The sequence below is a fragment of the Acidovorax sp. CCYZU-2555 genome, from assembly GCF_018413525.1.
In the GTDB taxonomy this organism is placed as follows: Bacteria; Pseudomonadota; Gammaproteobacteria; order Burkholderiales; family Burkholderiaceae_C; genus Comamonas.
Window position 1 is genome coordinate 56,288 of sequence record NZ_JAHCDD010000003.1, and the last position, 87,463, is coordinate 143,750.

General features: G+C 65.3%; 74 protein-coding genes and 3 pseudogenes (1 of these 77 only partly in view). 35 read left to right on the plus strand and 42 right to left on the minus strand.

Going from position 1 to position 87,463, the window contains the following annotated elements:
• Positions 1-754 carry the 5' portion of a DNA cytosine methyltransferase gene (locus KHY18_RS01650; RefSeq protein WP_349630228.1) on the minus strand. 635 nt of this gene lie to the left of the window's left edge, so 754 of the gene's 1,389 nt are visible here — the first part of the coding sequence; the start codon lies at positions 752-754; the stop codon falls past the left edge of the window.
• Between the two features lie 510 nt (positions 755-1,264).
• On the opposite strand from KHY18_RS01650, the pseudogene KHY18_RS27390 reads away from it, so the two are divergent.
• Positions 1,265-1,394 (plus strand): annotated as a pseudogene (locus KHY18_RS27390) (IS3-like element ISBvi3 family transposase); the annotation flags it as partial.
• A gap of 172 nt (positions 1,395-1,566) precedes the next feature.
• Here KHY18_RS27390 and KHY18_RS01655 read toward each other — a convergent pair.
• The 4 genes and pseudogenes from KHY18_RS01655 to lldP all read right to left on the minus strand — a co-directional run.
• Positions 1,567-1,785: pseudogene (locus KHY18_RS01655) on the minus strand (transposase); the annotation flags it as partial.
• A gap of 208 nt (positions 1,786-1,993) precedes the next feature.
• Positions 1,994-3,139: an FMN-dependent L-lactate dehydrogenase LldD gene (gene lldD, locus KHY18_RS01660; protein ID WP_213293558.1), complete on the minus strand. Its 1,146-nt coding sequence runs from the start codon at positions 3,137-3,139 to the stop codon at positions 1,994-1,996.
• A gap of 55 nt (positions 3,140-3,194) precedes the next feature.
• Positions 3,195-3,953: a transcriptional regulator LldR gene (gene lldR / locus KHY18_RS01665; RefSeq protein WP_213293560.1), complete on the minus strand. Its 759-nt coding sequence runs from the start codon at positions 3,951-3,953 to the stop codon at positions 3,195-3,197.
• Positions 3,954-3,970: 17 nt separating this feature from the next.
• Positions 3,971-5,641 carry an L-lactate permease gene (lldP, locus tag KHY18_RS01670; RefSeq protein WP_213293562.1) on the minus strand — a complete coding sequence of 557 codons (1,671 nt, stop codon included), beginning with the start codon at positions 5,639-5,641 and terminating at the stop codon, positions 3,971-3,973.
• Between the two features lie 429 nt (positions 5,642-6,070).
• Between lldP and KHY18_RS01675 the strand changes: the two genes are divergently transcribed.
• Positions 6,071-6,400 carry a DHCW motif cupin fold protein gene (locus tag KHY18_RS01675; protein WP_213293565.1) on the plus strand — a complete coding sequence of 110 codons (330 nt, stop codon included), beginning with the start codon at positions 6,071-6,073 and terminating at the stop codon, positions 6,398-6,400.
• 40 nt (positions 6,401-6,440) lie between these two features.
• Here the strand turns inward: KHY18_RS01675 and KHY18_RS01680 are convergent, their stop codons facing one another.
• From KHY18_RS01680 to KHY18_RS01690, 3 genes are all read right to left on the minus strand, one after another.
• Entirely contained in the window at positions 6,441-8,267 is a 1,827-nt protein-coding gene (locus tag KHY18_RS01680) for a DUF4153 domain-containing protein (RefSeq protein WP_213293567.1), read from the minus strand.
• Positions 8,268-8,330: 63 nt separating this feature from the next.
• On the minus strand, positions 8,331-9,191 hold the full coding sequence (locus KHY18_RS01685) for an N-formylglutamate amidohydrolase (protein ID WP_213293569.1): 861 nt from the start codon (positions 9,189-9,191) through the stop codon (positions 8,331-8,333).
• Between the two features lie 2 nt (positions 9,192-9,193).
• Positions 9,194-10,186, minus strand: coding sequence for a Bug family tripartite tricarboxylate transporter substrate binding protein (locus KHY18_RS01690; RefSeq protein WP_213293572.1), 993 nt, complete (start codon positions 10,184-10,186; stop codon positions 9,194-9,196).
• 113 nt (positions 10,187-10,299) lie between these two features.
• Between KHY18_RS01690 and KHY18_RS01695 the strand changes: the two genes are divergently transcribed.
• Complete coding sequence (locus tag KHY18_RS01695; protein ID WP_213293574.1) at positions 10,300-11,259, plus strand: LysR substrate-binding domain-containing protein; 960 nt, start codon at positions 10,300-10,302, stop codon at positions 11,257-11,259.
• Between the two features lie 153 nt (positions 11,260-11,412).
• Here KHY18_RS01695 and KHY18_RS01700 read toward each other — a convergent pair whose 3' ends face one another.
• Positions 11,413-12,030: a nitroreductase family protein gene (locus tag KHY18_RS01700; RefSeq protein ID WP_213293576.1), complete on the minus strand. Its 618-nt coding sequence runs from the start codon at positions 12,028-12,030 to the stop codon at positions 11,413-11,415.
• Positions 12,031-12,090: 60 nt separating this feature from the next.
• On the minus strand, positions 12,091-12,261 hold the full coding sequence (locus KHY18_RS01705) for a hypothetical protein (protein WP_213293578.1): 171 nt from the start codon (positions 12,259-12,261) through the stop codon (positions 12,091-12,093).
• A 370-nt stretch (positions 12,262-12,631) separates the two neighbouring features.
• Between KHY18_RS01705 and KHY18_RS01710 the strand changes: the two genes are divergently transcribed.
• From KHY18_RS01710 to KHY18_RS01740, 7 genes are all read left to right on the plus strand, one after another.
• Positions 12,632-14,140, plus strand: a complete 1,509-nt coding sequence (locus KHY18_RS01710) for an amidohydrolase family protein (protein ID WP_213293580.1) — start codon at positions 12,632-12,634, stop codon at positions 14,138-14,140.
• Positions 14,141-14,216: 76 nt separating this feature from the next.
• Positions 14,217-15,314 (plus strand): ABC transporter substrate-binding protein, encoded by a 1,098-nt coding sequence (locus KHY18_RS01715; protein ID WP_213293582.1) that lies wholly within the window; start codon positions 14,217-14,219, stop codon positions 15,312-15,314.
• A 5-nt stretch (positions 15,315-15,319) separates the two neighbouring features.
• Positions 15,320-16,159 carry an ABC transporter permease gene (locus KHY18_RS01720; RefSeq protein ID WP_213293584.1) on the plus strand — a complete coding sequence of 280 codons (840 nt, stop codon included), beginning with the start codon at positions 15,320-15,322 and terminating at the stop codon, positions 16,157-16,159.
• A gap of 35 nt (positions 16,160-16,194) precedes the next feature.
• Positions 16,195-16,980, plus strand: a complete 786-nt coding sequence (locus tag KHY18_RS01725) for an ABC transporter permease (RefSeq protein WP_349630231.1) — start codon at positions 16,195-16,197, stop codon at positions 16,978-16,980.
• A 33-nt stretch (positions 16,981-17,013) separates the two neighbouring features.
• Positions 17,014-17,874, plus strand: coding sequence for an ABC transporter ATP-binding protein (locus KHY18_RS01730; protein WP_213293586.1), 861 nt, complete (start codon positions 17,014-17,016; stop codon positions 17,872-17,874).
• A gap of 25 nt (positions 17,875-17,899) precedes the next feature.
• Positions 17,900-19,270 carry an LLM class flavin-dependent oxidoreductase gene (locus KHY18_RS01735; protein ID WP_349630229.1) on the plus strand — a complete coding sequence of 457 codons (1,371 nt, stop codon included), beginning with the start codon at positions 17,900-17,902 and terminating at the stop codon, positions 19,268-19,270.
• Between the two features lie 37 nt (positions 19,271-19,307).
• Complete coding sequence (locus KHY18_RS01740) at positions 19,308-19,523, plus strand: TOBE domain-containing protein (protein ID WP_213293588.1); 216 nt, start codon at positions 19,308-19,310, stop codon at positions 19,521-19,523.
• Between the two features lie 6 nt (positions 19,524-19,529).
• Here the strand turns inward: KHY18_RS01740 and KHY18_RS01745 are convergent, their stop codons facing one another.
• The 3 genes from KHY18_RS01745 to pcaC all read right to left on the minus strand — a co-directional run bounded on the left by KHY18_RS01745 (position 19,530) and on the right by pcaC (position 21,954).
• Positions 19,530-20,498, minus strand: a complete 969-nt coding sequence (locus KHY18_RS01745; RefSeq protein WP_213293590.1) for a tripartite tricarboxylate transporter substrate-binding protein — start codon at positions 20,496-20,498, stop codon at positions 19,530-19,532.
• Between the two features lie 189 nt (positions 20,499-20,687).
• Entirely contained in the window at positions 20,688-21,545 is an 858-nt protein-coding gene (locus KHY18_RS01750) for an NAD(P)-dependent oxidoreductase (protein ID WP_213293592.1), read from the minus strand.
• Between the two features lie 10 nt (positions 21,546-21,555).
• A complete protein-coding gene (pcaC, locus tag KHY18_RS01755; protein WP_213293595.1) occupies positions 21,556-21,954 on the minus strand; it encodes a 4-carboxymuconolactone decarboxylase in 399 nt (132 codons plus the stop codon).
• 155 nt (positions 21,955-22,109) lie between these two features.
• On the opposite strand from pcaC, the gene KHY18_RS01760 reads away from it, so the two are divergent.
• Positions 22,110-22,781, plus strand: coding sequence for a GntR family transcriptional regulator (locus tag KHY18_RS01760; protein ID WP_213293599.1), 672 nt, complete (start codon positions 22,110-22,112; stop codon positions 22,779-22,781).
• A gap of 4 nt (positions 22,782-22,785) precedes the next feature.
• Here the strand turns inward: KHY18_RS01760 and KHY18_RS01765 are convergent, their stop codons facing one another.
• Complete coding sequence (locus KHY18_RS01765; RefSeq protein WP_213293601.1) at positions 22,786-23,685, minus strand: LysR family transcriptional regulator; 900 nt, start codon at positions 23,683-23,685, stop codon at positions 22,786-22,788.
• Between the two features lie 102 nt (positions 23,686-23,787).
• On the opposite strand from KHY18_RS01765, the gene KHY18_RS01770 reads away from it, so the two are divergent.
• The 4 genes from KHY18_RS01770 (at position 23,788) to KHY18_RS01785 (ending at position 27,616) form a co-directional block, all read left to right on the plus strand.
• Complete coding sequence (locus KHY18_RS01770) at positions 23,788-24,258, plus strand: (R)-mandelonitrile lyase (protein WP_213293603.1); 471 nt, start codon at positions 23,788-23,790, stop codon at positions 24,256-24,258.
• Complete coding sequence (locus KHY18_RS01775; protein WP_502768077.1) at positions 24,236-25,009, plus strand: carboxymuconolactone decarboxylase family protein; 774 nt, start codon at positions 24,236-24,238, stop codon at positions 25,007-25,009. The genes KHY18_RS01770 and KHY18_RS01775 overlap by 23 nt, the downstream gene beginning before the upstream one ends.
• A 106-nt stretch (positions 25,010-25,115) precedes the next feature.
• A complete protein-coding gene (atzF, locus tag KHY18_RS01780) occupies positions 25,116-26,906 on the plus strand; it encodes an allophanate hydrolase (RefSeq protein ID WP_213293605.1) in 1,791 nt (596 codons plus the stop codon).
• 32 nt (positions 26,907-26,938) lie between these two features.
• Complete coding sequence (locus KHY18_RS01785; protein ID WP_213293607.1) at positions 26,939-27,616, plus strand: GntR family transcriptional regulator; 678 nt, start codon at positions 26,939-26,941, stop codon at positions 27,614-27,616.
• A 621-nt stretch (positions 27,617-28,237) separates the two neighbouring features.
• Here KHY18_RS01785 and KHY18_RS01790 read toward each other — a convergent pair.
• The 9 genes from KHY18_RS01790 to KHY18_RS01830 all read right to left on the minus strand — a co-directional run bounded on the left by KHY18_RS01790 (position 28,238) and on the right by KHY18_RS01830 (position 40,116).
• The gene (locus tag KHY18_RS01790) at positions 28,238-29,047 is read right to left on the minus strand and encodes an alpha/beta hydrolase (protein ID WP_213293609.1); all 810 of its coding nucleotides are present in this window, start codon (positions 29,045-29,047) and stop codon (positions 28,238-28,240) included.
• Entirely contained in the window at positions 29,047-29,844 is a 798-nt protein-coding gene (locus KHY18_RS01795; RefSeq protein WP_213293611.1) for an ABC transporter ATP-binding protein, read from the minus strand. The genes KHY18_RS01790 and KHY18_RS01795 overlap by 1 nt, the downstream gene beginning before the upstream one ends.
• Positions 29,837-30,754 (minus strand): ABC transporter permease, encoded by a 918-nt coding sequence (locus tag KHY18_RS01800; RefSeq protein ID WP_249728837.1) that lies wholly within the window; start codon positions 30,752-30,754, stop codon positions 29,837-29,839. The genes KHY18_RS01795 and KHY18_RS01800 overlap by 8 nt, the downstream gene beginning before the upstream one ends.
• Before the next feature lie 40 nt (positions 30,755-30,794).
• On the minus strand, positions 30,795-31,736 hold the full coding sequence (locus tag KHY18_RS01805; protein WP_213293613.1) for an ABC transporter substrate-binding protein: 942 nt from the start codon (positions 31,734-31,736) through the stop codon (positions 30,795-30,797).
• 296 nt (positions 31,737-32,032) lie between these two features.
• Positions 32,033-35,758, minus strand: a complete 3,726-nt coding sequence (locus KHY18_RS01810; protein WP_213293616.1) for a chemotaxis protein CheB — start codon at positions 35,756-35,758, stop codon at positions 32,033-32,035.
• A gap of 237 nt (positions 35,759-35,995) precedes the next feature.
• A complete protein-coding gene (gene prpF, locus KHY18_RS01815) occupies positions 35,996-37,165 on the minus strand; it encodes a 2-methylaconitate cis-trans isomerase PrpF (protein WP_213293619.1) in 1,170 nt (389 codons plus the stop codon).
• Between the two features lie 15 nt (positions 37,166-37,180).
• Complete coding sequence (locus KHY18_RS01820) at positions 37,181-38,065, minus strand: isocitrate lyase/PEP mutase family protein (protein WP_213293622.1); 885 nt, start codon at positions 38,063-38,065, stop codon at positions 37,181-37,183.
• Positions 38,066-38,110: 45 nt separating this feature from the next.
• Positions 38,111-39,115: a quinone oxidoreductase family protein gene (locus tag KHY18_RS01825; RefSeq protein ID WP_213293739.1), complete on the minus strand. Its 1,005-nt coding sequence runs from the start codon at positions 39,113-39,115 to the stop codon at positions 38,111-38,113.
• A gap of 23 nt (positions 39,116-39,138) precedes the next feature.
• Entirely contained in the window at positions 39,139-40,116 is a 978-nt protein-coding gene (locus KHY18_RS01830) for a Bug family tripartite tricarboxylate transporter substrate binding protein (RefSeq protein WP_213293625.1), read from the minus strand.
• Between the two features lie 174 nt (positions 40,117-40,290).
• On the opposite strand from KHY18_RS01830, the gene prpR reads away from it, so the two are divergent.
• The 5 genes from prpR (at position 40,291) to KHY18_RS01855 (ending at position 48,141) form a co-directional block, all read left to right on the plus strand.
• Positions 40,291-42,243: a propionate catabolism operon regulatory protein PrpR gene (gene prpR / locus KHY18_RS01835; protein WP_213293627.1), complete on the plus strand. Its 1,953-nt coding sequence runs from the start codon at positions 40,291-40,293 to the stop codon at positions 42,241-42,243.
• A gap of 460 nt (positions 42,244-42,703) precedes the next feature.
• Positions 42,704-43,348: a (2Fe-2S)-binding protein gene (locus tag KHY18_RS01840; protein WP_213293629.1), complete on the plus strand. Its 645-nt coding sequence runs from the start codon at positions 42,704-42,706 to the stop codon at positions 43,346-43,348.
• Positions 43,348-45,666: a xanthine dehydrogenase family protein molybdopterin-binding subunit gene (locus tag KHY18_RS01845; protein WP_213293631.1), complete on the plus strand. Its 2,319-nt coding sequence runs from the start codon at positions 43,348-43,350 to the stop codon at positions 45,664-45,666. The genes KHY18_RS01840 and KHY18_RS01845 overlap by 1 nt, the downstream gene beginning before the upstream one ends.
• A 15-nt stretch (positions 45,667-45,681) precedes the next feature.
• Complete coding sequence (locus KHY18_RS01850; RefSeq protein WP_213293633.1) at positions 45,682-47,001, plus strand: cytochrome c; 1,320 nt, start codon at positions 45,682-45,684, stop codon at positions 46,999-47,001.
• A gap of 165 nt (positions 47,002-47,166) precedes the next feature.
• Positions 47,167-48,141, plus strand: coding sequence for an XdhC family protein (locus KHY18_RS01855; protein ID WP_213293635.1), 975 nt, complete (start codon positions 47,167-47,169; stop codon positions 48,139-48,141).
• A 21-nt stretch (positions 48,142-48,162) separates the two neighbouring features.
• Here the strand turns inward: KHY18_RS01855 and KHY18_RS01860 are convergent, their stop codons facing one another.
• A complete protein-coding gene (locus KHY18_RS01860; RefSeq protein WP_213293637.1) occupies positions 48,163-49,389 on the minus strand; it encodes a GGDEF domain-containing protein in 1,227 nt (408 codons plus the stop codon).
• A gap of 1,046 nt (positions 49,390-50,435) precedes the next feature.
• On the opposite strand from KHY18_RS01860, the gene dinG reads away from it, so the two are divergent.
• Both dinG and KHY18_RS01870 read left to right on the plus strand, forming a co-directional pair.
• Entirely contained in the window at positions 50,436-52,598 is a 2,163-nt protein-coding gene (gene dinG, locus KHY18_RS01865) for an ATP-dependent DNA helicase DinG (protein ID WP_213293640.1), read from the plus strand.
• 55 nt (positions 52,599-52,653) lie between these two features.
• Positions 52,654-53,010, plus strand: a complete 357-nt coding sequence (locus tag KHY18_RS01870; RefSeq protein WP_213293643.1) for a zinc ribbon domain-containing protein YjdM — start codon at positions 52,654-52,656, stop codon at positions 53,008-53,010.
• A gap of 1,490 nt (positions 53,011-54,500) precedes the next feature.
• Here the strand turns inward: KHY18_RS01870 and KHY18_RS01875 are convergent.
• On the minus strand, positions 54,501-55,076 hold the full coding sequence (locus KHY18_RS01875) for an acyloxyacyl hydrolase (protein ID WP_249728838.1): 576 nt from the start codon (positions 55,074-55,076) through the stop codon (positions 54,501-54,503).
• A 217-nt stretch (positions 55,077-55,293) separates the two neighbouring features.
• The gene (locus KHY18_RS01880; protein WP_213293647.1) at positions 55,294-55,857 is read right to left on the minus strand and encodes a Spy/CpxP family protein refolding chaperone; all 564 of its coding nucleotides are present in this window, start codon (positions 55,855-55,857) and stop codon (positions 55,294-55,296) included.
• A gap of 313 nt (positions 55,858-56,170) precedes the next feature.
• On the opposite strand from KHY18_RS01880, the gene KHY18_RS01885 reads away from it, so the two are divergent.
• Complete coding sequence (locus KHY18_RS01885) at positions 56,171-57,211, plus strand: recombination-associated protein RdgC (RefSeq protein ID WP_213293650.1); 1,041 nt, start codon at positions 56,171-56,173, stop codon at positions 57,209-57,211.
• 63 nt (positions 57,212-57,274) lie between these two features.
• Here KHY18_RS01885 and KHY18_RS01890 read toward each other — a convergent pair whose 3' ends face one another.
• The 8 genes from KHY18_RS01890 to KHY18_RS01925 are packed head-to-tail and all read right to left on the minus strand — an operon-like array spanning position 57,275 to position 65,978.
• Positions 57,275-58,462, minus strand: a complete 1,188-nt coding sequence (locus KHY18_RS01890) for an acetyl-CoA C-acyltransferase family protein (protein WP_213293652.1) — start codon at positions 58,460-58,462, stop codon at positions 57,275-57,277.
• A gap of 27 nt (positions 58,463-58,489) precedes the next feature.
• On the minus strand, positions 58,490-59,284 hold the full coding sequence (locus KHY18_RS01895) for an enoyl-CoA hydratase/isomerase family protein (protein ID WP_213293654.1): 795 nt from the start codon (positions 59,282-59,284) through the stop codon (positions 58,490-58,492).
• Positions 59,281-61,101, minus strand: a complete 1,821-nt coding sequence (locus tag KHY18_RS01900; protein WP_213293656.1) for an AMP-dependent synthetase/ligase — start codon at positions 61,099-61,101, stop codon at positions 59,281-59,283. The genes KHY18_RS01895 and KHY18_RS01900 overlap by 4 nt, the downstream gene beginning before the upstream one ends.
• Positions 61,102-61,113: 12 nt before the next feature.
• Complete coding sequence (locus KHY18_RS01905) at positions 61,114-61,932, minus strand: ABC transporter ATP-binding protein (RefSeq protein WP_213293658.1); 819 nt, start codon at positions 61,930-61,932, stop codon at positions 61,114-61,116.
• A 16-nt stretch (positions 61,933-61,948) separates the two neighbouring features.
• A complete protein-coding gene (locus tag KHY18_RS01910; protein ID WP_213293660.1) occupies positions 61,949-63,130 on the minus strand; it encodes an ABC transporter substrate-binding protein in 1,182 nt (393 codons plus the stop codon).
• A 34-nt stretch (positions 63,131-63,164) separates the two neighbouring features.
• A complete protein-coding gene (locus KHY18_RS01915; RefSeq protein ID WP_213293662.1) occupies positions 63,165-64,202 on the minus strand; it encodes a branched-chain amino acid ABC transporter permease in 1,038 nt (345 codons plus the stop codon).
• A gap of 4 nt (positions 64,203-64,206) precedes the next feature.
• Positions 64,207-65,085: a branched-chain amino acid ABC transporter permease gene (locus KHY18_RS01920; RefSeq protein ID WP_213293665.1), complete on the minus strand. Its 879-nt coding sequence runs from the start codon at positions 65,083-65,085 to the stop codon at positions 64,207-64,209.
• Complete coding sequence (locus tag KHY18_RS01925; RefSeq protein ID WP_213293668.1) at positions 65,085-65,978, minus strand: ABC transporter ATP-binding protein; 894 nt, start codon at positions 65,976-65,978, stop codon at positions 65,085-65,087. Before KHY18_RS01925 ends, KHY18_RS01920 begins: the two co-directional genes overlap by 1 nt.
• 133 nt (positions 65,979-66,111) lie before the next feature.
• Between KHY18_RS01925 and KHY18_RS01930 the strand changes: the two genes are divergently transcribed.
• Positions 66,112-66,756, plus strand: a complete 645-nt coding sequence (locus tag KHY18_RS01930) for a TetR/AcrR family transcriptional regulator (protein WP_349630230.1) — start codon at positions 66,112-66,114, stop codon at positions 66,754-66,756.
• 107 nt (positions 66,757-66,863) lie between these two features.
• On the opposite strand, the gene cueR is transcribed toward KHY18_RS01930, so the two are convergent.
• Together cueR and KHY18_RS01940 are read right to left on the minus strand one after the other, a co-directional pair.
• Positions 66,864-67,313, minus strand: a complete 450-nt coding sequence (gene cueR, locus KHY18_RS01935) for a Cu(I)-responsive transcriptional regulator (protein ID WP_213293674.1) — start codon at positions 67,311-67,313, stop codon at positions 66,864-66,866.
• Positions 67,314-67,385: 72 nt separating this feature from the next.
• Positions 67,386-67,580, minus strand: coding sequence for a heavy-metal-associated domain-containing protein (locus KHY18_RS01940; protein ID WP_213293677.1), 195 nt, complete (start codon positions 67,578-67,580; stop codon positions 67,386-67,388).
• A gap of 156 nt (positions 67,581-67,736) precedes the next feature.
• On the opposite strand from KHY18_RS01940, the gene KHY18_RS01945 reads away from it, so the two are divergent.
• Positions 67,737-69,992: a heavy metal translocating P-type ATPase gene (locus KHY18_RS01945; protein WP_213293681.1), complete on the plus strand. Its 2,256-nt coding sequence runs from the start codon at positions 67,737-67,739 to the stop codon at positions 69,990-69,992.
• A 105-nt stretch (positions 69,993-70,097) separates the two neighbouring features.
• Positions 70,098-71,783: a methyl-accepting chemotaxis protein gene (locus KHY18_RS01950; protein ID WP_213293684.1), complete on the plus strand. Its 1,686-nt coding sequence runs from the start codon at positions 70,098-70,100 to the stop codon at positions 71,781-71,783.
• A 225-nt stretch (positions 71,784-72,008) separates the two neighbouring features.
• Here the strand turns inward: KHY18_RS01950 and KHY18_RS01955 are convergent, their stop codons facing one another.
• From KHY18_RS01955 to KHY18_RS01970, 4 genes are read right to left on the minus strand one after another with little or no spacing between them, the layout of a single operon-like run.
• A complete protein-coding gene (locus KHY18_RS01955) occupies positions 72,009-72,365 on the minus strand; it encodes a hypothetical protein (protein WP_213293685.1) in 357 nt (118 codons plus the stop codon).
• Positions 72,362-73,198 (minus strand): hypothetical protein, encoded by an 837-nt coding sequence (locus KHY18_RS01960; protein ID WP_213293687.1) that lies wholly within the window; start codon positions 73,196-73,198, stop codon positions 72,362-72,364. Before KHY18_RS01960 ends, KHY18_RS01955 begins: the two co-directional genes overlap by 4 nt.
• Complete coding sequence (locus KHY18_RS01965) at positions 73,195-74,328, minus strand: PepSY-associated TM helix domain-containing protein (protein ID WP_213293689.1); 1,134 nt, start codon at positions 74,326-74,328, stop codon at positions 73,195-73,197. Before KHY18_RS01965 ends, KHY18_RS01960 begins: the two co-directional genes overlap by 4 nt.
• A 28-nt stretch (positions 74,329-74,356) precedes the next feature.
• Positions 74,357-76,525, minus strand: a complete 2,169-nt coding sequence (locus tag KHY18_RS01970) for a TonB-dependent siderophore receptor (RefSeq protein WP_213293691.1) — start codon at positions 76,523-76,525, stop codon at positions 74,357-74,359.
• Positions 76,526-77,044: 519 nt separating this feature from the next.
• Here KHY18_RS01970 and KHY18_RS27330 point away from each other — a divergent pair.
• Positions 77,045-77,152 (plus strand): annotated as a pseudogene (locus KHY18_RS27330) (hypothetical protein); the annotation flags it as partial.
• Here KHY18_RS27330 and KHY18_RS01975 read toward each other — a convergent pair.
• Positions 77,127-78,257 carry an alkene reductase gene (locus KHY18_RS01975; protein WP_213293693.1) on the minus strand — a complete coding sequence of 377 codons (1,131 nt, stop codon included), beginning with the start codon at positions 78,255-78,257 and terminating at the stop codon, positions 77,127-77,129. The pseudogene KHY18_RS27330 and the gene KHY18_RS01975 overlap by 26 nt on opposite strands.
• A gap of 288 nt (positions 78,258-78,545) precedes the next feature.
• Complete coding sequence (gene gstA / locus KHY18_RS01980) at positions 78,546-79,151, minus strand: glutathione transferase GstA (RefSeq protein ID WP_213293695.1); 606 nt, start codon at positions 79,149-79,151, stop codon at positions 78,546-78,548.
• A 246-nt stretch (positions 79,152-79,397) separates the two neighbouring features.
• Here gstA and mnmG point away from each other — a divergent pair, with 246 nt between their 5' ends.
• The 8 genes from mnmG to KHY18_RS02020 all read left to right on the plus strand — a co-directional run.
• The gene (mnmG, locus tag KHY18_RS01985) at positions 79,398-81,362 is read left to right on the plus strand and encodes a tRNA uridine-5-carboxymethylaminomethyl(34) synthesis enzyme MnmG (protein ID WP_213293698.1); all 1,965 of its coding nucleotides are present in this window, start codon (positions 79,398-79,400) and stop codon (positions 81,360-81,362) included.
• Complete coding sequence (gene rsmG, locus KHY18_RS01990) at positions 81,359-82,018, plus strand: 16S rRNA (guanine(527)-N(7))-methyltransferase RsmG (RefSeq protein ID WP_213293700.1); 660 nt, start codon at positions 81,359-81,361, stop codon at positions 82,016-82,018. Before mnmG ends, rsmG begins: the two co-directional genes overlap by 4 nt.
• Before the next feature lie 88 nt (positions 82,019-82,106).
• The gene (locus tag KHY18_RS01995; RefSeq protein ID WP_213293702.1) at positions 82,107-82,721 is read left to right on the plus strand and encodes a LysE family translocator; all 615 of its coding nucleotides are present in this window, start codon (positions 82,107-82,109) and stop codon (positions 82,719-82,721) included.
• Between the two features lie 16 nt (positions 82,722-82,737).
• Positions 82,738-83,508 (plus strand): ParA family protein, encoded by a 771-nt coding sequence (locus KHY18_RS02000; protein ID WP_213293704.1) that lies wholly within the window; start codon positions 82,738-82,740, stop codon positions 83,506-83,508.
• A gap of 5 nt (positions 83,509-83,513) precedes the next feature.
• Entirely contained in the window at positions 83,514-84,068 is a 555-nt protein-coding gene (locus tag KHY18_RS02005; protein ID WP_213293706.1) for an RBBP9/YdeN family alpha/beta hydrolase, read from the plus strand.
• 4 nt (positions 84,069-84,072) lie between these two features.
• Positions 84,073-84,984 (plus strand): ParB/RepB/Spo0J family partition protein, encoded by a 912-nt coding sequence (locus KHY18_RS02010; RefSeq protein WP_213293708.1) that lies wholly within the window; start codon positions 84,073-84,075, stop codon positions 84,982-84,984.
• An 11-nt stretch (positions 84,985-84,995) separates the two neighbouring features.
• On the plus strand, positions 84,996-86,066 hold the full coding sequence (locus tag KHY18_RS02015; RefSeq protein ID WP_213293710.1) for a GGDEF domain-containing protein: 1,071 nt from the start codon (positions 84,996-84,998) through the stop codon (positions 86,064-86,066).
• Positions 86,067-86,100: 34 nt separating this feature from the next.
• Positions 86,101-87,463: argininosuccinate lyase (locus tag KHY18_RS02020; protein WP_213293712.1), on the plus strand; the 1,363-nt coding region annotated here is incomplete at its 3' end.

An 87,463-nucleotide genomic window follows, 5' to 3' on the forward strand; every position in this document is an offset into this window, starting at 1 on the left:
GAGTTTCGTCCTCGTAGGGGTAGGTCGCACCAAACTCCATCGCCCAGATTGGGAAGGAAGGCAGCTTCAACTCAGCCGGAGAGTGGCGAAGGAAGTCTCCCCACATGTCGATGGCTCGCAGCGTCTGTTCCGGGATGGCGCGGGTGGAAGGTACGTCGTGACGCAGTACACAGTGGATTTCGGTGGGATCCTTGTGCTTCGCCGGCCACTCGAAATGATCGAGCCCCTCGAGCGAACCCACGAAGTAGGCGCGGTCCCGCACCTGCGGAATGCCGAAATCGTGGGGAGAGAAGTGCTCGACGTCGACGGAGTAGCCAAGCTCTTCCAGCATGCGGATGATCGTGGCCTTGGTGCGGCCACCGTCGTGCTTGAGGATATTGGGCACGTTCTCCAAGATGAAGTGTCGCGGCCGCTTGACACGTAGGATCTCGTGAACCTTGAAGAAGAGATTGCCTTGGTTGGTGTCCTTGAAGCCCAGTTGATCTCCTGCTTTGGAGAACGGTTGGCACGGAAAACCAGCGGTAAGGACGTGGTGATCGGGCAGGTTACGGGCGATGATCTCGTCGCTGCTGAGGTCGTTAAGGTCACCCCAAGCGTCGATACCGAAGTTGACCTTGTAGAGGGCCTTCAGCTTGGGCTCCCGCTCAGCAGCGAACACGCCACGTCCACCCAACTCATTGAGGGCGACGTGGAAGCCACCCAGTCCAGCGAAGAGGTCGACAAAACGGAAGGCCTCACTAATAGTTCCTATCACTTCGGTCCTGTCTGTATCCGCCAGATCGGGCGGACTTTCTCATGGTTTGTTTAAAAGCTCGCATTGTGTCACTTCTTGCTGTGCGTGGAATCAAAGGGCCACAATGGCCACCTTAGTGAAAAGCCGCTGTACGGCTATAGAGCGGCTGCACTGGACTGGCGGCTCTCAGCCGAGGCCGTGTGGAAACGCATTTTTGCTGAGTTAGCTCTTACCACGCCAATACCCAGTCTTTGAACGGTGTCGCCTTAGTCTTGAATGTGACGGCACTCAAAGCGTTTGGAAGCCAATTTGTGCCGCTTTGCAGCTAAAAAATGAGCCACAAAGGCTTACGCCGGCATAGATCGCACCGCTTGCAGCAAGTTTTTCGTTCCCAAGATGCGTATCACACGTTTGAAGTTATAGGCCAGCACATGCAGGCTCATTTCAGTACCCACATGGGCCAATGTCTCGGACTTCCTCGATTTCACGAACAGCAACAAGTTGGTAATTTCAGCTGTATGGAGGATCGAGATGCAAGATAGCAAACTGCCCAGAAGGCAGTACACGGATGAATTCAAAGTTGAGGCGGCCAGGCTAGCCAACTCGATTGGAGGCCGTGAAGCATTGTCGCTTGGGCGCTCCGGTGGCTACCTTGGGCAACTGAAAGCGACGCGCAGTCGCTATAGGAACCGGAGTATCTGAAGTCGCTTCGGCTCTGGGGCAGTGCCTGTATGCCGTCCTGTGAGCGAGCTTGAGGCTGATAACAGTCGGCTGCGCCGGCTGGTGGCAGATGCGAAACAGAACTTAGAAATATTGCGAAAAGGAACCGCCTACAGTAAGTCGTTGACCAACGCCAGGATCTGTAGGGCCAGCTTGTGCTCTTCCACCAGCCGACGAAACCGAAGAATCGTCGTTTCGTCGGGAGCGGAGGTATTCCAGTTCAGTCCTTCAAACTCTCGGAACAGCAGCACATCGTGCAGCACCTCTTCCATTGCCGGATTGCTCAGCGTAAAACATTGCTGGATGAAATGCACCCGCAGCATGATCTCCACGGGTAACCAAACGCTGCGAGGCTGGATTAAATGCGCGGAAGTCGACGCCGGTGCACGTTAATGCATCACAACCAGCGAAAGCCCAACGTCAGGTAATGGCGGAAGCGCTCGTCGGTCCGCCAAGATTGGATGTCGGCAATTAGCCTGAAACGGCCGCTTTCCGATATGTAGAGCCTTCTGCCGCACCAACCGCGCAGACGCCGCACCATCAACCCTTCGCCTCCCGCACCAACAGATCCCCGGTGATGTCACTGACCCTGCTAACACTAGTCAACGTCATCGCCACCCGCATTTCCTTTTCCAGCAGTTCCAGCAGATGCTTGACGCCCGCCTCTCCAGCAGCTGCCAGCGCATAGATATACGCGCGGCCGATCATCGCTGCGTCGGCGCCCAGGGCGATGGTGCGGACCACGTCGAGGCCGTTGCGTATGCCGGAGTCGGCCAGGATCTTGATCTGGCCCTTGACCGCGTCGGCGATGGCCGGCAGGGCGCGCGCTGATGACAGCACGCCGTCGAGTTGGCGGCCGCCATGGTTGGAGACGATGATGCCGTCGGCGCCGAAGCGCACCGCGTCCTTGGCGTCCTCGGGGTCGAGGATGCCCTTGATGACCATCGGGCCCTTCCAGAACGCGCGAATCCATTCCAGGTCTTTCCACGAAATGGAGGCGTCGAAATTGGCGCCCAGCCAGCCCATGTAGTCCTGCAGTCCGGTGGGGCTGCCGCGATACGCCGAGATATTGCCCAGATCATGCGGTCTGCCCTGCAGGCCCACGTCCAGGGCCCAGCGGGGGTGCAGCACCGACTGCCAGTAGCGGCGCAGCGCGGCGTTCGGGCCGCTCATGCCCGAATGGGCGTCGCGGTAGCGCGCGCCGGGAACGGGCATGTCGACGGTGAAGACCAAGGTCGTGCAACCCGCGGCCTGGGCGCGCTCCAGCGCGTTGCGCATGAAGCCGCGGTCCTTGAGCACGTAGAGCTGGAACCACATGGGGCGCTTGATCTCGGGCGCCACCTCCTCGATGGGGCAGACCGAGACCGTCGACATGGTGAACGGAATGCCATGCGCATCGGCGGCGCGCGCGGCCTGGACTTCGCCGCGGCGGCGGTACATGCCCGTCAGCCCCACGGGCGACAGCGCGACGGGAATCGACAGCTTCTCGCCGAACAGCTCGATGCTGGTGTCGAGCCGGCTCATGTCCTTGAGCACGCGCTGGCGCAGGGCCACGGCGGCCAGGTCTTCGACATTGCGGCGCAGGGTCTGCTCGGCGTAGGCGCCGCCGTCGATGTAGTGGAAGAGAAAAGGCGGCAGGCGCTTTTGCGCGGCCGCGCGATAGTCGGCAGTCGAAGAGATGATCATGGTCAGGAAACTTTCATGTCAGTGGTTCATGGCGCTGCGCATGAAACCGGCAGCCTCAGGCCAGATCGGAAGGCGGCAGCCGCATGGAGCGCTCGCGCCGGGCCTGGTCTTCGTCGAGGTGCTGAAGGGTGGTGCGCACATGCTCCAGGTGTTCGCCTATGCATTCACGCGCACGCTGCGGATCGCCGTCAAGAATGGCCTGCATCAGGCCCTGGTGCTGCTGGGTCAGCTGCTGCACGGTGTGCGGGGCGCTGAGCCGGAACATGGCGTGGCGGTTGTGCGCCACCGTCGACAGCACGACGTTGAACAGGCTCTGCATCACCTGGACCAGCACGAGATTGTGCGAGGCCTCGGCGATGGCGAGATGGAATTGCGCGTCGGCCCGCGCCGCGAGTTCGGAGTGGCCGTCCTGCTGGTGCTGGACCATCACGTCGAAGCAGCGCTTTATATGCACCTTGTCTTCGGGCGTGGCGCGCTGGGCGGCGAGCCATGCGGTGCTGGACTCCAGCGCGTGGCGCGCCTCGAGCACGTCGTAGCGGTATTGCTGGTCGGCATTGATCAGGTGCGCCAGAGGCACCATCGCGTCCTGCAGCCACTCGGCGGGCGCGTTCGATTGCACGTAGGTGCCGTCGCCGCGCCGCGTGGAGAGCACGCCCTGGCTGGTCAGCTTCTGTATGGCCTCGCGCACCGAGGTGCGCGACACGCCCAGTTCGGCGGCCAGCAGCCGTTCCGCGGGCAGCCTTTGGCCGGGCTGCACTCCGCGGGCCTGCACCAGGGCAAGCAGTTTCTCGACGACATGATCTACAAGGCGCATTTAGGACGTTTCGGTTTTCAGTGGCCTGGAATCATCCACGTAAACACATAGGCTTGCAGCGTGGTGATCACTCCAATGAAAGTCGCGAAGATCAGGCTGTGCTTGACCGTGAAGCGGAACAGGTCAGACTCGCGCCCGGCCAGGCCTACCGCGGCGCAGGCAATGGCGATCGACTGGGGCGAGATCATCTTGCCGGTCACGCCGCCCGTGGTGTTGGCCGCGACGGTGAGCACGGGCGGCAAGCCCAGCTGCTGCGCGGTCGTGGCCTGCAGCGCGGCGAACAGCGCGTTGGCCGACGTGTCGGAGCCCGTGAGGAACACGCCTATCCAGCCCAGGAAAGGCGAGAAGAACGTGAACGCCTGACCCGTGTGCGCCAGGGCCAGCGCCAGCGTGGCCGACAAGCCCGAGTAGTTGGCGATGAACGCAAAGGCCAGCACCATGCCGATGGAGTAGATCGGCACCGCGAGTTCCTTCAGCGTCTCGCCCAGCGTGGCCACGGCCTTGGCCGGCGACAGGCGCGTGAAGACGATGTTGATCAGCGCCGCGATCAGGATGGCCGTGCCCGTGGCCAGCAGCCAGTTGAACGTGTAGGTCGCGCCATAGGGCGTGGCGGCCGCAACGACGGGCGGAGTCTTCTCGACCAGGTTGTGCAGGAACGGCACGGGAATGTTGATGACCGACGAAGCCAGCGCGCCGCCGGTGGCAAAAAGGGCCTTGAAGGGCTTGATGCTCCAGATCGTCACCATCAGCGTGAGGATGAGAAATGGCGACCAGGCCTTGACGATGGCACCCGCGGTCAACGACTTGCCAACGACCGCAGGCGCCGGCGTAACGGCATTGCCCGCTTCGGTCTCGAAACGGAAAATGCGCTTGGGCTGCCAGACCTTGAGGAAGGCCGTCAGCGCCACCAGCGAGACGATGGCCGAAGTGATGTCGGGCAGCTCGGGGCCGATGTAGTTCGCCGTGAGGAACTGCACCACCGCGAACGAACCGCCACCGACCAGCACCGCGGGCCAGGTTTCCTTGACACCGCGCCAGCCGTCCATGATGGCCATCAGCCAGAACAGCACGATCACGGTCATCAGCGGCAGCTGGCGGCCGGCCATCTGGCTGATCGCGAAAGTGTCCACGCCAGAAACCTGGCCGGCGACGATGATGGGAATGCCCATGGCGCCGAAGGCCACGGGCGCCGTGTTGGCGATCAGGCACAGCCCGGCCGCATACAGCGGCTTGAAGCCCATGCCCACCAGCAGCGCAGCGGTGATCGCCACGGGCGCGCCAAAGCCGGCAGCGCCTTCAAGGAAGGCGCCGAAGCAAAAGCCCACCAGGATCAGCTGCAGCCGCTGGTCGGGCGTGACCGCCAGGATGGAGGAGCGGATGACGTCGAACTGCCCCGTCTTGACCGAGATCTTGTAGAGGAACACCGCCGCCACGATGATCCAGGCAATGGGCCACAGACCATAGAAGAAGCCATACACGGCCGACGCCAGCGCGGCGCTGACCGGCATCTTGTAGAACAGCAGCGCCACACCCATGGCCAGCGCCACGGTGCCGGTGCCGGCCTGGTAGCCCTTGAGCCTGAACTTCGTCAGCGCGAGAAAGAAAAAGATGATGGGAATGAGCGCAATCAGCGCTGAAATCCAGATGTTCCCGGCAGGGTCGTAGTTCTGTTGCCAGATGGTTTGCATGGCGGTATCTCTCGGTTCATTGAAAGGGCGCAGTCGGCCCTGCTTCCTGTGCCCAGTCAGGGTCCCCAGTCGGGTCTGACGGAACAAAGGGCGCTGTTTGCTTTTCTCAGTGGTTTTAGTTAGTTCGATTAATTGGTTGGACCAATAAACCAGAAAACACAACCACCCTCGTAAGATGTGCGATCTTTGAGGTTTTTGCCGCATTTATTCATAGGGAAAACACCTAACTGGAGCCTCATCGAGCCATTTTCTTTAATTGGTACGACCAATTCAAAAAGGCTTTCGTTTGACCTCACACCAATCGGCCGCGCTCCGTAGGCACCCAGCGCCAAGCCGAGTCCGCCCCGATCTACACTTTGCGAAACGTCCATCCGCGGCCAGATTCCAGCACCCGCAGCTCCGCATGGACCCCATAGACCAGGACCCCTCATGAAAATGGAAAACATCCCCTTCGGCACCACCAACTGGGCCGAAGTCCCCCGCACCGAGCACTCGGCCGAAGCGGGTCAGGCGTTCTGGCAGACGCAGAACTTTGGCGGCATCCGGGTGCGCATGGTCGAGTACACGGCGGGCTATGTGTCGGACCACTGGTGCACCAAGGGCCATGTGCTGCTGTGCCTGGAAGGCGAGATGGAGACCGAGCTCGAAGACGGCCGCAAGTTCACGCTGAAGGCCGGCATGAGCTACCAGGTGGCCGACAACGCCGAGCCGCACCGTTCGCGCTCGGTGGGCGGGGCCAAGTTGTTCATCGTCGATTGAACCGGGCGCGCATGCCTGCGCGCCTGATGCTTAGCCTGATTCAGTCGGGCAGCTGCAGCCGCCCCGAGAACGGCGGCGAATTGCCCTGCGCATTTTGATGAGGCAGTTGCCAGTCGGGCCAGCGCGGGCGTTCGGTGGTGATTCGGCCTTCACGCAACAGATCGCCTGTCAGGCGGTTTTCCTCGGCGGTGAAAGTATTTTTCCAGACTACGGTGCCCTGGTCCTGCCATTGGCCCTGCGCATCGCGCGCGCTGAGGCGGCAGCGGCGGTTGCCGCGGTCTTCGAGACTGCACAGCAGGTGATCGGTCTGCTGGTCCTGGTCCCAGTCGCCAGACAGCAGCACGCAGTCGGCGCCGGACAACAGACATCCCAGGGCCCAGGGTTCTTCCTGCGTCTGCAGTTGCCACCAGTCCCACCAATCCGGCTGCGGTCGCGCCATGCCCGCGGGGGTCTTGATGCGCTGCTGGGCCGCGGCCAGGTCGAAATTCTCACGGGGTTCCGAGGCTGTGGAGGGACGCGTGCGCGTGGAAGCGCGCGCCACCTCGAGCCGCTGGCGTGCCTCGCCAGCCTGGAAGCCGGGGTCGCTGGCCAGCGCGTCAAGCGCGGCAAGGCCGTAGGGGCCGTGGCCCCACTTCAGATCGGTCAGGCGCTCCAGGCTGGCCTGCGACGGGTCGGCACGCAGGCGCTCGCGTTGGCTGCCGGCGCTGATGCGCTGGCCGTCGAGCAAAGGCGTCTGCAGCGCCAGCAGCAAGGCCAGCACCAGCAGCGACAGCGCCTGGTTGACGGGCGCGAGCCACTGCAGCCAGGGGCGCGCAGCGCCCTGGCGCACGCTGTGCACGGCGGCGCAGGCATAGCCCAGCGCATAGAGCCACAGCACGCCCGCGGCAGCCGCGGCCCAGACGCGCTCCAGCGTCCAGCCGTACTGCCGCACGCGCAGGCCTATGGCCACGCAGGCCAGGGTGGCGAGCACGGGCATGGCGATCAGGCTGGCATCGACCAGCCAGCGCAGCACGCGTGGATACGGCGCCCGGGCTGCCGCGCCGTCCTGGTAGACCGCATTCACGACCCAGGTCTGCAAGATCAGTACGCCCATCAGCAGTGCGGCGGCAAAGCGCGTAGCCCACAGGCCTTCGACGCCCGTGAACACCAGCGCCAGAACGAAGAACACCAGCACCCAGGCCAGCAGCGGCAGCAGCAGGCGCCCCAGCGCGAGCAGCGTCTGGCGCATCACCTGTATGGGCCGCTGCTGCGTGCGCGCCAGCCACAGGCCCAGGCCCGAAAGAAGGCCGGTCACCACGAACACGAACCACTGCGCGGAGAACAGCGTCACAAAGAAATCGACCTTGACCAGCGCGAACAAGCCGGCCCAGAGCCACAGCACGCCCCACACCAGCTGCACGCACAGCGCGGCCAGCGCCAGCACCAGCGCGTTGTTCCAGGCCTGCACGAACAGCGCGGCATAGGGCACGCGCCAGCGGCCATGGGCCATGAAGGCCTGGAACCAGGGCAAGGCGACGAACCACCACAGCGACAGGGCGACGCACAGACAGACGAAGACGCGGCTGTCTTGCTCGGGCGCATGGCGCAGGCCCCAGATCGTCCAGCCCGCCATCACACCCACCACCGCGGCCATCACGGCGCCGCCGGCCCATAGCCGCGCGTCACGCCAGCGCGTGACCGTCATCGCCATGAACAGCGGCGGCAGCAGGATCAGCAGCAGCGCCAGGGCCTGCCAGTCCTTGTCCAGCCCCGAATGCACCAGAGCCAGCGCCAGCAGGCCTTGCAGCAGGCCCATGCAAAGCAATCCATTGCGCACCGCCGTCAGCGGTCTGTCCGGAGAAGCCAGGGGGAGCGAGGAAGTAGACATGGCGCGCAGTTTAGCGGCAGGCCATGTCGTCGGGCCCCGGCTGGCGCCAGGGCCTCGGCGCGATCAGGCCAGCGCCGTATGCGCCTCGAAGTACGCGGCCATGGTCTTGAGCAGACCCGTGATGTCGTTGCGCACCACGTCGAAGTTGGCGTTGCGTTCGCGCGAGTCTTCGTCCATGTAGATGGGGCGGCGGATCTCGATCTGCATGCTGTGGCGCTGCAGCGCGGGCTGGCCGATCTTGGCGATCAGCTGCACGCCCTTGTAGGGATCGTTGCGCGCCACGGTGTAGCCGCAGCCGCGCAGGTATTCCTCGACCAGCGCGACGAATGCGGGCTCGCAGGTCGTACCGTCGCGGTCGCCGAGAACGAAGTCGGCCAGCGGCTTGTCGCTCTTGATCTGCAGGCGCTCGTAGGCGTTGTTGGGCATCGAGTGCAGGTTCAGATGCCACACCGCGCCAAAGCGCTCATGGGTGCTGGCAACAGCCGCGGCCAGGGCCGCGTGATAGGGCTGGTAGCAGCGCGCGATGCGCTGCTGCACTTCGGCCACCGTCAGCAGGCGGTCGTAGATGGGCGTGTTCTTGACGGTGCGCCACATCAGGCCCGAGCCCAGGCGCGTCTTCTCGCTGGGGTTCAAGGGCGTGGGCCAGGCAGCGTCCAGCAGCGTCGGGTCTATGTCGTCGAGCGTGCGGTTCAGATCGAGATAGCTGCGCGGGAACAGCGCCTCGACCAGGGTCGCGCCCAGCTTGGGAGCTTCGCCCCAGAGCGCTTCGACATGGGTGTCTTCGGCGGCGCGCAGCAGCGCGCGCGGCACGGCGTGGCCGAAGTCTTCGGGGTATAGAACGCCGCTGTGCGGCGAGTCGCAGACCAGCGGAATGGCCGCGCCTTCGGGCGCGTGCTGCAGGAACATGGGAGAGCTGTCTTGCATTCTTACTCCACCGAAATCTTCGCCACCTTGGCGACGTTCTTGTAGCGCTGCACGGCCTGTTCGATCTGTGTCTTGAACTGCGCCGAAGTGCCGGGAATCAGCGTGGCGCCGGCCTCTTCCATCTTGTTGATGAAGTCGGGTTCCTTCATCGCCGTGTGGATCGCCTGGTTGAGCTTCTTGATGATGGCCGGTGGCGTGCCCGCGGGAGCGACGACACCGAACCAGCCGCCATTGCCCATCTGCGGAAAGCCCAGCTCGCCATAGGTGGGCACGTCGGGCAGCGCAGGCGAGCGCTTGTCCGAAAGCACGGCCAGCGCATGCAGGCGGCCGGCCTTGATGTGCGGCAGCGCCGAAGGCAGGTTGTCGGTGATCGCATCGACCTGGCCCGCGATCGCGTCGTTGAGCGCCATGCCCGAGCCCTTGTAGGGCACGTGCAGCAGCTTGATCTTGGCCATGCTCGAGAAGTACTCGACATTGGAGTGGCCCAGCGATCCTGTGCCCGGCGAGGCAAAGGTGATCTTGCCCGGCTCGCTCTTGGCGAGCGCGAGGAAGTCGGCCATGTTCTTGGCCGGGAACTTGCCTGTGACGGCCAGCACGCTGGGCACCGTCGCCACATTGCTCACGGGAACGAAGTCCTTGATCGGGTCGTACTTGAGGCGGCTGCCGTAGGCCGCGACGTTGGAGCCATGCGTGCTCATGGTGGCCATGCCCAGCGTATAGCCGTCGGGTTTCGATTTGGCGACCATGTCCATGCCCAGCGAGCCGCCCGCGCCCGCGCGGTTCTCGATGACGATCGCCTGGCCCAGCACGCGCGCCGCGTATTCGCCGATCAGGCGCGCCGCCAGATCGGTCGAGCCGCTGGCCGCGAACGGCACGATGAGCTTGATGGGCCGATCGGGATACTCGGCGTGGGCAGCGCCCGCGCCCAGGGTGGCGAAAGCGACAAGCGTCAGGGCGACGCAGCGGCGGGTGGGGAGGAAGGTGGGCGTGGTCATGGTTGGCAAGTGTGCGACGGGAGCCACGCGCTGCAAAACGACAAATTGGCAATGAGCATGACTGTTGTGCATACTCGCAAGCACTCATGCACCACCGTTGACGCCACTGCCCCATGCGAATGCACTCGCCCTCGATGTCCGAACTCCATGCCTTCGCCACGGCCGTGAGGCTGGGAAGCTTTTCCCGCGCCGCGGCCGAACTCTGCGTGACCCAGAGCGCCGTGAGCCGGGCCGTCGCGCGGCTGGAGCTGCACTACGGCATGCCGCTGATCAAGCGCAACGCGCATGCGCTGTCGCTCACGCCCGTGGGGCGCGAACTGCTCGATGCGGTGCGCGAACCGCTGGCCGCTATCGAGGACGTGAGCGCGCGGCTGCGCGTGGCCCCCGCCGACCGCCCGCTGCATCTGGCGGTGGTGCCCACTTTTGCCAGCGTGTGGCTGATACCGCGGCTGCGCGGCTTCCAGGACCTGCACCCCGGCATCAAGCTCAACTTCGTGCCCTACAGCAAAGGCGAAGACTTCTCGGGCACGGTGCCCGACGCGGCCGTGCTCACCGGCCTGGGTCCCGAGGAATGGCCGCAGTGCAGCGCCGACTACGTGATAGGCCGCGAGATGGTGCCCATCTGCCACCCCGAGCGCCTTCGGCAGCGGCTGGCGCAAGGCCTGTGGCGGCGCCCGGCCGATCTCGCGTCCGAGCCCTTGCTGTATCACACGACCGCGCCCGGCAACTGGACGCAATGGCTGCGCGCCGCGCATGCGGGCCGCTGCGCGCCCAATCTCACGACGGCGTTCGATCAGGTGTCGATGCTGATCCAGGCCGTGATCGCCGATATGGGCATTGCGCTGGTGCAGCGCTGCCTGGTGAAGGACGCGCTGCAATCGGGTGCCGTGGTGGTGCCGTTCGATCTGCCGATCGCGCTGCAGCGCGGCTATTTCCTCTGCACGCCGCAAGACCGCCGGCCGCGGCCGGGGTTTGCGGAGTTTCGGCGCTGGTTGCTCGACGCAGCCGCGGCAGACATCCAGTCAATGGGCATCGCGGGCGCGGCTTCCAACGGCCAAGGCCTCAGCCCATGAGCCAGGCATCGGGCGGCGGGCTTTCGGCGAGCCGCAGCACATGGATCAGCGCTTCCCGCATCAGGCAATGCGTCCGAGGCGGCTGCGCCGCGCAGGATGGCATCGAGCTCCCCCTCCAGCAGCTGCGCCCAGGTGTGCGGCACCTGGCCTGGATCAGGCGAAGTCAAGTACCTGCTCCAGCGGCCGGCGTGGCTTCTGGGGCCAGTTCTGCGGCAATGCCGTGCCCACCGCGACCAGCAGCGCCGGCACTTCGTTGGGAGCGAGCGCGAATTCGCGCGCCACGGCTTCGGCGTCGAAACCTATCATCGGCGCCGAACCCCAGCCCATGGCCTGGGCGGCGTGCATCAGCGTGCTCGCGCCGAAAGTTGCCGTACGCACGGCTTCGTCGCGCTGCCGCTGGGGCTGCTCGAAATACAGCGACTTCGCCGCGCCTTCCCACCCCGGCACCATGGCTTCGGGCATGAAACCAGCGTCCACCGACGGTGCGAGTCGGTCGGGTAGCACACTGTGGTCGGCGAGCAGGCCGCAGACAATGAACGTCACGGCGGCATCGGTGACCTTGGCCTGGTCCCAGGCGACCTTGCGCAGGCGTTGCTTGGCTTCGGGCGTGCGCACCGCGATGAAGCGCCAGTTCTGCAGATTGAACGAAGTCGGAGCCTTGGTCGCGAGACGGATCAGGTCCTGGATCTGCGCGTCGCTGATCACTTGCGCGGCATCGAACAGGTTGGTGGTGCGACGCGCTTCGATCGCGCCGAGAACGGGATGTGACATGGGTTCTTTCAAGGAAAAATTCGGGCGCGGGGACGGGTCAGCCGCAGCCGGTACTTTGATTCATTTGTCCGCAATTGATAACCCGGACAAAATGAAAATGACTTTTCGACAATCTCGAAAAATAAACGGCGCCGTTTCCAGCCCTGTCACCCCAACATCCGCATCAGCCTGCTGCTCTCCGACTGCAATCTCGAACTGCTCAATGAACAGATCGATCTGGCGCCGCGCCACGGGCCATTGCCCGAATCCAGCATGCGCAAACTGGCAGCGAGCGCGTCCAATCCGTTCCGGCGGCCCGTCCTAGTGCCCTGAGCGCAGGCCGTTCATCCTTCGACGCGGCCGGCGAGGCAGGCTCAGGACGAACGGGGGTGAGGCCCGCTGTTTCTTGCTCGCGCCTGACAAACCCCACCCCAAAGAGCCGCTGCGCCATTCCCATCAGAACCTCCAAAAACCGCATATCCATCCAATAAAAACAACAGCTTGCCTTTGCCGAACCAAGGCGACCCCAGCAAAAACCAGATATCCAATTCTTCTTTTCTTAGTTCCTTGCAAGCCCATGTCTTCTTAACCTTCGTCAACCACTGCATGAAGGATTGACGCCATGACGAGAAGACTTTCGAGCAAGGAATCATCGCGCTCCGCCGCCGTCAAATCGCGGCTTGATTTCCCGGTGATAGACACCGATGTGCATGTCAACGACTACACGCCCGCGCTGGAAGATTACGTGCAGCACTACGGCGGCAGCGCGCTGGTCGATGCGCTGCGCAAGTCGCTGGGCGGGCGCTTTGCCACGCGGTCGGCGGGCGGCAAGGACTGGTACCAGCAGACCCCCGAAGAACGCCAGCACCACCGCACGCTGCGTGCCCCGTGGTGGGCGCGCGTGACGCGCAATACGCTCGATCTCGCCACATACACGCTGCCCGATCTGCTGGCCGAGCGCCTCGAAGAACAGGGCGCCGATTACTCGGTGCTGTTTCCCAACGACGTGCTCGCGCCGGCCGCGGCTTCGGACGAGTTTCGCCAGCCGCTGCACCGCGCGATCAATCACTTTCATGCCGACCAGTACCGCAAGCACGCGCACCGGCTCACGCCCGTCGCGGGCATTCCGCTGAACACGCCGCAGGAAGGTATCGAGGAACTCGAATTCGCAGTCAAGACGCTGGGCCTCAAGGTCATCAACATCGCGGGCGGCGTGCGCCGGCCCATTCCCGCGATCGCCGCCAAGTACCCCAAGGCCGAGCACCCCGACGTGGCGCGGCATGCGAGCTACACCGACTTCTACGGCATCGACAGCCCGCACGACTACGACCCGTTCTGGGCCAAGGTGGTGGAGCTGGGCGTGCCCGTCACCACGCATTACGGCAGCCAGGGCTGGACCGGCCGCCAGTCGATCAGCAACTACATGTTCAATCACATCGGCCACTTCGCCGATGGCTCGCAGGCGTTCGCGAAAGCGCTGTTCTTCGGCGGCGTGACGCGGCGCTTTCCGGGCCTGCGCGTGGCGCTGCTCGAAGGCGGCGCCGACTGGGGCTCGCATGTCTACACGCACCTGGTCGACCGCTTCGAGAAGCGCAATCGCCAGGCTGTGCAGAACTACAACCCGGCCCATGCCGACATCGAACTGCTGGCCGGGCTGTTCGAGCAATACGGCGCCGAACTCACCAAGGGCAAGCCGGTGAACAAGGAAACGCTGCTGCGCGACAGCCTGGGCATCTCGGCGCTGCCGCACAGCCGCGAGCCCGAAGGCGACGAGCTCGATGACTTCCTCGCCGCGGGCATAGAAAGCGCCGAAGACATTCGCGAGCGCTGGGTCAAGCCCTTCTACTTTGGCGCCGAAGCCGACGACCGCACGGTGGCCGCGGCGTTCAACACCACAGTGAACCCGCTGGGCACCAAGATCAATGCGATCTGGTCTTCGGACATAGGCCACTGGGACGTTCCCGACCTGACCGAGCCGCTGGCCGAAAGCTGGGATCTGGTGGAGCAAGGCGTGATCAGCGCCGACGACTTCCGCGCGCTGGTGTTCGAGAACCCGTACCGGTTCTACACCGAGGCCAACCCCAACTTCTTCGCCGGCACCGACATCGCCGACAAGCTCGCCAAGCGCTGAGCAGCGCCCCTTCTTCTTCGCTTTTTTCTGGCGCCACGCGTGGCGCCCGGCACTTCTTTTGTCCAAAGGAATCGAGATGACCTACGCCTTCACCTTCAGCCGACGCGCCACCTTGCTGGCCCTGGGCCTGTTCTTCGGCGCCACGGCCCAGGCCGCACCGCCGCAGACGATTCGCATCGGCGTGGCCACCGCGGGCGGCGGCGAGCCCGTGACCTGGGGCGGATCGCCGGGCGGCGTGCTGCGCGCCAATCAGGCGCTCGAAGAGGCGTTCAAGGCCGACGGCATCACCGTCGAATGGCTGTTCTTCAAGGGCGCGGGGCCGGCCGTGAACGAAGCGCTGTCGAACAAGCAGATCGACTTCGCCTACCAGGGCGATCTGCCCTCTATCGTGGGCCGCGCCAACGGTCTCAAGACCAAGCTGCTGCTGGCCAGCGGCGCGCGCAACAACCTCTATGTGGTGACGCCGCCGCAGTCCGACATCAAGGGCCTGCAGGATCTCAAGGGCCGCAAGGTCTCGCTGTTCCGCGGCACCAACGGGCATCTGGTGGCGATCAATGCGCTGGAGGGCGTGGGCCTGGCCGAGCGCGATCTGAAGGCTGTCAACCTCGACACCGGCAGCGCGCAGGCGGCGCTGGTGTCCAGCGGCGTCGATGCGGCGTTCGGCGGCTATGAATGGTTCAAGGTGCGCGACAGCGGCCTGGCCAAGGTGATCTATTCGACCCAGGGCAAGGACCCGGCGCTCACGCGCCAGGCCTCGCTGCTGGTGCGCGAGGACTTCGAGAAGGAGCATCCGGCCCAGGTGCAGAAGGTGGTCGATCAGTTCGTGCGCGCCGCGAACTGGTCTTCCGACGAGAAGAACCGCGCCGAACTGTTCGAGATCTGGGCGCGCAGCGGCACGCCCAAGGCCTCGTGGGAAGCCGAATTCGACAAGCAGGAACTGGCGCTGCGCAATTCGCCGCTGCTCGATGAATTCATCGTCGGCCGCTACAAGGCCGTGGCCAGCGACGCGCTCAAGCTCAAGCTGATACGCCGCGCGATCACCGTCGACGGCTGGTTCGAACCGCGCTATCTGCAGACCGCGCTCAAGCAGCAAGGCCTTGAAAAGCGCTGGCAGACATTCGACGCCAAGGGCGTGGCCAAAGCGGCCGCAGGCACTCCGGTAGCGCAGCGCTGATCAGCATGGCAAATACCCTCTCCTATCCCGTGCCGGCAACCGCCGTGACCGGGCGCCAGCGCCTGCAAGGCGTGGTGCGCAGCGCCGAACCTTTCCTGCTGCCCATCGCGCTGTTCGCGCTGTGGGCCGTGGGCGCGGCCCAGGGCTGGATCTCGCCGCAGGTACTGCCCTCGCCGCAGTTTGTCTGGGAGACCCTGAGCGAACTCGCTACCAGCGGCGACCTGTGGCTGCATGCCCAGGCCAGCATGCAGCGCGTGCTCGTGGGCTTTGTCGTCGGCAGCGCGCTGGGTCTGCTGCTGGGCGCGGCCATGGGGCTGTCGAAGACCGTCGAGGCCTATCTGCTGCCCACGTTCAATGCGCTGGTGCAGATTCCGGTGCTGGGCTGGCTGCCGTTCGTGCTGCTGCTGGTGGGCATAGGCGAGCCGCTCAAGTACATCCTGATCGCCAAGGCCGCGCTGGTGCCGGTGACGCTGGCCACGCTGCAGGGCTTTCGCCAGACGCCGGCGACGCTGCTGGAAGTCGGCAATGTCTACGGCTACTCGCGGCGCCAGCAGGTGCTGGAGATCGTCGTGCCCACGGCCATGCCCACGCTGTTCACCGGCCTGCGCCTGGGCTTCACCAAGGCCTGGCTGTCGCTGGTGGTGGTGGAGCTGGTCGCATCCAGCGAAGGCCTGGGCTATCTGATCGTCTACGGGCGCCAGCTGTTCCAGCTCGATCTGGTGATGGCGGCCGTGATCATCGTCGGCGCGCTGGGCTATGCCATCGACCGCCTCCTCGACTACGCCGAAGCGCGCGTCGCCGCGCGCCATGGCGCACGTCCCATCAACGAAAGAGGCCTGCTGTGAGCACCACCACGATCTCCCCCCTGCCCGCCGCGCGCGTGGATGCATCCGCCAGCCGGCGCCGCGACAAGGCCTCCTTGGGGCGCTGGCGCGGCCTGGTCGTGCCCTTCGTGGCCATCGTTGTGTGGGCCCTGGTGTCCAAGCTCGATCTGGTGAATTCGGCGCTGCTGGTGTCGCCCGCCAAGGTGCTCGACACCGGCTGGGAGCTGGTCAGCAGCGGCCTGCTGTGGCTCAACCTGCGCGCCAGCCTGGCGCGCGAGCTGACCGGCTTCGTGATCGGCACCAGCAGCGGCCTGGTGTTGGGCGGGCTGCTGGGCCTGTGGCCGCGCTTCAACCGCATCGTCGGCCCGAGCTTCAACACGTTCAAGCAGATCTCGCTGTTCGCCTGGATTCCGCTGATCTCGGTCTGGTTCGGCCTGGGCGATGTCGCCAAGGTGGTGTTCCTGTCGCTGGCCGCGTTGGTGCCCGTGGTGGTCAACACCGCCGACGGCATTCGCGGCACGCCGGCCACGCTGCTCGAAGTCGCGCGCGTCTATGGCTATAGCCGCGCGCAGACCATCTGGCATGTGGTGCTGCCGTCGGCGGCGCCGGCCATCTTCACGGGCGTCTATCTGGCGCTGGTCTATTCGTGGCTGGCCACCATTGGCGCCGAATACCTGCTGGTTTCGGGCCGCGGCGTGGGCAATCTGCTGATCGAAGGCAGCGAGCATTTCCGCATGGACCTGGTGCTGTTCGGCATGGTCACCATCGGCGTCGTCGGCTGGCTCATGAACGCCAGCGCGCGCACGCTGGAGCGCGCACTGGCACGGCGGCTGGGCCGCTGAAATCCCCCCTCTTCCTTTCGAAGGCACACACCCATGACCACCACCGTCACCACGGATGACCTGCGCATCCACGTCGCCTCCAAGCAGTTCGACAGCACCCAGTCGACCGACGGCAGCCTGCAGGTGCTGCAGGACATCGATCTGCAACTGCCCCCGGGCGAATTCGTCAGCATCGTCGGCGCCAGCGGCTGCGGCAAGTCCACGCTGCTGCGCCTGGTGCTCGGGCTCGATACCGAATACGACGGCGCCATCACGCTGGGCGGCGAAGACATCACCGGCCCGGGCCTGGACCGCGGCATCGTGTTCCAGGACCACCGGCTGTTCCCCTGGCTCACGGTGGAGCAGAACATCGGCGTCGGCCTGCGCAACTCGACTTTCAATGCCCAGCAAAAACGCAATCTGATCGCCGAACATGTGGCGCTGGTGGGCCTCGAAGGCTTCGAGAAGTCGTTCCCGCACCAGATTTCGGGCGGCATGGCGCAGCGCGTGGCGATCGCGCGCGGTCTGGTCAATCGCCCGCGCGTGCTGCTGCTCGACGAGCCCTTCGGCGCGCTCGATGCGCTCACGCGCGCGCGCCTGCAAGGCGAGCTGCAGCGCATCTGGCAAAAGGAACGCATCACCATGCTGCTGGTCACGCACGATGTGGAAGAAGCGGTCTTCCTGGGCGATCGCGTGGTCGTGATGCAGCCCCACCCGGGCCGCATTCGCCGCATCGTTTCCGTGAACCTGCCGCACCCGCGCAATCGCAGCGACCCGGAGTTCATCCGCATCCGCGATGACGTGCTGGCCGACTTCCTCGGCCCAGATCGCCGCGGCCCCAGCGACGTGCCGCCCCCCGCCCAGCCCGTCGCTGGCCTTGGTTTTCCCAGCGAGCGCATTCGCTTTGCCTGGTGAACTTCACTTCCACTGAAAACCTCAAGTGACCACAAAAAAGCAGATCAAGCTCGGGGCATTTCTGATGCAGACCGGCCACCACATCGCTGCCTGGCGCCACCCCGATGCGCAGGAAGATGCGGGCATCAATTTCCGCCACTACGTGCAGCTGGCGCAGAAGGCCGAGGCCGCGAAGTTCGATGCGGTGTTTCTCGCCGACAGCGTGGCCGTGCGCTCCGAGAACATCGATGCGCTGACGCGCACCGCGCGCAGCGAGCATTTCGAGCCGCTGACCCTGCTGTCGGCGCTGGCCGCCGTGACCGATCGCATAGGCCTGATCGCGACCGCCTCGACCAGCTACCACGAGCCCTACAACCTGGCGCGCAAGTTCGCTTCGCTGGACCAGATTTCGGGCGGGCGCGCGGGCTGGAATCTCGTGACTTCAGCGACCAATGCCGAGGCGCAGAATTTCAACCGCAGCGCCCAGTTCGCCCACGCCGACCGCTACCAGCGCGCGGCCGAATTCCACGATGTAGTCACCGGCCTGTGGGACAGCTGGGAAGACGACGCCTTCGTGCGCGACAAGCACAGCGGCACCTACTTCGACGCCGACAAGCTGCACCCGCTGCATCACAAGGGAGCGCACTTCCAGGTGCGCGGCCCGCTCAATGTCGCGCGCTCGCCGCAAGGCCGGCCCGTGGTGGTGCAGGCCGGTGCTTCCGACGACGGGCGCGAACTCGCGGCGCGCACGGCCGAAGTCATCTTCGTCGCCCACCAGACCTTTGCCGAGGCGCAAAGCTTCTACGCCGACATCAAGGAGCGCGTGCAGCACCACGGCCGCCATCCCGATGACGTGAAGATCATGCCCGGCATCTTTCCCATCGTCGGGCGCACGCAGGAGGAGGCCGAGGCGAAGTTCGAGCAGCTGCAGTCGCTGATCGACCCCGTGGTGGGCGTGTCGCTGCTCGCAGGGCTTTCGGGCGGCCTGGACCTGTCGGCCTACCCCGTCGACGGCCCGTTGCCCGGGCTGCCGCCCACCGAAGGCCCGCAAAGCCGCCAGCGTCTGCTGATCGACCTGGCGCGCCGCGACGGCCTGACGATTCGCCAGCTGTACCTGAAGATCGCGGGCGCGCGCGGCCACCAGCAGGTCGTGGGCACGCCCCAATCGATCGCCGATCAGCTGCAGCAATGGTTCGAGGAAGGCGGTGCCGACGGCTTCAACATCATGAGCCCCTGGCTGCCCGGCGGCCTCGACGATTTCATCGAACTGGTGCTGCCCGAACTGCGCCGGCGCGGCCTGTTTCGCACCGATTACGAGGGCCGCACCTTGCGCGAACACCTGGGCCTGGCGCGCCCCCGGCATCCGGCCGCATTGGCACGTGCGCACGCCCTGTCCGAGCAGGCCGTTGCCGCCTGACACCTCGCTTCCTCCCACCCTCAACTGCATTCACATCATGACCATTCAAGCCATCAACGTTCGCAATCAGTTCAAGGGCAAAGTGCGCGAGATCATCCGCGGCGATGTCGTCTCCGAAGTCGACGTGCAGACGCCCTGGGGCGTCGTCACTTCGGTGATCACCACGCGCTCGGTCGATGACCTCAAGCTGGTCATAGGCTCGGAAGTCGTGGCCCTCGTCAAGTCCACCGAAGTGTCCATCGCCAAGCTATGACGGCGCTCATTCCGCCTTGGCGCCCGCGGCCTTGATCACCGGATCCCAGCGCTGGATTTCGGCCGCGGTGTGCTGGCGCAAGGCTTCGGGTTTGAGGCGCTCGCCCTGCGGAATCACCACGCCCATGTCGGTGAAGCGTTTGACCAGCGCCGGCTCGCCAAACGCCACGCGCGCGGCCTTGTTCAGGCGCTCGATCACCGCCGCGGGCGTGCCCTTGGGCGCATACAGCCCATGCCAGACCGCGAGCTCGAACCCCGACATGCCGGCTTCGGAGAACGTGGGCACATCGGGCATGGTGCCCAGGCGCTCCTTGGTCGCCATCGCATAGGCCTTGAGCATGCCGGCCTGGATGTGCGGGCCGGTCGCCACGGGCTGATCGCAAGTCACGTCCACATTGCCCGCAATCAGATCCTGCAGCGCGGGGCCGGTGCCGCGGTACGGCACCATGGTCACGGTCGTGCCCAGCGTCTGGTTGATCAGCATCGCGCACAAATGGGACGTGGCGCCGATGCCCGCATGGGCGAACTTCACCGTGCCGGGCTCGGCTTTCATCTGCTTGATCAGATCGCCCAGCGTGGCCGGCGCAAAGCGCTTGTTGCGCACCAGGATCATGGGCACATCGCCCGCGAGCGCCACCGGCTCCAGATCCTTCTTCACATCGAAACTCAGCTTGCTGTAGAGCGCGGGCGCGGTGGCAATGCCCATGTTGTGCAGCAGCAGCGTATGGCCGTCGTTCTGGGCGCGCGCCACGCGTGCCGTGCCTATCGTGCCGCCCGCGCCACCGGCGTTCTCGACGATCACCTGCTGGCCCAGATCGCGCGTCAGCGCCTCGGCCAGCACCCGCGCCAGCACATCGGTGGAGCCGCCCGCGGCATAGGGCACGACGATGGTCACGGGCTTGGTCGGGAACGCCAGCGCGGCCATGGAGCCCGCGGCCAAGGCCACGGCGAGAACGGTCTGGGTGAAAGAACGCATGATGAATGTCTCCTGGTTATCGGTATGTGAATCGCATCCGTGCGGGCGTCACCGGTTCGAGGGCGCCCAAGGCGGGCAAGGCTGCACCCCGACCCTTGCCGCACGGGCAGGGAAGCAGTTTGCAAACGCATGCAGGTGTCGCCTGCGGGGCGGCGCCGGCGCGGCCCCGCACGGCGGCTTTGCGCGGGCCTAGGCGCGGCCGACGAACTTGTAGAGTTCGGTGTGGTCTGCCGCGGGGCCCAGCGCCTGGGAGGCGTCGGCCGTCATGGCGTGGACTTTTTGCGCAAGGGCCATGGGCAGGTTCACCGAAGTGCCCAGCGCGGCCGCGATGCCCACGTCCTTGGCCTGCAAGGCCAGGGAGAAGCCCGAGTTGAACGCGCCGTTCAGCATGAACTGGTGGGCCTTGTTCTCGGTGGTGTTGTTCTTGCCCGTGGAGGCATTGATCACATCGACGATGGTGGCCGCATCGATGCCGAACGCCGCGCCCACATGCACGGCTTCGGCCGTGGCCAGCAGCGCTGCCGCCGACACATAGTTGTTCAGCGCCTTGAGCGCATGTCCCGCGCCCACCGGGCCGACATGAGAGATCGCCTTGCCCAGCACTTCGAGCAAAGGCTTTTGCTGCGCAAACACCTGCTCGTCACCGCCGACCATGATCGCCAGCGTGCCGGCAACGGCCTTCTTGACGCCGCCCGACACCGGCGCGTCGATCAGCGCCACACCCTGCTGCTGCAGCCGTGCGGCCAGCGCGCGCGTGCGGTTGGGGTCGGCCGAACTCATCTCGATCATGCAGGCGCCGGGCCGCAGCCGCAGGCCCTGCACCACGGCATCGACGATGTCCGAGTTCGGCAGCATGGTGATGACGGCGTCGCAGTCGGCGAAGTCCTGGCCACTGGTTGCGACTTGCGTTGAATCGTGCTCCGCGGCAAAGCCTGTCGCCGCCTCGCGGTTGACGTCCTGGACCACCAGGCTGTGCCCGGCAGCGTGCAGCAGATGCGCCATGGGGCGGCCCATCATTCCCAAACCGATAAATCCAATGCGGCTCATGTGATTCTCCTCAGAGGTCCATCTCTTTGAACACTTCCGATGCCACACGGAAGGAGTCGATCGCCGCGGGCACGCCGCAGTAGATCGCGGCCTGCAGGAACACTTCCTTGATCTCTTCCTTGGTCAGGCCGTTGTTGATCGCGCCGCGCACATGCAGCTTGAGTTCGTGCGGGCGGTTCAGCGCGGTGATCATCGCCAGGTTCAGGAAAGAGCGGGTCTTGCGCTCCAGGCCGGGACGGTTCCAGACATCGCCCCAGCAGTACTGCGTGACCAGTTCCTGCATGTCGATGTTGAAGTCGGTCGCGTTCTTGATCGACGCGTCGACGTATTCAGCGCCCAGCACTTCGCGGCGGGTGGACAGGCCCTGATCGAACAAGGCTTGGTTCTTGGGGGCGTAGGCACGGGTCATGAAAGCTCCTTGGTAGTGGCAGACCGCGAAAAGCGGTCAATGGTGCTTATTATTCAGATTGTCAGACAATCTGACATCATGAAAACGCGCATTGCGGCGCCTCAGGTTTTTGTGTATGACAATCTGATTGCATGAGAACCAAGTAGGATGCTTGTATGAACCAGATGCTGCGTGTCCCCCGCGAAGACACTTCGTTGCGCCAACGAACGACCAATGCCCTGCGCACCGCCATCCTCGACGGCGTTCTTGCCGCAGGCCAGAAACTCTCCGAGCGCGAGCTGTGCGAAAGCCTCGACGTCAGCCGCTCCTGCCTGCGCGAGTCGCTGCAGCACCTGCAGGCCGAAGGCCTGATCACCATCATTCCGCACAAGGGGCCCGAAGTCACCAGCATTTCGGAACAGGAAGTGCGCGACATCTACGAAGTCCGCACCAGCCTCGAAAGCCTCGCGGGCAAAGGCTTTGCGCTGCACGCCACGGCGGCCCAGCGCGCCGCGCTGCGCGCCAAGCTCGAGGAACTGGGCCATGTGGACCAGGAGAGCGACAAGGCCGCGCTGCTGACGCTGAAGAACCAGTTCTACGACATCCTCGTCGAAGGCTGCGGCAACCTGGTCGCGGGCCAGATGCTCAAGCAACTCAACAACCGCGTCACCGTGCTGCGCCGCATTTCCATGTCGCAACCCGGGCGCATGCCGCAGACGCTGGCCGAACTCGACGCCATCGTCACGGCGATAGAAAAAGGCGACGCCCAGACCGCGGCAGCGCTGTGCGGCGCGCATGTGCAGAAAGCCGGCGAGAGCGTGCTGCGCAGCATGGCCAAAGCCTCCTGAGGCGCTAGGCCGGCTTTCGGTAGCGCAGGGCGTCGACGACCAGCGCCAGGGCCGGCGCGATCTGCCGGCGGTTGGCGTAGTAGAGGTGGTAACCGGGGAAAGTGGGCCACCAGTCTTCGAGCACCGGCACCAACCGGCCCGCGGCGATGTGCGGCGCCATGATGTCCAGCGGCACATACGCCAAGCCCATGCCGTCGAGCGCGGCCTGCAGCATCAGATAGGTGTTGTTGAACGTCGCCTGGCCCGGCACGCGCACGTTGAGGGCCTGGCCCTTCTTCTCGAAATCCCAGGCATAGAGACCGCCATGTGTGGGCAGCCGCAGATTGATGCAGCGATGCTGCATCAGATCCTGCGGCGTCTTCGGCACGCGCCGGCCCGCAAGATACTCCGGCGCGGCCGCGACCGCCATGCGCAGCGCGGGCGCGATGGGCACGGCGATCATGTCCTTGTCCACGCGATTGCCGGTGCGCACGCCGGCATCGAAGCGCTGGGCCGCGATGTCGGTCATCGCGTAGTCGACGCTGAGTTCTATCTGCACGTCGGGGTACTGCTGCATCAGCGGCAGCAGCCGGGGCCACAGCGCGGTGCTGATCGCATGGTCGTGCGCGGTGATGCGCACCGTGCCCGCGGGCTGGTCGCGCAGCGCGCTCAGCGACCCCAATTCAAGATCGATTTCCTGCAGGCGCGGCGCCACGGTGGCCAGCAGGCGCGCGCCGGCTTCGGTCGTCGAGACGCTGCGCGTGGTGCGCGTCAGCAGCCGCAGTCCCAGCCGTTCCTCCAGCGCTCGCATGGCATGGCTCAGCGCCGAGCGCGACATGCCCAGTTGCGCCGCGGCGCGGGTAAAGCTGCGTTCGCGCGCGACGGTCACGAAGGCCTGCAGATCGTTCAGATTGGGCTTTTGCATTGGTGAATTCTATGCACCAGCGTGTGCCGATCTTTCGGTCTTCTCAACCAATGCGGCAGGCCATAAAGTGACTTCGGTCATCAACTCCGGAATGCAAAGCCCATGCAACCCTTTCTGAAAAGCGCGCTGTGCGCGGCCGCGCTGCATGCGTCCACGGCGGGTGCCGCGCCCCAGGAAATCACGCCTGCGGGCAGCCAGCCCGCGACCACGGGATCGGCCGAATACTTCACCGGCCAGGTCCAGGTGGAACCGGTCTGGCCCGCGAACGGCGAGATCAATGCCTCGGGCGGACGCGTCACCTTCTCGCCCGGTGCGCGCTCGGCCTGGCATACCCATCCGCGCGGCCAGCGGCTGCTGGTGACTGCGGGCGTGGGCCTGACCCAGGAATGGGGCCGGCCGGTGCAGGAAATTCGCGCCGGCGACGTGGTCTGGTGCCCGCCGGGCGTCAAGCACTGGCATGGTGCCTCGGCCCATAGCGCAATGACCCACCTGGCCGTGACCGGAACCACGGCACAGGGCCAGAACGTTCAATGGCTGGAGAAAGTCACCGATGCGCAATACCAAGGCAAGTAGGACGCTGGGCCAGGCCCTTCTCGCGGTGTCCATCGCCTGGATGGCGGCCACCGTACACGCACAGGAGACCCGCACCATGCAGCCCGCCAGCACCCCGCAGGCCCAGTCCGGCACATTGACTGCGCGCCAGCAGGCCATCGTGCCTATCGCAGCATTCGCCGCCGCCGGCGATATCGACCAGCTCAAGCCCGCGCTGGAGCAAGGCCTCGCCGCAGGCCTGAGCGTCAACGAAGCCAAGGAGGTGCTGGTGCAGCTCTACGCCTATGCGGGATTTCCGCGCAGCCTCAACGCGCTGGGCGCGCTGATGCAGGTGCTGCAGGCGCGCCAGCAGCGCGGCATCACCGATGCCCTGGGCAACCTACCCAGCCGCGCCGCGCCCAGGGGCGAGGCCTTGCTCGCCGCGGGCAGCGCCAATCAAACGAAGCTGTCGGGCGGCCCGGTCAAAGGCGCCTTGTTCGACTTCGCGCCGGCGATCGACGAGTATCTGAAGACCCACCTGTTCGGCGATATCTTCGAGCGCGACAACCTCGACTGGCAAAGCCGCGAACTGGCCACGGTAGGCATGCTGTCGGCGCTGGCCGGCGCCGAGTCGCAGCTGCAATCGCATATGCGCATCAGCATGAACGTGGGCCTCACCGAAGCGCAGCTGCGGCAGGTCGCCGCGGTGCTGCAGGAGCGCGGCGCCGGCATCAATGCCCAGCGCGCGCGCGACGCCTTGGGCCGGCATCTGGCGACGCAGCAGCGCCCATGACAGCGCGGCCGCGTGGGCTGCCCGCGTGACGCCGACATCCGTGTGCCAATGACTTGGCACACAAACTGCTTTATCTCAGCATCTTGTATACATCAGGGTATTCATCATGCTGATCGGCACACTCGAAGATTGGAAGAACGCATACGCCCAGGGCGCCACACCTGCCGACCTGCTGGAGCAGCAACGGCAGGCATGCGATGCCGGCGATACGGCCTGGATAAGCATTGCCGACAGCGCGCAACTGCAGGCGCAGATCGCGGCGCTCGCGGCGCTGGAGCAGTCCGTGGGACGCGACCAGCTGCCGCTGTATGGCGTGCCCTTCGCGGTCAAGGACAACATCGACGTCGCGGGCTTTCGCACCACCGCGGCCTGCGAGGAATTCGCCTATGTCGCGCAACACGACGCGTTTGTCATTCAACGCCTGAAAAATGCGGGCGCCATCGTTCTGGGCAAGACCAATCTGGACCAGTTCGCCACCGGCCTGGTCGGCACGCGCTCGCCTTATGGCGTGGTGCCGAACACGTTTGACGCGCGCCTGATCAGCGGCGGTTCGAGCTCGGGTTCGGCCTCGGTCGTGGCGCGCGGTCTGGTGCCGTTTGCGCTGTCGACCGACACCGCGGGCTCGGGCCGCGTTCCCGCGGGCTTCAACCAGATCGTGGGGCTCAAACCCACGCCTGGTGCAGTCAGCGGCACCGGTTTGGTGCCTGCCTGCCGCACGCTGGACTGCATTGGCGTGCTGGCCTGCACCGTTGCGGACAGCGCCAGCGTCATGGCGCTGATGGAAGGCCTCGATGCGCAAGATGCCTACTCGCGCCCGCGCCCCATGGCGCCCGCGCACAAGCCGCTGGCGCAGCTGCGCGTGGCCACGCCCGCGGGCCGCAAGCTCTCGGCCGATTACGAAGCCGCATTCAGCGATTTCACGGCGAAGTTGCAGGCCCAGACCGCGCAGCTGCAGGACATTTCGTTCGACACGCTGTTCGACGTCGCCGAGCTGCTTTACCAGGGCCCCTGGGTCGCGGAACGCGTGGTCGGCGCGCGCAGCATCTACGAACAGCAGCCGGAAGAAATGCTGGCCGTGGTGCGCAGCGTGCTCGATGTCGCCCAGCGCTTTTCCGCGGCCGATACGTTTGCGGCCCAGTACCAGTTGCAGGCGCTCAAGCAGCAGGCCGACAAGATCTGGCAACAGTGGGATGTGCTGTGCGTTCCCACCGCGCCGCGCCACCCAAGCATCGATGAAGTGCAGGCCGACCCCATCGCCGTCAACTCGGAAATGGGCGTCTATACCAACTTCGTGAACCTGCTGGGCTGGTCGGCGATCGCGCTTCCCGCAAGCCGTCTGCCGGGCGGCCTGCCGTTCGGCATCACGCTGATCGCCCCGGGCTGGCGCGAGCCCGATCTGGTGCGCTGGGCCGCGCAACTCGAGCAGCAGGCGGGCCTGCCCGCGGGCGTCACGGGCCTGCGCGCGCGCGCCGCGACAGCACCCAGCACATGGACCGTGGCTGCACATGGCGACATGGTCAAGGTGGCCGTGGTCGGCGCGCATCTGCGCGGCATGCCGCTCAACCACGAGCTGCAATCCTGCGGCGCGCGCTTCGTCGAAGCCACGCACACCAGCGCCAGCTACCGCCTCTATGCGCTGCAAGGCACGGTGCCGCCCAAGCCCGGGCTGTCGCGCACGGAGGATGGTTCGGCGATCGCCGTCGAAGTCTGGGAAATGCCGATCGCGCACTTCGGGCGCTTTGTCGCGGGCGTGCCGGGGCCGCTGGGAATCGGCACGGTCACGCTGGCCAGCGGCGAGACCTGCAAGGGCTTCATCTGCGAAGCCCATGCACTGGCCCAGGCCACGGACATCACGGCGTTCGGCGGCTGGCGCGCGTATTGCAACAGCCTGCGCTAGACCGTTCCATTACAAGAAACCAGGAGACCATCGTGGCCCAAACCAGTCTTGCCGCATCGGCATACACGCAGCTCAAGCAGGCGCTAGACAACTTTCACTTCGTTCCGGGCGACCGCTTCAGTGAAAACGAAGTCAGCGCGCTGCTGGGCATGAGCCGCACGCCGATACGCGAGGCGCTGGTGCGGCTGCAGCGCGAAGGCTATATCTCGGTCATGCCCAAGCTCGGCTGGCTGGTCAACAGCATCGACTTCCATGTGTTCGAGCAGCTCTACGACGTGCGTTCGGTGCTCGAATGCGCGGCCATAGACCTGCTGGGCCAGGCGCCCGATCTCGCGCAAAGGCTCGCGCCCCTGTGCGCGCTGTGGTGCGTGGATCCGTCGCAGCGCCTGGACGCCTGCGCCGAAGTCTCGCAGATGGACGAAGCGTTTCACATGGCACTGGTGCATGCCAGCGGCAACCTCGAAATGGCGCGCATCCACTGCGACCTGACCGAGCGCATACGCGTTGTGCGGCGCCTCGAATTCACGCGCAACTACCGCATCGAAGCGGCCTACAACGAGCATGTGCAGATCCTGCAGACGCTGCTGGAACGCGATACCGCCACGACCAAGGCACTGCTGCAAAAGCACATCGCCGTGAGCCGTGACGAAGTGAAGAAGATCACGCTGCATACGCTGCAGGCGGCGAGGCAGGAGCGGGTCGCGGCTTGACGCGTTATTTGCTTGAGTGCAGGCCGCTCATGGTTCGACGCGCCCGGCGAGGCAGGCTCTCAGTAAGCAGCTTTTTCATCAATTAAATCGAGTGATTAGAAAGCACTCGATTTGTCCAAACAGCGACGGGCGCTTCCAAACCGTTCGTGGTGAGCCTGTCGAACCATGAACGCTCCGTCCTCATGCCTTGAGTGCAGGCCGTTCATCCTTCGACAGGCTCTCAAGAAACAGCTTTTTTTGTCAAATAAATCAATGACTTAGAAGGTGGTCGATTTGGGCAAACAGTGGCAAAACAGTGACCCGTTCGTGGTGAGCCTCCCTGGCCGGGCGCGTCGCACCATGAACGGCCGTCCTCATGACTTGAGAGCAGGCCGTTCATCCTTCGACAGGCTCAGGACGAACGGATTTTTAACGCCCGCTGTTTCTTTTGAACGCCTTGCGAGAGCTCGGCTCGCTTACCCCGCTCAGGACGAACGGGGCATGAGGTCCGCTGTGCCTTGCGAGACCTCGGCTCGCTTTACTCGCCCACACAAACGGTTTCCCCCGTTCGTGGCGGGCTTGCCTAGGCGGCCCCGTCGAACCATGAACGGCCTGCCCTCCAGTAAATCCCAGCACAGGCTTTCAAATAAAAGCAACCAACCGCTGCAACAACACCCCATCCGGCGCAGCCAGCGCATTCAAAATGCTGAAATGGTCGCCCCCATCCACCGCCAGCAGCCCGCCTTCGCAGCCCTGGCGCAGCAGCGACAAGGCCAGGCTCTGCGCCTGCAGCTGCGGCAGTTCGGCCGTGCCGAATGCGGTGATGAACGGCTTGTCGACCAGCGGCAAATACAGCGGGCTCAGCGTTCGCACTTCTGTTGAGGTGAGCTGCAAGGCCGTGTTGAGATAGGTGTGCTGCAGCGGCGCGAGATCGTAGATGCCGCTGATGCCCAGGCCCGCGCGCACGCCTTCGCAGGCCAGGCCCAGCGCCGTCAGATGACCGCCGGCCGACCAGCCGCACAGCAGCAGCTCGCCGCTGCGGCCCTGTGCCAGCGCATGCGCGCGCACGGCCGCAATGCCTTGCCGCACTTGCGCGACGATCTGCGTGAGGCTGGCCTGCGGTGCCAGCGTATAGCCCAGCAGCGCGGCGTTCAGGCCCAGCGCCAGCGCGCCTTCGGCGACAAAGCGAAAGCTGTTCTTGTGGCGCATCTGCCAGTAGCCGCCGTGAATGAACAGCAGCGTGGGCGCGTCCGCGCGGCCCGGGAAGAAGTCGAAGACCTGGCGCTCGGCCTGGCCGTAGCGCTGGTCGATCTGGCCTTCGGCGCGGGCCAGCAGCGCGTCGCTGCGCGCATCGAAGCTGGCGAGCTGCGCCGCGCTGTCGCGCACCGCGGCCGTGTTGTCATAGGCTGCGTCGCGCAGCGCCTGGGGCAGGGCCTGCAGGCTGTCCAGCATCACGCGGCCTTGGGCAGCGACACATGGCTGCTGAGCATTTCCGTCAGCTCGCGGCGCACCAGATTGAACTCCGGGTCCGTGATGCAGCGCGGGCGCTCGAGCGGAATCCGGTAGTCGCGTTCGACACGGCCCGGCCCCGCGGTCATGACCACCACGCGGTCGGCGAGCAGCACGGCTTCCTCGACCGCATGGGTCACGAAAATCACCGTCAGTTTGGTCTTGGCCCAGATGTCGAGCAGCTCCTGCTGCAGCACTTCGCGCGTCAGCGCATCGAGCGCGCCGAACGGCTCGTCCATCAGCAGCACTTCACAGTCATTGGCCAGCGCGCGCGCGATCGATACGCGCTGCTTCATGCCGCCCGACAGCTGATTGGGGAAATGGTCGGCGAACTTGCCCAGGCCCACCATGTTCACGAAGCGGTCCGAAATCTCCTTGAGCCGCGCCGCGGGCAGGCCGCGCTGCTTGGGGCCGAAAGCGATGTTCTCGCGCACCGTGAGCCAGGGGAACAGGCCGTAGTCCTGGAACACCATGCCGCGCTCGGGTCCGGGCTCCTGGATGGGCGCGTGGTACATGCGCGCCGAGCCCGTCGACACCGGCTCGAAGCCGCCCATGATGCGCAGCAGCGTCGACTTGCCGCAGCCCGAGGCGCCGATCAGGCAGACGAATTCGCCTTTCTGAATCTGCAGGTTGACGTCCTTGAGCGCATGGATGGGACGGCCGTTGAGATTGAAGACCTTGCTGACGTTCGCGATGTCGAGAATGGGCGTCGGCTTGCGGTTGGCGATGGAATCAGACATTGTGTTGCGGGCTCCACTTGAGCAGACGGTTGTTGAGTGCGACGAGCAGGCGGTCGGTGACGAAACCGGTGAAGCCGATGACGACCATTCCCGATATCACCACGTCGGTGCGCGACAGCATGCGGCCGTCCATGATGGCCGCGCCCAGGCCTTCGGGCACGCCGGTCATCTCGCCCACGACGATCAGGAACCAGGCGATGCCGTGGCCCAGTCGCAGGCCGTTGAAGATCGACGGCAGCGCCGCGGGCAGCACCACCTGGCGGAACATCGATGCGCCCGTGCAGCCCAGCATCGCCGCAGCTTCGAACAGCCGCACCTCGACCGACTTCACGCCGAACGTGGTGTTGATCACGATGGGAAAGAACGCGCCCAGGAACACCAGGAAGATCGCGGCGTTCGGGCCCACGCCGAAGAAGATCATCGACAGCGGCAGCCAGGCCGTGACCGGCACGGGACGCAGCATCTGCAGCGTGGGATCGACCACGCGGCGAATCGTCGCGTTCTTGCCTATCACCAGGCCCAGCGGAATGCCGATCAGCGCGGCCAGCGCGAACGCGCCGTAGACGCGCGCCATCGACTGCAGCCAGTGCGTGCCCAGGGTCTCGCTGAACGCGTCGTCGTAGATGCCGCCAAACGCAAAATCCCACAGCATCAGCGCCACTTCCTTTGGCGGCGGCACCAGCATCGTTCCAGACCAGCGAATCGCCAGGTCCCAGGCGAGCAACAGGCCCAGCGGCAGCAGCGCCGGCACCACCCACTTCACCAGCCACAGGTGCAGCGCGCCGGGCTGGGGCGGCATCACGAACTCGTCAGGAAGGCTTTGCGCCGGCGCCGCCGACTGCGCGGGCGTGGCCTGCGCCACGGGTGCAGCCGCGGCACGCACGCTGGGTTCAAGAGTGGAAGTGGTCATGGCGGATCTTTCCGGAACAGGCAGCAGGGCGGGCGAGCGATCAGGACTGGGGGTTGAGGCCGGTCACGATGAAGCGGCTGTAGTCGGGCAGCTTGCGGATCTGCTTGCGCTCGAGCATCAGCGAGCCGTAGTACTTGCTGCGTTGTATCCAGTCGGCGTCGATCTTCCAGGTCAGCTTGACGTTGTCCGCGGCCAGGTTGGCGACATCGGCCGGCAGGCCCAGCTTGGCGCTGGCCATCTCGATCAGCGCGGGGCGGTTGGCCATCGCGTACTCCGATGCCTTGCGGTGGATTTCGAGGAACACCTTGGCGAGTTCGGCGTTGTCCTTGACGGTGTCGGCATGCGTGGTCATCACCATGTTGACCGCGCCGGTAGGGGTGCTGTACGGATACTCGAGCACCTTGCCCACGCCCTTGATGACGCTGATCGACGGGCCGGGCTCGGCACCCACATAGGCGTCGATATCGCCGCGCTCCAGCGCTCCGGCCATCTCGCTGAACGACACGCGCACCGACTTCACGTCCTTGATGGTCATGCCTTCGGCCTTGAGGCGGTCGAGGAACACGGCCTCCTGCGTGGAGCCCGGCAGAATGCCCACGCGCTTGTCCTTGAGCGCCTTGAACGTGGCCACGCCGCCGTCCTTGCGCACCACGATGGCGATGCCGCCATTGCACTGCGGCGCGATGATCACCACGGGCTCGCCCGCGGCCGCACCCAGCGTCGCGGCGGCCAGGCCGTAGGTACCGAAGTCGACCGACTTGGTGACCACCGCGTTCTTGCCGTCGGTAGGCGTCTCGAAAGGAATCACTTCGATCTTGTAGCCGGCCGGCGTGAACTTGTCATAGAAGTACGGCGTGATGCCATGGATCAGCTTCAGCGTGCCGACCTTGATGACCTTGTCCGCGGCATGCGCGGGCGCCACCATGGACGCGGCCAGTGCCGAAGAAGTCAGAGTTGCAAGCAAGAGTCGACGTGAAAACATAGCAGTTCCTTCGTGAATGAGGCCTTGGCGAAAATCGATCTGCGCTTGAATACTCTCTTGTACACAAGGCAGTCAAAGCCATTCAAGCAAACTGCGTGCCAGCTGTTTCTGGCACATTTTCCGGCGCTTTTCCCTCAGTGCCGCCGCCTTGGGCACCGCGGCAAGGCAAAGCGCACCATTTGCGATCAGCCTGCACGCTGATGAGGCAAGCGCGTGCCGGTGCGCCGACCAGAAATGCAAAACGCCGGCCTGCAGGCCGGCGTCTGGCGGTGCAGGGCTTGCCTGCGGCGCCGGGGCTAGTTTTGGAGCTGCGGCGAAGCCAACAGCCTCTGCATATGCCCGACATTCAGCGGCTTGACCACGTGCAGGTCAAACCCTGACTCTTTTGCAGCCGTGACGTCGCTGGGTTGGCCATAGCCCGTCACCGCGACCAGAAACAAGCCCTCGGTCTTGGCTTTGCGCAGCTTTCTCGCCAGCGCATAGCCGGTCATCGTCGGAAGCCCGATGTCGAGCAATGCCACGTCAGGATCGAAGGTGCGGGCCACTTCCAGTCCTGCGTAGCCGTCGTAGGCCAGCGCCACCTCGTGCCCCCACATGCGCAGCAGCTCCGCAATGCCGTTGGCGGCGTCGACGTTGTCATCCACCACCAGCACGCGACGCGCCTTGAACGCCACGTTCGGCCCATTGCCCGGCTCCACCACTTCAGCCGGCGGCACTCTTTGCATCAACGGCAGCCGCACGGTGAATCGGCTGCCGCGCTGATGACCCGCGCTGACAGCGGCCACGCCGCCGCCATGGGCCTCGACAATCTGCTTGACCAGCGTCAAGCCTATGCCCAGTCCGCCCTCGGCCCGGGAACGCGTGGTCTCCGATTGCAGGAACAAATCGAAGATGTGCGGCAGGATGTCGGGCGCAATGCCTGAGCCGTCGTCCACCACGGTCACCACCGCCTCGCTGGCGGCCACTTCCAGGCGCAACTCCACGTGGCCACCGCGGTCCGTGTACTTGCCGGCATTGTTCAGCAGATTGCCGAACACCTGCTCCAGACGGGTTGCGTCCCCCTCGATGATGAACTCGCTTTCAGGCAAGACGGTGACCAGTTGATGGCCGCGCTCCTCCATGAAAGGCATGTGGGCCAGCGCCACGTTCTTCAGCAGCTCGACCAGGGCGACAGGCTTGCGGCTCAACGACAGCTTGCCCCGCGTGATGCGCGAGATGTCCATGAGGTCATCGATCAGCCGTGTCATTGTGGTTACCTGACGATCGATCATCTGCAGCGAGGGACGCATGCTCTCGTCCTTGAGCTTCAGGCCCAGCACCTGGACGGAAGTACGGATAGGCGCGAGGGGATTGCGCAGCTCGTGTGCCAGCACGGCGATGAACTCATCCTTTCGATGGTCGTCGGCGCGTGCCGCCACCAGCCGGTCTTCCGCGGCGGTCGCATCCTCGAACGCCAGCAGCAGACGCGCCGACCGGTTGTCCATGGCAGGAACCTTGCGCGCATGCAGCAGCATGGACCGGTTCCCTATGCCCGGGAATTCGTGGTGCACGCGGTAGTTGTTGATCGGGCTGCTGGTGGTCAGCACCTGATCCAGCAGCATCCGCAGCTCAGGGATATTCCACTGCCCGTCGCCCAGCTCGAACAGCTGGCGGTTGAGCGTCATTCCCGGGTTCGTGAGGAAGCTGTCGTAGAACGCGTGGTTGGCCCGGTGAATGCACAGCGCCTGGTCCAGGACCAGCAGCGGATGGGCCATGGTATCGATCAGGGATTCGGCGTAGTTGGCGTGGAACTCGGCATCCTTGCGCGCGCGCAGCAACTCATTGTTCGTCACCTGCAGTTCACGGCTGCGGCTGAGCATTTCCTCGTTGGCGGTCTTCAATTCCTCATTGCTGGCTTGAAGCTCCTCGCGCGCCGTGACCAGTTCCTCGTTGCCGCTCAGAAATTCCTCGTTGGCCGATTGCAGCTCTTCCTGCGCGGAACGCGATTCTTCCAGCGCGGCTTCATAGGCCTCGTTGGTGGCGTGCAGATAGTCACGCAGGCTCTCCAGCTCCTCTTCCAGCTGGCGTATGCGCGCGTCCTTCTCGGACACTGGAATGTCAGGCCGGGCTTCGGGCTTTTGCACCCGGCTGTTGGCGTCGAACAGGATCAGGCAGAAGCTGGTCTTGGTCGCCGGCTCGCGCAGCGGGATGACCTCGACCGTGCCTTCGCGCTGTCCGGTCGGCGTGTCGACGCGCAGATCGTTCTTGAACACCGACGATCCCGATTGCTGCGCCTGCTTGATCACCGGCACCAGCTGCAACAGGATGCCCGGATGCGCAACGCGATGCAGGTTCAGGCTGGCGGTGCCGCTGGCATGCTCCAGATAAGGGCTGGTCTGGCCGCGGAACTGCACGATGTTGAGCCGGTCGTCGACCAGGATGCTGGCAGGAGCGAAGCGTGACAGCAGCAGCCCGTCGGCCTTGCGCTGGACCTGGCTGTCGTCGACGAAGCTCGGCTGGACCATCTCGGCCGGCGTCGCCGACTTCTTGCCCGGATGGGCCACCAGCACCGCCTCGATCGAACCGCGCGCCGGCATGGCGCGTCGATAGACCATGCGGTGGCTGGAGTCCGTGCGCTTGAAGAACTGGCTTTCCTCGTCCGCGTTCTCGGCCGGGCCGAGGATCAGGAAACCCTCGGGCTTGAGCGCGTAATGGAAATGGCGCAGCACCCGGCGCTGCAGCCCGGTGTCAAGATAGATCAGCAGGTTGCAGCAGCTGATCAGATCCATGCGCGAGAACGGTGGATCGCGCGCCACGTTCTGGCGGGCGAACACGCACAGCTCGCGGATATGTTTCGCCACACGGTAGCGGCGGTTCTCGTGCACGAAAAAGCGCTGCAGCCGCGCCGCCGAAACCCGCTCGGCGATGCTTTCCGGGAAAGAGCCTTGGCGCGCCTGCTCGATAGCCGCCTCGTTGAGATCGGTGCCGAAAATCTGGATGGTGATGTCCTGCGCACGTTCGCCCAGGAACTCCATCAGGCAGATCGCCAGCGAATAGACCTCTTCACCGGTGGCGCAGGCCGGCACCCAGATACGCAGCGGATCGGAATGGCTGCGGCCGCGCACCAGCGCGGGCAGGATGCTCTGCTTGAGCGCCGTGTAGATGGCCTCCTCGCGGAAAAATGAAGTCACGCGGATGAGGAAGTCGTCATACAGCGCGGCCAGCTCCACCGGGTTGTCCTGCAGCAACTCGAGGTAGGAAGACATCTGCGTCTCGCTCACCAGGGCCATGCGGCGTTGCAGGCGGCGTTGCAGCGTATTCGGCTTGTATTGGGTGAAATCCGCCTGGTAGACGTTGTTGAGCAACTCGAAGATCTTTTCCAGCGCGGCCTCCGGCGCCACGCTTTCCAATGCCTTGTCGTCCTCGTCGTCGCGGAAGTAAGGGTGGCGCGCAATCTTGCCCAGCTCAGCGGCCATGTCGCTCGGGTGCAGCATGCGGTCGATACACCCCGTCTGTATCGCGGACTTGGGCATGCCGTCAAAGGCGGCGGAGCCAGGCTCCTGGGCCAGGGTGACCCCTGCGGCGGCCTTGATCTCCTTGACTCCTTCGGTGCCGTCGCTGCCGGTGCCGGACAGCACGATGCCTATGGCCTTGCCCGGGCGTTGCTGCGCAAGGGAGGCGAACAAGGCATCCACCGGCAGATGCCGCACGCCCGCATGGGAGCGCGCGGTCAGCTTGATCCGGTTGCCCACAACCGTCATGACGGTGTCGGGCGGAATCACATAGGCATTGTCCGGCTCGATCACCTGCTCGTGACCGACGCGCACGGGGACGGTGGTGCGCTTGGCAAGCACCTCGGCAAGGTGGCTCTCATGCCGAGGGTCCATGTGCGAGACGATGAGGTAGGCCAGGCCAAGATCGGGCGTCAGCGCCTCGAACAGCTGGTTCATGGCTTCAAGGCCGCCGGCAGAAGCGCCGATGCCGACCAGCGGAACCAGCCGGTTGCGCGCGTCGGGGCTTTCCTCCGGATCAGTATTCGTCATTGCATATCCCCCGGATGTAATGCACGTCATTAGCCATTAGGTGGTCCTTCGACACCATGCAGATCGTTCGAAGTCACGCCAATGCGAGTGACTGGTGGACAGACCGCGCGAGCGGTGCTTGGAAATAAATGTTAACTTAGGACCAATCACCCCTGCCGCCGGGCTGCCGCTGAGCGCCGACACTCCCTCTGATCGGCTTGCGGCACCGCCCCTGACCCTGGCCGCATAGAGTCGCTCTCAACCGACTGGCGGCACCAGCACCACGCCTTCCATCAGGCGGCGCGCCGAACGGCTCAGGCTCACCTGGCTGATGACCCAGCCGCGTTCCGGCTGGTGCTCGGCCTTCGCGCCCACGGCGAGCACGCCCGAAGTGTGGCCCATGCGCACGTCCCGGCCCGCAGCGCCGGGGCGCAGCGCCTGGGCGACGATGCTGCCGTCGACGGCCGCGGCCGCGCCCACGGCGACCGCGCCCGTGCCGGTGATCGCGTGGTGCAGCTTGCCCATGGAGACAATGCGCACCAGCAGATCAAGCGCCTGCGCGGGCACGGCCTTGCCGCTGGACGCGACATAGTCGGCGGGCGGCGCGACCCACGCCAGCTTGGGCGTTCCCGGGCGCGAGGCCGTGGCCTGGGCCGCCGAAGTCGCCAGGCCCATGGCCACCGCGCCCGCGGCGCGCACCGCCTCGATGCGCGCCAGCAGCGCCGCATCGCCATTGACGTCGGGCTGCAACTCCTTGCCCGTGAGCCCCAGGTCGCCGGCGCGCAGGAAGATCGTCGGATTGCCGGCGTTGATATAGGTGACATCGAACGTGCCCACGCCTTCAACGGCCAGCACATCGGCGACGCGGCCCGTGGGCAGCAGCGACTCCTCGGCGCTGGAACCATCGCCGCCGGGCGCGAGAAATTCGAGACGCACCTGGGCCGCGGGAAACGCCACGCCGTCGAGCACGAAGTCGCCCAGCTCCTGCACCGATCCGCCCGCCATGGGCACATGGGCGACGATGACCTTGCCGATGTTGGCCTGCCAGATGCGCACCACGGCCATGCCATCGGCCGGTGCATCGACCAGGCCGCGCGCGATCGCGAACGGGCCCACGGCCGTGGTCAGGTTGCCGCAGTTGCCGGTCCAGTCGATGCGCGGCTGCTCGATATCGACCTGGCCGAACAGGTAGTCGACATCGCAGTCGGCGCGCGCGCTGCGCGACACCAGCACCACCTTGCTGGTGCTCGACGTCGCCGCGCCCATGCCGTCGGTCTGCTTGCCGTAGGGGTCGGGGCTGCCGATCACGCGCAGCAGCAGCGCATCGCGCCGCGCGGGGTCGGCGGGCACATCGGCGGTCTCGAAAAAGACGCCCTTGCTGCTGCCGCCGCGCATAAAGGTGGCGCGCACCTCGATTTGTTTTTGCATTCCGTGACTCCTGGTTCAGCCCTTCGCGGCCTGCACAGCGTAGCGCGCATCGAGCGCGTCGAACGCGGTCTTCTGCACCAGTGCCTGGCGCTCGGCGAACGTCGCCACAAGATCGGGGTCTTCGGGCAGTTCGCCGCGGCGCTGCAGCTCGGCCAGCGCATTGGTCATGCCGCGCACCGCGCCCTGCAAGGCCGCATTCGCGTAGAGCACCATGCCGAAGCCCATCTCGGCGAATTCCGCGGCCGGCAAGGCCGGCGTCTTGCCGCCTATCACCACGTTGACGATCTGCGGGCAAGGCAGGTCGCTGGCGATGCGGCGCAGCTCGTCCACGCTGGTCGGTGCTTCGACGAAAGTCACGTCGGCGCCGGCTTCGGCGAAGGCGCGCGCGCGGTCGAGCGCAGCGTCGAGGCCATGGATGGCGCGCGCGTCGGTGCGCGCAATGATCAGGAAGTCACCGGACACGCGCGCATCGACCGCGGCCTTGATCTTGCTGACCATCTCGGCCTGGTTGATCACCGCCTTGCCCGCGAAGTGGCCGCATTTCTTGGGCATCACCTGGTCTTCGATCTGGATGGCGTTCGCACCCGCGCGCTCGAGCGTGCGCACCGTGTGGCGCACGTTGAGCGCATTTCCGAAGCCGGTGTCGGCATCGACGATCAGCGGCAGCGCCACGGCGTCGCGAATGGCCGCGGTATGGCTGGCGATGTCATTGAGGCTCACGAAGCCCAGGTCGGGCATGCCGTAGAAGTTGTTGGTCAGGCCCGCGCCGCTGAGATACACGGCTTCGAAGCCCATGGTTTCGATCACGCGCGCGGCCAGCGCATTGCCCGCGCCCGGCACCAGCAGGCCGCGGCGTTCGTTGAGAAAGGTGCGCAGCAAAGTGCCGGGATGGGTGCTCATGGTGTGTCCTGAAAAAACGCAGAAAGATAATTTTGAAAAGTCGGTCTAGCGGTGGCGCTCATCGATCCACACCACGCTCTTGCCCAGCTGCTCGCGCGCTTCTATGCGCGCATGCACCAGGTGCACGTCGTCGAGCGTGCAGGGCGCGGCCATGTCGATCGACAGCGCGCCCGCGGCAATCGCCGAGAACACCGCGTCGGCGCGGCGCTGGATGGTCGCGGCATCCGTCATGTGATCGGCCAGGCGCGGGCGCGTGAGCAGCAGCGAGCCGGCCTCGCCGAGTTCGATCGGATCGAGATCGACCACCGAGCCCGACACATTGCCATAGTTGACGATCAGCCCGCGCGTGCGCGCCGCGCGAAAGCTGTCGCGCAGCGTGGCCGCTCCCAGCGAATCGAACACCACGTCAACGCCCTGCCCGCCCGTCGCGCGGCGCACCGCGTCGGCGAAGCCGCCGTTGTCATAGGCCATGGTCTGGTCGGCGCCGCGCTGCGCGGCCACGGCGCGCTTGTGCGGCGTGCTGGCCGTGGCGAACACCGTCGCGCCCAGGCGCTTGGCCATCTGGATCAGCAGTTGCCCAATGCTGCCCGAGCCCGCATGCACCAGGCAGCTCTGGCCTGGCGCGAGCCGCGCGACATCGTCGACGAGGTAATGCGCGGTGCTGCCCTGGAACATCGCCGCGGCCGCCATGTCGAAGCCGATCGCATCGGGAATGCGCGCCGCCTGGAAGGCCGGCACGCAGGCGTACTGCGCGTAGCTGCCCCAGGCAATGCACCAGGCCACGCGATCGCCCACGGCCAGGTGCGTCACGCCCTCGCCCAGCGCCAGCACCACGCCCGCGCCTTCCATGCCCAGCGTGCAGGGCACGCGCGGCGGATAGGTGCGCGACTGCCGGTATTTGCCCTGGCGCGTGTGGATGTCCATGAAGTTGACACCCGCGCACACGACCTGCACCAGCACCTGGCCTGGCAGCGGCGCGGGCACGGGCACATCGCTGCGCAGCTGCACGACTTCGGGGCCGCCGTAGCGCTCGATGGTGATGGCGCGCATCACGCGTGGCACGGCCTGGGCGTTCATTGCACGACGATCTTGTTGTGGCGCACCACTTCGGCCCACTTGGCGGTTTCGCTGCGCACCAGCGCTTCGAACTGCTGGGCCGTGCCGCCGCCGATCTCATTGCCCTGGCTCAGCATCTGCGCCTTGATCGTAGGATCGGCCAGCGCCTTGTTCACCACGGCATTGAGCTGGCGCACGATGCCTGCGGGCATGCCGGCCGGGCCGATCAGGCCTTGCCAGTTTTCCATCACGAAGCCCGGCACGCCCGACTCGGCCATGGTCGGCACGTCGGGCATCATCGGCGAGCGATTGCTGCTGGTGATCGCCAGCGCGCGCATCTTGCCGGCCTTGACCGAAGGCACGGCCGAGTACATGGGCTCGAACATGAAATCGAGCTGGCCGCCGAGCAGATCGACCACCGCCGCCGCACCGCCCTTGTAGGGAATGTGGGTCATCTCGGTATCGGTCATCGACTTGAACAGCTCGCCCGACAGGTGGTGCGCGCCGCCGGGGCCGCTGGAGCCGAACGACAGGCCGCCGGGCTTGGTCTTGGTCGCGGCAATCACGTCGGCCACCGAACGCAGCGGCGAATCGGTCTTGACCACCAGCATCAGCGGGCCGCGCTCGAGCAGCGCGATCATCGTCAGCTCCTTGAGCGGATCGAACGTCGACTTCTTGTACAGCGACGAGTTCACCGCCATCGGCGCCATGTTGCCAATGCCCAGCGTGTAGCCGTCGGGCCTGGAACGCGCGATCGCCTGCGTGCCGATGTTGCCGCCCGCACCCGGGCGGTTCTCGACGATCACCGACTGGCCCATTTCAGCGCTCATGAACTTGCCGATCTGGCGCGCGCGCTGATCGGCGCTGCCGCCCGCGGTGAACGCCACGACGATGGTGATGGGCTTGCTGGGGAATGTCTCCTGCGCCTGGGCCGTGCTCCACAGGCCCTGCGCTGCAGTCAGGGCCCCGGCCTGTATCAAGGTTCTACGTTTCATGGTTTTTGTACTCATTGTGAAAGGCAACGCCCTGCTGATTGCAAACGCCATGCCAACCCTTGACACCGCGACAAGCGATTGATTTCATTGGCTTTTTTCATTCAATCAAAAATACGTTCGCGCTTTCATTGCAAGATTGAAACACGGCATGTTTCAGTATTGCTACCATCGCCCATGCCCAACCTGTTCCATGCCGTCCCGACCCGCTCCGACCTGCCCTGCGTGCTGGTCGTCAGCGCCTACGAACTCGCCGACGTCGCGCTGTCGGTCGCGCCGCAATTCCAGGGCCGGGCGCAGATCCGCATCGAACGCGGCAACCTGGACCGCGGCGTCGAACTGGTGAAAAAAGCGATCGCCCAGGACGGCGTCGAAGTGGTCGTCAGCGCGGGCTCCAACGCCAGCTATCTGCGCAGCCGCATCGACGCGCCGCTGGTCACGGTGCGCGTCGGCGGCTTCGACATCATGGCCGCGCTGGCCACGGCGCGCGCCGCGCAGGGCGATATCGCGCTGGTGTTCTTTCGCGAGATTCCTGATGATGTCGCGCGCTTTCTGCGCAACTACGATCTGCCCGTGCAACTGCACGCCTACGAGTCCGAAGCCCATGCGCATGCGCTGGTCGAGCAGCTCGCGGCCAGCGGCGTCACCGCCATCGTGGGGCCGGGCGTGGCGGTGCGCGCAGCCCACCAGCGCGGCCTGCGCGGCGTGCTGCTGTACTCGCGCGATTCGATTGCGGCGGCCATCGAAGATGCGATTCAACTGGTGATCTCCCGGCGCGCCGAACGCTCCGAGCGCGAGCGCCTGGCCGCTGTTCTGCGCCACCTCGACAGCGGCGTGGTCGCCACCGATGCCCAGGGCCTTATCCTCGCCGCCAACCCCGCGGCCGACGCGCTGACCGGCGTGGCGCTGACGTCCGCCGTGGGCCAGCCGCTGCAGCAGTGGCTGGCCGCGCTCGATCCCCTGGCCGTGCAGGGCAGCGACGATGCGGCGCGCGTGGCACGCGTGCAGGAATGGGCGCAGCGCAAGGTGCTGGTGCACGGCCAGCCCATCATGGAAAGCGGCCGGCCCAACGGCGCGGTGTTCACGCTCGAACGCTCGAGCACGGTGGAGCAGGCGTTTCGCAAGCTGCGCGCGCATGAGCGCGAACGCAGCCGGCCCGCGCGCTACACGCTCGCGCATGTGGTGCAGGCCTCGGCGCAGATGCAGGCCGTGGTGCGCCGCTGCGAGACCGTGGCCGCGCTGACCGAAGCGCCGGTGCTGATCACGGGCGCGACGGGCGTGGGCAAGGAGCTGATCGCCCAGGGCATACACAGCGCGAGCCGGCGCCGCGGCCAGCGTTTCGTCGCGGTGAACTGCGGCGCGCTGACCGAAAGCCTGCTCGAAAGTGAGCTGTTCGGTTATGAAGACGGCGCCTTCACCGGCGCGCGCCGCGAAGGCAAGGCCGGCCTGTTCGAAGCCGCGCACCGCGGCACGGTGTTTCTCGACGAGATCGGCGAGCTGCCGTTCGCGCTGCAGACACGGCTTTTGCGCGTGCTGCAGGAGCGCGAAGTCACGCGCGTGGGCGCGAATGCGCCCGTGGCCATAGACATCCGGGTTCTCGCCGCGACCCACCGCGATCTCGCGGCCATGGTGCGCACCGGCCGCTTTCGCGAAGACCTGTACTTTCGCATTGCGGTGCTGCGCATCGACCTCGCCCCGCTGGCCGAGCGTCCCGAAGACCTGCAAGTGCTGGCCGACATGATGGTGCAGACCGCGATGCGCGAGATCGGCCTCGCACAGTCGATGGCGCCGGTGCTGCGCCTGCTGCCGGCCGTGGTCGCGCGCCACCGCTGGCCCGGCAATGCGCGCGAACTGCACAACTTCGCGCAGCGCGTGGCCGTGCGCTGCGTGGAGCTGGCGAGCACGCCCGACCTGGCCGATCTGATGGCGCTGATCGATCTGCCCGCAGCGCCAGAGGCAGCGCAACCGGCCGCCGACGCCTCGCTGGCAACAGAGCGTACACACCATGAATTGCGTCATATCCAGCAGGTGCTCGCAGACTGCGACGGCGACCAGAACGCGGCGGCGAAGGCGCTGGGAATCAGCCGTACGACGCTCTGGCGCCGCCTGAAGGGCAGCGCGCGGGGCTAGGCGCCCAGCCGCCGGCAACACTACTCCTGCTGCACTCCTCGCGCTCGGGGTCTTCTATAACACCCAAGACTCGACTCGGGTTTCGTCGGGCGTCGGGAACACCTGGGCGAAAACCACTAGCATTCGCGCTTGTTCATATTCCCCATTCAGAAAATGCCGGCCCCTGGCATTGCGTTTTCTGCTGACGATCATCTGCCTTCATAGCCGTGCAATCCATGCGCTCGCGCATGGATTCCCACGTGGAATTTTTCCATTCCCTTGCGGAATTTGCGAAGAATTCGCTACCTCCCCCCTTTCCACTCATCCGCGAAAGTCAGCTCGCGCTGATTAATCGTTCGCTTTTTGCATTGCAAAAGCAATATCCAATTTTCAGAAACAGAAAACAAAACCGATTATCTCGACTGCGTTCCCTGCTCATCAAAAACAACCGCGCTCAAAGCGCGAAAACATATAACACGCGATGAAATTCAAACTCAATGGCAATACGGTGGATGCAGACAAGGCATCTGCCGATACCCCCTTGCTGTATGTCCTGCGCAATGACATGCAGCTCAACGGTCCCAAATACGGCTGCGGCCTGGGCCAATGCGGCGCCTGCGCCGTGCTGATCGACGGCAAGGTGGCGCGCTCGTGCTCCGTGCCGCTGTCCGTGGTCAACGGCAAGGAAGTGACCACACTCGAAGGCCTGTCGCCCGAAGCCACGCGCCAGGCGCAGGCCCAGGTCGCGCTGGACCCGCTGTTCAAGGACCTGGGCGACAGCTCGCTGCAGCCCCAGGCCGCGGCCGCCACGCAGGCCGTGCTGCTGCACCCGGTGCAACAGGCGTTCATCGACACCCAGGCCGCGCAATGCGGCTACTGCGTCAACGGAATGATCATGGCCCTGGTGGCCCTGTTCGACAAACGCCCGCAGGCCAGCGATGAAGAAATCAAGAAGCAGCTCGCCCACCACCTGTGCCGCTGCGGCACCCACCTCGAGATCCTCGACGCCGCGGCGCGCGCGCGCGATCTGATCGCCCAAGGCCGCCATGTGCACAGCGCCGTGGCGGTCGTTCAAGGCGCCTGCGCAACGCATGGCCAGGCCGCATGTTCCAAGGAGCTGGTGTGATGTTCGGATTCAAGACTACTTCGCGCGACGACCAGCCCGGCACGCTGCAGCTGACGCGCCGCCAATTGCTCAAGACCGGCGGCCTGATCATGGTCAGCGCCGCGGCCACCGGCCCGCTGGCCATTCTCGCGGGCACGGGCCCGCTGCTGCACCCGCCGACACCCGCGCAAGGCCCGTTTCCCGTGCCCGCGGGCACGCTGGTCGACAGCTTCATCGCCATCAGCGCCAATGGCGACGTGATCGGCTTCAACGGCCACGTGGACCTGGGCACGGGCGTGCGCACGGCCATAGGCCAGCTCGTGGCCGACGAGATCGAGACCGATATCGCGCGCGTGCGCATCATCCTGGGCCACACCACGCGCACGCCCGACCTGGGCCCGACGATCGCCAGCGACACCATCCAGAACACGTCTACGCCCATGCGCCAGGCCGCGCGCCAGGTGCGCCAGCTGCTGATCAACCTGGCCGCGCAACGCTGGTCGGTGCCCGCGGCCCAGCTGCGCACCGAGAACGGTTTCGTCATCGGCGCGGGCAAGCGCCTGTCGTACGGCGAACTCGCCGCGGGCCAGGACCTGCACATCGATCTCGACCAGCACATGCCGCTGCGCTCGAGCAAGGAACACAAGTACATCGGCCAGTCGGTGCCGCGCGTGGACATTCCGAACAAGGTACTGGGCGCGCTGACCTATGTGCACGACGTGCGCCTGCCCGGCATGCTGCACGGCCGCGTCGTGCGCCCGCCCTACACCGGCGCGGACCACACGGCGCCGCTGGGCGACAGCCTGATCTCCGTGGACCACGACTCCATCAAGCACCTGCCCGGCATCGTCAAGGTCGTGGTGCAAGGTGACTTCGTCGGCATCGTCGCCGAGCGCGAGGAGCAGGCCATCGCCGCCATGCACCAGCTCAAGGTGCAATGGAAGGAATGGGCAGGCCTGCCCGACCTGAGTCTCGAAGGCCTGCGCGCCACGCTCAACCAGCTCGAGAAGGCGCCGCGCATGCTGCGCGAGGATGACAACTTCAAGGACGCGATCCAGAAGGTCACGCAGCCGCTGGAGCGCGAATACGTCTGGCCGTACCACATGCATGCCTCGATCGGTCCGTCCTGCGCGGTCGCGCAGTTCGCCGACGGCAAGGCCGAAGTCTGGTCGGGAACGCAGAACCCGCACGACCTGCGCAAGGACCTGGGAAAGCTCATAGACCTGCACGCCGACTACGTCAACGTGCACCGCCTCGAAGCCTCGGGCTGCTACGGCCGCAACTGCGCCGACGACGTCGCCGCCGACGCGCTGCTGCTGGCGCGCGCCGTGGGCAAGCCGGTGCGCGTGCAGCTGATGCGCGAACAGGAATCGGGCTGGGAGCCCAAGGGCACGGGCCAGCTGATCAAGCTGCGCGGCGGCCTCGACGACGCCGGCAATGTCGTCGCCTACGAGCTGCAGACCAGCTACCCGTCGAACCTCTCGCCCACGCTCGCGCTGGTGCTGACCGGCAAGGTCAAGAACGAGAAGAAGGTGCTGCAGATGGGCGACCGCACGTCGATCCCGCTGTACGACTACCCGTCGGTGCGCGCGGTGTCGCTGGACGCCGCGCCCATGGTGCGCGCGTCGTGGATGCGCGGTGTTTCGGCCCTGCCCAACGTGCTCGCGCACGAATGCTGGATAGACGAAGCCGCCTATCTGGCCAAGGCCGACCCGATTGCCTACCGCCTGCGCTACATGTTGGACGAGCGCGCGGTCGGCGTGATGAAGGCCGCGCACCGCCTGAGCCAATGGCAGGACGGCGTCGCGTTCCGCGCGCCCACCGCGGCCGATCAGAAGATCGCCAAGGGCCGGGGCTTCGCCTACGCGCGCTACTTCCACAGCAAGTTCCCGGGCTTCGGCGCGGCCTGGGCCGCCTGGGTCTGCGATGTCTCGGTCAACCGCGAGACCGGCGAAGTCAAGGTCGACAAGGTGTTCTGCACGCACGACTGCGGCGCCATGGTCAACCCGGCCGGCGTGCGCCACCAGGTGCACGGCAACATCATCCAGTCGACCAGCCGTGCGCTCAAGGAATTCGTGACCTTCGACGCCAGCGGCACCACGTCGCTCGACTGGGGGGGCTACCCGCTGCTGCGTTTCGACGAACTGCCGCAAGTCGAGATCGAACTGCTCGAGCTGCCGCATGAAGCGCCCATGGGCGCGGGCGAGTCGGCCTCGGTGCCCAGCGCGGCCGCGATCGCCAACGCCATCTTCGATGCCACCGGTGTGCGCCTCACGGAAGTGCCGTTCACGCCCAGCCGTGTGCTGGCCGCGCTGCGCCAGGCGCAAGCTCGCAAATAACCCCCGGACAGCCACATGAAAACCATCAAGAAAATCACCCTGGGGGGCCTGGGCCTGGTCGCCGTTGCCGGCGCCGCATTCCTCGCCGTGACCCATCATGGCGAAATCGCGCCCCAGCAAGGCATTGCCGTGCAGGACTTCTCGGCCCAGCAGATCGCCAACGGCAAGACGCTGGTCGCGATGGGCGACTGCGCCGTGTGCCACACCGCCAAGAATGGCGCCGAAAACGCGGGCGGCTTCCCCATGCCCAGCCCGTTCGGCACCATCTACTCGACCAACATCACGCCCGACCCCGAAACCGGTATCGGCCGCTGGTCGTATGAGGCATTCGAGCGCGCGATGCGCCACGGCATAGACCGCGAAGGCCGGCACCTCTACCCCGCGTTTCCGTACACCGCGTTCACGCGCGTGACGGACGACGACATGCATGACATCTATGCCTACCTGATGACGCAGCCCGCGGTCAAAAGCGATGGTCCGAAGACGGCGCTGGGCTTTCCGTTCAACATCCGGCGCGGCATTGCCGCCTGGAACTGGCTCAATCTGACTCCCGGCCCCGTGGCCGACGTCGCGAGCCAGACGCCCGAATGGAACCGCGGTGCCTACATCGCCGAAGGCCTGGGCCACTGCAGCGCCTGCCACTCGCCGCGCGATGCGTTCTCGGGCGAAAAGAAAGGCATCTTCCATCTGGCCGGCGGTTCCGCCGAAGGCTGGGACGCGCCCGCGCTGACCACGGCCACGGCCGCGCCCGTGCCATGGACGTCCGATGACCTGCTGCAATACTTCCGCACCGGCGCCTCGCAGCGCCACGGCGTGGCCGCAGGCCCCATGGCCCCCGTCGCCCATGGCCTGGCCCAGCTCGACGACAAGGACCTGCAGGCGCTGACCACGTACATCCTGTCGTACAAGAAGGCCGACGCCCAGCCCGTCGACGCCCAGGCGCTGGTGCGCAAGGCCGAGACCGCGCAAGCCGTTCCCGCCGATGCCCAGGGCCTGCGCCTGTACCAGGGCGCGTGCATGAGCTGCCACAGCAGCGATCCGCAAGGCCAGCTCGCCGAATCCACGTTCGGCAGCCGTCCCCAGCTCGCGCTCAACACCAACATGCATGCGCAGTCGCCCAACAACGCCGTGCGTGCCGTTCTCGAAGGAATACAGGCACCCGCGCACGCGGAACTGGGCACCATGCCGTCGTTCCGCTACGCACTCAGCGATGCGCAGATCGCCGTGCTGCTCAACACCATGCGCGCCCAGTACGGCCTGCAGGAGTGGCCCGACCTGAAGCAAACCGTGGCCAAGGTGCGCGCCGAGACCGATCCGGCCAAGGCCCACCACTGAGGGTTTAACGGACCGCCGCGCAGCGTGTGCGCGGTGGTCCATCTAAACTTTGCGAAAACAAAGACGTTCTTCCAAGCCTCTCCAACCATGACGAGCGCAAACCGTTCGCCCTGAGCCGGCCGCGCCAAAGGATGAACGGCCCCCTCCAGCCAAAGCCCCGCCCCCATGAACCACATCGACATCACCGTCCTGCAACAACTGCACCGCTGGCGTGCCCAGGGCCTGCACGCCGTGCTGGCCACGGTCGTGCGCACCTGGGGCTCGTCGCCCCGGCCCGTGGGCGCCATGATGGCGCTGTGCGAAAACGGCCAGACCGTGGGCTCGGTCTCCGGCGGCTGCATCGAGGACGACCTGCTGCAGCGCTACACGCGCCTGGGCGAACAGATGGACCACGCGCGCGGCTGGGCCCAGCCGCCGCGCCATGTGACCTACGGTGTCACGGCCGACGAAGCCCATCGCTTCGGCCTGCCCTGCGGCGGCACGCTCGAACTGGTGCTCGAATTCGATCCCGATGCGCAAGGTCTGCAGCAACTGACGGAACAGCTGCTGTCCGGCGCGCTCGTGCGCCGCAGCCTGGACCTCGCGACCGGCGAAGCCACGCTAAGCCAGACCGATGCGCCCCAGGCGCTGGCCATCGACGCCCAGACCCTGCACAACGTGCTGGGCCCCGGTTACCGCATGCTGCTCATCGGTGCCGGCACGCTGACCGAATACCTCGCGACCATGGCCATCTTCAACGGCTTCGTCGTCACCATCTGCGACCCGCGCCAGGAATACATGGCCTCGCTGCAGATCCAGGGCGTGCAGCGCAGCACGCTGATGCCCGATGACGCCGTTACCGCCTTCCGGCCCGATCTGCGCAGCTGCGTGATCGCGCTCAGCCACGACCCCAAGCTCGACGATATGGCCTTGCTCGAAGCCATGCAGAGCCCGGCGTTCTATGTGGGCGCTATCGGTTCGCGCCGCAATGCGCAAAGCCGACGCGAGCGCATGCAGGAGCATTTCGATGTCGCACCCGACACGCTTGCGCGCCTGCACTCGCCCGCCGGACTATCGATAGGCAGCAAGACGCCCGCCGAGATTGCCGTGAGCATCATGGCCCAGGTCATCGCGCACAAGAACGGCAATCTGATCGCCTGAACGGCGCCGCGCGCTGCGGCTTCAGGCGGCAGCGACGGCCGCCTTTTCGGCGGTCTTCGTGCCTTCTGCCGCGCCGCTGACGTCGGGCCCGCAGACCCGATTGCGGCCTGCCTCCTTGGCGCGGTAGAGCTGGGCATCGGCTTGCAGGAACAGGCTGTCGGTGGTGGTCGCGGGCTCGGCCTGGGCAATGCCTATGCTGGCCGTGAGGCAAGAAGCCGTGGGCGAGTACTCATGCAGGATATGCAACCCCTGCAACTGCGCCAGCAGATGCTGCATGCGCCGCGTCAGCGCCGGCGCTTCGTCGGCATAGCTCAGCAGACCGAATTCCTCGCCGCCCAGGCGTATCGCCAGATCCATGGGACGGGCCGCATAGTGCCCGAGGACCAGCGCCACCTGCTGCAAGGCACGGTCACCCGCCTTGTGCCCGTAATGGTCGTTGTAGAGCTTGAAATGGTCGAGATCGAGTATCGCCAGCATCAACGTCTTGCCGTCGCGCTGCGCCTGCGCCAGGCAGACGTCGAAGTGACGCTGGAAACTGCGGCGATTCGCCAGGCCCGTGAGAGGGTCGTGGGCGGCCTCCCAGTCCAGCAGGCGCCGCAGCAGAAACTGCTCGCGCGCGCCGCGCTCGCGCAGATAGCTGCCGAACGCCATCATGGCCATGCACACCATCAACAGGCTCGCGGTCTCGCGAAAATCCATCCAGTGCGCAAGCGGCAGCATCTTCCACGCGGCGAACCAGTAGGCGCCGAGCAGCACGGCAGAGACAGGCAACGCCTGTCTGAGTGTGACGCCGCAGGGAAACAGCACCGTCATCAAAATCAGGATGGACGCGGCCATGCCATCGCTTATGTTCAGACGGTTGTAAACATAGGCGCACACGAAAGTGCAGACGCAATACACCGCAATGGTCGCCAGGCCCGCCGTCCCCATCCAGACGCTTTGGCGCAGACGCGGCAGATTGATCAGCAGTGCGCCCAGCGCCAGCAGATTCACCAGCCGCGCGGGAATGATGATTTGCAGATAGCGTGCCTCGTTCGCCGTGCCCTCTATGTGCTGCACATAGCGCAGCACATCCCAGCCGACCACCCCCAGCCATAGGGCGAGACCGATCCAGGCGCAGGCCACGAAGTTCACCGATTGGGTTTCGCGCAGGAAACCCATGAACTCGCGCTCGATGTCCGGCGCAAAGCGCAGCCAGCGGTAACGGCTTTGCAGTTCATGCCGATAAAGGTATGAAGCGTTATCCATCGCGGACGGAGTGAGAGGCGACGTGGGCATATGGAAGCTTAAGCCTGTTCACACTGTTTTGTTGGCGTTGCGCGCACCGGCACGTTTGCCGTACCAGGACCTCGGTTTGCGCCATGTGCAGGGACCGCATCTGGAAATCCTTCGGCAAGCAAAACAAGCGGCCAGGTTCGACAAACACATTGTTGCACTCTCTGTGCTGCGCCACACCGGCGTTTTGGTCCACCCCCTGGCCCTTTCGTGTCGGGTAGCCGACGGGTGAAGAGAAAAAGAAGATAAGAAAAATTACAAACCGTGTTCAAGCGACTTCCCGCAGCTTGTACATCGCCACGGCTGGAATTTCCATGAAAAACAGAGATTGGCCATGGCAAGGATGAATTTACAGCTATCTTATTGATAGCTAAAAATGAAATCTATCGAGGGAAAACCCGGTTTTGTTCCCCAATCCTTCGCCGAATCAGCGGTTTTTCGCCTATTTTTTAAGCAAAAAAGGCGGTCGCCAGGATTTCAGCCGACAAGTGCTCCGCGTGCGGGCCAAAGCGTTCACAAATCACCACCATGTCATATCACTATGCACAGCGCAGCCGCGGAATGTGCAGGCGGCTCTGTGGATAAATTGCGGGCGATGCCTTTCCTGCTTTCCGGTGTTTCCTGCGAACTTTCTGGACAACCTGTGCACAGCCATCACAAGCCATTGACTTGAAATGCATTTTTCATGCAATCTTCCAACAATCCGCACACCTATCCCCAGGGATACACACAACGTATGCACTCGGGTTCCTGCAAAAAATGCTGTGGATAAGTTGAATCCAGCAGAAGCCGTCAAATACTTATCCGCGCTTATCCACAGAATCCTCAGTCCTGCGAAAATAGACAGTCGGTGCGCCCAAGACCGACCCGAATGCGTATGCAGTACATGTTGTATGTACTCAAAAGCACCGTATGTAGTGTAAAAAACATAAGATTTAACATCTTATTCACTACATATCTGTGTTTTATTTCTTATTTATTACGACTGGTGCTCGAAAGACCTGTCCATTTCGCTCTCAATGTCCCAGCAAAAGTGGGCCCAGTTGGGCCTTGAATCGTTCGATGATGTCGTCGCGTCCATCCCCGGGTTCCGCGGCCGCGATGGCCAACGGCGCATGGCGGCCCAAGTAGCCACTACGTTCAGTACCGCCCAGCTCGGAAAAGTCGATGACGACGCACCCGCGCCAGAACGCTCCATTGCGGTCGTGCAAGCCGGAACGGGGGTTGGAAAATCGCTGGCCTACAGCGTTCCCGCGATCACGCTCGCGCTGGCCCGCGGCACGCGGGTGCTGATATCGACGGCGACCGTCGCGCTGCAGGAGCAGCTGGTGAACAAGGATTTGCCGGCCCTCGCCGCCCAACTCGAGCAGCCTTTCAAATTCGCGCTCGCCAAGGGGCGCGGGCGTTTTGTCTGCAAGCTCAAGCTCGAACGCCTCGCGGGCACGGGCGAATCGCACGACGAAGCCGACGACCTGTTTGCCGAAGAGGAAGCCGCGACCCGGGCGCGCCCGGCACAGGAACTCGAGGCACGCATGCAGTTCTATGCCAGCATGGCCGACGCCATGGCCACGGGCGTCTGGGACGGCGACCGCGACTCGCTGGCGACGCCGCCCGAACCCGAAGCCTGGAGCCCGGTGGCCGCCGAATCGAGTTCCTGCACCGGCAAACATTGCCCGGCCTTCGAGGGCTGCACTTATTACGAACGCCGCAAATCGATGGTGGCGGCCCAGGTGATCGTGGCCAACCATGATTTGCTGCTGTCCTCGCTGGGCGCACGCCTGCTGCCCGACCTGGACAACTGCCTGCTGGTGCTCGACGAGGCCCACCACTTGCCAGCGACCGCACTGTCCCAGTTCGCCTGCGCGCTGGATTTGAGCCGTCTGGGCTGGATCGACAAATTGGCGAGCCGGGCGCTGCGCGTGGGCACCATGCTCGAAGTCGAGGAAGTGGCCGACGTGCCCACGCACTCGAGCCAGCTGCGCCAGACCCTGCAGGACCTGGCCCGGCTGGTCATGGACTTCTATGGCGACGAACTCAAGTCACAGAAAGACAAATGGGGCCCGGCGCGCGTGCGCGCGACGCGCGGAATACTGCCCGAGGCATTGCTGGAACCACTGGCCCAGGCATCGCACCATGCCAATGGCTTTCTCGATGCGCTGCGCGCGATTTCCAAGGCGCTGCGCCTGGAAATTCGCGACAAACCCGAAGAAGCCCGCAGGTTATCCACAATGTATGCACAAGTCGGCGCGCTTGCGCCCCGGCTTGAATCGGTCTATGACACGGCCCAACTTTTGCTGCAGCAACCTGCGGAAAATGATGACAGTAAGTACGTCCCCAACGCGAAATGGTTCACGTTGGAGACAGATGGCGAATTCATCGTCGTCAAGGCCCATGCCAGCCCGCTGTTGCCAGGAGCGACCTTGCGCCGCCACCTGTGGTCCCAAGTGCGCGGCGCGGTGTTGACTTCGGCCACATTAACAAGCTGTGGACAATTTGACTTCTTCCTGCATGAATCGGGCCTGCATGGCGATGCGGCCGTGACCACGCTTGAAGTGCCCAGTCCGTTCGACTACGCGTCCCAAGGCATTTTCGTCGCCGCTGAAACCCATGCCGATCCACGCCAGGCCAGCGCCTTCACCATCGAGATGGTCGATGCACTGCTGCACGACCTGGCACGCGTCGAATCGGGTGCGCTGGTGCTGTTCACGTCACGCGAGCAGATGCGCCAGGCGGTCGATGCCCTCTCGACCGCCATGCGCGCCAATGTACTGGTGCAGACCGCCATGCCGCGGGCCCAGTTGCTGACCCTGCACCGCGAGCGTGTGGCAGACGGCCAGCCGTCGATCATCTTCGGCATGCAGTCGTTCGGCGAGGGGCTGGATCTGCCGGGCGCGCTGTGCGAGTCGCTGTTCATCACCAAGCTGCCGTTTGCGCCGCCCGACGATCCAGTGGGAGAAGCCCGCGCCGAGTGGCTGCGCAGCGCCGGCAGGGACCCCTTCAGCGAGTTGGTGGTGCCGGCCACGGCCATCCGTTTGGCGCAGTGGGTGGGACGCGCCATCCGCACCGAGGAAGATCGTGCGTTTGTCTATTGCTACGACAAGCGCCTGGTGCGCACCAATTACGGTCAGCGGCTGCTCAACGGCCTGCCGCCCTTTGCGCTCGAAAAGCGCGCTCCCAGATAAAAAAACAGGGTCCATCGGCCCTGACATCGTTTTCATTGACAGAGAGAGTATTCACATGCCTGAACATGTACCAGCCTGCCCCCAATGCGGGCTTGAGAACACCTATCCCGATGGCGCAAGCTACCTGTGCCCCGACTGTGCCTTTGAATGGCCGCAAAACAGCGCTGAAGCGCCCGAAGACAGCGAAGCGGGTGACGGCAGCATCCGTGATGCCAACGGCACGCTGCTGGCCGATGGCGACGCGGTGCTGCTGATCAAGGACCTCAAGGTCAAGGGCTCGTCGACCGTGATCAAGAAAGGCACGAAGGTCAAGAGCATTCGCCTGGTCCATGGCAACGGCGATCACGACGTGGACTGCAAGACCGAGCAAGGCAGTTTCATGCTCAAGTCGGTATTTCTGAAAAAAGCCTGAGCTTTCTGGCGCCCGGCATGCGCATGCCGGTTGAGCAACGCTCCCCGGTATTTTCCAAAACGCCCTGCGCAGGGCGTACACAAACCGTCCGGGCCCACGGTTTGTTGATTTCTCTTCCCCCGCCATCGCCATGATGGCTTGGCACCTGCCAACGCGATTCTGGATGGTTACCTGGCCCTGATGCTGCGCATCGCGATGCAGCCCCGCCTGAGGCTCACCAGCGTCGTCCGTTCGCACCACCTGCCCCACACCCCCAACCTTGCTCCAAAGGCCTTCTGAGGCCGTCTAGACGTTTGCCCAGACTCGCCGGCTCATGCCGCCATGGGCCGGGGATTGCAAAGCCTGATCACGCCCCCCGCGCTAAGTGTCGGAGCACATGCAGCACCGGGTTTGCAGGCAGCGAATCTGCACAAAAAACGCGATGTAACCGAGTTACACGACTGGCACCATCCACCAAGCTATGTTGAAAATATTTGAACACCTAATAAAAACAACGACTTAGCCGCGGAGCCCTGCAGCGCCGCACATCTTTCCACAGATGTTGATAACAACTTGTGGATAACCAGCGGTTTCAGTGCCTCGGACCGTGAGTTGTCCCCATTTCTTGCGGTTTTCCACTGAAAGCCGCAATTTTTTCGTCGGATTGCTTCCGTGAGGTCTGAACTTTGCGCTTTTTCCGCTTGTGACGCAAGACGGATTTCTCTGGATGCGGTGTTTTCCAGGCTTGTCCCGGAAGCTCTCCTAGTTGTTCATTTATTTCACTATAAGAAATTAGTCGTAGTAGTAGATGCGGCCAACTTCTGTGGATAACTTTACTTTCCTGAAGAAAATCAAAGACTTCCGTTTTTCAAAAGCCTGTGTGTGACGCCCTCTTCTTGATGTACTGCAAAAGTGGATAACTTTTCAAAAACTGAACTTCCTGTTGATAACTTATAGGTTGATATTTAGATATCCACAGAGTCTGGCAGCGTTGTTTTTTCCACAGATTTAGCCTGTTATTCCTCTTGAATAAACAATAGTTTGCTATTTATTTAGGAGTGGATAACTTTTTTTTTGGCTGCTTTCCATCGTTGTTTTGTTGCTGTGTCTATTTTTTGAGGTGTGCTGCTGTGCTATTTGCGAAAGACGGCTGTTTGTGGACTTCATGGAAGCTGCCCAAAATTTGTGCGCTGTTGTTGTTCCTAATATTTCTATTTATAGATAGTCGTAGTAGTAGAGCAGGCAGTTTATTGTGGATAACTTGATATTTTTCATATAAAACAACATCTTACGTTGATTGAAAGTATGTGTCTGGATGGCATGTACTGCTGCACCGCGTTTGGGTATAACTTTTGATTGATCAGTATGCTTGTGGATAACATTGGAGATGTCAGAAAATTTTCCTCAGGTTTATCCACAGGCTCTGAAGACGAAAAAAAACCGCCCTGACGGGCGGTTGGTGGTCGGAGTTTTGCGCTTTGGGGGCCGACTCTGTGGATAACTGTTCCGGTTCAGAACCGGTGGGCGTAGCGCACTTGCAGGAAGTTCTCGCCCGGATTCGGGCGTTTCAGGCCGGCATTCGAAAAATGTTCAAGGCGCAGCATGACTTCGTGTTCACGCCGCGCGCCGAAATTGGCGCCTACGGCCAGGTGCGTGGCGAAGTTGTAGCGCGTGCTGAACTGTTTGTCTTTGGATTGGTAGTACGCGGAGGACCATGCGAGACCGGTGCCGGCCTGGGCGAACCACGCCGATTGACCTTGGTCGCCGCGCCAGCGAAAGCTGGGAATCACGCCGAGTACATAAGAGCGCTGGCGCTCGTCCCTGAGCGTATGGCTTGACCAGTGGCTGGCAAACAGATCCCAGTGGCCCGTGACCTGGCCTGAGCCCAGCGCGTAGGTCCATTTCCGCCAGGGCAGGGTGACGCCTATATTGGCGGCATACGCATCATTCGCCGCCACGGCTGCCTGAACGTACCAGGTGGGAGAGTGGTCGTTGAAAACGGGCTGGGACTGCGCGCCCCAGCTGGCCAAAAGCATGGCCGTACCACTTGTCCATGATGCTGCAAGACGAGACATTTTCAACTGCATTGTTAACAACTCCAGTGGACTGAATAAATTACGCTTTTAAACAAGTGTATGGAGGATGAAAACATGTTTTTGACAGTAAATGTCGCGTCATGTTTTTGCCCCTAAGACGCTATAGGGGCATGTGACAGGCAGACCACGATCATTTGTCGGCCATGAAAAAAGCAGGCCGAGGCCTGCTTTGCGGGGGCTTGAAAGCCTTGAGGGCTTGCAGGCGTCTTTACTTGGCTGTGGCGGCCGGCGCTGGACCCTTGCCATGGCCTGGAGCATGGTGTTCGCCATGGTGGCCATGGCGCTTTCCGTGGTGCATTCCATGGCGCAGGGTCTCGGCGTCAAAAGTCTTCTGCTGCGCGGGTGTCAACGTGGCATAAAAAGTCTTGGTCGCCTGTGCCCGGCGGTCGGCGTTGGCGTTGCGTTCGGCACGCTGCTGCTGCATATGGTCGATGCGCTGCGGTGTGGTCAGCTTTGCAAAGCTTTCACGGTCCATGCGCTTGCCGCGGGGCGCAGGCTTGACGGCCTCGCGGTAGGTGTTCCAGCCGGCTTGCTGGGCGTCCGTCAGTTGCAGCGCTGCCTGGAATTTCTGTGCCTTTTCGGCCATGCGCTTTTCATGGGCTGCACGGTCACGCGGATGGTGGCCGGGGCCTCGGGCGCCGGGTTCGGCGGCAGCGCTGGTGGCCGCTGCGGGAGCGGCAGCGGGTGTCTGGGCCCATGTAGGCATGGCCAGCGCGGCGAAGATGGTGGCAGCGGCGGCGGTGGCAGTCAGAGTGCGTTGGAAAATAGCCATGGAGCAGGTCCTTTCTTGGGATGGATGAACACGCTGTGGCAGGGAAAACTGCAGCGCTGGATGTCAGTTTGCGACGCGCATGTAACGCTCGCGTGTGGGCTGCGTGATGCTGTGTAAAGTAGTGACAAGTTGCGGCGCAGCTGGAAACGCTTTTTTACAGGCGCAATGGCTTTGAAGCCTTGTATGGTTTGCGCCTAGCGCTTTTCGATTTCAAATCAACCAGGGTGATGATGGTCATCACCGGGCGCAGAGGTTGCACGCGCGGGCGCAGGCCGGCGGCAAGAATCCTCTGCTGCATGAACAAAGGTAGTGGATGTTCAAGAACATGATCGTGTACCGCATTGCCGAGCAATGGCAGGGTACTTTGGAGCAGGTGGAGGAAGCGCTGGCGCGCACGCCGTTCACCGAGTGTGGCGCGACGCAGGAGCGTTCCGCGGGCTGGGTGCAGCCGCGCGGCGAGGGCGAAGGCCTGTTCGCCGAGTCGGTCGGCGGCCAGTGGATACTGCGCTTCATGAGCGAAAGCAAGATGCTGCCGGCCAGCGTGCTCAATCGCAAGGTGCAGGAAAAGGCCGATGCCATTGAGCGCAATTCGGGCCGCAAGCCCGGCAAGAAGGAAAAGCAGGAGCTCAAGGACGAAGCCAAGCTCGACCTGCTGCCCATGGCTTTCACCAAGCAGGGCGGCATGTGGATCTGGATCGACTCCGCGGCGCGCTTTCTGGTGCTCGACACGGGCAGCCAGACGCGCGCCGATGAGGTTGTGACGCTGCTGGTCGACGGACTGCCGGGCTTTGCCGTGGCACTGCTCGACACGCAGACCGCGGCCCAGGCCGCGATGGCGCACTGGCTCTCGAGCCAGGAGCCGCCCGTGGGCTTCACCATCGACCAGGAGTGCGAACTCAAGAGCGCAGACGAAGCCAAGTCGGTGGTGCGCTATGCGCGCCATCCGCTAGACATCGACGAAGTCAAGGCGCATATCGAAGCCGGCAAGCTGCCGACCAAGCTCGCGCTGACCTGGGACGACCGGGTTTCGCTGCTGCTGACCGAAGGCCTGCAGGTCAAGAAGATCACCTTCCTGGAAACCGTTTTCGACGGCCAGTCCAAGGATGACGGCGGTTTCGACGCCGATGTGGCGATTGCCACGGGCGAGCTGAGCAAGCTGCTGCCCGATCTGATCGAGGCCCTGGGTGGGGAAGGGCGCACGGCGCTGGGCGAAGGCCTGCCAGCGGCGCTGCAGCAGCCAGCACCCGCCGAAGTACTGGGCGTGCGCATGGCCGCAGCCAAGGGCAAGGCCATGGCCGTGACGGGGCCCAAGGAAGCGCCCGAGGACTCGGATCCGGAATCGGCGCCGTTCTGATCGATTCGCGCCATGCAAAAGAGCCGCTTTGTGCGGCTCTTTTTTATGGGGAGCGGAGCCTATTTACACCCGCTCAAAAATCGCCGCGATCCCTTGCCCCCCGCCAATGCACATCGTCACCAGCGCATAGCGTCCGCCCGTGCGCTGCAGCTCGGCGATCGCCTTGGTGGTGATGATGGCGCCGGTCGCGCCCACGGGGTGGCCCAGCGAGATGCCCGAGCCGTTGGGGTTGACCTTGGCCGGGTCCAGGCCCAGTTCCTGGATCACGGCACAGGCCTGGGCGGCGAAGGCTTCGTTGGCTTCGATCACGTCCATGTCGCTGATCTTCAGGCCGGTGCGCGCCAGCACCTTCTGCGTCGCGGGCACGGGGCCAATGCCCATATAGGCGGGATCGACGCCCGCGTGTGCATAGCCCACGAGGCGCGCCAGCGGCTTGGCGTTGAGGCCGGCCAGGCGATCGCCCGCGACCAGCACCACGGCGGCCGCGCCATCGTTGAGGCCCGAGGCATTGCCGGCCGTGACGCTGCCGCCGTCTTTCTGGAACGCGGGCTTCATGCCGGCCAGCACGTCCAGCGTGGTCGCGGCGCGCACATGCTCGTCGGTGTCGAACAGCACCGTGCCCTTGCGCGTGGCGATTTCCACGGGCACGATCTGTTCCTTGAAGTAGCCGGCTTCGATCGCCGCGGCCGCGCGCTGCTGGCTCAGCAGCGCGAGCTGGTCCTGCTGCTCGCGGGAAATCTTGTAGCGCGCAGCGACGTTTTCCGCGGTGATGCCCATGTGCATTTTCTGCCATGGGTCGTGCAGGATGCCGAGCATGTAGTCGATGCTCTTGGCGTCGCCCATGCGCGCGCCCCAGCGCGCGGCGGTGTCGAAGTAGGGGCCGCGGCTCATCGATTCCGAGCCGCCGCCGACGGCGACATCGCAGTCGCCCAGCGCGATCGCCTGGGCCGCCGAAACGATGGCCTGCAGGCCCGAACCGCACAGGCGGTTGACGTTGAACGCGGGCGTTTCGATGGGGCAGCCCGCATCGATGGCCGCGACGCGGCTGAGATAAGCGTCCTTGGTATCGGTGGGAATCACATTGCCCATGACCACATGGCCGATGGCCTGCGGGTCCAGGCCCGAGCGCGCGATCGCGGCCTTGACGGCCGTGGTGGCAAGCTGCGTGTTGGGGACGTCCTTCAAGCTGCCGCCAAAAGTGCCGATGGCGGTGCGTGCGCTGCTGACGACGAAGATTTCGCGAGTGGTCATGGCCAGATCCTGTGGATAACTTTGCAGTCAACGGCCCGTGAAACGGGCGGGCTGCTTTTGAAAGAATGCATCAATTCCCGCGCGCAGATCGTCTGTCTGCGCGCAGGCCCGAAACGCCTGCCATTCTGCGTGAAGCTGGGCCTGAAGGCCTGTCTCCAGCGAGGCACGCATCAGCCGGCGCATATGTCCCAGCGCCTGGGTCGGGCCCTGGGCCAGGCGCGCGGCCAGGCGCTGGACTTCGCCTGATAGTTCCGTCGCCGGCAACACGCGGTTGATCAACCCCATCTGCAGCGCTTGGCCTGTGTCCAGCGATTCGCCCAGCATCGCGATTTCGAGCGCGCGGCGCAGGCCGACCCAGCGCGGCAAGGCCCAGGAAGCACCGACATCGCAGCTTGCGCCGAGGTTGATATACGCCAGGTTGAACTGCGCGCCTTCGGCGGCGAGAACGAAGTCGGCCTGCAGCATCAGGCTCAGGCCTGCGCCCGCGGCCGCACCCTGCACCTGGGCGATCACGGGGGCGTCGAGATTGGCGAGCAGCAGCAGCGCCTGGTTCAGCGGCTCGAGCAGCGCATCGACGCCGGCCAGCGGGTCGCGCTGCAGTGTGAGCAGATCGCCGCCCGCCATGAAGGCCCGGCCTTCGCCGCGCAGCACCAGCGCGCGCACGCTGTCGTCGCGCGCGATGTCCTGCAGCGCTGCCAGCAGGGCCTGGGCCATGGCGACGTTGATCGCATTGAGCGCCTTGGGCCGGTTGAAGACCAGCGTGACCACGCCGTCGTCGCGTTCGATGCGCAGCGGGTCTTCGCAAGAAGAGGGGGAGTTCATCGGTAAAGCGCCTCGATGTCGGCGCTGTAGGCCTTGTAGATGCTCGCGCGGCGCACTTTCATCGTCGCCGTGACTTCGCCGTCGTCGTGGTCCAGCTCCTTGGTCAGCAAATGGAATTTGCGGATCTGCGAGACCTGGGCCAGGCGCGCATTGCCCGTGGCGATTTCACTGTCGATCAGCGCCAGCACGTCGGGGTGCTCGGCCAGCGAACGGAAGTGGGTGAAGGGAATGCGCCGCGACTGCGCCCATTGGCCCACGGTCTCGGCGTCGAGCATGATGAGCGCGGCGACGAACTTGCGGCCTTCGGCGACGATCACGCATTCCTTGATGTAGGGGCTGGCCTTCATCGTGTTTTCGATTTCGGACGGCGTGAGGTTCTTGCCGCCCGCGGTGATCATGATGTCTTTCAGGCGGTCGACGATCTTCAGCTGGCCCTGCTGTTCGCGCACCACGTCGCCGGTATGCAGCCAGCCGTCCTGCAGCGTGGCGGCCGTGGCTTCGGGGTTGTTGTAGTAGCCCGCGAACACCATGTCGCCGCGGATCTGCAGTTCGCCGCTGTCGGCCAGGCGCCACTCGACGCCCGTTATCGGTTCGCCCACGGTGCCGGGGATGACCTGGTCGATGCGGTGGCCCAGCACCATGCCCGTCGACTCGGTCAGGCCGTAGACCTCGACCAGCGGAATGCCCAGCACGCGAAAGTAGCGCACGACTTCGGCGGGAATCGGCGCGGCGCCGGTGAGCGCCACCGAGACGCAGCGCAGGCCCAGGAAGTTCTGCAGCGCGCGCAGCACCAGCCAGTACCAGAGGCCGTAGGTGAGCTTGTCGCCCAGGCTCCACTGCGCGCGCGGCTTGTCGGCCAGCGGCGTGCAGGCGGCGATCGCGCGGTCCATCAGCCGGCGCTGCCAGCGGCCGGTTTCGAGCCGCTTGATGCTCAGGCTCGCGTGCATCTTTTCCCAGATGCGCGGCACGCCCAGGAACATGCTGGGCGCGACTTCGCGCAGGTCTTCCTGCACGGTGCGAATCGATTCGCCGAAGTGCACCTGCGCGCCCAGATAGATGGGCACGAAGGTGGTCAGCATCTGCTCGGCCACATGGCACAGCGGCAGATAGGACAGGTGGCGCATGTCGGAGGTGAGCTGCAGCCGCTCAATGATGCCCGGCGCCACGCCGCGGATGTTGCGCCAGGAAATCATCGCGCCCTTGGGCTTGCCGGTCGAGCCCGAGGTGTAGATCATCAGCGCGATAGCGTCGAAGGTCTGCTGCGCCAGCGCCTCGTCAATGAGCGCATGCTGGCCTGCGTCCCAGGCCGTGCGGCCCAGGGCCTCGACTTCGGCGAACGTGGCGATCAGCCTGCGCTCTTCGGCCGTGTAGCTGCGCAGGCCCTTGGTCTCCATGACCACGATATGCGTGAGTCGCGGCAGGCTGGCGCGCGCGGCGAGCAGCTTGTCGACCTGCTCCTGGTCTTCGCAGATCATGATGGAAATGTCGGCATGCGCGACCACATAGGCCACCTCGTTGGTCGGGCTCGTGGGGTAGACGCCCACGGTCACGGCCGCGATCAGGCCGCAGCCCATCTGCGCCAGCACCCATTCGACGCGGTTCTCGGAAATCACGCCCATATGGCCGCCGGCGCGCAGTCCCAGCGCGTGCAGGCCCAGGCCGAAATGGCCGGCGCGCTGGTAGTAGCTGGCCCAGGTCACGGGCTTCCAGATGCCGAAGTCCTTTTGCCGCAGCGCGACGCGTTCGGGCTGGCTGCGCGCGAGTTCGCGCAGCTGCTGGGGCAGGGTACGGTCGGGGAGAAAAGAGGAATGTTTCATGTGGAACAATTCCTAGGAAAGCCAGCGTTTGCGGCGCTTGTAGTGCTTGATGTCCTTGAAGCCCTTGGCTTCGCCCGTGCCGCCCATGCCGAGATAGAACTCGCGCACGTCGGCGTCGCCGGCCAGCAGTTCTGCCGGGCCGTCGATCACGATCTTGCCGTTTTCCATGATGTAGCCGCGGTGGGCGACGGCCAGCGCCACGGTGGCGTTCTGCTCGACCAGCAGCATCGACGTGCCGCGCTCGGCATTGATGCGCGCGATGATGCCGAAGATGTCTTCGACGAGTTTCGGCGACAGGCCCAGCGAAGGTTCGTCGAGCAGGATCAGCGTGGGCTCGGCGATCAGCGCCCGGCCTATGGCCAGCATCTGCTGCTCGCCGCCCGAGAGATAGCCGGCAAGGCCCTTGCGGCGCTCGTGCAGGCGCGGAAAGTAGCTGTAGACCAGGTCGTAGTCCGGCTTGGCGTTGGGCCGGCCTGTGAGTGCGTAGCTGGCCGCGACCAGGTTCTCTTCCACGGTCAGGTCTTCGAACACGCGCCGGCCTTCCATCACGTGCGACAGCCCGCGGCGCACCAGCTGCTGCGGCGCGAGCTGGGCCAGCGGCTGGCCGTTGAACAGGATGCTGCCGCCGGCGAGCGCGCCGTTCTCCAGCGCCAGCAGGCCGGAGATGGCCTTGAGCGTGGTCGACTTGCCCGCGCCGTTGCTGCCCAGCAGCGCCACGATCTCGCCGCGCGGCACGACCAGCGACAGGCCGCGCAGGGCCTGCACCACCTTGTTGTAGATGACCTCGATGTTGTTGACTTCGAGGACCAGGTCCGGGGCCTGTCGGGTCATGCGCGGCTCCATGGTGTCAGAGCGCGATCCAGTCAGACGCCGGCACCATCTTCTGCTCCTTCATGTCGGCGCGGTAGACGCGGCCCACGGGAATGGAGTTGCCGCGGATGGTGATGGGCACGCCGATCAGGCCGCCGGTGTCGAAGTCCTTGAGGCTGTTGAGCGCGGCCTTGAGGTTGGGGCCGTTGAGCGGCTTGCCGGCGTCGAGGCAGCGCTTGGCCGATTCGACGAACAGCATGGCCGCGAGATAGCCCTGCATGTAGGCCGTGCTCTGGTATTCGGGGCGCAGCTTGCGGATCCTGTCGAGCGTGGGTGCGGGCGCGGAAGTGTCGTAGTAGTAGCGGTAGGGCATGACGCCCATGAAGCCGTCGCCGGCCGGGCCCATCTTCATGACCGTGGAGCTGTCCATGGTCCAGAACGTTCCCATCCACTTGCTGGTCATGCCCATCTGCTTGCCCTGGGTCACGAACTCGGGAATGGGCGCGAGGATGTAGCCGTGGAAGATGGTGTAGTCGGGCGCGGCGCGGCGCAGCTTGATGACTTCGGTCGACACGTCGACGCTGCCCGCGGGCGTCATCAGCTTCACGGGCACCGTGAGGCCCAGCTTCTTGGCCATGGCTTCGCTGGCCTCGATGGGGTCGCGGCCGAACTCGGAATCGGAGTAGACGAAGGCCACCTTGGCTCCGGGCTTTTCCTTGGCGATGTGCTTGAGCAGGATGCCGAACATCTCGGTGTAATCGGGGCCGACGAGGAACTGGTTCGGGTACTTTTTCGGGTCGTTGAGTTCGGTGGCGAACGAGGCGCCGGCCATCAGGATATTGCCGTTGCGGTCCAGCTCGGGGTTGATGGTTTTCGAGAAGCCCGTCGAGTCGCCGTAGTAGAGATTGATCTTGTTCTGGCTCGTGAGCTTCTTGTAGGCCGCGACCGAGACATCGACCTTGTAGCCCGTGTCCTCGGGCACGTAGCGCAGCTTGCGGCCCTTGATGCCGCCTGCGTCGTTGACCATCTTCACGTAGTCGCCAATGCCCAGGTTGATGCCCACGCCCGCGAAGGCAAACACGCCGGTCATGGGAATCGAGCCGCCGATGACGATGTCTTCGCCCCCGGTCTGGGCGTGCGCGGCCAGCGGCGCGGCGAGGCTGGCGCCGGCGGCCAGCAGCAGCGAGCGGCGGCGCTGGGAAGTCAGGTTCTGTTGCATGCGTTGTTCCTCGTCGATGACAGGGCGCTGCCGCTCAATTGCGGAAAGGCCACAGGTGGAAAAAGCGGCGAATGCGCCGCCACACTTCTGCGAGCCCCAGCGGCTCGAACACCAGAAAACCAATGATCAGCAGGCCGAAGATGATGGTGCGCACGGGCGACAGGAACACCGTGAGCTCGCTGCCGCCGGGCAGCAGATCGACCACCAGCTTGAGCAGCTCGGGCACCATGGTCATGAAGACCGCGCCGAGGATTGCGCCCAGGATGGAGCCCATGCCGCCGACGATGATCGCGGCGAGAAAGAAGATCGACATCAGCAGCGGAAAGCTCTCGGGCGTGACCACGCGGAAGAAGTAGGCCCAGAGCCCGCCGGCCACGCCCGCGTAGAACGACGACAGGCCGAACGACAGCAGCTTGTAGCGCAGCAGCGGAATGCCCAGCACTTCGGCCGAGATGTCGCGGTCGCGGATGGCGATGAACGCCCGGCCAATGCGCGTGCGAAACAGATTGGCCGCGCCCAGCAGCATCAGCAGCGTGACCGGAACGATCACCCAGTAGAGCCGGAACGACGTCTCCAGCGGCAGGCCGAAGAACTTGGCCGGCGGCATGGAGATGCCCGTGGTGCCGCCCGTGAGCGCCAGATTGGCGAACAGGAAGTGGGCGATGAACGAGGCGGCAATCGTGGCGATCGCGAGGTACAGCCCCTTGACGCGCAGCGAGGGAATGCCGACCACGATGCCGCCGACCATGGCCACCAGGCCGCCCGCCAGCAGATTGAGCAGGAAGGGCGTTCCCAGCCGTGTCTCCAGGATGGCCACGGTGTAGGCTCCCAGGCCCATGAACGCGGCCTGGCCCAGGCTCACGAGGCCGGTGTAGCCCGTGAGGATGTTGAGGCCCGTGGCGCTGGCGACATTGATGCTCACCAGGCAGGCGAGGTACAGCCAGTAGTCGCTGGCCATGAAGGGAAAGACGCACAGCAGCGCGGCCGCGACGGCCAGCCAGATCTTCTGCGTGCGCGAGTCGAACAGCGCCGCGTCGGCGACGTAGCTTTGTTTGAGGGTGCCGATTCTCATGGGTCTACAACCTCTCGATTTCGCGCGTGCCGAACAGGCCGTAGGGGCGGATCATGAGCACGATCACCAGCATGATGAAAGTGCTCAGCAGCTTGTATTCGCCGCCGAGGAAGGCCCCGGCCAGCGCTTCGATCAGGCCGATGAACAGGCCGCCGATGAGCGCGCCCAGCACGCTGTCGAGCCCGCCGACGATCACCACCACCAGCACCGACAGGCCGAAGATGCCCATCGATGAAGAGATGCCGCCGATGGAGCCGACGATGATTCCCGAGACCGCGGCAATCATGGCCGAGACCACCCAGGCCAGCGAGAACACGCGCGGCACGTTGATGCCCATGGAGTAGGCCGCGGCCTGGTCGGAGGCCGTGGCGCGCAGCGCCACGCCGCCGCGCCAGAAGCGGAATACCAGCAGCACCACGGCGATGAACACCACGGCGATCACCGCGCCCCAGAAGATCTTGGGCGCGAGAAACGCCTCGCCGATCATGATGGGCTGGGTGGGCATGAAGTCGGGCAGGCGGCGCTGGTCGGCGGTCCAGATCATCTCGACCAGGCCCACGAGCACCGAGGCCAGGCCCACGGTGACCATGAACACCGAGATCGGCGGCTCGCCCAGCAGCGGGCGGATGATGGTGCGCTCTATCACCGCGCCCAGCAGGCCGCAGCACAGCACGGCCGCGGGCACCGCGAGCCACAGCGGCAGCGCGAAACTCGCCGAGAACGTGAAGAACAGGTAGGCGCCGACCATCAGGATTTCGCCTATGGCGATGTTCACCACGCGCGTGGCCTTGTAGACCATCACGAAGGCCAGCGCGGCGAGCGCGTAGAGCCCGCCGCCGGCCAGGCCCGTGAGGCTGATTTCAAACAGATAGGCCCAATCCATCACGCGACTCCCACGCCGTCGGTTCCGACGGCATTTGTTGCGACGCTGGCGGCCGTGTTGTGCAGGCCCGCATGCAGGCGCTGGCGCAGGTCGCCGACATCGCCCGAGCCCAGGTAGGCTCGAATCACTTCGGGGTCGGCCTGGACTTCGGCCGGCGTGCCCTGGGCGATGACCTGGCCGAAGTTGAGCACCACGACATGGTCGGACAGGTCCATCACCATGCCCATGTCGTGTTCGACCATCAGCACCGTGACGCCCCATTCGGCGCGCACGTCGAGAATGAAGCGCGCCATGTCTTCGGTCTCCTCGCGGTTCATGCCGGCGACGGGTTCGTCGAGCATCAGCACCTTGGGCTGCATGGCCAGCGCACGCGCCATTTCCACGCGCTTTTGCAGACCGTAGGGCAGGGCGGAAACGGGGGCGTGGCGGATATGGTCGATCTCGAGGAAATCGATGATGCGTTCCTCGATGTCGGCGCGCAGCGCGGCTTCCTCGCGGCGCGCGCGGCCCAGGTAGAACAGCGCGTCGAGCACATTGGTCTTGAGGTGCGCGTGGCGGCCGAGCTTGATGTTGTCGAGCACGGTCATGCCGCGGAACAGCGCGATGTTCTGGAAGCTGCGACCCAGGCCCAGCTTGGCGCGCTGGGGCGCGTGCACCTGGCTGATGTCGTGGCCTTCGAACAGGATGCGGCCCTGGGCCGGGCGGTAGAAGCCCGAGATGGTGTTGAACAGCGAAGTCTTGCCTGCGCCGTTGGGCCCTATCACCGCGGTGATGGAGCCGGGCTGGACGGCAAAGCCCACGCCGTTGAGCGCCTTGACGCCACCGAACGCGAGCGTGATGCCGTCGACCTGCAGCAGGGGGGCAGCGGGGCTGCCTGGGGTGTGTGTCTCCATCGGCCTTCTTCTGCGGGTTTGTGCGAACCGGAGGGGGGCTACTGGTGAGTAGACTTCTTACTCACGAGTAGGATTCTGGTTGGCGACCTCGGGTCCCGACATTGGGACTTTCCCGCCACCCATGGAAACACTGATGAACCCTTCCTTGCACTCCGAAGACGCCATTGATGAGGGGCTGTTGTGGCCGGCCACGCAGCACAGCGCGCAGCAGCGCGAGGCCAAGCGCCAGGCCGTGCTGTCGGCGGCGGCGCAGCTGTTCAACGAGCGCGGCTTCCATGCCACTTCGCTCGACGACATCGCCGCGCGGCTGGGCGTGAGCAAGCCCACGCTGTACTACTACGTGAAGAACAAGGAAGAGATCCTGCTGGGCTGCGTGCGCCAGGGCCTGCAGCTGATGCTCGACGGAATCGAGGCTTCACGCCGCGACGGCGGCACGGCGCTGGACCAGCTCACGGCCTGCATGCAGGTCTATGCGCGCATCGTCACGCAGGACTTCGGCATGTGCCTGATACGCGTGGGCGAGGAGCAGATCTCGGCGCCCAACCGCGCCGAACTGCGGCGTATCAAGGCCGAGATAGACCATGAATTCCGGCGCCTTGTGGCCCAGGGTGTGGAGGAGGGGAGCCTGGCGCCTTGCGATCCCAAGATGACCGCGTTTGTGATCGGCGGCGCGCTGAGCTGGATAGGGCGCTGGTATCAGCCGGGCGGGGAGTATTCGCCGCAGGAGGTGGCTGGGCATTGTCTGAAGACGCTGCTGGCGGGGGTGTTGCGGCGCTGATTTGAAGGCAGGCCGTTCATGGTTCGACAAGCTCACCACGAACGGGTGCACCGTTCGCCCTGAGCCTGTCGAAGGGTGAACGGCCTGTCCTCAAAATGGGAGGCCGTTCAGGATGAACGCGCAGAAACCTCATCCGCCGCCGCCAGATCATCCAATATCGGGCAGTCCGGCCTATCGTCCCCATGGCAGCACTGGACCAGCGTCTGCAGGCTGCGCTGCATGGCCTGCATCGCGGCGATGCGTTCGGCCAGGCTTTCGATATGCGCCTGGGCGATCTGCTTGACGCTGGCGCTGGTGCGCTCCTGGTCCTGCCACAGGCCCAGCAGCGTGGCGATTTCCTCGATCGAGAAACCCAGGTCGCGGCTGCGGCGGATGAAGCGCAGCGCGTGCACATCGGCGGCGCTGTATTGGCGGTAGCCGCTGTCGCTGCGCGCCACCGGCGCGAGCAGGCCGAGGCCTTCGTAATGGCGCAGCATGCGCGCCGACACGCCCGCGCGGCGCGCAGCCTCGCCTATTGCCACGGGCCATTGCGGTGTGGAAGACGGTGTGGGCGACATGTGGATAACTTTGGTGATGAGTTGTGAAATGCGTGTGAGCAAACGCGGCCGCGCCGCGTTTGCTCACTGCGTTCAGGCGACTTTGTAGCCTTCTTCCTGGATCGCCGCCTGCAGCGCGGGGCGCTCGGCCGCGCTGTCGACTTCGACGCGATTTTGCGCGCGGTCTATGCGTACGCTGGCCGCGGGGTCGGTGCGCTGCAGCGCCTGGGTCACAGCTTTCTCGCAATGGCCGCAGGTCATTCCCTGGACTTCGAATACATGTTGCATGCTGGTTCTCTCCTGTGGATAACTTCTGGCGCCGGATGGGCCATGGATGCATGATGAACCTTAACATCATGGCAAGGTCAAGCGCCATAGTTATCCACAAGGTAATCCACATCTGGGCTTGACCTTGACATGGCGTCAAGGATTAACCTTGGCTCCATGAACACATCGTTGACTCCTTCTGCGGACCCCGCGCTCACCAGCGTGGACTTTGGCGTTTCGGGCATGACTTGCGCCAGCTGCGTGGGCCGGGTCGAGCGCGCCTTGCAGCGCGTGCCTGGCGTCACGCAAGCCTCGGTCAATCTGGCGACCGAAAGCGTGCGCGTGCAGGTGCAGGCCGCGGGCGAAGACGCCGAACAGGTGCAGGCGCGGCTGCGCCGCGCGGTGCGCGACGCGGGCTACGAGCCGCGCACGCTGTCGACCGAAGGCCCGCCGCAGGAAGTCTCGGCCTGGGCCGATTTCGGCCCCGTGGCCCTGGCCATCGCGCTGTCGCTGCCGCTGGTGCTGCCCATGATCGGCATGCTCTGGGGTTCGCACTGGATGCTGCCGGCGTGGCTGCAGTTCGTGCTCGCGACGCCGGTGCAGTTCATTCTGGGCGCGCGCTTCTACAAGGCCGGCTGGCATGCGCTCAAGGCGGGCACGGGCAATATGGACCTGCTGGTCGCGCTGGGCACGTCGGCCGGCTGGGGCCTGTCGATGTGGCTGTGGATAACTGCGGCGCCCGGCGTTGCGCCGCATCTGTACTTTGAAGCCTCTGCCGTGGTGATCACGCTGGTGATGCTGGGCAAGTGGCTCGAAGGCCGGGCCAAGCGCCAGACCACCGAAGCGATTCGCGCGCTCTATGCGCTGCGTCCCGACACCGCCCACCTGCTGGGCCGCGACGGTGAAGTCGATGTGCCCGTGGCCGAAGTCATGGTCGGCGACAGGATCGTCGTGCGGCCGGGCGAGCGCATTCCCGTCGACGGCGTGCTGCACGAAGGCCATACGCAGGTCGACGAATCGATGCTGACCGGCGAGCCGCTGCCTGTTTCACGTGAAACAGGCGATGCGCTGACCGGCGGTTCGATCAACGGCGAAGGGCGCATCGTGGTGCTGGTGCGCGCCGTGGGCAACGAGACCGTGCTGGCGCGCATCATCCGGCTGGTCGAGGACGCGCAGGCCGGCAAGGCGCCCATTCAGCGCCTCGTGGACCAGGTGGCAGCGGTGTTCGTTCCCGTGGTGCTGGGCATCGCCCTGGCGACGCTCGTGGGCTGGCTGCTGGCCGGCGCGCCGGTCGAGGAGGCGCTGATCCACGCGGTCGCGGTGCTGGTCATCGCCTGCCCCTGCGCGCTGGGCCTGGCGACGCCCACGGCCATCATGGCCGGCACGGGCGTGGCCGCCAAGCAGGGCATTCTGATCAAGGATGCACAGACACTCGAACTGGCGCACCGCATCGATACCGTGGCCTTCGACAAGACCGGCACGCTGACCCAGGGCCGGCCGCAGCTGACGCAGTTCCTGGTCGCGCCCGATGCCGACGAGAACGGCGTGCTGGCGCAGGTGGCCAGCGTGCAAAGCGGCAGCGAACACCCGCTGGCGCGCGCCGTGCTGCAGGCCGCCCAGGAGCGGCAGCTGAATGTCGACGCGCCCGAAGCCGTGCGCGCCGTGCCCGGGCGCGGCACCGAAGGCCGGGCCCAGGGCCGTGAATTGCTGATCGGCAGCCTGCGCTGGATGCGCGAGCTGGCCGTTCCCGGCCTGGACGAAGCGTTCTGGGCCCAGGCGGCGGCGCAATGGCAGCAGGGCGGGGCGACGGTCTCGGCCGTTGCCGAACGCGGCGCGGGCGGCCTGCGGCTGCGGGCCTTGCTGGGCTTTGGCGACGAGCCCAAGCCTGGCGCCGCCCAGGCGCTGGCCGAGCTGCGCGCGCGCGGCCTGCGCACGGTCATGGTCTCTGGCGACAACCAGGGCGCGGCGAACGCGATGGCGCGCCGGCTGGGCCTGGACCCTGACAAGGGCGAAGTGTTGGCCGAAGTGCTGCCGGCCGACAAGGCCGCGCAGATCGCGCGCCTGCGCGCCGACGGCGCAGGCGGCCACACCGTGGCGATGGTCGGCGACGGCGTCAACGATGCGCCCGCGCTGGCCGCTGCCGATGTGGGCATGGCGATGGGCAATGGCACCGATGTGGCAATGCACGCGGCCGGCATCACGCTGATGCGCGGCGACCCGCGGCTGGTGGCCCAGGCGCTCGACATTTCGCACCGCACGGTGATGAAAATCCGGCAGAACCTGTTCTGGGCGTTTGCCTTCAATGTGGCCGGAATTCCGCTCGCTGCGCTCGGTTATCTGAGCCCCGTGGTCGCGGGCGCGGCCATGGCCCTGAGTTCGGTCACTGTTATGGCGAATGCTTTGCTGCTAAAAAAGACGGCTTATACCCGTTAATCTGCCGAGTTCTTTTCTCCAGGTCTGGCAAACTGCAACATTTTGTTCGTGTTGGTGGACAATGTTTTTCCTGCAATTTGCTTTTCAGTGAAGAGGACGATAGTCATGAATGTTTTGGTGCTCATGCGGATGCTCACCATCCGGGTGCGGATGATTGGCGCGATAGTAATGGTGCTCACGCTGCTGGCGCTTCTGGGAGGCGCGGGGATGTGGGGCATGCTGCGCATCCATGACATGAGCCAGCAATTCATTGATCAGTCGCACACCAAGCTCAGGCATCTGGTGGACATGCGCAAGTCCATGGCCGATGTGCGCCTGGCCGAAAAGGACATGATCATCCAGTACGAGCGTCCCGAAGCGGTGGCCAAGGCCCGCGCCGAATGGACCAAGGGCCTGGAATCCGCCAAGACCATTGGCGGACGCTTCCTCATCGGTGAGGACGACGCGGACAACGCGCTGGTCAAGGGCGTTCTCGTGCGCCTGGACAGCTACAGCCAGAAGTTCGCGCATGTGGCGCGCCAGCTCGAAGCCGGCGGCTACGACACCGCGACCATCGCCAACCGCATGGGCGCCAACGCCATGACCGAGTTCGCCGAAGCCGACAAGCAGATGGTCGAACTCGAGAAGCTGCTCAATTCCCAGGTCGACGAACTCGTCGCCCAGGAACAGGCCGTGGCGACCCAGACCCAATGGCTGTTCGCGCTCGCGGTGCTGATCGCCATCCTGCTGGTCGTGCCGCTGACGCTGCTCAACATGGTGTCGATCTGCCGTCCGCTGGAGCGCGTGCGCCAGACCACGCTGGCGATTGCCCAAGGCGATCTGTCGCAGCGCACCGAAGTGATTGGCCGCGACGAAGTCGCCGACCTGCAGCGCGCGCTCGAGGAAATGCAAAACGGCCTGGGCTCGATGGTGCGCCAGGTGCGCGACGCGAGCGGCAGCATTGCCACCGCCAGCCAGGAAATTGCCTCGGGCAACGAAGACCTGTCGGCGCGTACCGAACAGACCGCAAGCAACCTGCAGCAGACCGTGGCGTCGCTGTCGCAGCTGACGTCCACCGTGCAGCAGACGGCTTCGTCGTCGCAGCTCGCCAACCAGCTCTCGGCTTCGGCTTCGGGCACGGCCACGCAGGGCGGCCAGATCGTGCAGCAGGCCGTGGTCAGCATGCACGAGATCACGGCGTCGAGCCGCAAGATCGGCGACATCATCGGCCTGATCGATTCGATCGCTTTCCAGACCAACATCCTGGCATTGAACGCGGCCGTCGAAGCCGCACGTGCGGGCGAGCAGGGCCGTGGCTTTGCGGTTGTGGCCGGTGAAGTGCGCAATCTGGCACAGCGTTCGGCCCAGGCCGCGAGCGAAATCAAGGGCCTGATCCAGAGCAGCGAACAGGCCGTGGGCGGCGGTGTGCGCCAGGTCGAGGACGCAGGCAAGGCGATGCAGGAAATCGTCAACAGCGTGCAGCGCGTGGGCGACATCATCGGCGAGATCACCGCGGCATCGGGCGAGCAATCGTCGGGCATAGGCCAGGTGAACCAGGCCGTGGGCGACATCGACCGCATGACGCAGCAGAACGCGGCCCTGGTCGAAGAGTCGGCAGCTGCAGCCCAGTCGCTGCGCGAGCAGGCGGCGCGTCTGGCCCAGGTGGTCAGCCAGTTCCGCCTCGCGGACGACAACAACAACGGCATGATGCGCGCCGCGGTCGCCTACGGCGCCCGCCAGGGCCAGGTCGCAGCGCCGGTCGAGCCTTCGCTCGCGGCACCCGCGCCGCGCCGTGCGCGCATCAGCGCCTAAATCAGGACGCTGCGCAAAAAGCCCATGGCCTCACGGCCATGGGCTTTTTTCATTTCACCATGACTCCAGCACCAAACTTGGCCGGACTGCGTCAAAGTCCGATACAGCAGGTTCAACAAAAGCGCAGGCGAGTCCAACATATGCAAGCCGGCCCTGGGGCGGACTCCAGGGGGCGTCGAGCAGCAGGTCCTTGGGCGCGATGGTGCAGCGCCACCCGAGCAAAGACTACGCCAGTGCGTGCACCGTCAGCGCCAGCACGCAGCCGGCCCAGCCTGCGATGCCGATGCGCCGCGCCCAGAGCAGGCTGCCCTGGGGCCACTGGTTCATGGCCAGTACCAGGCTCCAGCCCAGCACCATCCACGAGGCGAGCGCGATGGCGATGCCTGCGGCCGGGCCGGCGATCGCCGAGGCCGCCGTGGTTTGCAGGGCCAGCGTGCCCAGTGCCAGGCACCAGGCCTTGCGCTGCGGCTGCGAGCCTGCGCTCGCGTCGCCCCAGGAGCGGGTGGACGTGGCCTGTGCCCAACGCACCAGGGCCAGCAGGCAGGCGGCGGCCGCGCAGGCCAGGGCCAGGGCGTGCGTCATACCGCACCCTCCACCGGCCGCTTGCCGGGCGCGGGCGCTGCGTCGTTTAGCCCTTGCCGCTGCAGCCGGCGCAGCACCGCGATGCCCATGGCCAGGCACAGGGCCGCGCCAATCGCCCATACCCCCATGCCTGACCGCCAGGCCAGTCCCGCCAGCGCCGCGGCGGCCAGCGCGGCCAGCACGGCGGCGGCGCGTGGCCACCAGGCCTGCAGCGTGGCGGCGGGCAGCACCAGGAAGAAGGCCACCAGCAGGCCCAGCATGCCGGCCGAGCGCGAGGGCTCGGCGGCCACGATGTGGGCGATGCGAAACGCTTCGATCGTCAGCAGGCCCGCAAGCCAGAACGAGAGGGTTTGCGTGGACGGCATGGCGGGCCACCGCCAGCGCGGGTTGCTGCGCGGTGCAGGACTGTTGCTGTCGCGGCGGGTGTCACGGCGGCGATTCGCCTGCGTGCGCGCCGGGCCGATGAAGGCAGCCAGCCCCGCCAGCACCACCCCCAGCGCCACCAGGCTGGCCAGCATGGGCCACTGCAGCGGCGCGCCCAGTACCAGGCCCGCCGCGCCGACCAGGCCCAGCAGCGCGCCGGCCGCGCACAGCGACACGCGCCACAACGCCAGATGGCGCAACGCCCAGGCTGCGAGCAGCGAGGTGATGAGCCAGGTGGCGATCAGCGTCCACACGGCCCACGCCGGCCGCTGCGCCAGCGGCGCCAGGCCGGCCGGCGGCCACAGGTGCACAAGCATGGCCACCAGCATGGCGGCGGGCACGGTGGCATGCAGCGCCAGGAAACAGCGCACCGCAAAGGACGCCTGGGGGGCCTCAGCCTTGGACGTCATGCCTGCAGCCCTCCTTGCACGCCGGACGGTTGCTGTGCCTCGCGCCGCCGCTGCTGGCGCGAGTCCAGCCAGATCAGCGTGCCCGAGATGGACAGAAACGCCGGCGTCATGCCCAGAATGAAGTACAGCCACTTGAGCGCCAGGCCCCCATAGTCGCCAAAGTGCAGCGGCTCCATGAGCCCGTTGACCAGCGACCAGAAGCCCGCGGTGCGCGGGTCCAGCGCCTTCTTGGCCTGGCCCGTGGCGGCGTTCATGTCCACCCGCGCCGTGCTGGCCAGATGGCCGGCCAGCGCGCCGGTGAAGCTGGCTTCGGCGGCCGTGGTACCCCAGCGGCGCAGCGACACATGGCGCGCCTGCAGCCCCGGCACGGCTTGTTGGGCGCTGCGGTACAGCGCGTCTAGCGACTGCATGGGCGCAGCAGGCGGCGCAGCGGGCGGCCTGCGCGTGGCGCTGGCCGCAGGCGCGCCTGCCATCACGTATTTGGTGCCCTGTTCGAACAACGGCGCCAGCCCCAGCCAGGCGCCCGTGGCCGCGATCAGGATATGAAAGCCCAGCCCCCAGATGCCGGCGGACTTGTGCAGGTCCGACATCACCACGCGAAAGCTTCGGCCCCAGCGCTGGGTGAACAGCTCAGCCAAGATCTTGCGGTGGATGACGATGCCCGTGCCAATCAGCACCAGCATGGCCGCGCCCAGAAAGCCCACGATCCAGCGCGGTCCGAAGAACAGAAACACATGCAGCATGCGCAGGTACTGGCCGAGCTGGCTGTCCACCGGTCCCACCACGGCGCCTGTGTCCGAGCGCAGGGCCACCTTGGTGCGCTGGCTGGCGGGCGCGCCGCGTTCGCGCACATGGGCGAAGTAGTTGGGGTTCACGTCGTCCGGCAGGGCGATGGTCTCCACCGTGACGCCCGGATAGCGCGCTTGCAACTGCGCCAGGACTGTATCGAGCGGCGCGGGCGGCTGCGTGCGCGGCAGCCCCTCCAGCGAGGGGTTGGCCCACAGATCGATCTCGTTCTTGAACACCACCACCGCGCCCGAGAAGCACACGATGAACATCAACAAGCCCGTGACGATGCCCGCCCACGAGTGCAGGACGAACAGGCGGTTCAAAGTTCGCTGGCTGGTCATATAGGCTGGCGGTGTGGAATGAACGGTTTCAGAAGAAGTACGTCAGCCCCAGGCTGAAGTTGCGCGCCAGCGCGGGCGAGATCACGTTGGCGTTGATCGCGCCGTCGTAGTAGGCCTTGTTGAACAGGTTTTTCACCCCGGCCGTGAGGCGGTAGTTCGGGCCCGCGTAGCTGATGGAGGCATCGGCCACCATGTACGAGGGCAGGGTGAAGGGGTAGGAGCCAACCTGCTCGCTCACATAGCGCCCGCCCAGGCCCAGCGTCACGAGCGGGTACTGCGGCAGCTTGTAGGTGGCCCAGGCCGTGAGCGTGTGGCGCGGCGTGAGGTTGAGCGGCAGGCCCACGATGGCCGCGTTGTTGTCGCGCGTGACCTTGGTCTGCGTGTAGGTGTAGGCGCTGGTCAGCTTCCAGCCGTTCTTGAGGTCGGCGCCCAGTTCCAGCTCCAGCCCGCGCGCACGCTGCTGGCCGGTCTGCACGCTGAAACCGGTGTTCACCGTGTCGGCCGTGGTCACGTTCTCGCGCACCAGGTCGAACACGGCCAGCGCGCCGGTCAGCTGGCCGCCCGGTGCTTCGTACTTCAGGCCGGCTTCCCACTGCTTGCCGGTCTCGGGCACGAATGGCGCGCCGTTGAAAGCCAGACCCGTGGTGGGCAGGAACGACTCGCCATAGCTGCCGTACGCCGCCCAGCCGGGCTGGAACTCGTACACCAGGCCGGCCGACAGCGTGGTGGCGCTGTCCTTCTGGCGCGTCTGCACGCTCCTGATGCGGTTGTCCGTGTCGTTGGTGGACCAGTCGCGGCGCAGGCCCACCAGGGCCGTCCAGCCCTGGCCGAATTTGATCTGGTCCTGCGCGTACAGCGCGCCCACGGTGAGCTTGCCGGGCGCGTCGCTGGTCAGGTTGGCAGGGCAGTTGGCCTGCACGCCGTAGGTCGGCGCAAACAGGTCCAGCGCGGCAATGGAGCAACTGCGACTGGCCAGCAAGCTGTGGCCGCTGCGCGCATCCAGGCCCGTCACCAGTTGGTGTTTCATGCCCAGCGCCTCGAAACGCGTGAGCAGCGAGGTGTCGGTGGCCAGCAGGTCATAGTCCATATACTGGCGCGAGGCACTGCGATTCTGCAGCCGCTGGTTGGCCTGCAGCGCCTGGTTGGAAACGAAGTTGCCCGTGCCCTTCTCGGTCTCGTAGCGCACGTTCTGGCGGAATGTCATGTCCGGCGAGACCTGGTGCTCCAGCGCATAGCCAATGGTGGTGCTCTCCACGTCATACACGCCGAACGCCGGCTCGCCCGTGAACATCGTGCGCGACAACGTGCCGTTGCGGTTGGGCAGCAGCGTGCCATAGGGCGTGATGCCCTGCTGGCGCATCCATTCGCTGCGGCTGTAGGTGGCAAACAGCACCAGGTCGGTCTGCGGCCCCAGGTCGATGGAGAGCGACGGTGCGAACCAGCGGTCCTTGCGGTAGATGAACTGCGTCGGGTCGTCGGCATTCGTCACCTGCGCATTGATGCGCAGCGCCGTCTTGCCCGACTCGGACAGCGGCCGGTTCACATCGGCCTGCAGCGTGCGCTGGCCAAAGCTGCCCACCTCCACACCCACCTCGTTCAGCGGCTCCTTGCGCGGGCGCTTGCTCACCGCGTTGACGATACCGCCGGGCTGCACCTGGCCATACAGCACCGAGGCCGAGCCCTTGAGCACCTCGAAGCGCTCGTACCCATAGGGCTGCAGCTTGGCCCACATGCCGGGGCTTTGCACCAGGCCATCGACCAGAATGGACTCGGTCGAGCGGAAGCCGCGGATGTTCAGGTCATCGAAACCCCGGCGCCCGAAGTTCACGGGGCTGACCCCCGCCACGGTCTGCAGCGCCTGCTGCACGTTGGTGATCTGGCGCGACTCCATCTGCTCGCGCGTCACCACACTGACCGACTGCGGCGTCTCCAGCCGCCGCATGGGCGCCTTGCCAGCGGTCTGGGCTTCCACAGGGGCAAAGCCCATGTCTTTTTCGGTGCTGGCGTTAATGCGCACTTCCTGGAGTTGGGGCGCGGTGGCGGCCGCTGTATCGGCGGCCTGCGCCCAGGCCGATTGCGCCAGACACAAAGCCAGCGGCGTCAGGACGAACAGGCTGGCAGCGCGGGCGGGTGAGCGAGAGGAAGAAGCAACAGGCGCGCGCGAACGCAGCGCGGCGCGGGAGGACAAAGAGGGCATGCAAAGGGTCCGGGATGGAGGCAGCAGCAGTGGGCGCTGGCAGGCATCCTGATGACGGGACACCTGTCTTGCGAGAGAATCGAAATTGTAATGATAATGAGTCGCATTAGTAAAGAATTGCAAAGATGCCCGGCTCTGAGCTCTTGATATCCTGATCGGTGGCTTGTGCGGCAAGTCGCGCCGCCGGAGGATCCGCCGGTCGAAGATCCGTCCTGGCGCTCCCCGCTCTTCTCCTTCTGTCTCCGCCTGCCGTGCAGAGAGGAGATATCACGCAAACGTGCACTGGGTTCAAGGCCAAGCGCACTCAACGCCTAGTGCCAAATTCCTCGGCGTCGAGGCATTCGTTGCATCCGAAGAGGGCGCCGAACGGCTAAGCCATATGTTGCATCTTCGCAACATTTGATCGAGGAGGCGCTGCAGGCAATGCAGGCCGGTTCCGGTCGTTTGCCTGGCTGGGCCTGACGACGAGCGGCTCGGCCGTGCGCATCGGCAACTTCCTGCAGCCCGCATGCTGTTGATCCGCAGGGTCCACGCATCCTGGGCAAGTACAACAGCCAGGTGAGCTACGGGCAAAGCCGCGTGCAGGTGGTGTGCAATCGCATCATCGCGCCGGATGCGTCATCGCTGAGCGCGGGTAGTCGGTATAGCCTTCTGCGCCGCCGCCGTAGAAGCGGTCCTGGTCCCAGGGCGCGAGCGGCAGGTTGTCGTGCAGGCGGCGCACCAGGTCGGGGTTGGAAATGAACGGTTTGCCGAACGCGACGATGTCGGCATAGCCGCTGGCCACGGCCTGCATGGCGCTCGCACGGTCATAGCCGTTGTTGACCATCCACGCGCCCTGGCCGCCGGCCATGAGGTAGGCCGAGTGCAGCGCGGGGTAGTCGAAGGGGCGGTCGGGCAGTTGGCGCGGGCCGCCGGTCGCGCCTTCGATGATGTGGATATAGGCCAGGTTCAGCGGAGCGAGCTCGCGCACCACATGCTCGAACAGCGGCTGCGGATCGGCATCGACGATGTCGTTGGCCGGCGTCACGGGCGACAGGCGTATGCCGGTACGGCCGCCGCCGATCGCATCGGCGATGGCCCGCGTCACTTCGAGCAGCAGGCGCGCGCGGTTGGCGATGCTGCCGCCGTAGTCGTCGCCGCGGTGGTTGGCGCCGGTCTTGAGAAACTGGTCGAGCAGATAGCCGTTGGCCGCATGGATCTCTATGCCGTCGAAGCCCGCGCCCTGCACGGCATTGCGCGCCGCGGCGACGAAGCTGTGGACAATTTCAGGCAGCTCGGACGCCAGCAGCGCGCGCGGCGCCGAGGTGGGCACGAAACGGCCCTTGCCGGTCTGCGGGTCTATCAGGTAGGTCTTGGCCTTGGCGGTGATCGCCGAGGGCGCCACGGGCGCGTGGTGGCCCGGCTGCAGCAGTTCATGCGAGATCCGGCCCACATGCCAGAGCTGGGTCACGATGCGCCCGCCGGCGTCGTGCACGGCGTCGGTCACGCGCTTCCAGCCTTCGAGCTGTTCCGATCCGTAAAGGCCTGGCACATCCGAGTAGCCCTGGCCCTGCTGGCTGATCGCCGTGGCTTCGCTGATCAGCAGCCCGGCGCTCGCGCGCTGGGCGTAGTGCGTGGCCATCAGTTTCGTGGGAATGGCATCGGGCGCGCGGTTGCGCGTCAGCGGGGCCATGGCGATGCGGTTGGGCAGTTGCAGCTTGCCGGCGCGCAGGGGATCGAACAAGGTAGGCATGGAGTGCTTTCTGGCTGTTCAGGTAAGCAAAAACCTTAGCAGACATGGTTCGCCCGCGCTGGCGGTAACGGTATGCGAAGCCGCGGGCGTGTTTCACGTGAAACAGGGCCGCGGCTTTTTTATCTGGCAAGAGTCGTTCGACTGGATCAAGACGGGGCGCGTATGGATCCTTTTCTGAGGACCGGCCGTTCATCCTTCGACAGGCTCAGGACGAACGGGGGAAAACGGGCGTGGTGAGCTTGCCTGGGCGGCCCCGTGGACCATGAGCGGTCCGCCCTCCAATGAAGATTACTTCTGTCCTTCGATCTTCAACGCCGCCTGCACCGCTGGCCGCTGCGCCATGCGCTGCTGGAAGGCCAGGATGTTGGCCAGGCCCGACAGGTCGAGGCCGACGAAGCCGGCCCAGCGCGAAACCGTGTAGAGATAGGCGTCGGCGACGCTGAATTGCTCGCCCATCAGATAGCTCTTGCCGGCCAGTTGCTGATCCACCCATTGCAGGCGCTTGGTCAGCGCTTCGAGCGCGATCGGCTTGTAGTTCTCGGGCGTGGTCGGCTTGAACAGCGGACCGAAACCCTTGTGGATTTCGGTGCCGATGAAGTTGAGCCATTCCTGCAGCTTGTAGCGCTCGAAGCTGCCGTTGGCGGGCGCGAGGTTCTTCTCGGGCACCTGGTCGGCGATGTACTGGACGATGGCCGGGCCTTCACGCAGACGCGCGCCGTTGTCGAGCTCGAGCAGGGGCACATAGCCCAGCGGGTTGATGCCGTAGTAATCGGTGCCGTCGGCGAGCTGGTGGGTCTTGGTGCTGGCGAGCACGGGCTCGTAGGCCAGGCCGGATTCCTGCAGCACGATCTGTGGGGACAGCGAACACGCGCCGGGGCTGTAGTAAAGCTTCATGGTCGGAATAAAGTGAAGTGGTGACGGCACCATGCTAACGCGCCGCGCGCGGTCGCTATGTACGCCGGTTTCCTGCCTGTTCGCGTGGTGGCCTGGGGTCAAACGGCGAAAAACACGCAAAAGTGGGAAAATTGCTGGTTCTCCCGCAAGGATGGCTACAGGGGTCATCCGTGGCGCGGGCCGGCGCAGGCGCGCTGCGTACAGATTAGGGCCTATGAACCAAGCATTGGCCCGCGGAGCTATTGCATGTTGTATCCCCAAGAATTTGATGTCATCGTCGTCGGCGGAGGCCACGCCGGCACCGAGGCCGCGCTGGCGGCCGCCCGCATGGGCAGCAAGACGCTGCTGCTGACCCACAACATCGAGACGCTGGGCCAGATGAGCTGCAACCCGTCGATCGGCGGTATAGGCAAGGGCCATCTGGTCAAGGAAGTCGATGCGCTGGGCGGCGCGATGGCGCTGGCCACGGACGAGGGCGGCATACAGTTCCGCATCCTCAACAGCTCCAAGGGTCCGGCAGTGCGCGCCACGCGCGCCCAGGCCGACCGCATTCTCTACAAGGCCGCGATCCGCCGCATGCTCGAGAACCAGCCCAACCTGTGGCTGTTCCAGCAGGCGGTCGATGACCTGATGGTCGAAGGCGACCGCGTGGTCGGCGCGGTCACGCAGGTCGGCATCCGTTTCCGTGCGCGCACCGTGGTGCTCACGGCCGGCACTTTCCTCGACGGCAAGATCCACGTGGGACTGAACAATTACGCAGCGGGCCGCGCGGGCGATCCGCCGGCGGTGAGCCTGTCGGCGCGCCTCAAGGAATTGCAACTGCCCCAGGGCCGGCTCAAGACCGGCACGCCGCCGCGCATCGACGGCCGCAGCATCGACTTCTCGCAATGCGAAGCCCAGCCCGGCGACGGCATGCCCGGGGGCATCAACGAAGGCCAGCTGCCGGTGTTCAGCTACATGGGCAAGGCCAGCATGCATCCGCAGCAGATGCCTTGCTGGGTCACGCACACCAATGAGCGCACGCACGACATCATCCGCTCGGGCTTCGACCGCAGCCCTATGTTCACCGGCAAGATCGAAGGCGTGGGCCCGCGCTACTGCCCCAGCGTCGAAGACAAGATCAATCGCTTCGCCGACAAGGACAGCCACCAGATCTTTCTCGAGCCCGAAGGCCTGACCACGCACGAGTACTACCCCAACGGCATCTCGACCAGCCTGCCATTCGACATCCAGTACGAACTGGTGCGCTCGATGAAGGGCCTGGAGAACGCCCACATCCTGCGTCCCGGCTATGCGATCGAATACGACTATTTCGATCCGCGCTCGCTCAAGGCCAGCTTCGAGACCAAGCAGATCAACGGCCTGTTCTTCGCCGGCCAGATCAACGGCACGACGGGCTATGAAGAGGCCGCGGCGCAAGGCCTGTTCGCGGGCCTGAACGCGGCGCTGCAGGCGCGCGGCGACGCGCCCTGGACGCCAGGCCGCGACGAAGCCTATCTGGGCGTGCTGGTCGACGACCTGATCACCAAGGGCGTGACCGAGCCCTACCGCATGTTCACCAGCCGCGCCGAATTCCGCCTGCAGCTGCGTGAAGACAATGCCGACATGCGCCTGACCGAAACCGGCCGCCGCCTGGGCCTGGTCGACGACGCGCGCTGGGAAGCCTTCAGCCGCAAGCGCGAAGCCGTGGAGCGCGAAACGCAGCGCCTCAAGTCGACCTGGGTCAGCCCGCGCAACCTGCCGGCCGAAGAGTCGGCGCGCGTGCTGGGCAAGGCGATCGAGCATGAGTACAGCCTGTTCGAGCTGCTGCGCCGGCCCGATGTGAGTTATCCACAGCTTGTGAGCCTGGACAACGGCAAGTACGTGTCGACCGATGTTTCACGTGAAACCCTGGGCGATCTGAGCGAGTCGGTGATCGAGCAGGTCGAGATCGCGGCCAAGTACGCGGGCTACATCGATCGGCAGAAAGACGAAGTCGAGCGCGCCGCCCATCTCGAACATCAACGGCTGCCGGCCGACCTCGACTACCTGCAGGTCACGGCGCTTTCCTTCGAAGCCCGCCAGACGCTGCAGAAGCACCGCCCCGAAACGCTGGGCCAGGCCTCGCGCATTTCGGGCATCACGCCGGCGACGATTTCGCTGCTGATGGTGCACCTGAAGAAAGGCGGCTTCCGCGGCTTCACGCCGGTCGCCAAGGGAGAAGCCGCATGAGCGCCGCGCTGCGACCCGCGCTGGAGCAGGGCATTGCGAAGCTGGGCCTGTCGCTGTCGACGACCCAGGTCGATCTGCTGCTCGACTTCCTCACCTTGCTGCAGAAATGGAACAAGGTCTACAACCTCACGGCCGTGCGCGATCCGCAGGAGATGCTCACCCACCATCTGCTCGACAGCCTCGCGGCGGTCGCGCCGCTGCAAAAGCATGTACAGGGCCTGGCGCGCGTTGAAGGCGCGCTGACGCCGTTGCTCGACGTGGGCTCGGGCGGCGGTCTGCCGGGCGTGGTGTTCGCCATCTGCTGCCCCGAAATCGACGTCAGCTGTGTGGATACCGTGGCCAAGAAGGCGGCGTTCATCCAGCAGGCCGCGGCGAGCCTGAAGCTGCGCAACCTGCGCGGCATTCACGCGCGCGTTGAATCGCTGACCACCCCCTATGCCGTGGTCAGCTGCCGGGCGTTTGCCTCGCTGCCCGACTTCACCAAGTGGTCGCGCTCGGCGCTGGCCGCCGACGGCGTCTGGTTCGCGATGAAGGGCAAGCATCCGGCCGATGAAATCGCCGCGCTGCCCGCTGACGTGCAGGTGTTTCACGTGGAACAACTGCAGGTTCCGGCGCTGGACGCCGAGCGCTGCATCGTCTGGATGCGGGCCGTGTAATCCCTTGGGCGCAAGCGCGCTGGGTTGTCGATGACGGTGCATTACACGCGTCTCGCATAAACTGCAGACTTTTGTTGCCGGGAAAATCATGTTTGGCGTTGCTGATTACGGCGCGTTCGTCGCGGCCATCATCCTGTTCTTGCTGATTCCCGGCCCCGGAAATCTCGCGCTGATCACGTCGACGGGGCAGGGCGGCATACGCGCCGGCATGGCCGCCTGCGGCGGCGTGATCGCCGCCGACCAGGTGCTGATGTGGCTGGCCGTGGCGGGCATGGCGGCGCTGCTCGCGGCCCATCCCGCGGCGTTCGCCGCGCTGCAATGGCTGGGCGCGGGCTACCTGGCCTGGCTCGGTTGCCGCATGCTGCTGGCCAAGCCCGGCAGCCAGCCGGTGCTCAAGATGCAGCCGCACCACTATTTCCGCCAGGGCGCACTGATCACCTTGCTCAACCCCAAGGCCATCGTTTTCTACATGGCGTTTTTTCCGCTGTTCGTCGATCCGGCAACGCACCAGGGACTGAGCACGTTCGCGGTGATGGCCGTGACCGTGGCGGCGCTGACTTTTCTCTACTGCCTGACCGTCGTGCTGCTGACGCACTTCCTGGCCGACCGCCTGCGCGCCAGCCCGCGCATCGTGCAGGCGCTCGAGAAGACGGCGGGCACTTTCCTCATCGGCTTTGGCATCAAGCTGGCCATTTCCAAATAAGTTATCCGAAAGCCCTATGGCCAAGATCTTCTGTATTGCCAACCAAAAAGGTGGCGTCGGCAAAACCACCACCTGCGTGAACCTGGCTGCGGGCCTGGCCAAGATCGGCCAGCGCGTGCTGCTGATCGACATGGACCCGCAGGGCAATGCGACCATGGGTTCGGGGGTCGACAAGCGCAGCCTCGAGCTCACGGTCTACGACGTGCTGCTCGAGAATGCGTCGGTGCAGGAGGCCGCGGTGTTTTCCGAGAAAGTCGGCTACCACGTGCTCGGCGCCAACCGTGAACTCACGGGCGCGGAGATCGAACTGGTGGCGCTGGAGCGCCGCGACAAGCGCCTCAAGGGAGCGCTCGCGGCCGTGGATGCCGACTACGACTTCGTGCTGATCGATTGCCCGCCCAGCCTGTCCATGCTCACGCTCAACGGCCTGTGCGCGGCCAATGGCGTGGTCGTGCCCATGCAGTGCGAATACTTCGCGCTCGAAGGCCTGACCGACCTGGTCAACACCATCAAGCAGGTGCACGCCAATCTGAACCCCGATCTGCAGATCATCGGCCTGCTGCGCGTGATGTTCGATACCCGCACCACGCTGCAGCAGCAGGTCAGCGACCAGCTCAAGGACCATTTCGGCGACAAGGTGTTCAACACCGTGATTCCGCGCAATGTGCGCCTGGCCGAGGCGCCCAGCTATGGCGTTCCCGGCGTGGTGTTCGACCCGTCGGCCAAGGGCAGCAAGGCGTTCATCGAGTTCGCGCGCGAGATGGTGGATCGCATCCAGAAGATGTGAAGCCGGTGTTCGCGTCTTCTTCTCTCTCTCCCTCGCCTCAGGTCTGGCTGCTGCCCGATGGCGGGCCGCAGTCCCATGCCGAGCCCTGGCTCGCGCGCTGGCAAGCCCTGCATGGCGATGCGCTGCTCGAGCAGCACGACTGGCAGCGGCCGCTGCGCGGCGACTGGAGCGCGCGCCTGCAGGAGACGCTGGTCGACGCGCCCGCCCCGGTGGTGCTGGTCGCCAGCGGCCTGGGCTGCGTGCTCGCGGCCTGGTGGGCCGCGCACTCGCCGGCGGCGGCCAAGGTGCGCGGCGCGCTGCTGGTCGCGCCGCTCGACGTGGAACAGCCCGCGCTGCGCGAGCAGCTGCCCGGCTGGTCGCCGATCGCGCTGCAGCGCCTGCCTTTTCCCAGCATTCTCGTGGCCCGCGCGCAGCCTGCGGCGTGCAGCCCGCAACGCGCGCAAGCCCTGGCCCAGGCCTGGGGCGCAACGTATGTGGCGCCTGACGACATGGCGGCGGACCCGACCCAGGGTGACTGGGATGCGGGTCGTGCGCTGCTGCAAACCCTTTTGAAAGACTGAAGCCATGGTGACAAAGAAACCCAAGGGCCTGGGCCGCGGCCTGGAAGCATTGCTCGGCCCCAAGGTCGAGGAGTCTGCCGTGCAGACCGACGCGGCGGCAACGCCCCACGAACTGCGGCTGGACCAGATGGTCGCCGGCCAGTACCAGCCGCGCACGCGCATGGACGAAGGCGCGCTGTACGAGCTCGCTGAAAGCATCAAGGCCCAGGGCATCATGCAGCCCATCCTGGTGCGCCGCCTGGCCAAGGGCGCGAACGCCGGCCAGTACGAAATCATCGCCGGCGAACGCCGTTTCCGCGCGGCGCGCATCGCGGGTCTGGAGAGCGTGCCGGTGCTGGTGCGCGCGGTCGCCGACGAGGCCGCCGCGGCCATGGCGCTGATCGAGAACATCCAGCGCGAAGACCTGAACCCGCTCGAAGAGGCCCAGGGCCTGGCGCGCCTGGTCAATGAATTCGGCCTCACGCACGAGCAGGCCGCGCAGTCCGTGGGGCGCTCGCGCTCGGCGGCGTCCAACCTGCTGCGCCTGCTGAACCTGGCCGAGCCGGTGCAGGAAATGCTGATGGCCGGCGACATCGACATGGGCCATGCGCGCGCGCTGCTGTCGCTCGACAAGGCGACGCAGATCACGGCCGGCAACCAGATCGCGGGGCGCAAGCTGTCGGTGCGCGAAGCCGAGACGCTGGTCAAGAAGATGGGCGAAGACTTCAGCCTCAAGCCCCAGACCGCGAAGAAGGACAAGTCGCGCGATATCAAGCGCATCGAGGAAGAGCTGTCCGACCTGTTGATGGCCCAGGTCGAAGTGCGCGTCAAGAAGCGCGTGCGCCGCCGCGGCAAGGTGCAGGACATGGGCGAAGTGTCCATACAGTTCGGCTCGCTGGAAGAGCTCAACGGGCTGATCGAGCGCCTGCGCGGCTGAGCCTGCCCACCATGCCGCATCGCAAGCTGATGGGCCTGCAAGCCCCTGCCGAGCGCGAGCAGGCCTATCGCGAGCAGACGCTCAAGCGCCTGCAGGGCACGGCCGTCGAGATGGGCGTGACGGCCGTCATGGGCTCGGTGGTCGCGCTGCTCGCGCGGCTGCTGATTCCCGACCCCGAGTTCATCGCGCTGCGTGTGGCGCTGCTGCCGCTCACGGCGCTGTTCGCCTATCTGATCGTCTATGCACCTTCGGTGCGCGCCTACGGCTGGTGCTGCATGGCGACCATCGCCACGGTCAGCTTGAACAGCTATCTCGGCGCCCTGGGCACCGACCGGCCGCTGATGTACTTCCTGCCCGCGGCCGTGATCATCGTGCTCACCACCAGCTTCTTCTGGATCACGCTGCGCCAGTGGATAGGGGGCGCGCTGGTCAGCTATGCCTGCTTCCTGCCGTTCATCATCGACCACACGGCGAGCCGCACCGACACCGTTTTCAGCCTGCTGTTCGCGGGCATGGCGCTGGTCACGGGCTTTGTGAGCCACATGCGCATCCAGGACTCGCAGCACCGTGCGTTCGAGCAGGAATGCCGGCTTGCCGAGCTGTCGGTGACCGACACGCTCACCGGCGCGAGCAGCCGCGCCGAGTTCCTGCAGCAGGCCGAAAAAGCCGCCGTCCGGGCCCGCGCCACCGGCGCGCCGCTGACGCTGCTGTACCTCGACATCGACCATTTCAAGCGCCTCAACGACGGCCATGGCCATGCGGCCGGCGACGCCGTGCTGCGCGGCATGTCCGACGTGCTCAAGCATTCCCTGCGTGCCAGCGATGTGTTCGGCCGGCTCGGCGGCGAGGAGTTCTGCGTGCTGCTGCCCGATCAGACCGAACACTCGGCCTGTGCGCTCGCCGACCGTCTGCGCCTGCTGCTGGCCCAGGTGCCGCGGCCCGATGCGCGGCTCACGGTGTCGGCCGGCATCGCCGGCATGCGCACGGGCGAATCGGTGGTGCAGACACTGCACCGTGCGGACCTGGCCATGCTGCAAGCCAAGCAGATGGGGCGCGACCGGGCCTGCGTGGACCCGTTGTGAAGCGCACGACTTTCCATTTCCTTATTCCCTCACCATGACGACCACCGCGACACCGAGAGACGACTTCTTCTGGCTGGGTCAGATCAACAAGGCCAGCGCGGTCATCAACGCGCGGCAAGGCCTGCTGCAGGCCCAGGCCGCCAGGCGCATCGCGCAGGGCCTGCAAGGCGTGCTGCAGGCCGCTGGCGGGCCCGGCGCCGAGCGTCCCTCCCTGGTCATCACGTTCGAGCCGTTGCTGATTCGCGCGGCGGGCGTCGAGGCGACCTTGCTGCATGCGGGCCGCTCCAGCCAGGACATGCTGGTGGCCGTGCGCCACGCGATCCTGCGCGATGAAATCCTGGGCCTCGCGGACCAGTTGCGGCAGACCGGCGAAGTGCTGGTCGCCATGGCGCGCGAACACGCGGATGCCATCGTGCCCAACTACACCAACGGCGTCGCCGCCCAGCCCAACAGCTACGGCCACTATCTGCTGGGCCATGCCTGCGGCCTGCAGCGCGACGCGCAGCGGCTGCAGCAGATGTATGCGCGCCTCAACCTGTCGCCCATGGGCACCACGGTGCTCAACGGCACGGGCTGGCCGCTGGACCGCGAAAAGATGGCCGCGTATCTGGGCTTCGACGGCCTGGTCGACAACGCCTACGATGCGGGTCAGATCCACGGCGCCGAGATGCCCGTGGAAATCGGCCATCTGGTCACGACCATGGCATTGCATGTGGGCGCGTTCATCCAGGACGTGACGCTGCAGTACGCCCAGCCCCGGCCCTGGATACTGCTGCGCGAAGGCGGCGGCAACACCTATGTGTCGAGCGCCATGCCGCAAAAGCGCAACCCCGGCCTGCTGATAGACACCCGCACCAAGGCCTCGCGCGTGCTCACGCTCGCAGCCGGCCGCACCTGGCACGCGCACAACATTCCGCCGGGAATGAACGATGCCAAGGTGGTTGCGGAGAACGTCGAAGTGCTGCGCTGCGCGGTCGACATGCTGGCGATGTTCGCCCGCGTGCTGCAAGGCCTGGAACTCAACGCCGCGCGTGCGCTGGAAGAGCTCAACCTCGACTGGACGGCCTCGCAGGAAGTCGCCGATGTGCTGATGCGCGAGCATCTGCTGCCGTTTCGCGTAGGCCACCATTTCGCCTCCGAAATGGTCACCCATGCCAAGCAGCATGATGTGCGCCCCAGCGATTTTTCGTATGCCGATGCGCAGGCCATCTACGCCCACACCATTGCCGCGGAAATGCCCGAGGGCGACCCGGTGTTTCCGCTGAGCGAGGCCGCGTTCCGCGCCACGCTGGACCCGGTGGGCATAGTGCGCAATCGCCAAACCCATGGCGGGCCCCAGCCCGCCGAAATGCAGCGCATGCTCGCGGCCGCCGAAGCCGATCTGGCGGGCCAGGCCC

Excerpts from the sequence above, each read along its gene's own strand:
- lldD (WP_213293558.1), bottom strand. The coding sequence starts at position 3,139 with ATGATCATCTCTTCGACTGCCGACTATCGCGCGGCCGCGCAAAAGCGC.
- lldR (WP_213293560.1), bottom strand. The coding sequence starts at position 3,953 with ATGCGCCTTGTAGATCATGTCGTCGAGAAACTGCTTGCCCTGGTGCAG.
- lldP (WP_213293562.1), bottom strand. The coding sequence starts at position 5,641 with ATGCAAACCATCTGGCAACAGAACTACGACCCTGCCGGGAACATCTGG.
- KHY18_RS01675 (WP_213293565.1), top strand. The coding sequence starts at position 6,071 with ATGAAAATGGAAAACATCCCCTTCGGCACCACCAACTGGGCCGAAGTC.
- KHY18_RS01680 (WP_213293567.1), bottom strand. The coding sequence starts at position 8,267 with ATGTCTACTTCCTCGCTCCCCCTGGCTTCTCCGGACAGACCGCTGACG.
- KHY18_RS01685 (WP_213293569.1), bottom strand. The coding sequence starts at position 9,191 with ATGCAAGACAGCTCTCCCATGTTCCTGCAGCACGCGCCCGAAGGCGCG.
- KHY18_RS01690 (WP_213293572.1), bottom strand. The coding sequence starts at position 10,186 with ATGACCACGCCCACCTTCCTCCCCACCCGCCGCTGCGTCGCCCTGACG.
- KHY18_RS01695 (WP_213293574.1), top strand. The coding sequence starts at position 10,300 with ATGCGAATGCACTCGCCCTCGATGTCCGAACTCCATGCCTTCGCCACG.
- KHY18_RS01700 (WP_213293576.1), bottom strand. The coding sequence starts at position 12,030 with ATGTCACATCCCGTTCTCGGCGCGATCGAAGCGCGTCGCACCACCAAC.
- KHY18_RS01710 (WP_213293580.1), top strand. The coding sequence starts at position 12,632 with ATGACGAGAAGACTTTCGAGCAAGGAATCATCGCGCTCCGCCGCCGTC.
- KHY18_RS01715 (WP_213293582.1), top strand. The coding sequence starts at position 14,217 with ATGACCTACGCCTTCACCTTCAGCCGACGCGCCACCTTGCTGGCCCTG.
- KHY18_RS01720 (WP_213293584.1), top strand. The coding sequence starts at position 15,320 with ATGGCAAATACCCTCTCCTATCCCGTGCCGGCAACCGCCGTGACCGGG.
- KHY18_RS01730 (WP_213293586.1), top strand. The coding sequence starts at position 17,014 with ATGACCACCACCGTCACCACGGATGACCTGCGCATCCACGTCGCCTCC.
- KHY18_RS01740 (WP_213293588.1), top strand. The coding sequence starts at position 19,308 with ATGACCATTCAAGCCATCAACGTTCGCAATCAGTTCAAGGGCAAAGTG.
- KHY18_RS01745 (WP_213293590.1), bottom strand. The coding sequence starts at position 20,498 with ATGCGTTCTTTCACCCAGACCGTTCTCGCCGTGGCCTTGGCCGCGGGC.
- KHY18_RS01750 (WP_213293592.1), bottom strand. The coding sequence starts at position 21,545 with ATGAGCCGCATTGGATTTATCGGTTTGGGAATGATGGGCCGCCCCATG.
- pcaC (WP_213293595.1), bottom strand. The coding sequence starts at position 21,954 with ATGACCCGTGCCTACGCCCCCAAGAACCAAGCCTTGTTCGATCAGGGC.
- KHY18_RS01760 (WP_213293599.1), top strand. The coding sequence starts at position 22,110 with ATGAACCAGATGCTGCGTGTCCCCCGCGAAGACACTTCGTTGCGCCAA.
- KHY18_RS01765 (WP_213293601.1), bottom strand. The coding sequence starts at position 23,685 with ATGCAAAAGCCCAATCTGAACGATCTGCAGGCCTTCGTGACCGTCGCG.
- KHY18_RS01770 (WP_213293603.1), top strand. The coding sequence starts at position 23,788 with ATGCAACCCTTTCTGAAAAGCGCGCTGTGCGCGGCCGCGCTGCATGCG.
- KHY18_RS01775 (WP_502768077.1), top strand. The coding sequence starts at position 24,236 with ATGCGCAATACCAAGGCAAGTAGGACGCTGGGCCAGGCCCTTCTCGCG.
- atzF (WP_213293605.1), top strand. The coding sequence starts at position 25,116 with ATGCTGATCGGCACACTCGAAGATTGGAAGAACGCATACGCCCAGGGC.
- KHY18_RS01790 (WP_213293609.1), bottom strand. The coding sequence starts at position 29,047 with ATGCTGGACAGCCTGCAGGCCCTGCCCCAGGCGCTGCGCGACGCAGCC.
- KHY18_RS01795 (WP_213293611.1), bottom strand. The coding sequence starts at position 29,844 with ATGTCTGATTCCATCGCCAACCGCAAGCCGACGCCCATTCTCGACATC.
- KHY18_RS01800 (WP_249728837.1), bottom strand. The coding sequence starts at position 30,754 with ATGACCACTTCCACTCTTGAACCCAGCGTGCGTGCCGCGGCTGCACCC.
- KHY18_RS01805 (WP_213293613.1), bottom strand. The coding sequence starts at position 31,736 with ATGTTTTCACGTCGACTCTTGCTTGCAACTCTGACTTCTTCGGCACTG.
- KHY18_RS01810 (WP_213293616.1), bottom strand. The coding sequence starts at position 35,758 with ATGACGAATACTGATCCGGAGGAAAGCCCCGACGCGCGCAACCGGCTG.
- prpF (WP_213293619.1), bottom strand. The coding sequence starts at position 37,165 with ATGCAAAAACAAATCGAGGTGCGCGCCACCTTTATGCGCGGCGGCAGC.
- KHY18_RS01820 (WP_213293622.1), bottom strand. The coding sequence starts at position 38,065 with ATGAGCACCCATCCCGGCACTTTGCTGCGCACCTTTCTCAACGAACGC.
- KHY18_RS01825 (WP_213293739.1), bottom strand. The coding sequence starts at position 39,115 with ATGCGCGCCATCACCATCGAGCGCTACGGCGGCCCCGAAGTCGTGCAG.
- KHY18_RS01830 (WP_213293625.1), bottom strand. The coding sequence starts at position 40,116 with ATGAAACGTAGAACCTTGATACAGGCCGGGGCCCTGACTGCAGCGCAG.
- prpR (WP_213293627.1), top strand. The coding sequence starts at position 40,291 with ATGCCCAACCTGTTCCATGCCGTCCCGACCCGCTCCGACCTGCCCTGC.
- KHY18_RS01840 (WP_213293629.1), top strand. The coding sequence starts at position 42,704 with ATGAAATTCAAACTCAATGGCAATACGGTGGATGCAGACAAGGCATCT.
- KHY18_RS01845 (WP_213293631.1), top strand. The coding sequence starts at position 43,348 with ATGTTCGGATTCAAGACTACTTCGCGCGACGACCAGCCCGGCACGCTG.
- KHY18_RS01850 (WP_213293633.1), top strand. The coding sequence starts at position 45,682 with ATGAAAACCATCAAGAAAATCACCCTGGGGGGCCTGGGCCTGGTCGCC.
- KHY18_RS01855 (WP_213293635.1), top strand. The coding sequence starts at position 47,167 with ATGAACCACATCGACATCACCGTCCTGCAACAACTGCACCGCTGGCGT.
- KHY18_RS01860 (WP_213293637.1), bottom strand. The coding sequence starts at position 49,389 with ATGGATAACGCTTCATACCTTTATCGGCATGAACTGCAAAGCCGTTAC.
- dinG (WP_213293640.1), top strand. The coding sequence starts at position 50,436 with ATGTCCCAGCAAAAGTGGGCCCAGTTGGGCCTTGAATCGTTCGATGAT.
- KHY18_RS01870 (WP_213293643.1), top strand. The coding sequence starts at position 52,654 with ATGCCTGAACATGTACCAGCCTGCCCCCAATGCGGGCTTGAGAACACC.
- KHY18_RS01875 (WP_249728838.1), bottom strand. The coding sequence starts at position 55,076 with ATGCAGTTGAAAATGTCTCGTCTTGCAGCATCATGGACAAGTGGTACG.
- KHY18_RS01880 (WP_213293647.1), bottom strand. The coding sequence starts at position 55,857 with ATGGCTATTTTCCAACGCACTCTGACTGCCACCGCCGCCGCTGCCACC.
- KHY18_RS01885 (WP_213293650.1), top strand. The coding sequence starts at position 56,171 with ATGTTCAAGAACATGATCGTGTACCGCATTGCCGAGCAATGGCAGGGT.
- KHY18_RS01890 (WP_213293652.1), bottom strand. The coding sequence starts at position 58,462 with ATGACCACTCGCGAAATCTTCGTCGTCAGCAGCGCACGCACCGCCATC.
- KHY18_RS01895 (WP_213293654.1), bottom strand. The coding sequence starts at position 59,284 with ATGAACTCCCCCTCTTCTTGCGAAGACCCGCTGCGCATCGAACGCGAC.
- KHY18_RS01900 (WP_213293656.1), bottom strand. The coding sequence starts at position 61,101 with ATGAAACATTCCTCTTTTCTCCCCGACCGTACCCTGCCCCAGCAGCTG.
- KHY18_RS01905 (WP_213293658.1), bottom strand. The coding sequence starts at position 61,932 with ATGACCCGACAGGCCCCGGACCTGGTCCTCGAAGTCAACAACATCGAG.
- KHY18_RS01910 (WP_213293660.1), bottom strand. The coding sequence starts at position 63,130 with ATGCAACAGAACCTGACTTCCCAGCGCCGCCGCTCGCTGCTGCTGGCC.
- KHY18_RS01915 (WP_213293662.1), bottom strand. The coding sequence starts at position 64,202 with ATGAGAATCGGCACCCTCAAACAAAGCTACGTCGCCGACGCGGCGCTG.
- KHY18_RS01920 (WP_213293665.1), bottom strand. The coding sequence starts at position 65,085 with ATGGATTGGGCCTATCTGTTTGAAATCAGCCTCACGGGCCTGGCCGGC.
- KHY18_RS01925 (WP_213293668.1), bottom strand. The coding sequence starts at position 65,978 with ATGGAGACACACACCCCAGGCAGCCCCGCTGCCCCCCTGCTGCAGGTC.
- KHY18_RS01930 (WP_349630230.1), top strand. The coding sequence starts at position 66,112 with ATGAACCCTTCCTTGCACTCCGAAGACGCCATTGATGAGGGGCTGTTG.
- cueR (WP_213293674.1), bottom strand. The coding sequence starts at position 67,313 with ATGTCGCCCACACCGTCTTCCACACCGCAATGGCCCGTGGCAATAGGC.
- KHY18_RS01940 (WP_213293677.1), bottom strand. The coding sequence starts at position 67,580 with ATGCAACATGTATTCGAAGTCCAGGGAATGACCTGCGGCCATTGCGAG.
- KHY18_RS01945 (WP_213293681.1), top strand. The coding sequence starts at position 67,737 with ATGAACACATCGTTGACTCCTTCTGCGGACCCCGCGCTCACCAGCGTG.
- KHY18_RS01950 (WP_213293684.1), top strand. The coding sequence starts at position 70,098 with ATGAATGTTTTGGTGCTCATGCGGATGCTCACCATCCGGGTGCGGATG.
- KHY18_RS01955 (WP_213293685.1), bottom strand. The coding sequence starts at position 72,365 with ATGACGCACGCCCTGGCCCTGGCCTGCGCGGCCGCCGCCTGCCTGCTG.
- KHY18_RS01960 (WP_213293687.1), bottom strand. The coding sequence starts at position 73,198 with ATGACGTCCAAGGCTGAGGCCCCCCAGGCGTCCTTTGCGGTGCGCTGT.
- KHY18_RS01965 (WP_213293689.1), bottom strand. The coding sequence starts at position 74,328 with ATGACCAGCCAGCGAACTTTGAACCGCCTGTTCGTCCTGCACTCGTGG.
- KHY18_RS01970 (WP_213293691.1), bottom strand. The coding sequence starts at position 76,525 with ATGCCCTCTTTGTCCTCCCGCGCCGCGCTGCGTTCGCGCGCGCCTGTT.
- KHY18_RS01975 (WP_213293693.1), bottom strand. The coding sequence starts at position 78,257 with ATGCCTACCTTGTTCGATCCCCTGCGCGCCGGCAAGCTGCAACTGCCC.
- gstA (WP_213293695.1), bottom strand. The coding sequence starts at position 79,151 with ATGAAGCTTTACTACAGCCCCGGCGCGTGTTCGCTGTCCCCACAGATC.
- mnmG (WP_213293698.1), top strand. The coding sequence starts at position 79,398 with ATGTTGTATCCCCAAGAATTTGATGTCATCGTCGTCGGCGGAGGCCAC.
- rsmG (WP_213293700.1), top strand. The coding sequence starts at position 81,359 with ATGAGCGCCGCGCTGCGACCCGCGCTGGAGCAGGGCATTGCGAAGCTG.
- KHY18_RS01995 (WP_213293702.1), top strand. The coding sequence starts at position 82,107 with ATGTTTGGCGTTGCTGATTACGGCGCGTTCGTCGCGGCCATCATCCTG.
- KHY18_RS02000 (WP_213293704.1), top strand. The coding sequence starts at position 82,738 with ATGGCCAAGATCTTCTGTATTGCCAACCAAAAAGGTGGCGTCGGCAAA.
- KHY18_RS02010 (WP_213293708.1), top strand. The coding sequence starts at position 84,073 with ATGGTGACAAAGAAACCCAAGGGCCTGGGCCGCGGCCTGGAAGCATTG.
- KHY18_RS02015 (WP_213293710.1), top strand. The coding sequence starts at position 84,996 with ATGCCGCATCGCAAGCTGATGGGCCTGCAAGCCCCTGCCGAGCGCGAG.